The organism is Hydrogenispora ethanolica (genome assembly GCF_004340685.1).
Lineage (GTDB): Bacteria > Bacillota > UBA4882 > UBA8346 > UBA8346 > Hydrogenispora > Hydrogenispora ethanolica.
In genome coordinates, this window is record NZ_SLUN01000006.1 from 57,672 (window position 1) to 172,568 (window position 114,897).

Genomic DNA, 114,897 nt, shown 5'->3' on the forward strand with positions numbered 1-114,897 from the left:
TAATAAACAAATTTCTTCGCTAACTATATATGAATCCAAGTGAGATCAAACACCTTTCGCAATATTGCGAACAGGTGCAACCTTTAAGGTTGATCCAATTTAAAAGTTACTCATCTCATTCCCACCAACGTCCGTCTATCTTTCCTTTATTATCCCTAATTATTAAAAATAAGACGGAAGATGTCAATCTCCGCTGTATTCATAATTATCAATACTGTTTGTTGAAAATTTTTCAAACTGATCAAAAAATTGACTACACTTACATAAATTAATCAATTTTTTATCATATAAACTATAATAATCTTCATCATCTTCAAATTTGTACACTTAAGTCACTTCCTTTCTGGCATTGTCTTAAAATTTGGCGAATCGTTACGGATCGCTCGCGAGTAGGTATTGAATTTAGCCAAGTGAGCAGTTTGTGATCCCCGATTGGGTCAATAGAAAATGTTATGTTCTGGAATTGTCTTGACATTTTTCCACCTCCTTTCATTACTGAGTAATGATAAAAAAACCAAAAATAAATAGCGATCTCGTTTTGATACAATCTCCTGAGATCGCTATTCGGTTTGTGTAAAAAAAATGAGGAATCTCAAATGATTCCCATTAGGTAATAAGAAATTGGACTTTGGAGGATGTGGTTAACAGAAATCAAAGCAATGCTATTGGATGTAGCTAGTCCCATCCAAATATTATTAGGGAAAAATTGATTATTTATCTTTTCATCTTTAATACCATTTTCAAAGGAAAAATTTGACGATAATCATAAAATTTTTTTAGATTAATATTTGGGAACTTAAAAAACGTTTATGGCTGTTATAGGTTCTGAGAGATGGGTGCTTTGATTTAAAAGTACCCCCGGTATAGTTGAGGTCAGAATGAGAGAGTGGAAGACCTTGAGCTGTTTGGGAGAAGAAAGGTATCTATGATTAAACATACCCCCATACTAAAGAACCGGCTAAATAAAGTTTTTACAAGGTTTTAATGAATAGTCATCTACAAAATTATAGGAAGAAATCCTTCATAGATTCATCCATCATGTCTTGATCAATACCAATATATCGAAGTGTTACCGATGGAGCAGAATGGTTAAACAATTTTTGCAGTAAGGCAACGTCATTATGCTTTTGGTAATGCCAATAACCAAAGGTTTTTCGAAGTGTGTGTGTACCTATTTCACTTAATCCTAAAGATGCTGCTGCATCATTGAGAATCCGGTATGCTTGAACTCTTGAAATAGGTTTATTTTCACCCTTTTGACTTATAAAAAGATATGCATTTTCATCCGCATCATTTATATAATTGTCAATTTCAGCTTTTAATCTTGGATTTATTAAAGCACGTTTTTCTTTATTAGTTTTTTGCTCTCGAATGCAAATATGGGTTTTGTTTCTGACATCTTGGACAGTAAGATTAAGAATATCGCTGATTCGAAAGCCAGTATTAATTCCAAGCACAAAAAGTAAATAATCACGCATTGAATTTCCGCGTAAGATACTTTTTAATTCTTCAATTTTGCTCATGTCTTTAATAGGTTGTACAATTTCCATTAAGATCACTCCTTTAATATCTAAATTATACCACAATAAATGTACGATATCAATACATTGAGATACATTATGTGAGCGGTAATTATCATTCAAATGAATAAAATTAGATTTACCAGGTAGTCTTTTAAAAAATAAATGTAACTAAATATCTATTGTGATACATTTCAATAATTAAAGAGGAAAACCCATATAAATGGGATAAATTTTTATTCATTATTATCGAATAATTATCGAAATTGGCATCAACGATCAGTAAGGTAAAGCTGCTTGTAAAAGCAAATTTTAACTTTCAAAATTTAATAATTTTAGGTAACAAGGGACAGAAAGCTAAACACATTTATTTAATATAGCTAACTATTAATATTATATATGAATATAAATATTTAATTATATACTATAATAATATAATTGTCAATGAATTTTCTATATTTTTCTTGACTTTTTTAAAATTCTGTGATATAATGTCATCAGTGGTAAAAAACACCGACAAATCCAACCGCATTTGGTTGGTTGTCGGTTTTCGTTTTCTTTTGGGGAGTAATATTCTTTACATAGCAGAATTAACCCTGAGAGAAATTACGATTTACCAAAATAGCTATCAGAAAGGAGGGCGACTTTTACCCAATCAGACTTACTTTTATTGTCCTGATCGGGTCTAACTTGATAGTTTTAATCATTCCGATAAGAAGGGTTTTGTCGGCTAGGATTTTCTATTGCCAAAAATAAGGGAGAAAAATTTGGAGGAATAATATGGAGAAAATTGAGAAGCATCGGTTGGGCTATTATTTATACAAATATGTTCGGGAACATGATTATGATGTACTTGACTATATCATTTATTCAAGGCAAGCAAAGGCGCAGATTGGGAATATAAAACGAAAGTTTACTTATAATCAGGAAGAGATTGAAGATATATGTATTAGTAAATTAAAAATACTTATTGAAGAGTACAAATATCCACATGAAAATTGGGATTTCGAAGAGGCAGAAAAGATTTTTTGTGGGTATATTAGAAAATTTCTTTGGTCTGCGGTTAACAAAGTAATGCGTATAGAACATAACAGTCATGAATATATAATACACCAGAAGAATGATGATGAAGATATAGTTAACTTTTTTGATTGTCTTTCTGATAATAAAGATTTTGCAGAAAAACATGCTATTCGTGAACTTATCATCAATATATTAAAACAATTACCATGGAATGAACGGTTTGTAATTTTCTATTATTTCATAGTTGGTGAAACAGAGCAAGAAATAGCTGAAAAGCTTAAATATATAACTAAAGACAGACCTAATCCAAAAAAGAGAGTCACTACTGTTTCTGCCGTTTGTAAAATTAAGAATAGAGCGATCGATAAATTACGGTTAATTGTAACTAAGGAGTTGAGTATAGGGGATTTTGGACAATTATTCAATTCTCAAGAGATTGTTCCTTTATACCTGCAAGAAGCTAATAAACGTATAGAAGAACTTCAAGTTAAAAAAACCACAAAAAAGAATGTAGAAGCAAAGCGTATTGCAAGAACCGAAGAAAAGCAAATTGAAGATGGATGGGATGATACTGAAGAAAAACTAGAAGATTATGGTTTCCATGTTGTTGGACAATCAGTCTCTACTCAACATAATGATTGGTGGACAATGGCATGAAACTTAATCTAAAATGGGTAAGTGAAACAATTGGAGAGGATTATAAGAATTGGACAAATGGTGCAGTTATAAGAATAGAGGCTCAAACAGGCACGGGAAAAACTGAATTTATTAAAACTAAATTATTAGAACATGCTATTAATAATGGAAAAAGAATACTATATATCTGTAATCGAATTAATCTTAAAAGGCAAATGAAGATAGATGTAGCTAGAAAACAAAATATAGAAATGAATTATAATGAATTTGATGTATTAGACAGTTTGGAAGAGATAGGTAACATAACAATAACGAGTTATCAAAAAATACAATACTATTTACTTAATGAAAGACATCAATTAAATTACAATGATGTTTATACAAGATATTTGAATTTCGATTATATAGTTCTAGATGAGGCTCATTATATTGTCCAAGATGCAAGCTTTGCAAATGAAACAGTGTTTTTCTACCGAGATTATCTTAAGCAGTGTAATAAGAACTGTATCACTATATTAGTAAGTGCCACAATGGATTATATAAAAGAACCTTTATTAGAGGAAATATACGCAGATTCAGAACGCAAAATATATAACTATACTACAGGAATAGATTATAGCTACATAAATGCATATTATTTTAATAAATACGAAGATATCATTACAACTATTAATAATGATAATAGTGGGAATAAATGGCTAATTTTTATTAATAATCTAAATAAAGCTAAAGAAATAAATGGAAAAATTAAAGGAAGTAAATTTATATGTTCTGAATATAATCAATATGCTAGTCAAATGGATAAAGATGAGTTGGACAATATAATTATTAATAATCGATTTGAATGTAAATGTTTAATTGCGACAAAAGTTATTGATAATGGCATCAACATCAACGATTCATTACTTACTAATATAGTAATTATAGCATTGGACAAAGTTGATTTTATCCAAATGTTAGGACGTAAACGAATCGATATTAAAGAAGCTCAAAATATTAATTTATATATTATGGCTCGATATAAGAAGACATTTAGTACGTTAATATATGATAATTACAATCCAGCAGAGAGTTTAGTTGGTTTATGGAGAGAAAATCGGAATAAATTTGACAGGAGATTTGACACAAAAATTGATGAATTGGGTAAATATAAAAATTTGTTTTATAAAGATAAAGATGGTTGGCAATTAAATGAAATAGGTTATCTAATAATGCTCAAGCATAAAATGTTTTGCGAGTATATGCTTAAGCAATTTGAAGAGATGGGTGAGGATGCTTTCATATGTGAACAACTGAAATGGATAAATTTAAAATATGAAAAAGAAAATTGGATAAAAGAAGTGATAAATATTGAAAAAGTAAATAATTTAGAGGAATATTTAGAAAGTGTTATTGGAAAAAGGTTATATAAGAATGAACAAAAAGAATTGATTGATATAATTGGACTGAAAGATAAACTTGGTCGCATTCAGAAATCTATTAGGCAGTTCAATGCTTATTTTGAAGCTAATCGGATTCCTTATATCATTATTTCCAAAACATCAAGTAGACTTATTAATGAGGGTCAGAAGAAAAGTATAAGATTTTGGGAAGTTATATCAATTGATAATGATCTTGAAATACCACAAAATCTGTAATGAATTTATATATATAAATTTCTTTCATAAATTGTGGTATGTAAAATAATGGGAATTAAAATATAGAGAACCATAATTTAATAATTGAACTATCCATGAGTGCGAGCAGTGATTTTTCCGCAAGCACTCGCCCGCTGCGTAAGTCGGGAGCGAAGGAAAACCTTCATGCCTTCGGCATCATTTTATCAATTTTTAAATATAAATATTATTGATAGCTATAGAGCTAATTCAAGGAAGCCTAAAAACATTAGCAATTAGGATAACAAAAAAGAATTATTATACTATACTAAAAATGTTATAATTAATCATCAAATTCATTATTCTGACTTAGATAATTTTGATAAAACTTTATATCCAATAGTAGGGGAGAGACGATCTTTTTCAACGAGATCTTGTAATTCGGGAATATTGGTGACAAGCTTCTTCGCTATTAAATCTTTCTTGGAATTGCAGTATATTTATTGGTTCTTGTGTAGCCATGATTTTTCCCTCCGAACGTTTGTTTGATTCAATTATATCAAACATACGTTCTGTAAGAAAGATATTCCTGAGCAAAATTGATAGTCAGATTATGATAAAGAACAAGGGAGAATTGGTATCGAAACCTGTAAAGAGGACGAAAGTTCTATAAAGATTATGGGTTCCTCATCAAAAGCCATAATGATCAAGCGTTTTCTGAAGTATTTTGACATTGAGCTTAAAGACGGTGATTATCCAATTGAATGGGAAAATGGAATGATCACCTTTAAAGTTTGATTTAATAGGGCAGGGGATATCAACCTTGCCCTTATTTTTTCCTTCTTCCTCAGCTCCCCTTTCAATCTATCAAGGGTAAGTAAACGTTTATAATTTTGTAATTGATCTATTGATACATTTAATTCATTTGCTAAATCAACCTGATTTTTAACTACCGAATTATCCGGTAGTTTTTCTGGCCTTCCTTCCTTAATCCCATACAACCTTTCCAGCTCCGCAATACATCTTGCCAGTTTAACCGCATTTGTATTACCAATGCCACGCTGACGCAAGTTTGTTTCAAGCAGATTTTTGAGAATTACATCATCTTTGCTCCATCTTTCATTATCATCATAAATTTGAACCCTAGCTGGGATCTCAGTAATATTTAATTCCTTACAAGCCCGCACGCGCTGATGGCCCGATACAATAACTTTGTCTTGGGTAATTACAATTGGTTCAATTACTCCAGAAGTTTTAATTGATTCAAGAAATTCTGTCCAATTATCACCGCTAATGTCATCAAAAAATTTATTATTGTCAGGATGGGGAATAAGTTTATCAACTTCAATCATTTGCATAATTAGTTCTCCTTTACCTACAAATTGAATAAACTTTATAAAATGTCTTAGGTTCATTGAATTCGTTATAATTACTTATATCAGATGGATATTCATAAAACGCTAATGAAAAGAAAAAAGCCCCTACAAAAAATAGGAGCATTAATATACTGACTTTGATTTTGTATACTTAATCGTGAATTATGGCTTTAAATTAACGGTTGTGTCTTGAATAAGTACAGCATACTCCGCCAGTATTTCCTCAAACATCTGCTTGCGCTCTTCAGAAACAAACTGTAGTAGCTCATCCTGTAGAACCTGGATCTCCTGGTTGTCCCACATGTCCATTAATTGTGCCTCTTTACTGGGATCAAAAACGTTGTTCATTATAATCAGCTCCTTTTTAATAATAATTGTGTTAACTATTGACGAGGTGTACACTTTGTGCTAATATTGAAATTGGGCAACAAGAAACCAGAGCCTTGTTCAAGGCTTGAAAATTGGCACTTGGTAAACGGCTGGGGAGCTTGGGTATCAAGTGCTTTGTTTTGTTTTTAGTGCATTTAATTTTGAATACTTTAAGATACCATTTGACCACCTCAAAATTATTATAACACACTTTCGATTAAATTGTACACCTTGTTTTATAGTGTACACCAAAAACTTGGAGGTAAATTATATGCCGATTAATACCGAGGTAAATAAAAGAGTAGCCTTAAGTTTATCATTAGATATTTACGAGATATTCCATAAATATGCCGTAGAAGAAGATCGTTCGGATGCGAACATGGCATTAAAAATATTTAAGCTTGGTCTTCAAGAATATGAACGCCAAAAGGATAAATAGATTACTGTTGTTATGATTTTAAGATTGATGAAAATTATTAAAAATAAATGTATTCCGTGTTGAATGCATTGATTTTTGATATAACAAGAACAAAAATGTTTATTTTAACAGGAAATGCTTATTGGAACTATTCTAGTTCACGTTTCATTCTTGTTGTATTATATTATTTTTCTGAATCAAAGTATAATTGACGACTAAAATGTCAATATTGGCAATGGATGTCGATTGATCATTAATGAATACAATCAGATTTGGAGGTAATAATATGAATTTTGGCTATATATATGTATTAAGCAATGATAACATGCCTAGTACATATAAAATCGGAAAAACTTGTAAAGATGATATTAATGAACGAGCTAAAGAGTTATCTAATTTTCCAGGTATTCCAACTCCATTTAAGGTTGAATTCAGCTTTTATGTGCCAGATATCGATAAGGCTGAAATACTGATACATAAAGAACTCCAAAAATATCGAATTAATGCTTATAGAGAATTTTTTAAAGCTGACATAGAAATCATTAAAGATGCTTTTGGGTGTCTATATGATGAATATTTTGATTTCATAAGTAAATTCTCGGATTATTTTCAGGAATCTGCCGACTTATATTATAAAAAAATTATATACAGTCATTTGAAGAAAACTTTGAAGCTTTACAGCAAAATAAATATCAATTTGATAAAAACTTTTCTAACGTTTACGAAAAAGATGACTACTATTTTATTGCATTACATCACTGCAAAATATGTTCTAAAGAGCAATATAATAGTTGGAGGAAGAATAAATTAACTCGAAAAAGAAAACAAACTAGAATTTAGTTTTAAAGCATAAAGGTTTCATTTTCAATCAACAGTAGTGCAATTTAAAGGTTAGAAAGCAAATAGAGGTTTCAGTTTGTTGTAACTCATTTTAATCATGGAGTCTAGAATAATCTAGGCTCCTTTTCATTTACTAGAGAGGAATTATGTTATAAACATAGAAGTATTAACCAATTATCCAAGCTATAAGACAGATACTTACGAAGAACGGTTAATTTAACTATAACACCAAATTGGTTTATTCTTTCTGTCTGGTTTTATAATTTAAGCTGGTTATACAGTAAGTATGGTGAGAACCAAATTTATGAACGGTGAGTTCACATAAAAGTGGAAAGGTTGAAAAGGATGAATTTTGGATTTAAAACTCATGCAGAAAAGGGAAGTTCTTTACCGTCAAAAGATAAACCCTTTATAACAGCTTTATTCGTTTTGTTGGTGTTTGGATGTGGAGCAATATTTCTTTGGTTTACTGTAAAAAATTACTCTGATTGGATCTCATGGTTTTGTAGAATAACTGCGATAATGCTTTTATTAATATGTATGTTGTTTCTGGTTAATCTTTTGCCTGAATGTAAAATTAAAAAAATTCTATTACTTATATTTAATATTCCTCTATCTTTATGTTATGTATTTGTAAAATCCGGTTCCATAATCTTGGGAATTATTACTTCTATTATGCTGGTTTTTGGCATAATTTCTTTATTTTTTCTGATATTAAGCAATGTATTTCACATTAAGATAGAAATATGTTATTTTCTTTCATCTCTTATAACTTTGACGGGAATGGCTTATTTTAAATCAATATTGCCGTTGGCGTTAAGAATTTTATATTTGCCAAAAAGCGATAAAAAAGAAAGGCAATATCGCGAATCAATTGCAATTTTGAATATAGTTAATTTCAGAAAATTAGCTTATGCAATTAGCTTTATATTATACATTTTGAGCATAATTGATAAGTATTACGGTAAAACGACAATCAACTTAGATTCTATTATTCTAGTGAAAGATGTTTACTTAGAAAGTTTAATTGCATTTTTGACATTGGATACTTGTATTTCGAATATTGCTCCTAAACTAATCGAAAAGAAATGAGTTATTATAAATGAGTTTAGCATGATTATGAGTTAGGGGTAACCTCATGGAACAATTAGTAAAAAATTATTGCGTATGGTTAGAAAAAATTAGATTAGAAACGGTTATTCTACTAGATCATAGGAAAAGTTTTACAGAGCTTTCTGAAATTGTTGGCAATAATCCAGAATTACATAAAGATAATTACTTTTTTTCAGATATATCTTATTGGTATGCGACTACTGTTTTAATGTGTATCCGAAGACAAATTGATACAGATCAAGATTCAGTATCTATTGCTAGGTTGTTATTAGAGCTAATAAATAACATACAATCATTTAACAAGGAACAATTTCTCGATAACTATTTAAGAGGTATGAGTGAGGAGACGACAAGCATATTTAGAGAAAGAGCTGAAGAGGAATTTAAATTATACTCTGAACCAACAAACAATTACTTAGACCAAGACAAAATACGAAAAGATTATAATGAACTAATTGCGAAGTATGGCCAATGTAAAGATTATGTGAATCGGAAGATCGCACATTTAAGTCAAAGACAAAGTAGAATTCCTACTTTTAATGATATTGATTTATGCATCGATTATGTCTCTAAGCTTACCAAAAAATACAGTATGCTAATCGAACATGTTGATGTCGATTTAGAACTTTCTCATTATGTAGATATAAAATCTTTATTTAGCAAACCATGGGTCAAACTTTCGTGAAAAATGTTTGTCATTTAGGGTCTCCTGAAAAACTAGTACAACATCAGAGCTAAAACCGAGGGTATAAACGTTTTAACTTGACACGAGCATCTTCGGTAGTGAATTGACAATCTACTGTTTTTTGGCTTGAATTACGATGACGTTCTCACTCGGATAACTCACTGGCAAGTGCTTCTATAGAAGGAATACGACCTAAACATTGTTTGGTTATGACGCTTCGCAATCTCGGCCAATGTTCAGCCAGCTTCCATGCTTGGTTGGGTGTAATGAATCTCTAAACGCTTCGCCAAACGGCGGGCCGTTGTGGGTCGAAAGCTTGCCCACCTTAGCTTCATTCAATTCTGAAGGTCAGATTGTAATAACTCATCAAGATAAGTTTGAAGATGCTTTTTATCTAATCCATGGTAAGCTCCTCTTTAAGACCAATATATGTTTTTATCTCCTAAATTATCAAGAAAAAGAAACTAAAGGAGTGCTTAGTTTTGGAGAAAAGACCAAATTTATCAAAAATATTAACGCTACCTGCTATTAAAGAAAATATAAATGAATTTGTTTCGAATGCAAAATCAACTACAGAAAAGGGAGAGCTATTTTGTAAGTGGGTATTGAAATTTATTTTTGAACTAGATGATGATACTATCGAGGATAGTATTTTAATCAGCGGCCCAGGAGATAACGGTGTTGATGCGTTTTTTGAAACTAATAATGAGTTAATAGTAATACAGTGTAAGTATGATACAGCCCATAATACTAATTCAATGGTACGTACTGGCGTTCAATTTGAGAATCATCTTTTAAGGGAGGGTGATTATACTAACGCTAATCAAGTATTCATGGATTATCTAGACAAAATTGGAGAATACCTAACGACTCCTGAAAATGGCAGAGATGATCTCGACGCCGATTACAGAGTAAAACAAATAGCTTTTTATTATATAACAAATTCTGAATTCAAGCCTAATGACACCAAGGAGCAGGAAGTTCAAAAAGGAAAGATCGAAAGAATTTCTAGTAACGTAACAATAGAATTTATTGATATACAAGGTATACACAGGATGATTTTGAAAAGTCAGTTTGAATTACCTGATGAGTATAGGGAAAAAAAGCAAACTATTTGGCTAAAAAACCAATTTGTAACTGGATATACTTGTGTAGCAGAAGTTTCTATTAAAGATTTCTATTATTTTTTAAGAAAAGTAATAGAGTATATATTTTTTAGTAATGTAAGAAATTATTTACCTGCATCTACTATTAATAAAGAAATTGCAAAAACTTTTAGGGATGCAGATAAAGATTTCTGGCTTCTTAATAATGGGATTACCATCCTATGTGATGATTTTGAAATTCCTAAAGAATTTTCGAAAGGATTTTGTATTGATTTGTTTGCACCACAAATTGTAAATGGTTGCCAGACGGCTAGTGTTATTTATAAAGAATTCGAACAGCTGAGGAGAAAACCAAATTCGAAGGAGTTAATTGACTTAAAAGAAGGGACTATCCTTGTAAAAATAATAAAAGATAAGCATCATTCGCAAAGAGATGGAATAATACGATGTACTAATAGGCAGAATGTTGTCTCTGCTATGGATTTTTATGCTTTGGATAAGTTTCAAAAAGAACTTAAGGAAAAATTTGCAGAGTACGGATATTTCTATGAAATTCAAAGAAAAGAGAGTCAATTCATTAAGTATAAGTATAGTAAAACAACATTTAAACCTGGAAAAAATCTTATGAACAAGGAATATAATTATCTTACTGGGGATAAGTTTTCCTTTGTTTTGACTGTCAAAGAAGTAATACAAGCATATGCAGCTGGATTGCATGGAAAAATTATAAAAGCAAGCCATAATATTGGTGAATTGGCCCCAGATACTTCTGATAGCCGAGATTTGTTTAACACAAAGACTAACGGGGATGTAAGATATTTTCTATACCCTGTTTTAATTGCAAAGTATGCGAATTATTTTTTGGGATATGGCAGCAGGAAATCAGGAGTTCCAATTCTTGAAGAAGGTCCAGATTATAGAAAGACTACATTATCACTTTTCGTATACTCTTACTTTAGATTATTGTGTAGATTTTTAAAACTACCGCAATTACTTATTCTAAATACGCTAGATGATGATGATCCGTTTAAAATTCCATTAGAAACCATGGAAAAGATTTTTAAAAGTGAAGAGATTAATAAATATTTACTTGGTATGGTTGATGATGTACTGTTTAATTTTTTTGATGATACTAGTATCAAGGAACGAATGGGAAAGAATATTACTCGGTTTATGAAGTCCGATATAGAAAAGCAAGAAGTGCTGGCTACTTTAACAGCAAAAATGGATAGTTTTTTAACAAAAACAAAATATAACTCGCAAAAAATTCAAAAAGCAAAAGACATTATTGGAAATTAAGTTAATAAATTTTTGATTAAATGGTTTCGTTTACTTTATATAACAATTTATAAATAGTTACAATTGTTTTAATTTAGTTATAATCAATTAAAATGGCAATTGGCTATATATTGATTGAGAAAGGAAGACGGTGGAATGGGTGGCAATGTGGTTGGTGTACATATATTGATGAAAAAGAAACTTGCAATCGATTTGTGAATTATTTTGAATTTGTTACTCTATTTTGTTTGTTATAAATAAAGGAGTGTGTAGAAATGAAAAATAATGAAGCGGGAATTACTATTGGTGAATTGAAAAAGCAATTAAGTTTTTATGATGACGATGATGAATTATTTATGGGAGGCCTTACTTTCTATAGGTTAAAAAGACGTGGAGAAAAAGTTGTTCAACTTGAATTTAATGAACAAATATATAGAAATTCAACTGGTGAATTAATTATTGAAGAATTTAAGAATGAATGATAATAGAGTAGGATGCCTTAGATTAAAGTTCTAACTTTTTATTAACTACATTCTTTCTTCTGAATAATAACCTATTGGAGGTAATGAATATGGTTTCTTTTTTAAATATTTTGGGAATAATTATATTATTTACGGGGATAATCGCTTCTGCCAATGTAGGCTCTGGCATTGATAGTTCTGTCTTTAGTGAATTCCCAATTGCTAGATTATTTCGCGATACAATATCATTAGCATATTTTATTGGTGGGTTTTTATCTAGTATGATATTTTTTGCTTTAGCAAATATAACCGATAAACAAAACCAAATTAAAGAAAATATATTGAAGCTTACATCAAAGATGAATATATTATTAGAGAATAGAGTTGAAGATATAGAAAAAAAGATCTCCGATTAACTTAAATTTGAAAAATAGCGCGGGCAATTAAGCCCGCGCTGCCTCTTCTCTAAGTATTTGTCCTATTGCAATAGCTGCTTCTCTAGCTTTATCACGATCTCCCCAGAAAATACCCGCCTCAACTGTTGCATAGATATTATAAGTGATACTACCTGAATTTCCAGCCGTATAATTTGTATTAGAACTGCTACCATTATTATTCCCAGAAACATCTGGGAAAGATCCAGACAATAAGTTCAAAGCTTGATACAGTGCTTGCATAGGTCCGGTAACCGCATTACTTGCCTGTTTAATTGCATTTAGTTCACTAGAATCTAATACACCATCCAAAACACTCAAAGTCACAGTGTCCGACAAATTCTTATATAATTGCTGAAATGTCTCTGTGGCCATAAATGCACGAATCAAGGCTTCTCTCGTCATATCATACAAACTTTGGTTCCAATTTTGTAAAAATCCAACATAATTAGAGCTATCGAACGCAGAAGCTAGTCCTGATGCAATTTGATCAATCGTCGTGCCGAGCGCCTGCTTTAGTTTGTCTAGTGAAGCGGAAAGCTTCTCTGTAACTTCTTGAATTTGCTCATCTAAAGATTTTTTATGAGATCCAAAAAGACCGCCTAAAATTCCGCCAATTAACGCTCCAATTCCTGTAAAATTTAATAAGGAACCGACAATAGCTCCAAGACCACTCCCACCTGCTGCGCCAACTAAAGTGTTAATTCCTTTTTGCTTGTATAAATCATTTAATTTTTGTTGGTTAGCTTCATAATTTTTAAAATTAGTCATTGTATCATAAACAGAATATCCACTATCTTGCCATTTATTATAGCTATTTCCTGGTTTAGAAAAGAAGTTTGTCAAACCACCAACAACAATGCCAGCAAATGATTGAACTAATTGGGGTATATTGAATGATAACTCCCCAGTATTTTGATCTATATTTAAACTACTCATTACCGTCTGTAATCCTTGACCAAAAGCAGCAAGAGTGCCACCGAATTGAGTAAATGCATCCGCAATATTATCAATAACACTTTTAAAAGCATTTAAATTCTTAATCTTCTCATCCAAATTATTATACTTTTTAATAACTTTATCCATTTCTTCTTTTAATCTGTTCTGTTCTTCAGACGCCATATCAGAAGATGTGCTAACATCTTTATATTGTTTCCAGAGAGCTTTCAAATTTTCCTTATATTCATTTAGTCCAGGAGCCGACTTTCCAAGAATTTTCATCATATCAGAAACATTAGAAGTTATTCCGCCAAATTCTTTATTAGGATCGAAATTTAAATCTTGCTCAACTTCAGAGATAAGCTTATCAGTTATAGATGTTTCTGGTAATTTTATATTAAGTAGACTTTCTTTAATCCATTCGCTTAAGTTATTACTGAAAGCATCAAAAATAGCTTTCATTTCTGGATTATTAGCAATTGCCTGTTGAATTGCTGGGTTTGTAGCCATAGCATTAATTTTTTGACTAACACTATCGACGAACGAACGCTGTTTTTGTAAAACATCATTATAATAACTTACCTCTTGGAGAGATCCTTTATAGTTAACATCTCCGCTATTTGCTGCAATTCGAGCATTTACATCGTATACTCCTTGTGATTCTTGCCATTTATTAAAAGCTTCCGAAATTTTTGAGCTATTAAAATTCAATAGATCCCTATAAAATGTAGCTAAATCAGAAACACCATTGAGTTTCGAAATTGTACTTGTATCAAACTCATTAAGTTTAGATTGAATGCTCAACGTATTTTGCAATTCAGCATTATACTTAGCCAGATCATCAAGTGCTTTTTGTAATTGATTGTTAGCTTCTTTGTTAGTCGAATCAATTGCTAGGGCGGCTTTAGCATTAGAAGTATTCTCTTGAGCCTTATTAATTTTTTCCAGAATATTTAGTCTATTGGTTTCTTGCTCATTTTGCTGTTTTCGAATATCCTCGATCTGCTTCTCATAAGCATTACCATAGCTTATAATTTTACTCATAATATCAAGAGTATCTTTCAAACCATCAGGTATTTGTTTGCTTTTATTATCAATTTTGGTGAACGAATCAAGAAACTTTTGAGAAGCATCAACTCCATCGGCACTAAGCTTTGTAAGAAACTCAGATAGGGTTTTGTTTGCTTCATTAATGGCAGTTTGTCCGCCATCACTTGTTTTTTTAAGCATGTTTTGAACTTTATCATTTACTTCTTGAATAGCTTTGTCTACAGCTTCAGATGTCAAACCGGATACAGGCAATGTCCAAGGAGTATTACCTTTAGACATAGAAGCCGTAGACTGAAAAATGAATTTATCAAGTTTAGATGGATCCGCTTTGGCAATTTCAGTGGATAATACTTTTGCCCTAGAAATAATTTGCTCAATTGTGTTTTTGGAATAGTCAAGTATCCGAACGATGTAGCTTTTCTTTGAAGAATCACTATAATTTCCACCAGCTCCGCCGCCGCCTGTCCCAGAGGAGAGTATTTCTTGAAAATTTAACAGTTTGGGAGCACTTTTATCAATTAGGTTAATATAAGTATATAGTTGTTCTAATTGTCCCATAAATGGGTTATTTTCGGTTGTGCGCGCTGTCCCTGGACGATACCAACCAGATGCCTTCTGCGCGGCCTCGACGGCCTTCTGGTTAGTATATTTGGTCAGAGGGTCATTCCCATATATTTTTTGATAATCGGCATTTGTAATTGGATTCGTTGTTGCCCATTTTCTTACAGCCTCAAACGCTGCCTTAACTTGATCAAAATTGGTCAAGAAATTTAAATTTTGCGATCTACCAGACATACTATACATTTGTTGCATTTGCCATTGCAACTGGCGCTGAGCATTGATTTGATCGACGGTTTCTTTCAAACGATTTTGAGCAAACTTGGACATGCTTCCATCTTTATTAATTTGGGCGACCAGCTCATTATTAGTAAGTCCAAGAGCTTTAGCCAATTCAGTTTGAACAGTTGTTAATTTTTGATTTAGACCTAAGTTATTTTGTCCTTTGTTATGGACTTCTTCAATGGCTTTTTGCAATAAGGCATATTTTTGAGTTAAATCATTAATGCCACGAGCTTTATTTATATTTCCTTCTATTGCCTGATTCAACTGCTCAGTTTTAATATTCATTTCCATAACAGAGTTTTTTGCCGAACTTGCGTTTTTACCAACGGTAAATAAGATACCGGACAGTAGAGTTAAACCACCAACAACTGCTGTTATGGGGTTCATTACAAGAGACAAGGTAAAAGCTTTAACCGATAATTCTGAAGCTATGAAGGCATTTCTTACAGTAAAAGCAATAGCCGTTAAAGCAGTCAATCCAACAATAGTAGCCGTTACGGCAGGAGGAACCTTATTAAGCCCTTCAATAATGTATCTGAATGTATCGATTAATCCCCTGGTGATCTCTAAAACTGCATTGTTTCGATAGATAAATTCTTGCCAAGTTGCATTCAATTGTTCAACATGTTTTGCAGTCGTTGCCATAACATTTTCTACTTCTTTTTGAGCGCTGCCGGCTGAGAAATAAGCTTTAGCAGTTGCTTCAAGAACTGTGTTATAGTTGTCCATGATACCCGTAAAGCGCGACCAATGTTGAGTTCCGGCCACCGTAATAGCAAAGTTTTGCTTTTGAGCCGAAGTCATGGTATCCCATTTAACCATTAACTGATCTAGAATTTTCGATAAGGGCTGTAGAGCATCTATACCTAATGCGTCAATAGCTTCTCTTGCAGACTTATTGCCACGCATACGTGCCATGACACGCGTCCACATCGTTCCGATCTCATTTCCTTCGATCCCAAGAGTCTGGATCCCAGTTGTTACAATACCAGTCAGTTCTTCAATGGACAACCCTAGCGCTTTTGCACCGGAACCGGATTTAGCCAATGCTTCCGCAACGCCCTGTGCGGTAACTCTGTAGTTATTGGAAACCTCATTTAGCATATCTACTACATGGATGGATTGATTTGTTTTCAAATTCCATTCCGCCATAATGGCAGACAAATTTTTAATGGAACCTTCGAACGTTATATCAGTTGCAGTGGCTGCCAATAGGCTGGCCCTGGTCATAACGGAAATATCATTAACATTTTTATATTGTCTCGCCCAGCTTGCCATGCTTTTTTCGACTTCAATAACATTTTGACCATATTCTTTTGTAAGTTGAATAGATGATTCCTCAAAGGGTTTAACAAGTTGTGGAACTGCCAAATCATTGGGATTTGGTAGAACCTTAGCTATGTTAACAGCTTCGGTTTCCATTTGAACCATATCCTTGAAACCTGAAGATAAGGTTCTCACAGTTCCAAATAAAGCTGTACCAGCAACCGTCCATTGCGTCATTTTTACTAAAGATCTCCCGAATGTCTCAGAAAGAGAGCTTACATCTTTTTCAACCACTTTAATCTTGTCATTAGCTAATGTATTATTTAAAACATTTAATTCACTATTAAATCTTGTTACTTGCCCATTAGCATTTTTTACGGTTTGTTCAACATGAACCCATCCATCACCTAATTTAGAAATAGAAGCAGCGGTTCTTTCGATTTTTGCTGCTTCGGGTATATTGGGCATTTTAAATGTTTTTGCTACATTCGATAACTGATTCATTTTCTGGTTTAAACTATTAACTTGATCCGTCACCTTTTTATAAGATAATTCATTACCGTTCAATGCATTAGTTATCATATTTGCTTGTTCTTGTATCTTTTTAAGAGAATTGTTTATAATATTTGTTTGATCTAAAATTGTTTTGCTATATTCTAAACTTATTGGTACTCTAATGTCGTCAGCCATTTAATCACCTCCATATCCTTATCTAATTCGTTTATTTACCTCATTTATAATTACACTTATAATTCCACTTTGTTGCAAATGACTTTGTAGTTCTTTTGCCATTGGCTCAACCCAGTCACGAGCAAACATCTCTTTGCCAGTATTCCATAATTTATATCCTTTTGTGACAATATAACTATAAGGAACAGATGAACCAAATTTATTACTTGGAGTTTGATTTGGATCAGAAAAAATGGTCAATGAAATACTATTATCATCTTCAGTTATTTCTGAAGTTGTACTTTCTTTTAAATTATTGGTACGCTGATAAACCGACGGTTGATACTTTTCATAAACTTCTTGCTGTTGATAATATTGATATCTTTGTCTCATATCTGGAGCAATTTTGGCAAATCCATCCTTAACCCCATTTTCAACTTCATCCATTTTGCCTTTCCATTGTTTATTAAATTTCGAAAAATCAAGTTGACATTTTGCCAATGATATATCCTCCAATCTTTTTAAAAAATAGATAAAAATAAAAAAGAGGGGATAACCTCTTCTTTTAATCAACTGATAAATGATTTAATTAATGATAAATACTTATGATTTAGCTTGTTTTAATTTTGAACTTCCCTATATTTTTAAAGTTATTTAGATTAGTTTCAAGCTCATCAATAAGTTCTTTAAGATAATGAATTTCTAAGGCAATTGGTCCTTCAAGGTGCGTATTAATCTTTTGCCCACATACAGGACAAAGCAAAGGGAAAAAGCAAGCATCATAAAAGAATTGAAGCGTAGAGTTGAATGAGTTTTGACAATTAGGACATTCAATCTCCACAGGATGATCACCCATCATATTCAAAAACAAAGACATTGCTTATCTCACCTCCTTTTCTCAGTTTTCAAATCAATCATCTAATCCCTGATTAAAAAGTGTTGATAAATCAATCTCTCTGTATCTCTTCTTGCTATCAGGATCAAGATATTTACCTTTGCTATTACCTAATGGCACTACAGTACTCCATTTGCTGCTGGAAGAGCCTAAGTATATATCCTCCTCATCGCTCTTTGGTTTTCTTTTTTTGGGCTTATCAGATATAGGTTCATCTTCATTCTCATCAGTATCTTCGGAGATAGCCGTTTCATCGTCTTCTGTTTCTGCTACTTCTTTTTCAATATGGAATTCTTCCGGAAATTGTTTTTCCAACTGTTCCAACTCGTATTTTTCAATAGAAGGAATAAACTCATCGAATGCATATATATCTATAAAAATCAGTCCTTTCAATAATATGAATGATTAAATTTAAAGTTTTTTTAAGGCCGTTTCTTATTGGATAAGGTGATTGTACCTTGGACCAATTTTGAAAGCTTTTAGATACAGATTTGATAATTAAATTTTGGGTAAAATGCTCAAAATGCTTGTCATTGCTGGGAAAAACGGCAATTAACAAATTTATCTTCTAGCTGGGGTTTTGTAACATCATGATTATCATGACTGAAACCGATTTTTAAGATGGGGGAGATAGGATTTATGGATTCTATAACTTCTTGCTATTAACTGATTGTCTTGATAGTAGTCTGAGAAGATATGAGTATCTCGTTTGTCAAGGTAACTCATTAATTTAGGGCTTTCGGTATAAATAAGGGCTTGACCAGAATGTGAGGATAGAACTTCGAAAGGCATTTGTTGAGTCATGGTTGACCTCCTATGAAAATTTTTTTATATAAACAGAATCACGCCTTAATTTAGGCGTGACCTGGAGCTTTCATATGAATAATAGTTGCCATTGTAGGGGGAGTGAGCAAAAATTTGATTGACTAATTGGGAATTATATAATAAATTAAAAGCACGGTGACCTTGGAGGTTCCGTATAATTAAAAACCTTGATTTAACTGCGTTTTTTTATTTAAAAAGTTCAATCCGCCCTTTCACGGCGGTGACAGGGGTTCGAATCCCCTTGGGACTACCAGAAATTCACTCCCGCGCAAGCGGGTATTTTTATGTTTGCCGACAATTTGCCGACAGCTATATAAAATACCAGTAAGAGAAACCTGGTGGACATATATGTCCACTATTTTTTTGCATTTTTTTAGGCCGGTTCGTTCCCGTGAAATATTTTGATTCATGGCGATGAAGTCAAGAAGCTGCTCTCTGCTAACCGTCACTTCTTCCACTGATTCCAGAAAAGCCGAAACCTTTCTAAATACTAAATCCCTACCATTGGCAGGATGGATGAAAGGAAGGCACGAATATACAGTAAAAACCTTGAATTCGGAGATGACAATGTATCGAAAAAACAACGCAAGTCCGATAGCTACGGTCGAAAATCCGCCTGATTTCAGCAGAGAAACAATAACGGAATAGCTATGCGAATAATTTAACGCGTTGTGCTAGTTGTACTTGATAAAAGGCATAAATTATTAAGGTGATGTCTTGTGTTCAGGTCGGCCATGCTGTTAATGCCCCCACCCATTGGGCCTTTTCAAAGCTGCCCGCCCTCCCCCATTGGGCAATGTCATCAAGCGATGATTACATATCTTGGAATTTTATTTCAACGGTGCCTACGATGTAGACGATATGCGGGCCAACCGGGGCATGAATGCCCCGGCTACAAGATGGAAGCCTTCCGTGGCTAATTTTCAGCAAAATATTTTATCCCGTTTTTTAGGGCCTTTCAAGGTCCTTTCGTCTTGTAGCCGGGTGATTTATCGCCCGGTTGGCGTTCAATTTCGTCAGCTAAATTTTTCCACGATAGCTTGATGACATTGCCCCCATTGGGAGGGGTCCGAAGATGCCTAAAATCGCGTGGCTATGGTTTTAGGCCCGTTTCTCCCTCCTCAGCGTTAAAAAATCTATGATTTTTTAATCGCATACATAGCGAGTGCCTTTTCGAGCGTTATATCTGCGATTAAAAATCTGTGATTTTTAACGCTGGGGAGGGCAGACATCTCTGAATCTGCTTCAGGGGTGAGGGCATTGGCCTGCAACGACATTATAAAGCTTTATCACATTACTTCTAAAAGCTGTAACTACATTACGATGAACTAGCACAATGCGTTAAGTTAATTAGGCTCCATACTACGAAATTGAACTCCGAGAATAATTGAAATGTATCACTGCAGTATGCTATGGATCAAGAAGGCTCAGGGAGGAAAAATAATGAAGGCCGCTCCGCTACAATGGATCGCCAAGAGCATCACCTGGAAATTGACGGCGGCATTTATTCTGCTGATTATCACGCCAGTATTGATCATCGGTTATTTGTCGTTTCATTTCTCTGAGGCGATCATCCTTAAAAAAGTGGGGCTCTCGACCTCGAAGACGCTGGAACAGACAGCCGGCAACATAGATAATCTGTTAAATGGAATGATCTCGGTGGCCAATAGTTTCAATCTGAACAAAAACGTGGCGGAGATCTTGACCCACGATACCAGGAGTCTGGAACGGCAATGGCGAGACATGACTATGATCGATAACCTGTTTGTCACTATCCATAGCACCTTTTTCCCGTATAATAGTTATTTTACGCTGGTTTCTGTGTATAACAACTCCTATACCTCTTGGGATAGATTACGGGGTTCAACCGCCCGAATGATGCAGGAACCCTGGTACAGTCAGATCCAAAGCAACCAGTTCTCATGGATCACGGCTCATGACAATTATGTTCACGAGGAGAGAGCCCGTTACCCGAAAGTATTTACCCTCGCCGGATATATACAGGAGAATATGGAGCGCAAGGTGTACGGTAAATTCATCATCAGCATCCCGCATCAGGAGATCATTAACATTCTCCGGAGAGCGGCGGCGTTTCCGGAAAGCAGCCTTGCATTGCTGGACGGGGCCAACCACCCCTTTATCTTGACCGGAGCTGTCGGAAAACGTCAGTTTTGGGAACGTGTCGCCGCGGCGACGGCGGAGAATCCCAGTGGTTCACTAATCGCTGTTTCCAAAGGTCGTAAGTATGTTATCAATTACCAGCGGCTTCATAAAAACTCCTGGAAAGTGGCGGAGATTATTCCCTATACATCCCTGCTGGGAGAGATTCGGGAGCTTCGAATGAAGATCGACCTGGTTTTGTATCTGTTCATTAGTTTGTTTGTAATTATCGCGGCCCTCATCGCAATTTCGATTACTCGGCCGATCAAAGAGCTGAGTACCTCGATGCGCCGGGTGGAGGACGGGGACCTGTCGGTACGGGTTATGCCAGCCGGCGAGGATGAGGTGGGGCAGTTGGTCGCCAGTTTCAATAAGATGGTACGAAAGATAAAGGATCTGATTGATCAGCTTTATCGGGAGCAACGGCGTGAACGCGAGCTTGAGCTTGATGCGTTGCAAGCCCAGATTAAACCGCATTTTTTGTTCAATACCCTCAACTCGATCCGTTGGATGGCTGTGATCAATCAGGCGGACGGCGTGGCGGACATGATCGGCTCTTTAAGCAATCTGTTACAGCTGAGCATTGATCCGTCCAAGTTTATCAGCTTTGAGGCCGAGTTAGAGAGTTTGAAGAGTTACATCCACATCCAACAGGTACGTTATAACTCCCGGCTGGAAACGATCTTTGATATTGACCCCGCAGTGTTACGACTGCGAACGATCAAATTAATTCTGCAGCCGGTGGTGGAAAACGCGATTATTCACGGCCTGGCTAAAAGCAATGACGGAAGAATCAGCGTCAGCGCTCGACGCGACGAACATTCGGTGATCGTAATCATTGCCGATAATGGGAAAGGGATTAGCGCGGAGAAGCTGATACAGTTGCTGCGGGAACTGAAGGAGTCCGTCGATCAACGGCGTTCCGGGATCGGTCTGAACAATGTTTACCAACGATTACGGTTGAACTTTGGTGATCGGGCCGATCTTTCGATTAGCAGCGAGCCGGGGGTCGGCACGACGGTGATGTTGCGGCTGCCGGCATTGGCGGAAGGGATGGAAGAATGATGATCAAGGTCATGATCGTTGATGATGAGTTTTTGGTTAGGGTTGGCATGCGTTCGGTTTTGGACTGGGGATATCATGGCTTTGAACTTTGCGGCGAAGCGGCGGATGGCGCGGAGGCTTTGAATTTATGTGAAAAGCAGCAGCCCGACATTATTTTGACGGATATTAAAATGCCCAAGATGGACGGGATGGAGCTAATCCGCGCCGTAAAGACAAAATATCCTTGGGTGCATTTTATCATTTTGACCTGTCTGGATGAGTTGAATTTGGTGAAAGAGGCGCTGGCACTTGGAGCAGCCGGCTATTTCACCAAGATCTCGGTCAACCGGGAGGAGATCTTACAGACATTAGTGGGGTTGCGGGAAACGATCCAACAAACCCGGCAGAAAGCGGCTGAACTGGCGAACTTAAAACAATTAATCGCCAGTAACCGCGCGGTGTTGAAAGAGCAACTATTTCAGTCCTTGATGACGGCGGGACGGGCCGGAGAGAACGCCGCCATGCCGGAGGCCAGCCCGTTGTGGAGTTGTCCCGAAGTTTACGACCGGGCCGACTTATTTCTCCTAGTAAGGCTGAACCGCAATCAGTCTATCAGGGATCCGCAGCTGTTTCGCCAATCCGTACTGGATCTGTTGCAGGAGATTATCGGCAGGCATCGACTGTGCGGAGAGGTTTTTCCCGCGGCGGAGACGGAGTTTTTGATCGGCGCTTATGAGCGGGATGACACAGTGCATGAATTCGCACAGCTTGATGCGTTGCTGCAGGATATCCGGGAAAGCGTCCAACTTTACTTCAATACCTCATGCTTGGTCGTATCGACCGGCAAGTTTCATTCGTTTCGGGAACTGTCGGAGGTCTTTCGCCAGCTACAAACGGAACTGGCCGAACTGGCCCGAGCTACGGGAAAACTTCATCCCTCCGGCCGCCTGGACGAGCGGTTGGCCGGGTCCATCAGCGCGGGATTGAAAGAGGGAGACAATGAGAAGATCCTGATCGCGTTAGAAGAAGTGTTCGCCATGGCGACGGAGCGGGGCTGGCAACTCGAACAGTTGCGCAAGATTGGCTTGCAGGTCATGTTTGGCTTCGAAAAAGAGCTAGAGCGCTATGATCAAACGATCGATGTTGTCTTCGCCGATGATCTGATCGGCCAAGTCATGAGCTGCCAGGAACAGACTACTCTCAAGACGCTGCTATTGAAGGCGGCGTTAACTGTGACCGGAGCGCTCGTCGATCTGAAAGCAAATACCTTCCGGCAAGACGTGAAACGGATCATTGATTTTCTGGAACTGCATTATGCTGAAAAGATCAATTTGGATTATGTGGCGTCGCTCGCCAATATGAACAGCGCCTATTTTAGCCGGCTCTTCAAAAAAGAGTGCGGGTTGGGTTTTGTGGAGTATTTGAATCGGATCCGCATGGAAAAAGCGAAGCAGCTACTGCAGAACAGCGCCGTTAAGCTATTGGAGATCGCCGAAAAAGTGGGATTTGAGGATGTCAATTACTTCGGTAAGACTTTTAAGAGGTATACAGGGATGTCACCCAGCGAGTACCGGGAGCAGTTCGGCGTTTTTTTGACATGACAGGTAAAAAAAATACCTGTCATCATTATAAATTCATTAAAAACGCACGTTGACGAGGTTATGGGAGGGAGAAAAGGATTTCGCTAAGTTAAGAAAGTGTAAAAATAATACTACAAATGGTATAGATCCTCCGTTCGTTTCGGGAACGGCTTATTTTATACTAAAATGTATCAAAACGATGGGAGGATATCGCAGATGACTGCCAACTTTATGAAAGCGAACCCCGATATTCATGTGGAGTACGTGTTTTATAAAAACGATCCGGCGGGCAATACCAAATTGAGTACAGCCTTGATGGCTGGGGATGATGTGGATGTGTACTTGAATTACGGGGCCAGACGGATTGAACCGCGAGCTCAAAGCGGCATGGCTGTCGATCTCGCACCCTATCTCGCCAAAGACCATTTGAATATGAAAAATAATTTCGGAACCGACTATTTCACTCAGAACGGCAAGGTTTACGCACTGCCGGCCAGTACTTTGAAAACCATGGTCTGGATCAACGGGCAAGCGCTGCAAGAAGCCGGTCTGGCGATGCCCAAGAAGAACTGGACCTGGGATGATTTTAAAGACTATGCCAAAAAACTGACCAAAGGGGTTGGCTTTAACAAGCGATACGGCGCGATCTGGTATGATCCCGGTTATTCATTTACCACCCCGGCCCGCGGTTTGCTGGGCTCCAATTATTACTATAAAGCCGACGGTACCTCCAACTTTGATCATCCGGCTTTCAAGATGTCGTTAAAGTATAAGCTGGAACTCGAGAACCAACTCAAGGTTCAGGAGAACCGGCTCGAGTTTTTAATGGCTAAACTGAACTACTGGTCAGAGTTTTTCACCGGCAAGGCAGCGATGATGATCGGCTCCGATGCCATGCTCCGACACGCACTCAATCAGAAAGATTACCCCCGTACCTGGAAAGTAGTCTTCGCTAATCTACCCCGTTATGATAAGAACACCAAGGTGAATTATATGGGTCGGACCTTCTTTGACTATATTGCAATCGGTAAGAACAGCAAACACAAGGATGCCGCCTGGAAACTGGCCAAATACTGGGCGACCCAAGGGTCGATCGATATGTTTAAATACGGTCGCGGCTCGGCGTGGAAGAAGACCAATATCTCCAAAATAGCGGAATTGATCATCGGCCCGGAGAATCAGAAACTATTTGATATTCCCAGCTTTAAACGGGTTTTTCTTGATTTCACTAGCCCCGGTTATAATGATAGTAACTTCACCGCTTACGCGCAGGTCGACCAGATCATCACCGAGGAATATGAAAAGGCTCAGCTTGGCACGATCACGGTCGATCAGGCTTTAGAGAATATGAAACGCCGCGCCGATCAAGAGATTGCTAGGGAAAAAGCGAATAAATGACCAAGTTGTAAGAATGGTGGAAGACAAAATCATTGAGGGATGAATACATTCATCCCTCGTTTCAAATCAAATACTCCATGACAGGTGGTTATGAAGATGCTTCACAAAATTCCCGGGCGCGGGCGGAGCTTCTCCAAGCAATGGCAGGATGACATCACCGGATATTTGTTCCTGCTGCCAAGTTTGACGGGTTTTATCGCTTTCATCGGCATGCCGGTGGTCATGTCGTTACTGCTATCTTTTACTCAATGGGACCTGGTCTCCGGATTTCAGGGGATCAAATTCATCGGTTTGGACAATTTCAAGCAAATGGCGACGGATGAATGGTTCATCAGTTCGCTTCGGAATAATCTATTTTATACGGGAATGTTGGTTCCGGTTGCGTTGGGACTCGGCCTTTATTTCGCGTCGATCCTTAATGACAAGGTCTGGATGAAGCAGATTTTGCGCACGGTCTTTTTCATGCCGTATGTTTCGAACATCGTGGCGGTCTCGGTGGTTTGGATGGCCTTGTTCCATCCAACCCGGGGTCCGATTAATTACTTGCTCCACCTACTGGGTATGGCTAATCCGCCGCTGTGGCTCGCCAGTGACAAATGGGCACTGACCGCGATCACGATCATCGAGATCTGGATCAACATCGGTTACAATATGGTCATTTATCTGGCGGCACTGCAAGGCGTTCCCAAAGAACTCTATGAGGCCAGCGAAATCGATGGGGCGACTGGGTTCAAGAGGTTTTGGCAGATCACTTTTCCGTTACTCTCGCCGACCACTTTTTTTCTGTTGATCACTGGTATTATCAACTCATTCAAAGTCTTTGGGCAGGTCAACATCATTACCCAGGGCGGACCCGGGACGGCGACCACAGTTTTGGTCTATTACATGTATACTGCGGCGTTTCGCTTCTACAAGATGGGCTACGCGGCAGCCTTGGCATGGGTGTTGTTCATCATGATCTTTGCAATCACTATCATTCAATGGAGGGGGCAGAAAAAATGGGTCAATTACATGTGAAAGCCGCCGAAGAGCGGTTTGCCCTTTCCCTGGCGCAGCGGCAAGGGTGGGGCAAACTCTTCTATACAGTTGGAACATGCTTGATCGGATTGCTGATGATCATTCCATTCGTCTGGATGCTCTCTTCCTCATTGAAACGGGAATCGGATATATTCGTCTATCCGATTCAATGGATTCCAAAGGTCTGGCAATTCAGCAATTTTCGAGAAGTCTGGCAGGGAAGCGCGCCTTTTGGTTTGTTCTATATCAATTCGATCTTGGTGACATTCTGGACCGTATTGATTCAGGTTTTGACCAGTACAATGGCAGGGTACGCCTTTGCCAAGATCAATTTCAGAGGTCGCAGTTTCTGGTTTTTGTTATACTTGGCGACCATGATCATTCCGCCACAGGTCACTTTGATTCCAAAATTTATCCTCTTTAACTGGCTAGGATTGCTCAATACTCATATTTCGATCATCCTGCCGGGAGCCTTTTCGGCCTTTGGCGTATTTATGCTGCGCCAGTTCTTTGTGACGCTTCCCAGCGAGTTGTCGGAGTCGGCCCGGATCGACGGTGCCAATGAGTTCCGGATTTGGTCGCAGATCATGATGCCGCTCGCCAAGCCGGCGATTGCTTCCTTGATCATTCTGGCCTTTGTCTGGACCTGGAATGATTATATGACACCATTGGTCTTTCTGCGTAGTAAAGAATTATATACCATTCCGTTGGGGTTGGATTATTTCATGGACGACTCCGGAACGGAGTACTCGTTAATTATGGCGGCAGCGGTATCGGCGGTAGTACCGTTGATCGCAGTCTATTTCATCGGCCAGAAATTTTTTATCGAAAGTATCGCTGCTAGCGGCATTAAAGGTTGAAATCAGAATGGGGTGAGCGAGATGTACGATGCGGTTGTGGTTGGAGGCGGTGTAGCCGGAAGCGTGGCGGCGATTGCCAGTGCCCGGAATGGAGCCAGGACCTTGCTAATTGAACGGTACGGTTTTCTCGGCGGCAGCCTGACCAATGCGGGAGTGGGGCCCATGATGACATTTCACGCCGGAGCACGTCAGGTTGTAGGGGGGATCGCCGCCGAGATAGTGGATCGGCTCAAAGAACGGGGAGCCTCGCCAGGACATATCACCGATACCATCGGATATGCGTCGTCTGTGACCCCGTTTGATGCGGAGAGCTTAAAGCTGCTCCTGGATGAGATGGTGAGAGAAAGTGGTTGTGAATTGCTTTTTCACACCATGCTGGCAGGGGTAGCGGTGAGCAATCAAATGCTGAGAACTGTAACGGTTTGTAATAAAGCCGGAATCAGTGAGATCGATGGGAGATTTTTCGTGGATGCCACTGGTGATGCTGATCTGGCCTATTTCGCAGGAGTCGACTGTCAAAAAGGGCGGGACTCCGATGGATTGACCCAGCCAATGACCTTGAACGTCAAGATCGGAGGGGTCGATATCGTTGCGATCAAGTGCTATATCCGGGAGAATCCCGGCGAATTTTTGCTGAAGGATGACGGCGAGTGGATAGAGACTACGGCCCGCCTTTCGGTCTCCGGTTTTTACACGCTCTTGAAAGAGGCTGTCACCGCCGGAGCGATCACTTTCCCCCGTGATTTTGTACTGTTCTTTGAGACCAATAATCCCGGGGAGGTGATCCTCAATATGACCCGGGTTCTTCAAAAAGACGCGACCGATCCAGTCCAGTTGACCCAGGCAGAAGTAGAAGGCAGGCGGCAAGCACGTCAAGCCTTCTTATTTTTGAAAAACAAGGTCCCCGGATTTTCCGATGCAATACTGGTAAGTACCGGCGTTCAGATCGGCATAAGAGAATCGCGACGGATCAAAGCCTCATACCAGTTGACAGCAGAGGACCTGCTGAGCGGCAGGAAATTTTACGACGCCATTGCTCGAGGCGGTTACCCCATTGATATTCATAATCCGTTAGGGCAGTCCACCGACTCTATCCATCTGCCAGAGGGAGCATCCTATCAGATCCCTTACCGGAGTCTGCTAAACGGAAGGATCTTTAATCTGGCGGTGGCGGGTCGCTGCATTGGGGCCACGCATGAAGCGGCGGCCGCAATTCGGGTGTCGCCGATCGCCATGGCGATCGGGCAAGCGGCGGGAACGGCAGTCGCGCTGACTGCGACGCATGGGCAAAATCAGAATTTGCACTGCTTAGATAGCGCTCGATTGCGGGAGACGCTGATGGGTCAAGGGGCAATTCTCTAACAGAACACATCAAGATTAAATTTTAAATATATGTTAAAGGAGTGCTTTTAAATGAAGTTGACAGGGGTGGTCTGCCCGATGGTGACGCCATTGGACAGTGAACAACGGATCGATGAGGCCGGAACTCGGCGGTTGGTGAGCCGTTTGATCGCTAAGGGTGTCGACGGACTCTTTTTATTGGGTACGATGGGTGAGTTTCCGATGCTGGTAGAAGCGGAAAAAGAACGGCTGGTGGAGATCGTGGCCGATGAAAACAGAGGCCGTGTAAAACTATTGGTTAATGTCTCAGCCGAAGGTCCGCGCAAAACCGAATTGTTTCTAAAGAAAGCGGTGGAAGCTGGAGCGGACCTACTCGTTTTGACCCCGCCGTATTATTACAACACGCGCGATCCTAAGGAGATCCGCGATTATTACCTGTATTTCAGCGCTAACTCGGGCCGGCCGATCTTGATTTACGATGCTGGAAAATATACCAATAACCCGCTTCCTGACGATTTGCTGATCGAACTGAGTTATCAGGAAGAAATCATCGGATTCAAAGGAATGCTCTTCAATCATCTGCCGGCTTTTCGGGAATTGACCGGCCGAACCGATTTCTCGCTCTTTCAGGGAGACGAAAGCAGTCTCGACTTGGCGTTACAACTTGGCGCCGATGGGGTTGTTCCGGGCATCTGTAGTTTGGCGATCGATCCATGCGTTCAACTTTACCGGCGAGCTCTGGCCGGAGATTTTCAGGGCGCCAGAGCCATCCAACGGGAATTGGCTGAGATTCAAAAAACGGTTTATGGGACGGGCGGCCGCCACTGGGGTAATGGCCAGAAGTATGCCCTGTCGTTGCTTGGGATCTGTCAGGAATACATCGCCACTACGTTGTTGCCTGTCAGCGAGAGCGATCGTGGCGAGATCCGGCGGCTGCTCGAAAAGTACGCGATCGATTGAAGTGAGTCCACGGCGTAGACCGGGCGGCTGACGACTATTACAAAGTTATACCCGCTTCCTTGCCTTACGGCTTGAATGCGGGTTTTGTCTATACTCTATGGCATGACAATTGGATCATGCCATTTTTTATATCCCGGATAATTCCCATCGGAACGGCTTTCGCCGCATGAAGCGTTCCGGATGGCTGCTGCTTTTCATGACGTTGTTGGGCCAGGGCACAGGCTGGCTACTGCAAAAAAAATTTTTGGATTCGGGTAGAAAAAATTAGATAGTTCTTGACAAACTAAAGAAGGAGTAGTATGTTTTTGTTAACGATAATAGTAATGATTACTATTATTAATATTTTGAAAGTGGGACAGGGAAATCCATGAATCGAAGGTTCAGTACCCAGAAAAAAATGATTGAAGAAGCCCTCCGGATGCTCGATCATCCGACCGCTGCAGAGGTGTATGAGGAGATCTGGAAGGCGTATCCCCAAATCAGCCTGGGTACCATCTACCGCAATCTGAACACCATGGCAAGCGAAGGGGAGATCATGCGGTTGTCCTTTTCGGGTTCTCCCGATCGCTTCGACCCAAACGCCGCTGAACATTATCACATCGTCTGCACCCGCTGCGGCCGGATTCTTGATACGGACGACAGTATCCCGCAGGAACTCCTCAATCAGCTGGACCAAGCGGTTGAAAGCTCCACGGGTGTCGAGGTGGAAGGACGGACCATGCTTTTTTACGGAATCTGTCCCGCTTGCAAAAAGAATTAGCAGTACCAACCGGGATTTCTTGCAGCGCTTTGCTGCCGGAACACGAAAAAAACAATAAAGGAGGCATTCTCAATGTCATTAATCGGAAAAGAAGTAAGTGATTTTAAAGCACAGGCCTTTGTGGGCGGTCAGTTCAAAGAGGTGACCAAAGCGGATCTGCTTGGAAAGTGGTCGGTGTTCGTATTCTACCCCGCGGACTTCACGTTCGTATGCCCGACCGAACTGGGCGATTTGGCCGATCATTATGCGGAATTCAAAGAGATTGGCTGCGAGGTCTATTCGGTGTCCACTGATACTCATTTTGTGCATAAGGCGTGGCATGACGCTTCGGATACCATTAAAAAGATTACGTATCCGATGCTCGCCGACCCGACCGCCAAAATCGCGCAGGATTTTGAGGTTTACATCGAGGACGCGGGCCTGGCGCTCCGGGGCAGCTTTGTCATCAACCCCGAGGGGAAGATCGTATCGTATGAGGTCAATGACACCAGCATCGGCCGGGAAGCGGCTGAACTACTGCGCAAGGTCCAGGCAGCCCAGTTCGTCGCCGCGCATGGCGATCAGGTATGCCCGGCGAAGTGGCGGCCCGGAGCCCAAACCCTTAAACCCAGCCTTGATCTGGTCGGAAAAATTTAAAGTTCGCGATGAAGAACCTTTATGATCTGATTATCATCGGCGCCGGCAGCGCCGGAATGACCGCCGGAATCTACGCCGGCCGCTCCAAGCTGAAAACGCTCGTTTTGGATAAGGAACCAGTCGGCGGACAAATCAAAATCACGTCGGAAGTTGTGAATTATCCGGGTATTCTCCGGACTTCCGGCGCGGAACTGGCCCAGACGATGCGCAAACAGGCGGAGAGCTTCGGTGTGGAGTTTCTGAACGCGACGGTGCTGTCGGTGGATCTTTCCCAGGACATCAAAAAGCTGATAACCTCCGCGGGAGAGTTTGAAGCGCTGGGGGTGATCGTCGCCACCGGTTCGAAACCGCGCACGTTAGGTTTCGAAGGCGAGGAAGCGTTCCACGGGCGTGGCATCGGCTACTGCGCCACCTGCGACGGCGAGTTTTTCGCAGGCATGGATGTTTTCGTCATCGGCGCGGGCTTCGCGGCGGCGGAGGAAGCGATTTACCTGACGCGGTATGCCAGAAAGGTGACGATCATCGCCCGGGAGCCGGAATTTACCTGCTCTAAAACCATTGCCGACAAAGTGCTGGCGCACCCCAAGATCGAGGTGAAATTCAATACCGAGATTCTGGAGGTGGGAGGCGAAAAGGTTCTCCAATACGCCAGATTCGTCAACAATCAGACCGGGGAAACCTGGCGCTACGATGTGGCGGAGGGCGACCCGACGTTCGGCGTGTTCGTATTCGTCGGATACATCCCGCAGAGCGTCGAATATGCCGGACAACTGGAGCTCGACCCATCCGGCTATATTCTGACGGATGAGAATTTGAAAACAAACGTCGATGGCGTTTATGCCGCGGGAGACATTCGTCCCAAGACCCTTCGCCAGCTTGTCACGGCGGTTTCGGACGGCGCGCTTGCAGCCACGGCGCTTGAGAAATATATCGCGGAAAAAAAGGAACAGCTTGGTATCGGCCGCGAGGCGGAGTCCGCCTTCGAACCGCCGGCGGGACCTTTTTTCGACGAAGAACTCAAGAACCAACTGACGCAGATTTTCGCGCGTTTTCAAAACCCCATCGGCTTGGTCGCCTTTTTGGACGAAGCCAGCGATTGGGGCGATGAACTGAAAGGGTTCCTGGCGGACTTTGCGGCACTCACCGACCGGGTCCGGGTGGAGATCCTGAATAAAGGGGAAAACCCGGAGCTGGAAAAGGCGGTTCATGCCACGATCTTTCCGACCTTTGCCATCCTCGACCGGGACGGAAAATACACCGGGGTTCAGTTTCACGGGATTCCCGGCGGCCATGAGATCAACTCCTTCATCCTGGCGCTTTATAACGCCGCCGGACCCGGGCAGGCGATCGGCGAAGATATTTTGGCCGGAATCCGGTCGGTGGCGAAACCCGTCAATCTCAAGATCGGCGTTTCCCTCTCCTGCACGCTCTGCCCGGACGTGGTGGCCGCCGCGCAGCTGATGGCATTGAAAAATCCTCTGATTGAGGCGGAAATGATCGACATCGCCCGATTCCCGGAATTTAAGCAGCAATATTCCATCCTGAGCGTTCCGGCCATCGTGGTGAACGACACCCGGCTCCTGTTCGGCAAAAAGAGCCTGGAAGAGCTGCTGCAGATCGCCAGTACTTGATGGTTTTGGTTCATCCTTTTGCGGGCTCCACCGGTCATTGATAGATCGGTGGAGCTTTTTGCATGTGTCCGGGAGGTGAGCGCCGGAGGCGCCAAGCCGTACGGCCTGATAGAGAGAACCCTTGACCAAAAGCGGGCGGGTTCGCGCTACGAGGTGGAAACCGAAGCGGCCCACTGCAAAATCCTGTCCCGAATCCCCTAATCCCGGCAATCCGCGCCATCCGGTTTGCTGTCGAAAATCCCCGCTCTGTCGCAGATGATGAATGTTTCATGATTCCCGATCACCTTCCCGGGGGAAATATCGCTATTTTGTAGTGAAAAGAACCGTGGCGGTAACCGCCGGAGATGCTTTTCCAACCCAAAATTCATCTTCTGTCGCAAAACGAACTACGGCGATGATTGCCGTAGTTCGTTTTGTAGCAGAATATTGATGTTTGATTACGGAATGATCTCCGGCAACCACTGCCGGAGTTGTTTCTGTCCCGGAATGAACTGCGGCGCTGACCGCCACAGTCGATTCGCGAACAAAATCGACGATGGCAATCGTCGCTGGGGTTGTTTTGGGAAAACAAAAAAGAACCGCCGGTTTCGATTCAGGTTGTCTCAAAACGCCAAGCGAACCCGGAGTTTTATTGATGGAGGCGATGGGTCCCGAATTCAATGAAACGGGATGCTTTTTGGGGCATTTTATCATCTCTGGACATTCATTTTTATCTATCGAAGAAACGTATGTCCGGCAAGGGCTTCCTGTTGCAATCCAATAGTCATGTAGAAGATTGGCGCTTATCTCCAATCTTTTATTCTAATGATCCGGCTTGCTCTGATTGTTATAAACCGTCGTTCGTGTATCTTGACAATGTGCAATTGATGTTAGATAACTTGCGACGAATCGCTGGGTTTTTGGCTTTTAATGTCAGCTAGTTGTAATTTATATTGGATATTTTGTGAAAAAGCGGTTGACATTTAGTTAAAATGGTATATAGTATAAGTAGAAACAAAAAAATATTTTTTTTACATGAAAAAAAGTTTGCTAAAGAAGGATGTGATGCTTTGGAACGAATCGCAGATGAGATGGATCTCTTGACAGCCATCGTAAAAGCAATCGTCGCGCAATGGGGAGAAAAATGCGAAGTTGTACTGCATGATTGGTCGGCGGGATATGACAAGACCATTGTCGCAATTGAAGGGAATGTCACAGGCAGAAAAGTCGGGGATTGCGGTAGCAATTTGGGTCTCGAGGTCATGCGCGGAACGGTGGAGAACGGCGATATTTACAATTACATCACCCAGACCAAAGACGGGAAAATTCTTCGCTCATCCACAGTATATATCAAAAACAAAGAAAATAAGCCTATCGGGGCACTGTGCATGAATTTTGATATCTCGGACATCATCGCCGCCAAAAAAACCATGGAATCCTTGACGATGACTTACGGTGCCACCTCGGAGTATTTTGCTACCGACGTAAACGATCTTTTGGATTTTTTGATTCAAGAAAGCATCAAGCTGGTTGGAAAACCGGTATCGTACATGACCAAGGAAGATAAGCTGAAAGCTCTGGATTATCTCGACGAAAAAGGAGCGTTTCTGATTACCAAGTCAGGCAATAAGATCTGTCAATTCTTCGATATTTCAAAGTATACGCTTTATAACTATTTGGATGAAATCAGGATTGCCAAGGAGAAAAAACCCGAGCCCACCGAGGCTGGGGAAAGGGTGGTTTGACCATCCCATAAAACTAAATTTAAGGAGGAAAATGAAATGAAACAAAAACGAATCTGTTTCGTGCTGGCATTGGCGTTCATCGTCGTAATGCTCGCGGGCTATGGCGTCAATTCCTTAGCCGCATCCAAGAAGAACACGCTGGTCGTCGCCCAAACTATTGATGCCTCTACCCTTGATCCGCAAAAGCAAGGTAAAATGCCGGACATGAATATTTTAATCAACATATTTGACACCCTGGTAACCAGAGATGCCAAGGGACGGCTCGCTCCGGCGCTGGCTACCGAATGGAAAGCTATCAATAATGTTACATGGCAGTTTAAGCTCCGCAAGGGAGTAAAGTTCCATGACGGAGAAGAATTTGATGCCGCGGCCGTAAAGTTCTCGATCGACCGTTTGCTTGATCCGAAAACAGTTTCTCCCATTGCCGAATTGCGGAATGTTAAAGAAACAGTGGTCGTTGATAAGTATACTGTCAATATTGTGACGAATGAACCCGATCCCATCCTCCCCAACAAAACCGTCCTTTTTGGCGGAGTCATTATGCCCCCGAAATATGTAAAGGAAAAGGGGGATGACTTTGTCGCCAAGAATCCGGTGGGCACCGGGCCGTACAAATTTGTCTCCTGGCAGAAAGATCATCAAGTGGTAATGGAAGCCAATAAGGATTATTGGCGAGGCGCTCCTAAGTTCGACCGCTTAATCTTTAAAACGATTCCGAGTATGGCGGATACAGTGGCAGCCTTAAAAGCGGGCGAGGTTGATTTTGTAATCGGATTGACGGCCGATGCCGCCAATAGTTTGGCAAATGACAATAATATCAAGATTTTATCCGCGCCGTGGATTCGCACTTACTATGTCAGCCTTAATGCGACAGTGAAGCCTTTAAATGATCCGCGGGTCCGGCAGGCATTGAACTATGCTGTGAATACGCAGGGAATCATCAAAAATATCCTGGGTGGAAAAGCCAAAAGAGTTGCGACCCTGGTTCCCAGTCAGAATTTTGGCTATGACGCATCGGTAAAACCCTATCCCTATAGCCCTGCCAAAGCCAAGAAACTTTTAGCTCAAGCGGGATATCCCAATGGATTCACGGTAACTTTTGACGCGGATAACTTATTTTTAACGGAGATCCAAGCCATTGCAGCCCAACTTGAACAGGTCGGCGTCAAGGTGAAACTGAACGTTATGGATAATAAAACGATGGTCTCCAAGATGCAAGCGAAAACAGTATCCGAAATGTACTTTATCGGTAACACGGGCTGGACTCTTGACGCAATGTCCAATTTTCAGTCCTATGTTAAGAGTGATCGCAGGTATGCCCGGCTGAAAAACTCCAAACTTGATGAATTGGTGGATGTTGAGGAAACCACGATTGATCCTGCCAAGCGAAAAGCGGCGATGGCGGAGATCCAAAAAATCCTCAAGGACGAAGCCTATTTCATCTATCTCTGGCAACTGGATAACATCTGCGCCATGAATTCAAAAATCAGTTATACACCCAATGTGCTGGGAGTTCTTTGGATGTTCCCGGCAAAGAATAAATAAGATATTTTGTAAACGTTCGCATATTGAAGAGGAGTTGAGGATTCATACTCCTCTTCAATATATACGGCATTGATTGGGGGAGGGCTTACTCATCATTACGATTCGCGACGTGAGAGCGATCTGCACTGCTCCGGCCGGTACTAATTTAGTGGTGGTGAAGGTTGAAACCGATGAGCCGGAGTTGTACGGGCTGGGTTGTGCAACGTTTACCTATCGCCATCTAGCGGTAAGCTGCGTGGTAGAAGAGTATCTTAAGCCGCTGCTGGTCGGACGCGGCGTGGCAGATATTGAAGATCTTTGGCATCTAATGAATTGCAATGCTTATTGGCGCAATGGACCGATTGGCAATAATGCCATTTCAGGGGTTGATATGGCGCTTTGGGATATCAAAGGCAAGCTGGCCAAGATGCCGGTATATAGCTTGCTTGGCGGTAAAGCGCGCCAAGCGGTTATGGCTTATGTTCATGTTTACGGGGAAACCCTGCCGGAGATCGTCGACAACATCTTGCAAGGTTTGGCCGAAGGAATCCGCTGTTTTCGAATCCATTGGGGCAACACCAGTAAATTGTATGAAAGCGCCGGGAAATTGGCGGGCGTTTACTTTGATCCTGATTTTTACATGCGCCAAACTCTGGAGCTGTTTTCCTATGTAAGAGATAAAGTCGGTTATGAGGTGAAGCTTTGCCATGATGTCCACGAGCGGCTCGCTCCCATTGAGGCAATTCGATTTGCCAAAGAACTGGAACCGTTCCGCTTGTTCTTTCTTGAAGACGCGTTGTCTCCGGAGCAGAGCGAATGGTATGGCGTGATGCGGCAGCAGACTACGACGCCGATTGCCATTGGGGAGCTGTTCAACAATCCGAAAGAATGGACTCAGCTGATCACCAGTAGAAGCATTGATTTCATCAGAGCTCATCCGAGCCAGCTGGGAGGAGTGACTCCAACCCGAAAACTGGCAATTTTGGCCGAACAATTCGGAGTCCGAACGGCTTGGCACGGACCGGAGGATATATCGCCGGTGGGACATGCCGCCAATATCCATCTCGATCTGGCTTCTCATAATTTTGGGATTCAAGAATGGCGCGGAATCGATGCTGCGGTTGCCGAGGTTTTTCCCGGCAGTCCCACCCTGCGGGACGGTTGTCTACAATTGAATGAGCAGCCGGGATGGGGAGTGGACATCGACGAGCGGCATGCCAAGAAATTCCCCTGTACCCATTCAACTACGCTCTGGACCCAAAAGCGTATTTTGGATGGCACCCTTATTTATCCGTGAAACGATGAATGGCAATCATTTTGATTCCCATCATGATGCCCTTGTTGATGTGGCGGTTTAAGCAATTCTTTTCAAATGGGAGAGAATAAGATGCTCAAATACATTTTAAAAAGGCTGTTTTATGCCATATTCGTGCTGCTTGGCGTGGCAACGATCGTGTTTTTTTTAACCAGGATGACGGGTGATCCCGTGGCCATTATGCTTCCTCCCGATGCCGGGCAAGACCAAATCAGAGAACTTCGGGCCACATTGGGCTTGGATCAACCCTTAATTGTCCAATATTTGATTTACCTAAAGGATCTGTTGCATTTTGATTTTGGGCGATCCTTACGGTATTTTGAACCCGCCTCAAACCTATTATTAGAGAAATTGCCGGCTACATTAAAATTAGCCGGAGCGGCCATGTTGATATCCCTATGTATTGCAATTCCAGCCGGAGTCCTTGCGGCTCTTAAAAAAGGTTCTGCCATCGACCAGGGGATCATGGTCATTGTAATGGCCGGTCAATCCATGCCGGTATTTTGGGTCGGTATTTTGCTGATTATGCTATTTTCGATTCAACTCCGGTGGTTGCCCACCGGCGGGTACGGCGGGGTCCGGTACATCATCATGCCCGCAATCGCTTTAGGCTTTAATTTAATGACCCTCACCACCCGGTTGCTCCGGTCGTCGTTGATTGAGGTTATGGAGACCGATTATATTCGCACTGCCAGAGCAAAAGGGTTGAAATCCAAGGCAGTCATCATGAAGCATGCGCTTCGGAATAGCTTGTTGCCTGTAGTAACCGTGGTGGGATTGCAAATGGGAGCATTGCTGGGAGGATCGGTCGTGACGGAAACGGTGTTTGCCTGGCCGGGAGTCGGACAGATGCTGGTTCAGGCGATTCAATACCGCGATTTCCCTTTGGTCCAGGCGACCATTATTACGTTGGCCGGAGGATTCGTACTCATCAATTTGGTGGTCGACGTACTCTATGTGTTTATTGACCCGAGAATTCACTTAAAGTAAGGGAGAGGTTGACGCGCGATGGGCATCATCAAAAAAATCAGGAAATATATGGGGAGCTATATCGCATGGATAGCTTTGACCATTTTAGCGATATTTATCTTATTTTCATTGTTTGCCCCGCTATTAACGGCCTACAAGCCCAACGACCAGAACCTGATGGAACGTTTAAAGCCCCCGGCATGGGTGAACGGAGGAACGCTTCGTCACATTCTGGGTACTGATGAGCTTGGCAGGGATATCTATACCCGACTGGTTTACGGCAGCCGGACCTCGATGTCGGTCGGCGTTTTGGCGGCCTTATTGTCGGGGGGAATCGGTATTACCTTAGGCCTCCTGTCGGGATATTTTCCCAAAGCCGATGGGGTTATCATGCGGGTTGCCGATATTCAACTGGCATTTCCATCGATCCTGTTGGCGCTCTCGATTGTCGCGGTGTTAGGCGGCGGTTTTATGAAGCTTATCCTGGTGTTGGGGATTACGGCCTGGGTGTCCTATGCGCGGGTTATCCGGTCGGAAGTATTGAGTATTAAAACCTCCGATTATATCCTGGCCGCCCAGACTGTCGGGGTCGGGGAAACCAGAATCATGGTCAAACATATCTTTCCCAATATCATTGCCCGGGCGGTAACGATTTCAACCTTTCAAGTGGCTACGGCCATTATTGCCGAATCGTCCCTAAGCTTCTTGGGGCTCGGGATTCCGCCCACCATCCCGACCTGGGGAAACATGCTTTACGCCGGGCAATTGTATATGAATAGCGCCTGGTGGATCTCATTGTTCCCGGGGATCTGTATCATGCTGGTGGTGTTATCGATTAATCTGTTAGGAGACGTGCTCCGGGATTATCTTGCGCCAAAATCACGATGAGAGAGTGTGAAGATGATGGACGGTTATGCGATTGGCTTGGTATGCGATAAATGTCAAAAAGATTACGATATCCGGCAGGCTGTAAATACCTGTCCTTCCTGCGGCGGCTTGCTGGAAACAGTATACGACCTGCCGCGGCTGAAGAAAGAGATCGTATTTTCAAAGTTGCAAACAACCGGCAACACCATGTGGCGATATAAAGATTTTTTCCCCTATATTGAGGAGAAAAATATCGTGTCCCTGGGCGAGGGTTGCACTCCTTTAGTTAAGTCGATCTACCTGAGCCGCGAATTGGGCATGGAAAACATCTATTTCAAAAACGATACGATGATGCCGACAGGTAGTTTTAAAGATCGGGGCTTTAGTTTGGCGATTAGTTTTGCCAAAGATATTGGGGTAAAAAAGGGGTTCACGTATAGCTCGGGAAATGCCGGGGCTTCATTCTCCGCCTATTCGTCGAGGGGCGGGTTTCATGCGCTGGTACTGGTCGAATATTTGGCTAGTGATACCAAGAAGGCCATGATCAAGCTTTATGGAGCCCAAACGGCTATCCTGGACTTTGAAAACTTCGGTCAGATCAGCGTAATGTTGGAAAAAGCGGTCAGCCAGTTAGGCTTATACCAGTTTGTGAACTTTATCAATCCCATCCGGCATGAGGCCATGAAGACGTATGCTTATGAGATTTTTGATCAATTGGGAGGTCTGGTTCCGGACTACATGTTTCATCCGGTGGGAACCGGCGGCGGTTTATGGGGAGCGTGGAAAGGCTATAACGAACTCAAAGCGTTGGGCCTCACCGATCAATTGCCGAAGATGGTGGCGGTACAACCCGAAACTTCATGCCATTTGAAAAAAGCCTTTCAAAAAGGCGCCAGAGTGGCCGGTCAATATGGCGATCCCGCCAAAACCATCGCCCAAAGCATCGCCGCGGACAGTCCCATCCAGGGCGGAACCAGGGTATTGGATGCCATCTATCAATCGGGCGGCATGGCGCTCGGCGTCAGCGACCAAGAAATTTTAACGGCCATGCGCATATTGGGAAAGGAAGGCATCGGCGCCGAGCCATCATCGGCGGCGGCGGTGGCTGCTTTGATACAAGGGGTGAAAAACGGAACCGTGAGTCCCGATGCGACCGCGGTATGCGTGATTACGGGCACCGCCCTCAAACAGAGCCGGGCGGTTGAAATGGCGGCAGGCCAGCCTCAGCTGCAGGTCGACGCCGATATTGGGAGTCTGGCGAAGATCATTGACTCGTTACATATTTGAGCGTCGCACGCCGTTGAAAGGAGTCTCGCAAATGTCGGAAAAACTGTTGGCGATTAAGAATCTAAAGACGTACTTCGCACTGGATGAAGGGAAATGGGTGAAAGCCGTCGACGGAGTGGATCTCAGCGTGGAGAGCGGGAAAACGCTTTGTATCGTCGGCGAGTCCGGTTGCGGAAAGAGTATCACCTCGCTGTCCATCATGAATCTAATTCCCAAACCGCCCGGCAAGATCGTCGCCGGAGAGATCTTGTTTGAGGGCGTGGACCTGACCAAACTGAGCGAAGATGAAATGTCGGAGATCCGCGGGAACAAGATAGCGATGATCTTCCAAGAACCGATGACCTCGTTAAATCCGGTGCTGACGATCGGCGATCAAATCTCGGAAGTGCTTGTGCTGCACCGGAACATGCATAAGCAGCAGGCGCTGCAGGAAACGGTTCAAATGCTCCAAAAGGTCGGGATTCCCAGAGCTGACAAGATCGCGACGGAGTATCCCCACCGGCTGTCGGGCGGGATGCGCCAACGGGCGATGATTGCCATGGCCATGGTTTGTAATCCCAAACTGCTGATTGCCGATGAGCCCACCACCGCGTTGGACGTCACCATTCAAGCCCAGGTGCTTGATCTGATGCGCAAGATGAAAAGCGAGTTTGGAACGGCGGTCATCTTTATTACCCACGATTTGGGGGTGGTGTCGGAGATGGCCGATGACGTGGCCGTGATGTATGCCGGCCAGGTGGTCGAGACGGCATCGGTTGAGGAAATCTTCGACAATACCAGACATCCTTATACGAAAGCGTTGCTGGCGGCGATTCCTTTTGTGGATCAGGCAAAAGAAGTTTTATATTCCATTCCCGGCACGGTCCCCGATGCCGCCAATTACCCGCCGGGTTGCCGGTTCGCCGATCGCTGTCAGATTAGCGACGCCGGATGTATTCAACATGCGCCGGTATTGCGGGAGATCACCGCGGGGCATTATGTCCGGTGTCTAAAAGCGTTGTGAAAAACCCCGGCCGGAGGCGAGGGTGTTGAGAAGCAAGCCAGATCGATCTTTTGTGGATAAAGATCTGCCTTTTGTGAATCCAGATCGATCTTTTGTTAATAAAGATCTAACTTTTGTGGATCAAGATCGATCTTTTGTGAATAAAGATCTGCCCGCGATGATTCCAGATCGATCTTTTGTTAATAAAGATCTAACTTTTGTGGATCAAGATCGATCTTTTGTGAATAAAGATCTGTCCGCGATGATTCCAGATCGATCTTTTGTGGATTAAGATCTAACTTTTATGGATCAAGATCTTCCCGCTGTGAATCATGCGCTTCTTTTTGAACGGTTTGAACCTGCCCGGCAAACAAGTCGGGTTTGTCACAACGCTGCTAAAGGCTAATCGTAAGGAGATGGAAGGGATTATGGAAGAGAATATCCTAGAGCTTAAAAATATTAAAATGTATTTCCCCATCCAGTCGGGACTGCTCAAAAAGGTCGTCGGATATGTCAAGGCGGTCGATGATGTCTCCTTAACCATCCGAACCGGCGAGACATTGGGGATTGTGGGCGAATCGGGCTGCGGCAAATCCACCTTGGGCCGGGTTATCTTAAAAATTTACGATCCGACGTCCGGCCAGATCGTATTGAATGGAGCGGACATCACCCACAAAAAGGGCAAACAACTGAAAAGTCTGCGAAAAGAATGTCAGATGGTGTTTCAAGATCCCTTTGCCTCGCTCAACCCGAAAATGCGGGTGGGAGAGATCGTCGCCGAGCCGTTATGGGTCAATCATATCGTCGCCAAACCGGAGGCTTTTCAACGGGCTGAAGAGTTGCTGGTCAAGGTGGGCCTGCGCCCAAGCGACGCTCAGAAATTTCCGCATGAGTTTTCCGGCGGCCAAAAGCAACGGGTCGGCATTGCCAGAGCGCTGGCGCTGAATCCGCGGCTGATCGTGGCTGACGAGGCAGTATCGGCGCTCGATGTATCGATCCAGTCGCAAATCCTTAACCTCCTGAATGATTTGAAGAAAGAGTATAACCTGGCCTACATGTTCATCACCCATAATTTGGCGGTGGTCAAGCATATCAGCGACCGCATCGGCGTCATGTATTTGGGGAACCTGGTGGAACTGGCGGATAAGAAGGATATTTTCGAAAATCCGCTCCATCCGTACACCCAGGCGCTGTTATCGGCGGCGCCGGTCGTCGATAAGAAAAAGAGGAAAGCGCGGATATTGCTCACCGGAGACGTTCCAAACCCGGCCAATCCTCCGGCGGGATGCCCGTTTCATACCCGTTGCCCGCAATGCCTGGAGATTTGTAAAACCGAAAAACCGGTTCCCCAGGTACGCAGTAATCACCATCAAATCGCCTGCCATCTTTATTAAGCGGTTTTTGAGAAGGAGTTCTTTGCGATGATCGTCAAAGTAATCGACCCCGCCGGGAATAAGGTATTCCCGGCTGAATTAGTCAAAACGGAACAAGGTTACGATTTAAAGCCGGTGAACGAGGACGTCCGTCAAACCGAAATTCCTTATCTCAGCCCGGGCTGGATCGATTTCCATACCCATGTCTATCACGGCGTGACTTCGTTAGGCGTTAATCCCGATGCGATCGGGATCAACCGCGGGGTCCATTTATTAATCGATGCCGGGAGCGCGGGCGCGGAAACGGTGGAGGGGTTCATTCGCTATGTCGCGCCTTGTTATAAAACGAAAATCAAAGCTTTTTTGAATATCAGCACCATTGGCCTCACCACCATGCGGGAATATGCGGATATCCGCAATATTGACCCGGATAAAACTGCGGCAGCCATTGAAAGGTACCGCGATTTCCTGTGCGGCGTGAAGGTCCGGTCCAGCGGCATTATTGTCGAGGACAAGGGGCTGTTGCCGTTTAAGAACGCCATCCGTGCGGCCGAGAAGGCCGGGGTGCCGATCATGGTTCACATGGGCGAGACGCCCCCCGCCAATGCGGATAATCTGGCGCTGTTCCGCAAGGGCGATATCCTGTCCCATTGCTTTCACGGCAAAAACGAGCCGCTTTTCGGGCCGGACGGGGCGCCCATCCCGGAAATGGCCCAAGCGATGGAGCGGGGGATCGTTTTGGATGTTGCCCACGGAGCGGCCAGTATGGATCGGAATGTGGCCCGCCAGGTACTCCGGCGGGGTTACCGTGATTTCATCATCAGCACCGACCTGCATATCCGGAATGTCAACGGCCCGGTCTATTCACTGGCGCATACCATGACCAAATTCTTGGCGCTGGGAATGGACTTGCCGGAAGTCATCGCCGCGGTGACGTTCCGGCCGGCGCAAGCCTTGGGAATCAAGGATTGGTGCCGACTTGACCATCCAATACGCAGGGCTACTCTTTTTAGGGTCAGAGATCGCAAACCGGAGGATCCAATCTTGATGGACGCGATGAAAAACGTGATCGATGCCGAAAAAGCGATTGAACCGACTGGTTTGATTTATGAGGGTGAACTTGTAACGCTCCCCGCGCTACAAGAATCCTAGCATATCCAAAACTAGCTAAAGTCCAGGCAAATTGAATCACTCGTTTGCGTTAGCTGAGACTGTCGTGGCCGACGCACGGATTGGGAGTGGAATCATTGATTGATAAAGCAATGTCTGTGACTCAACTGACCGAGGAGTTAATCCGGATCGATTCGGCCACCCCGCCGGGGGATGTCGGCGGAGTCGTTCAAATCATCCGGCAATTCTCGAGCCTTAACGGCGCGGCGATCGAACTTCAAGAAGTTGAGCAGGGTAAAGAAAACTGTATTGTAACGTTTGATTTTGGCCCAGGAAAGACGCTGCTATTAAACAGCCATATGGATGTGAATAATCCTTCCGGCCAGCAATGGAGTTTCAATCCATTGCAGCCGTTCCAGAAAGATGGCAAACTATATGGCTTGGGCAGCTGCGACACCAAAGGTTCCTTGGCAGCGATGCTCATCGCCGTTCAACGCGTCATCGACAACCCGGTGAATGTCCGGGGCCGGTTGTTATTCACAACGGTCATGGGAGAGGAGGCGGGTGGAATCGGTGCCTTTCATATGGTGCAAAAAGGGATCGCCGCCGACGGGGCGGTAGTCGGTGAACCGACCGGACTCGAAATATGCACCGCGCATAAAGGGACTTATATCCGCAGGTTCGTTTTCAAGGGCAAGGCGGCCCATTCCGCCAATTCGCATCGGGGCATCAATGCGATTCATCATGCGGCCCGGTTTGCCGCTAGCTACAGTGAGCTGCAAACCGCGTTGGATCAGCATCCCCACCCGATTCTCGGTCCGGCCAATGCCAGTGTGACATTGATTGGCGGCGGCACCCGTCAAAATGCCATTCCGGAATCTTGTTTTGTGGTGTGCGACCGCAGACTGATTCCAGCCGAGGACAGCCATAAAGCCGATCGTGAAGTTGCGGCCATCCTCGAACGGTTAACACGGGATCTCCCGGAGTTGAATTGCAAGACCGTCGAAGTTTTGGCCTCAACCGTTCCGTCGCAAACCGCCACGGATCAGGAAATCGTCCAAGTGGCTTTAAAAGCGGCCAGCGAAGTCAGAGGCATTGAAAGTCAACCCCAAGGTTTTAATGCGGGATGCGATATGTCCAAGTTTGTGACGGTGGCGCATATTCCGACCGTAATCTGTGGCCCGGGCAGTTTGCAACAGGCCCATACACCGGATGAATTTGTGGAGATCGAACAGCTCCATCAAGCCGTTGCTGTTTATGAGCGAATTATCCGGGGCTTTCTCCGCTAAACCAAAGAAACAGGAGGGAAATATGTCTACAATCCATGATTTTTTGCGCGGAACTATTGATAAAGGTGAAATACCATCTGCTACCTATATTATAGGAACTTCGGCGCAGATACTGGAAAAGGGGACATTGGGGCAACTGGGGCAAGGCAGAGCGGCGGTCCGCGAAGACACGCTTTACGACCTGGCCTCCGTTACCAAGCCCATTGTAGCCTTGGCGGCGATGAAACTTCTGCAAAATGGGCAAATCGCTTTGGATGATACGGTCGCTACGTATCTCGATGAATATCGAAACACTACCAAAAGCGATATCACGATCTATCAATTATTGACCCATACCTCAAAGATCTATGGTTGCGTGCCTTTGTATAAAACCGCCCATACCAAGGAGGAATTGTTGGAAGCCATCGTCGATATGCCTGATCGCGAAAAAAACGATGTGTTATATTCTTCGCAAGGTATAATCGTTTTGGGCTGTATTATTGAAAAAATTTGCGGGAAACCGTTGGACCAGGTTCTCAAGGAAATGATCTTTGAGCCCTTGGCGATGAACACCACGATGTTTAATCCGCCGGAACGGCTTTTTGGCAATATTGCATCGACCGAGTATTGCCAGTGGCGCCAACGGATGATCATCGGCGAGGTTCATGATGAGAATGCGGTAGTTTTGGGCGGCGTTTGTGGCCACGCCGGGCTATTCTCGAATATCTTCGATCTTGCCAAGCTTTGCGTGGCGATGTTGACTGCCAAGACTGCCCGAGGGGATTCCTTTTTGAGCCCGGCGGTCTGCAAATTGATGACCCAAAACCATACCGCTGATCTCAATCTGGCCAGAGGCCTGGGATGGCAAGCCAAGGATAAGCACGGTTCTCCGGCGGGAGATCTGTTTTCCGAAACTTCCTATGGGCATACCGGATTCACCGGGACTTCGGTTTGGATTGATCCATCCCGGGATCTGTATGCGGTGCTACTCACTAACCGCGTTCACCCGAGCCGGGCGAATGAACATATTTTTAAAATCCGGCGTAAGTTTCATAACCTCGCCGTTATTTTAAGTGAATCACAAGCAATCGGATGATACTTTTAGGAGGCTTTTTTGATGGATGTCTATCAGCGTTTGCAGGAGTTAAATATTGAGTTGCCTTCCCCGCCCCCCAAAGGTGGAGTCTACACCCAGGCCAGGGAGTTTGGGAGCAACATGTGCTACCTGTCCGGGTTTGGCACGGACATCAATGGCGTGCAGAACTATCAAGGAAAACTGGGAAAGGAATATACCATTGAGCAGGGGCAGCAGGCTGCAGTCAATTGCATCCTGAATATTTTAGCCGTGCTCCATCATAAACTGGGCGATCTGAACCGGATCCGGCGCTTCGTCAAGATGCTGGCCTTTGTGGCCAGTGAAAATCATTTCTCCAGTCAGCCCGCGGTAGCCAATGGCGCCAGCCAACTTTTGCTGGACGTTTTCGGCGAAGAGGTCGGCTTGCCGGCCCGCTCGGCGATTGGGGTAAACGTGCTGCCCGGCGATATTCCGGTGGAGATCGAACTTCTGGTTGAAGTAAAATAAGCCAATAAGATTAAGCAAACACCAAAATTGGCGTCTTAACTAGGCTTTTGATTAAACAGTTTACTACCAGTATAATAGGGTCCTTATTTCATTAAAGATTGCCAAAGAAGCCCGGCTCTACCGAGAGTCGGGCTTCTTGCATTGTCTGAGGATTGGTGAGGCAGGCATGCCGTATTTGATTCAGAATGATGTGATTTTATCATTTCTTGAAAATTTTCAACTCAAAGCAGGTTTTTACGGTTCAACATAGAATTTTCATCCTTGTATTGCAAAAGTAAATAGGAACGATGTTGGACAAGGAGCGAAAATTCGTAGTGAATCTCAAAAAGGTGACCATTACCGATATCGCCCATGAAGCGCAAGTATCCATCAGCACGGTTTCCCGGGTTCTGACCGGAAGTGCCGGCGTGAATGATGAGATTCGCGAAAAAGTGCAGGCATTGGCGCAGGAAATGGGCTATAAGCCCCCGGCCCATCCGGCCGCCCGCAAAATTGCCACCAAAGCCATTGCCTTTTTGGTCGAAAGTTCGGATGTGTTTGTGAACGGCGCTTCATTTTTCGGCAAGTTCTTGGCGGGCGTGCATCAAGTGTTGGAACCGCGAGAATATCAAGTCATTTTGCGTACCGCCAAGCGGGAAGTGGATTCCAGGCAACAGATCGCCGAGATGCTTGAGAGCGGCATCACCGGCTTTATTCTGGCCCAGACGCAGATCCATGACCCGTTCGTGAAGGTGTTTCAGGATTTGCAATGTCCCTTTGTGACATTGGGCCGGACGATCGGCGTCTTAAACACCCCGTATGTCGATGTCGACAGTTTCGGCGGGGCCTATGCCGCCGTCTCGGCCTTGACGGGCCGGGGACACCGGCATATCGCGCATATCAGCGGCAGGTTAAACACCTTGGCCGCCATGGCCCGCCTGGAGGGATACCGGAAGGCCCTTCAGGACGCGGAGCTGAAATACGACGAACGTTATACCGTGGAAGGAGGCGAGTCCCAGCAGGAAGCATATGATGCGACGCTCCAATTATTGAACCAGACGGATCTGACTCCGCCTACTGGAATCTTTGTATATAATGACTTTTTAACGGTGGGGGTCATGAGCGCCTTGCACGATCGCGGAATACGGGTCCCCGCCGATCTGGCTTTGATCGGCTTTGATGATGATGAGGCATCGTCATTTGCGGTTCCGCCCCTAGCATCGGTGCGCTGGCCCGCCATTGAAATGGGCAGGAAGGCCGCTGAAATGGTACTGGTGCTTCTGGCCGGCGAACCGCTGCAAGAACGGCAGGTCGTTCTGCCGACCGAGGTCGTGGAAAGGGAGTCGCTCGGCGCAACGGTGGAGTGCCGGGATCATCGGGTGGTTTAAAAGCGTTGTGATTTACCCTGTCCGAGGGTCAGGGTGAACACAAAAGCTCAGGGAAGCAAGGGATAAAGTCGTTTTGAAACCTATTCAGGCTGAATCGGTTGGAAAGCGACTTTCTCACATGGCTTTCGGGAAATTTTCCAGCATTAGAAAAAAATAAAATTTTTCAAATATAATCGGCAGGAGTCTGAAAATTTTCAGAGAATATTTCCTTGAAGTGAAAAGGAGATAACATTCAGATGACTGCCGGAAGTATGATCGTGCGCAAAGTTCCGGGCTGAAGTCGTCGGAGCTTTTTTATTTCGTCCAATTTACCACTGAATTCCCGGAAAGGAGGTACGGGTGGCGTAGTTTGGAAGGCTGATTTCGACTTATAGGCAACGACATGAAAAGTATCAAAAAAAGAGGAGGTAGGATGTTGTGAAAAAAATGACCCGAATGCTGATCGGCGGACTGATGATCATGGCCCTGATCGGTACCAGCCTGGCATGGGGAGCGCCGCGAAAGACGACGGTGACCATCCTCGCCGGCTTGTCTTCCACCGATGACGGCATGCAAGAGATCATCACCAAGGCGGTGGCCGCCAAGTATCCCGGGATTACTTTGCAATGGGAAGCGCTGGGTTGGAGCGATAATTTTCATCCGAAGATGCAGCAATACATACAGACCGGCTTGCCGGATATCATTGTCGGCAAAGCCCAGGATGTCGCCACCTATGGCGGGCAGGGCCTACTGGCCGACCTGAAGGGCAAAAAGTATCTCACCAGAGTATTGGATGCCGCCATCCCCGGCGTGACGATCAAGGGAAAGACGTATGGCCTTGTTTATAACTGTCTCTATCAGGGAGTGTATTACAACCGGAAAATATTTGCGGAGAACGGCTTGAAGGTTCCGATCACCCATGCGGAGCTTGCCAAGGTTATCGGCACATTGAAAGCCAAGGGAATCACCCCTTTCGCCACGCATATGGTCGACACCTGGAGTATCGGCAATATGACCATGCAGTTTGCCATCAATGACGTGTTCAGCAAGACGCCCACCTGGGGCGATCAATTCCGGGCCGGGAAAGTCTCCTTTGCCACCTCGGCGGCGTATAAAAAATGCTATGAATACAATAAGCTGCTCTTCGACAACACGTGGAGCAGAGAAACCTTCTCTCTGCCGCAGGCCGATTGCGATGCCCGAATGGTCCAAGGCCTAGCGGCCATGAAAGTCTCCGGTTCCTGGTCGATCCAGAATTTCATGAATGTCGATCCGAACTTCGACTTCGGCGTCTTCCCGTTCCCCAATCAAACCGGCGATGCCAAACTGATTTTTGAACCCAACATGACCTGGATGAAGAGCGCGAGGACCAAGCACTCGGCGCAAGTCGACCAAGTCTTTGACGTGCTTACCAGCGACAAAAAGGCAGCCATCGCCTTTTTGAACCTCACCAAGACTTCCTCCATGCTTAAAGGTGTGAGCCCGACCTTCCCCAATCCCAGCCAGAAAGATATCGATAAATACGCGGCCGCCGGCAAACTGATTGACGCCAATTCCGGCAATAATCAATTACAATGGGGCGGATTCCAGGACGAGAATGCCAAGGACATCGCTTCCTGGCTCCAGGGCACCATGACCTTGAAACAGGCCCTGGAAGCGGCCGACAGCCGGAGAGCCATCAGCAAGCCATGATCGACTAGCGGTTTCGAGGGGAATAATTCTGATTATTCCCCTTCATTTCTTTCATGAAGGAGATTCGAATCATGCGCCGGAAATCATTTAACCGGAGGGAGAAACTCCAGTATCTCTCGCTCGTCTTGCCGGGGCTGTTGCTGTTCACGATCGGACTGATCCTCCCGATGTTCCTCTCGTTCAGCTATTCCTTGACCAGTTGGGATGGGATGTCAGCCGCCAAACCTTTCATTGGGTTCAAAAACTATGCCCGTTTTTTTACGGATCCCTTTGCGGGCCAGGCCTGGATTTTTACATTTAAGTTCACGTTTTGGAACACGATCATTCAGAATGTTTTCGCATTGCTGTTCGCGATCGCGCTGAACAGCGCCATCAAGGGCAAGAAGATCTACCGCACCGTTTTTTTCATACCCTGTCTGATTAGCGCCATTATCGTGGGTTTCATCTGGCTGCGGATGTTCATCAATATCCTGCCGGCGCTGAACCGTTTCCTGGGGACCAACATCAATTTCTTGCTCTTCGGCAGCGGAAAAACGGTTTTGGCGGGATTGCTGTTGGCCAACAACTGGCAATGGATCGGGTATTGGATGCTGATCTATCTGGCGGCGCTGCAGTCGATCCCCGGCGAATTATATGAAGCCGCGAATATCGACGGCGCCACCACGCTCGGGAAGTTCCGGCATATCACCATTCCCTTGCTGGCGCCGGCGTTCACCATTTGTATTGTCGGAATCACCACCGGCTCGCTCAAGGTCTACGAACTGTTGGTCACTTCCACCTGGGGAGGCCCGGGCCGCGCTTCCACCTCCATCATTTACTACATCTACAATACCGCCATCAGCGGGCGGCAGTACGGCTACGGCTCGGCGATGTCGATCGTTCTGGTGCTGGTGCTATTCCTGGTGGCCTTGGTTCAGCTCGGGTTCCTGCGGAAAAAGGAGGTGCAATTATGAGGGGGAGCAACGGCAACGCCTTTTTCAAGGGGAAAAAACCCCTTCCGGCGGAGAACCCGGCGCCGGGCGCCGCTGAAAAATATACGCTGGGCACGGGGATGATCCAGGTTCTGATGACGCTGGCGGCACTGTTGTTTGCGGCGCCGGTTTTTATTATCCTCAATTACTCCTTTAAAACAGTGCGCGAACTGTATCTGAGCAATCCGCTCGCCCTGCCGGAAAGCTTTCAATTGGGCAACTATATCAGCGCCTTCAAAAAGCTGGACCTCCTGACCACTTTTACCAATACCTTTATCTATACGGCTGTGACAGTGGTGGTCCTGGTCATGCTGTGCGGCGCTTCTTCCTGGGCGATTGCCCGGTGTAAAAACCGGTTTTTTAAATTCAGCTATATCTATTTTTTGCTGGGCATTTTCATTCCCCATCAGGCGCTTTTTCTTCAGATTTACATGATCGGATTCAGAACGGGACTCATTAATACCCGGCTCGGCGTCATCCTGATGTACATCGCCACCGGAATGTCCTTTGGCGTTTTCCTGATGACCAGCTTTATGACGACCGTTCCGGTGGAGTTGGAGGAAGCGGCGAAGATCGACGGCTGCTCGGTCTATCGCACCTATTTTTTCATCGTCTTGCCGCTCTTGAAACCGGCCATCGCCACGTTAACGATCCTGCAGGCTTTTCAGATCTGGAACGATTATCTCATGGCCAGCCTGTTCATTAGCAGTCAGGAGCTGAGAACGCTGACTTTGGCGATGCAGATGCTGTTTTCGCAGCAATCCAGCGATTACACCACGGCCATGGCGGCCATTATCATATCCGTGTTGCCCGTAGCGATACTCTTCATCTCGATGCAGAAGTATTTCGTCAAAGGCATGACGGTCGGAGCGCTGAAGGGTTAAGCCCATACATCAGAAAGGGATAACAAAATGGAGATCATCATCAACGAAAATGCCCTGCATCTCGTGATCGAAGTGACGGATGACAAGGATGTCCGTTTGCTGCATTTCGCGGCGGTTCCTTTCCATCCGGAAATGCTGACCGAAAAGCAGCGGCAAAAGTGCCGGCTGGTGGAACTGCAGGAAACGGGCGAGAACCAGGATGACAATCATGGTCCGAAGCATACCGGGACCATGCCCGGCAACCGGCTGGTGTATCAAAACCACCGTGATTACCGCACCGCGCCGGGGCGAAAATTGGAGATCGAGATGGCCGACGGCGGGCTGGCGGTCGTCAGTCATCTGCAGTTTTATGACGGGCTTCCGGTGGTCCGCTCCTGGACTGAGCTCCGGAATCATAGCGCAACGGCCAAAGGTTTGGAGTATGTCTCCTCCTTCGCCTTGACCGGAATCGCCAAAGAGGGCATCCTGCCGTGGGATCGGAAAAGCCGGTTGCATATTCCGCATAACACCTGGTTTGGCGAGGCCCAATGGCGGCGGAATACCCTCCCCGAGCTGGGCTTGGCGCGGGTCCATACCTTTTCTGTAAAGCGCCTGGCGTATTCCAGCACCGGAACCTGGTCCACTTCGCAGTATCTGCCGATGGGTTGTTTTGAAAATGTCGAAGCCGGCTCCTGTCTCTTCTGGCAGATCGAACACAACGGTTCCTGGCATTGGGAGATCAGCGACAGCGAAGAGCAATTATATTTGCAGCTCAGCGGACCCACTGAAAATGAGAACGCCTGGTGGAAAGAGCTGGCGCCCGGCGAATCCTTTACCACCATACCAGTCGCCGTCGGAGCGGTAGCCGGCGGTTTCGAGCCGGCGATCCAGGCCTTGACCCGTTATCGCCGGGCGATCCGCCGCCCCCATCCGGACAACCGGAACCTGCCGGTTATCTTTAACGACTATATGAATTGCCTGTTCGGCGACCCGACCACCGCCAAGCTGCTGCCGTTGATCGACGCGGCGGCCGCGGTCGGCTGCGAATATTTTTGTATCGATGCCGGCTGGTATTCGGACGGGGAATGGTGGGACGGGGTGGGGGAATGGCTCCCGGCCCAACACCGTTTCCCCGGCGGCATCAAGGAGCCGCTGGATTATATCCGCGCCAAGGGGATGATCCCCGGGTTGTGGCTCGAGCTTGAGGTGATGGGCATGCACTGCCCGCTGGCGGAACGGGTGCCGGATGACTGGTTTTTCGTCCGCCACGGCAAGCGGGTGATCGATCACGGCCGGTATCAGCTGGATTTTCGCAATCCGGCGGTCCGGCGGCACGCCGCTGCGGTCATCCGGCGTCTGGTCCGGGAGTACGGGGTAGGCTATATCAAGATGGATTACAATATCAATGCCGGCAGCGGCACCGAATGGAACGCCGCCAGTTTCGGCGACGGACTGCTGGAGCACAACCGGGCTTACCTGGCCTGGCTCGACGATATTTTCGACCAATACCCGGAGCTGGTCATCGAAAACTGCAGCAGCGGCGGGATGCGGATGGATTACGCGATGCTGAGCCGGTATAGCATCCAGTCCAGCAGCGACCAGACCGATTACCGGAAGTATGCCGTGATCGCGGCCGCTTGCGCCACCGCAGTGACGCCGGAGCAATGCGGCGTCTGGTCCTATCCGCTGCGCGAAGGGGATGCCGAGGAAGTGGTCTTTAACATGGTCAACGCGATGTTGATGCGTTTCCATCAGAGCGGGCACCTGGCCGAAATTTCCCCGGAGCGGCTGGCCCTGGTCCGGGAAGGATTGGCCTATTATAAGTCCATCCGGCGGCAGATCCCGGAAGGGCTGCCGTTCTGGCCCCTGGGACTGCCGGCTTTCCAAGACCCCTGGGTCAGTTGGGGCCTGCGCTGCGGAACTGAGACCTATCTGGCCGTTTGGCGCCTGGAAGGCTCGCGCGACAGCTGCCGCCTGCCGCTGCCCTTTCTGAAAGGAAAGAAGGTCGCGGTTCGCTGCGGTTATCCGGCCGCTTTTGGCTGCCGGATGGAGTGGCACCCGGATAACGCCGAGCTGAGCCTGATCCTGCCCCAAATCAACTCGGCGCGGCTGTTGGAGTTGGAAGAGCTTGACCGGTAAAACAAATCAAACCATGCGGGCGGGTCGATCATGGAAGCAGAAAAACTGGTGATTCAGGTAGACCGGGAAACCGGAGCGGTAAAGCATGGTACCGCCGGTTTCCTTTACGGCCTGGGCAATGAAGGAGTTCCCAACCTCCAGATGTTGGCTCCACTCAAGCCGGGCGTCGCCGCGCAGAAACCGCCGGGAGGGTTGCAACATCCGAACGGCGATGCCTTTGAGGTCGCCGCCACCTTCAGCGAAGCCGGCGGCAGACAGATTCAAATCTATATGCAGGACGCCTATGCGCAATGGCCGTACGAGAGTCAGGATATCGGCGATTATCTGGAGCGGGTGGCCGCAATGGTTCAGAAAGTCGCGGCGCATCCCCGGAAAGAGCGGTTTGCGTACGTCCCCTTCAATGAGCCGGACTGGATCTGGTACAATGCCGAGGACCGCCGGGACGCCTTTTTTGAAGATTGGCTGACGGTTTACAGGGAAATCCGCCGGCTCGACCCCTCCGGCCCAATCGTCGGCCCCAATATCGCCAGTTATCATGAGGGTTTTATCGAAAGCTTCATGAGCTTTTGCAAATCCGAAGCATGCCTGCCGGATATCGTCTCCTGGCATGAGTTGGACCCGAAATTCTTCAGCGACTGGCACCGGCATCTGGAGCATTACCGGGGGATCGAGCGCAGCCTGGGCCTGCCGGAAAAACCGATCTGTATCAACGAATACGGTAACTGGCGCGATCTGTCGGTGCCGGGCCGGCTGATCCAATGGCTGGCCCGGTTCGAGGAGTCCAAAGTCGAGGCTTGCCTGGCTTACTGGCATGCCGCCGGCAATCTCGACGATCTGGTCACCCGCAATAACGAAACGACCGGGGCGTGGTGGCTTTTCAAGTGGTATGGGGAATTGACCGGAAATACCGTGGCGGTCCACCCCAGCCGTGCCGCTGCCGAAGGTTTGCAGGGCATCGCCGCCTTGGACCAGGAGAAGCTGCAACTGCGGGTGGTGTTCGGCGGCTGCGCCGACGGTTGCGACATCGTCTTGAAGGGGCTGGCGGGGGTCCCCGGCTTTGCGGGCGGGGTCCACGCCGGGCTTTGGTCCGTGGCCTGGTCGGGCCATGAAGGGCCATCGGCCGGGCCAATCGCCGAGCTGGAAAGCGATTTTCCGGTGACCGACGGCGCAACGCTGATTCCGGTGCGGGAGATGGACGCCGCGTCGGCTTATTTGCTCATTGTCACGGCCAAGGATCACGCCGCCGCCGGGGGAGTGCGCAAAGCCTGGCAAGGGACATACGAGGCGGAAGACGCCCAAATCAGCGAGGGCATCATTATCGAAGGCGGCACGCCCGCCCAGCCGAACCGGAACTATCATTCCGGCCGGGGCCGGGTGGGAGAGCTCGGGCAAGACGCCAGCCGGGTCCGGTTCACGGTCGCTGTGCCTTATTCCGGAAGCTATGCGCTGGACATTTTCTACGGCAACGGCCACGGTGCCATGGCCGGACAATGGCTGGGCGTGGATGAGCGGGATTGGCGGTTGCTGGAGTATCATCCCAATCTGGCCTGGGGCTTTATCGACCGGAAAACCGTCCCCCTTGAGTTGAAGCAAGGCAGGCATACCATCACCTTGGCGAAGTATGCCGCCGGGGCCGGTCTGGCGGAGCTCGCGGTGGATTTGGACAAGATCGTGCTGGCTCATTCGGCCCCGGCTCCCGGCCCCCGGCATTATCCCGCGGCATACGCCGAGCTTCTCGGAATGGCGAAGCTGGGGCGCGAAATCGGCGGCTATTCCGGGAATGGCTATGTTTTGTTGGGTGGCGGGGACGCGGGGGTGCGTTTTGTAACGGGTCAAGCGAACCATGGATTCAATCGGATCCGCATTCGTTACGCGATCGCTTCCCATTCTGAAGATCCTGAGACTTCGGCCATCCCTGCGCTGTCTATCAACGTCAACGGCGCGGCTTGGGAATTGCCGCGTCCTGAATCCTTGAATCCGAATCAATGGCAGGACGCCGCTTGCCAAGTCTTTTTGCCCGCCGGGATCAGCCAAATAACTTTTGGGAGTCGCGCTGGGAACCCCAATCAAAACATTGCTTTGGATTCCATCGCGCTGGAGGAGGGAAACGGCCCGGTGGCAAGCTACGAGGCGGAAGCCCCCGAAAATACCCTCGCCGGAAGCGCCAAGGTTGGCGACGACGCCTACGCTTCAGCCGGCAAATATGTGCGGGACATCGGTGACGGGGCGGAGAATTTTCTGCAATTCAACGGGATTACAGTGGAGGCCGACGGGACCTATTGCATGGTTATCGATTATGCCAACGCTGAAAAGGTCGGCGCGCATCAGTATAATGTAAATATCGTGGACCGTTACGCGGATATCTGGGTTAACGGTCGGGAAGCCGGGCGGGTCTATTTCCGGAACACCTTCGGCTGGAATTCCTACCGCAGCAAAGCCGTTCATCTTGAATTAAAAGCCGGCGCGAACACCATCCGCTTCTCGAATGCCGAAGCGGCCGCCCCGCATATCGATAAGATTACGATTGCGCCCTTCCAAACGTAAAGCGCCCCTGATTCCGGGAACGCCGACTCGAACTCCTTTCGCACAACGAAAGGAGTTTTTTAATTGGCAGTGGTTTTTCGGCCCGAAAAAGGGGTCTGGTTCCCGTATCCCAAGCCCCGGGGAAGCTTCCCGGAACCTCGGGGATGCTTCCCGAAGCTTTGTCGATGCATCCCGAAGCCTCCGTCCTCTTTCCCCGAGGTTTGGGGAAGCATCCCGAAGGTTTGGTCCTTTATTCCGGAGCCTTCGGGATGATTCCCTGGGGTTCCGGGATGCTAGGATGACCTTTCGGGAAGAAAGGATCGTAGGATCCTATGAAAGGATCATGGGATCCCTTACAAGGATGAAGGCCATCCCTTACACGGATCATAGCATCCCTTACAAGGATCGGAAGATCCTATGAAAGGATCGAGGCATCCCTTACAAGGATGGCTTTCATCCTAACAAGGATGAAGAAGATCCTAGTTGGACGGAAGACCATACCTGACATGAGGGGAGATCAACTGATATATTAGGTGTCCGGGGAAGCGGGGGCGGGACATCGGGAACCAGGCCGGGGATACCGGTGAGCTAAACGGATCCTTGACGTTTGGAAGCGACGTCATGAAGCTTCTTGCGCGCCGGAGCGCGGAGCGGAACCATACCGACGTCGCGTTAGCGCGGATCCGATGCAACAGAGCCCATCATGCCATGAGCAAAACCGCCTGCCGTCAGGCGGCATGTTTCCGCAGGCAGATCCATTTTATTTCGGAATTTGGGTATTGTGTAAATTAATATATTAAGCTAATATATTAGTATACAATCCTTCAAATTTTGTTTAAATACAAGCTACATCGAGGGAAGGAGGTCTAGGAGGACAACCGCTTCATCGCCGGATTGCGCGCGATCCTGAAAAGGGGGATGGATGTACCGCGGTATCGGTGGTGACCAATTTTTTTACGAATTTAAGGGAGGAACGACATCGTGATTGACATGATTACCGGTCTATTGCTGCTTGTTACATTTATTGGCCTGATCATCTATTGTATGAAAGGCGGAAACCTGCTCGTCGGTTTCATCGCCGCCTCCATCGTTTGGTGTATCATTGGACGGGTGCCCATGAGTACCGTTGTTACCGATATTTTTCAAACATCGGTCGAAAATTACGGGAAGACCATTGCCATCATTGTCTTCGGAGCCTGGTTCGGCCGGGTGCTGGTGGACACCGGAATCGCGGGCTATATTATCAAAAAAACCGTCGAACTGGCCGGGGACATGCCCCTGGTTACCACGTTGATGCTGAGCATCGTCTGCGCTTTGATTTTTACCAGTGCCTTCGGCGTCGGCTCGGTGATGGCCATCGGCATGATTGTGCTGCCGATCCTGTTCTCCCTCGGCATTGATAAGAAAACTGCCTTGGGCGCGTACCTGCTGGCCGTCGCGGCGGGCATGTATCTGAATATCGCCTATGTCAACCAGTTCTTCGCCGTATTCCCCAATGTGAAATATGACGATCATTATATCCGTTTCGCGATCATTGCCACCATTGTACATGTCGCGGTGATGTGCGCCTTTATCGTGTTCAATTACTTCCGGAGCAAAAAAGGCGGGAAAGCCCGCGCCTGGGCCGTCGGCGCCGCCGCGGAGCAGAAAGATGCCAAATCGCTGGGCTGGTACTGCGTGATTGTGCCCTTCATCCCGATTATCATGGTTTCATTCTTCAAATGGCAGCCGATCCCCTCGTTCCTGTTGGGAATCTTCCTTGGCTTGCTTTTGACCCGCAACTTTGCTTCGTACAGCCTGGCCGTGGAGAAGATCCAAAAGACGCTGTATGACGGCATCGCCGACAGCGGCCTGCTGATTGGGATGCTGTACAGCGTCAACATCTTCCAGGCCGCCGCCAAACAAGTTTCTCCCATTCTCCAAAATTTGCTGGGCGGCATTATTCCGACCGCGCCGGTGATCATTCTGATCGCGTTCTGCGTGCTGGCGCCGCTGGCGCTGTTCCGCGGGCCGCTGATGATCTGGGGCTCCGGCATCGCCTTGGTCTCCATCTTCCAGGCGATGGGCGTATTCAGCGAAATGTTCTTGTTCGCGCTGTTTTTGGTTCCGCCGGTCGCCATCGTGGCCAGCGCCTGCCCGACCCAGTCGTGGACCATGTGGGGCCTGAGCTACGCCAAGCTTGAGCCGAAACAGTATATCAAAACGAACCTTCCTTGGGCATGGGCCATTTTGATCATTGTCGAGATCCTGGCCTTTGTGATGATTGGCAACGTTTAAGCGGCCCGGGATGAGCCGGCCTGAAACCGGCCGGCTCATTATCCAATCATAAATGTTTGAATCGGGCGTGTCAGAGCGCCGGGAATCGCGTTTTCCCGCCGGCGCAGTTGACTGCACGCCCAATAATCGGAGGATTTTGAATATGAGCAATCGCGCAATTCGCATCGGAATCGACGTCGGCGGCACCCATACCAAAGCCGTCGCCATTGATAACAACACCAATCAAATCGTGGGCAAAGGCTCGGTGATGACCACCCACCATCACGAGCGCGGCGTGGCCGCCGGCGTGGTGGAGGCCTTCCAGAAATGCCTCGCCGAAAACGACATCCGTCCCGATGAGGTGATCTTTATCGCGCACAGCACGACTCAGGCCACCAACGCCTTGCTCGAGGGGGACGTGGCCCGCGTCGGCGTGATCGGGCTCAGCGGCGGCGGACTCGAGGGTTTCCTCGCCAAACGGCAGACGAAGATCAAAGATATCGACCTCGGCACCGGCAAGTTTATCGAGATCGATCATACGCACCTGAAGATCAAGGAAATGTCCCCCGAAAACGTCAAAAACACCATTCAGAGCCTGCTGGAGCGGGGCGACCGGGTCATTGTCGCCAGCAAGGCCTTTGGCGTGGATAATATGCGGGAAGAACGGATGGTGGCCGAAGAGGCCGAGCGGCAGGGCGTTCCCTGCACCGTGGCTTCGGATATTACCAAGTTGTACGGCCTGACCACCCGTACCCGCACCGCCGCGTTGAACGCTTCGATCCTGCCGAAGATGCTCGAAACCGCCAACTCCACCGAGCAGAGCGTCCGTTCCACCGGCATCAAGGTGCCGCTGATGATTATGCGCGGCGACGGCGGCGTGATGGAGATCAACGAGATGAAAAAGCGGCCGATCCTGACGATGCTCTCCGGTCCGGCGGCCAGCGTCATCGGCGCGTTGATGTATTTGCGCGCCTCCAACGGCATTTACTTTGAGGTGGGCGGCACTTCCACCAACATCGGCGTCATCAAGAATGGCCGGCCGGCGGTGGACTATTCGATCATCGGCGGACACCGGACCTATGTAAACAGTCTCGATGTGCGCGTCCTGGGGGTGGCCGGCGGCAGCATGGTGCGGGCCAGAAAGGGCGAAGTGATCGATGTCGGACCCCGTTCCGCCCATATCGCGGGCATGGGTTACGCTTGTTTTACCGATCCGGCTTTGTTTGACGGCGCAACATTGTATTACGTGAAACCCCGCGAGAATGACCCCGCCGATTACGTGGCGATCAAGCTGAACAACGGCGAGAGCGTTACCATTACCAACACCTGCGCCGCCAATGTCCTGGGCATTCTGGGGGAAACCGATTACGCGCGCGGCAATGCCGGGTCGAGCCGCAAGGCGATGCAGCTTTTAGCCGATGAAGTGGGAATGACGGTCGAGGAAACCGCCAAAGCCATTTTGACGAAGTCCTGCCAAAAGATTGTCCCGGTTATCGAAGACCTGATTACCAAGTATAAAATTGAACGCGAGCAGATTGTGCTGGTGGGGGCCGGCGGCGGGGCGGGCACCCTGCTGACCTTTACCGCCAAGATGATGAATTTTAAATATCAGATTCCCGAGAACGCCGAGGTCATCTCCTCCATCGGCGTGGCCCTGGCCATGGTGCGCGAGATGGTGGAACGGACCATTCCCAATCCCACCGCCTCCGACATCGCCCAGTTGAAGAAGGAAGCCAAGGAGCTTGCCATGAACAGCGGCGCGGTGGAAGACGGCATCGAGGTATATGTGGAGATCGACGATCAGGCGCAGAAGGTTACCGCCATCGCCATGGGCTCCACCGAGGTTAAGACCACCGATTTGATGAAGAACTGCACCGAGGAGGAGGCCCTGCAGATCGCGGCGGAATCGATCGGCGCGGAACCGGGCGCCATGCGGATGGAGGCCTGCAACGGACTGGTATTCGTGGCGACCGCCGAAAAAGACGGGAAAACGCCGGTGCGCGTCGTCGACAAAAAGGGCTTCGTCAAGATTCAGCGCGCCAACGGCATCGTCCGATCCACCACCATGAAAGACGCCGTCGAAATGCTGCGGCGGATGTGGGACAGTGCCAGTAACTTCTCCAGTGAGATGCGGATCAATCCCGATGTCTATGTCATTGCCGGTTCGCGGGTGCTGGACTATTCCGGGATCCCTGAGCTGATACAGGTCTCGGGTTTGATCGAGGCCGAGCTTTGCGATCGCGCTCCGGAGGACGACATCATTCTGGTGCTGGCCCGCAATGAGCTGTAATGAGCGGCGCAAACCATGACCCGGAGCTGCTGCGCCGCGCCGCGCAAGCGGCGTTGGATCTTTCCGAGTGCGACTGGTACCGTTATCTGCTGCGCAAGAATGTTTCCGGCCGCAGCCTCAGCGACGCCGAGGAACGCGCCGTAATCGACGGCGCGACGCGAACCGCGGCCGCGCTGGCGCGGCAAGTCACGGCTACGTACGGCCGGCTTTCTCCGCCGGAACTGGCGGCGGCCCTCGGCCTAAAAGTAGCCGAGCGACCGGCCGGTGAATCGCCGGAGCCATACTTGTATCTGGCACTTTATGAGCCGGCCGCCCGCGCGATTATCTTGAATGAGGACGTGATGCTGCGGGTGCGGCGGTTCATTGAGGTCAACGGCTTGACTGATCTCACCCATCCGGAGGATATTCCGGCCGTTGCCTTGTTTCATGAGATTTTTCACGCGCTGGAGGAAGAGACTCCGGACATTTATACGCGCAGCCGGATGCTGAACCGCAAGGCGCTGGGTCTATTTCCCTACCGGCGCGGCCTGGACGGCGCGTCGGAGGTGGGGGCGGTTCATTTTTCCAGGGAAATGGCGGGCCTCGCTTACTGCCCCTGTATTTTCGAGCGGTATTTATTGCTGGCGCTGGGCCAGTTATCAATTGATCTTTTCGTGCCGAACGTGTAGAATGAAAAAAGGAAAAACCTCGGCCGCGTTGGAACCGGACGGTTGACGCCGGCGCGAGGGAGCCCGCTTGGGCACAAGCTCCGCATCAAATAAGGAGAGGACTTATTGCAGTACAATGATTATCAATTGGCGTCCCTGAAAGAACAGGCTTCCGGCGGCGAGGTGTACCAGATACTGCGCCGCGCCATCGAGGAGCTATATTTGCAGCCGGGCGCCGTTTTGAGCATCAAGGATATTTGCGAGCATTTCGAGATTGGCCGTTCGCCGGTGCGGGACGCGCTGATCCGGCTGGATCAGGAAGGGCTGGTGACCTTACTGCCGCAGCGCGGCACGATGATTTCCCGGATCGATCTGGCCCGGGTCGAGCAGGAACGGTTTTTGCGCCTTTCGGTCGAGGAAGAAGTGATGAAGCTATTTATGGCCTGCCACACGCCGTCGGATATTACCCTGCTGAACGAGGCGCTGCGCCGGCAACAGGAACTGCTCGACCGGAAAGAGGTGGATATGCGCGAATTCCTCCTGCGCGACGACGAATTTCACGAAGTGTTTTACGCCGTGGCGGACAAACTCTTCTGTCTGCGGGCCATTCAGAACGTCTGGGGCCATTATCGCCGGATGCGCCTTTTGACCTGCGGCACCGACTCCGGCCTCCAGGAGGTTATTCGCCAACACAGCGCGTTGATCGCGGCCATGCAGGCGCGCGACACCGAACTGATGCGCAACATTTTTCTCGTTCATCTGAGAAAGCTGGACCGGGAAGAGCGGTCTTTGTTAAAAAAATACCCGTACCTGTTTAAGGGAGCGGACGACCGCGAGTCGGTCAATCCCCGGTTGAGGGCCGACTATCTGCAAACGCTTAGAATGGAGAAGGGGATCATCTGATGCATCTGACCGATCAAGAACTGACCAACAAAGCCCAATGGGAAGACGCCGGAATCGTCCTGCCGCGCTTCGACCGCGCGGCCATGATTGCGGCCACGGCCGCCGCTCCCACCTGGGTGCATTTCGGCGCCGGGAACATCTTTCGCGCCTTTCCCGCCGCGCTCCAGCAACAACTGCTCGATGAAGGCATCGAGTCCAAAGGGATTATCGTCGTGGAGGGCTACGACTACGAAATCATCGACCGCATGTGCCTGCCCCACGACAACTTGAGCCTGCTGGTGACCCTGAAGTCCGACGGCGCCATTGAGAAAACCGTCATCGGCAGCATTGCCCTGGCGCTGCGCGCCGATAGCGGCAACGCGGCTGATTTCGGCCGCTTGAAAGAGATCTTCCGCGCCCCCAGCCTGCAGATGGTGAGCTTTACCATCACCGAAAAAGGGTACAGCCTGGTACGGAGCAATGGCGAGTATTTGCCGGATGTGGCCGAGGATTTCCAAAACGGCCCGGCGGCTCCGAAAAGCTATATCGGGAAGCTGGCCGCTTTGTGCTATGAGCGCTACCGCAACGCCGCCCCGCCGCTGGCCCTGGTGAGCATGGACAACTGTTCCCACAACGGAACCAAGCTTTATGAAGCGGTGCATGCCTTTGCCGAACAATGGACCCAAAACGGTCTGGCGGACCGGGGTTTTCTTGCCTATATTGAAGATCCCTCGCGGGTGTCGTTCCCGTGGAGCATGATCGATAAGATTACCCCGCGCCCGGATGACAGCGTCAAAGCGATGCTGGAAGCGATCGGGTTTGAGGATACCGCGGGCGAGGTCACCGCCAAGAATACCTATGTCGCGCCGTTTGTGAACGCGGAGGAAGCGCAGTACCTGGTGATAGAGGACGCTTTCCCGGCCGGCCGTCCGGCGCTGGAAAAAGCCGGCGTGATCTTCACCACCCGCGAAACTGTGGATAAAGTGGAGAAAATGAAGGTGTGCACCTGTTTAAACCCGTTGCACACCGCGCTGGCCATTTTCGGCTGTCTGTTGGGTTACACCAAAATCAGTGCCGAGATGAAGGACGCGGACCTGGTGAAGCTGGTGGAAGCCGTCGGTTACCGGGAAGGATTGCCGGTGGTGGTGGACCCGGACATTATCGCGCCGGCCGCTTTCATTGACGAAGTGCTGAAGGTGCGGGTGCCGAATCCGTTTATGCCGGACACGCCGCAGCGGATTGCCACCGATACCTCGCAAAAACTGCCGATCCGTTTTGGCGAAACCATCAAAGCGTATCTCGCCAGCGACACGCTGAAAGTAAGCGATTTGAAGTTCATCCCGCTGGTCTTGGCCGGCTGGGTGCGTTATTTATTGGGGATCGACGACGCAGGCAAGGAGTTTACCGTAAGTCCCGACCCGATGTACGATACGCTGGCCCCGCTGTTGGCTGGCGTGAAACTGGGGCAAGGAGGGCCGTTCCACGCTGTGCTGGAGCCGATTTTGTCCAATGAAAAGATTTTTGCCGTGAACCTGTATGAGGCCGGCCTGGGTCAGACCGTGGAAGATTACTTCGCCGAGCTGATGGCGGGCCCCGGCGCCGTGCGGGCCACTTTGCACCGGCATTTAGCCAACGGCTAAGCTGGCTTGAAAGCGGGAAATGATGATCGATGCAGATCAAAAAAGTGGCCGTCCGGCCACTTTTTTGACAGGGGATATGAAATAAGAAACACGATTACCGTTCAGGCAATCGTGTTTTATTACGGGCTAGTCTTGGTTCGCCGGGTGCTTTATTTCGGAATCGTTCCCTCGATTCCTTGGACGAACCAGTCGAAGGAGAGCATTTCGGCATCGGTCATCTTTTGGCCGGCCTTCACCCGGATAGTACCGTTTTGATCCTTGAGCGGGCCCGCGAATACCGCCCAGTCGTCTTTCAAGAGCACTTTCCGTTTCTGTTCGACCAGCTTTTTAACATCGGCAGTGACCATCGAGCCATAGGGGCTGATGTCGACGATCCCGTCTTTCAAGCCGCCCCAGTATTGACTGGATTTCCAGGTCTTATTCATGACCGCTTTCACAACTTTGACGTAATACGGGCCCCAGACGGCGATTTGACCGGTCAGGACGGCTTTGGGAGCCATGGCGCGCATGTCGCTGTCATTGGCCACGCCGTATAGGCCTTTCTCCTCGGCGGCCTGCATCGCGGCGGGAGTATCCTGGTTCATGGTGATTAAACCGGCGCCGGCATTGATCAGACTGATTGCCGCCGCTTTTTCGGCGGCCGGATCGTACCAGGTGTTGGTCCAGACGACTTTCACGCGGATCTTGGGATTGACGGATTGGGCGCCCAAGGTGAAGGCGTTGATGCACCGGATCACCTCGGGAATGGGGAAGGCCGCCACGTATCCGACGAGATCGCCCTTCACATATTTGGCGGCGGCAATGCCTCCGAGATACCGCCCCTCGTAATCCCGGTCCATATAGGTTCCGAGGTTTTTGGCTGTTTTGTAACCGCTGCAATGCATGAACACGACATTGGGGTACCTGGCCGCGACTTTGACCATGGAATCCATGTAGCCGAAGCTGGTACCGAATATGACTTTACAGCCCTTTTCGGCCAGATCGGTCAACACCCGCTCCGCATCGGCGCCCTCGGGAACCGATTCCACATACATGGTTTGGACATTGGGAAGGTGTTTCTCCAAATACTTGCGGCCTTGATCGTGGGCATACGTCCAGCCCGCGTCGCCGGGAGGTCCGACATAGATGAAACCGACTTTGAATTTCTCGGCCGCGGCTACTTCCTGCCCCTGAAGCCCGGCGCTGAGACCGATCAGCACCGCTAAAACGCAGAATAAAACCAATCGATACCGTGTCATTTTACGCATGATCATGCCCCCAATATTTTTTTGATTCCCGGAAACTTTTTTAAACTTTTCCCCATCGCCCCACTTTGACATCCAATTCCTTATTGGGTTCTTTTTCGAATCTAACCTTGATTATAGTCTTAAAGTTAACTTCTTGTCAACAAGCGCACTGAAAAGATTAACATTAAGCTTACATGAATTTTTTGATTAAAGACTTGATTTCTTTGGAAAATAGGGCTAAAGCCGATTCGTTTATTTTGAAACACGCCTCCATCATTTTTTTATAATCAATCTTTTACGGGCGGATGTCGCTTTGCGACTGACATATAGATGACAACGTCGGACGGCAAGCCCGGGCGGCGGCTTTGGCGAAGAAGGCGGGCATCGTTCCGCCGGACCGTTTCCCCGTTGTGAAAGTGCGCTGAGATTTCGCTTCCCAGTCGTGTAGCAAACAAGCAACAAGCGGTATCCATCTTTTCCGAAGAGAGAGCCCTCCACCAGGGCTCTTTTTTGCGCCCGGAATCTCTCCACCCCCCAAGAGGGATGTTGGATTCCGTCAATGAGAAAATTTTGTCACTCCCGAGCCGGGTCTCCGGATCAAAGCTTAACTTCCCGGGACATTGGCGCATAAGATGGTATGCCATATCGGACGCGGCAAAATTTCGTTGCCGGTTTGTTTACAAAGCAGAAGATCGCGAGTAGGAAGTGAGCGAATGGAAATTTACGTGGTGCAATCCGGGGATACGTTTTACGCGATTGCGCAAAGGTACGGCCTGACAACGGCCCAACTCCAGGCGGCCAATGAGATACCCGATCCGGCAAAGCTGGCGGTCGGTCAAGCGCTGCTCATCCCCACGCCGACCGCGGTGGCGCTGAGCTATACGGTACGGAGCGGCGACACCCTCTACCAATTGGCGCAGTTGTTCGGTACCACGGTGAGCGCCATTGCCCAGGCCAATTCCATCTCCAATCCGGCGCAGATCGCGGTCGGCCAGGTCTTGACGATTCCCGGCTGGTCGCAGTCGCAGTATACAGTGCGATCCGGGGATACGCTGTATCAGATCTCCAGCCGCTATAATACGACGGCCAGTTTGATCGCCAGGGTCAACGGGATTGCCAACCCGGCCCTGATCTATCCCGGCCAGGTCTTGACGATACCGCAACCCGGGACGGCGGCGGTGACGCCGACCAGCATCGAATCGATCGCTTATTTTCAAATCAGCGGCATCAGCAGGCTGGAGCAGTCCGTCGCCCAGCTCGGCCAGTATTTTACCTACGGCGCGCTCTTTCATTATCCGGTGAGCGCCACCGGCACGCTGACCATCTCCGCCAACACGCAGCGGGCGGTCACCGCGCTTTGGAATCAGAACGTCAAGCCGCTGGCGGTCATCACCAACTGGGGCGCGACCGGGACTTTCGAATCGGAATTGGCCCGGACCATCATGAGCGATCCGGCGGTGAAAAGCCAGACCATTGCGAATACGCTCGCGCTGTTGAACAGTTATCAGTTCGCCGGGGTGAACGTGGATTTTGAAAACATGTATCCGGAGGACCGCCCGCTTTATAACAGCTTCATCAGCGACTTGGCGGCCGCTCTCCGGCCGCGCGGTTATACCGTGTCGTTGGCGGTGGCGCCCAAAGCCGCGGATCTGCCGAACGCATCATGGGTGGGGGCCTTTGACTACGCGACGCTGGGATCGCTGGTCGACCTGGTGTTTATCATGACCTACGAGTGGGGCTGGGTCGGCGGTCCGCCGATGGCGATCTCCCCCATCAACCAGGTGCGCCGGGTATTGACCTATGCGGTCTCCCAGATACCCGCCGCCAAAGTGATGCAGGGGGTGCCGCTTTACGGCTACGATTGGCCGATCCCGCAGACGCCGGAGCGATTGGCGGCAACGGTCGACCTGGTAAACGTCTATACGTTGGCCACCGACTATAATGCGGCGATTCAGTATGATACCACGAGCCAGGCGCCCTGGTTCCGATATACCGATACCGGGGGCCAGCAACATGAGGTGTGGTTCGACGACGCCCGTTCGGTGACTGTCAAATACCAGACCGCCCAGGAGTTCGGCCTGCGCGGCGTGGGCTTCTGGAGCCCCATCAACCAACCCTATGGCTTCACCGCCAATTGGTTGATCTTCGACGAAAGGTTTAATGTATCAAAATAGCAGAACAGGGAGTCCTCGGACCGGCGGCGCATCAATCTCAACCGCCGGTTTTTTATTTTTGTACGTAACCACGGGGAACCTGGGGCAATGAAGCGGTTTTACGCTTTGACCGTGATGATATCGCTCCAGCGGGTGGTATAACAGGGAGATAATTTGGCCCGCCGCAATTGCCAGTCGCCGTCGCCCACTCCCTGGGCCGCGACTTGGACGGCATCCGGGCCGAAGCGCAGGCTGATCCGGTCCAGCGCCGCCATTAAGGCCCGTTGTTTTTCCCGTTCCACCGTATCAAAGAGCGAACCCTGCACCCGATCTTCGGGGACAATCTCGGAGACCAGAACGCCCGCTTTTTTATAGCGAAAACCGGGACGGAAGATCGTTTCGAACGAGTCCAGAGCGTAGTGAACCAATTCCAAGCTGCTACTGGTGGCCACCGGCAAGCGGCGGACGGCGTTGCGGGCGTATTGCGGTTCGTTGGGATTGAACTCATTGGTGTGGATGAAGACCATCAGGACGCCGGCGCACGATCGCTGCCGGCGCAGTTTGAAAGCGCAGCGGGCCGCAAAGGTGGCGACCGCCTCCCGGATGGGGGCCTTTTCGGTTTGGAATGTTCCAAACGACCGCGAGGTGCAGATCGCTTGCTTGGCGGGGGGAGCGGTCTCCAGACTCAGACAGGAGACTCCCTCCAGTTCTTTTTTGATGCGCAGGCCGGCCACGGTCATCTTCCGGCGCACCCAGCCGTCAGAGAGCCGGATGAGATCCCACGCCGTATTGGCCCCATGGGACCGCAGCAGCTTGGCATACTGCCGGCCGATTCCCCAAATCTCTTCCACGGCAAAGCGTTGCAGGCACTGGGCGGTATTTTCGGGGGTGAGGACAAAGACCCCTTGATTCTCGGGGACCTTTTTGGCAAAATGGTTCGCCAGTTTGGCGAGCACTTTGGTGGGGCCGATCCCCACGCTGACCGGGATGCCGGTGTATTGCAGGACCCGGTTCCGGATGGCCCGGGCGTATGCTTCGAGTTCCACCGGCAGGCCCGCCAGGCCCAGGAAAGCCTCGTCGATCGAGTAAATCTCCAACTCCGGGGTGAACTCGCCCAGTATGGTCATGACTCGCCGCGACATATCGCCGTACAAGGCATAATTGGATGAATGGACCGCCACCCGGTTTTTTTTGAGGAAGGCGGCGATCTGAAAGGCGGGTTGGGCCATTTGGATCCCCAGCTGTTTGGCCTCGTTGGAGCGGGCAATCACGCAGCCGTCATTATTGCTCAGGACCACTACCGGCCGTCCGTTCAGGGCCGGGTTAAAGACCCGTTCGCAGGAGACGTAAAAATTGTTGCAATCCGCCAGCGCGAACATTTAGAAAGCCTTCTTCAAAATATAGGTTACAATGCCCCATACCATAAACTCCGCGCCCTCTTTTACGGCAATCGGCTCATAGTCCGGATTGGCCGGGATCAAATAGAGTTGCCCCCGGACCGTCCGGAGCCGTTTCAGCGTAAATTCGCCGTCGATCCAACATACGGCCAGGGCGTCATGGCGATACTCCAATGACTTGTCGATAACCAGCAGATCGCCGTCCGCCGCGCCGGCGTCTTTCATGGAATTCCCGTTGACGCGGCCGTAAAAAGTGGCACTGGGATTTTTGACGACGATTTCATTCAAGTCGAGGATATTTTCGAGATAGTCTTCGGCGGGGGAGGGAAAGCCGGCGGTTATCTGACGGCCCACGTACGGCAGGCCCGACTTGGAGAGCGTTTCGACGGAGTGAATGGTCAGATTCATGCGCGATCCATCCTTTCTTGGATACAAACATATGTTCGATCATTTTATATTATAAGCAAGATTTCTTCCGAAAAACAGTGGTGAAAGATGGAAATGAATGTTTCCTGCGCGTTGGCCAAGTCTCCCCGGGAATATTTGTGCCGGCCCGGTTGGAGTTCCACCCGGATGGAGGTGAAACGGAACGGACCGCGTCAAGAATCACACCAAAAACATGGAGCGTTCACAAAACGAACATACAATTCATTTACACTGAAAAAGGACAGCCGAAAGCGTTCAAACGGATGAAAGCAAGCGGAATGGGGATTTGCTACGGCTTCATAGCAAAAAGGCGGGCTTTTATTTTTTTGCTTTCTTTTACTCAGGGACGCTCGTTCGGATAATGCCGCAATTCACTGGCTTCCCAAACGTTTTAAGTTTCGGCTAACGTTTCAAACGGTTGAAAAATCTGATTGAAGTTCGAGCCCGGGATAACCCGGTCTTTTGGGAGAAGCTGCGGTTTAATATCATTGCGTTCCATAACTCAAAACCGTATGCGGCGATTCAGCCCAAACGATCCGCGAGATAAATCAATGAAAGGTGATTGCGATGCGAAAATTGATACCCTTGTTGCTGCTGTTATTGATCGCCGGCGCCATGGTGTTCGTACTGTTTCATAACAAAGCCGAGGTCGACCGGAAAGCCAACAATGCCCAAGCGGCGACGGTTACACCGGTTTCGGTCATGACCGCCCGGAAACAGACGGTCGATAGCAGCTACACCAGGACCAGCACCATCGTTGCCGACAATGAAGTGTCCGTGGTGGCGCAAGCCAGCGGCAAAGTCGTTGCGGTTTACGCCGATGTCGGTTCCCGTTTGAATGCCGGCGCTCCGCTGTTCAAGATCGATGACGCGGTGTTACGGTCCAAGCTGGCTTCGGCGCGAACCGCGTATGATGTCGCCCGCAAGGAATGGGAGCGGGCGGTGCGTTTACATCAAGAGCAGGTCATTTCCGATTCCGATCTGGAATCTTGCGAGGAAACTTTCCAGTCCAGCAAGGCGAATTACAACGCCGCCCAACAGGACTACAACGATGCGACGATCACCGCTCCGGTCCGGGGCGTCGTGACGGAACGCGCCGTCGCGCTGGGCGCCACGGTCAGTTCGGGAACCGTCGTGGCGACACTGATCGATGATTCGGCGTATAAAATCACGGTCAATGTCGGGGAGCAGGAAGCCTTCAAGTTGAAGACCGGCGATGCCGTCAAGATCGAGACCGATGTTTATCCGGGCGTGGCGTTGAGCGGCCGCATCCGGAGCATCAGCGGCAAGAGCGACGCGGTACATACCTTCCCGGTGGAGGTCCAGATCGTGAACGACAAGACGCATCCCTTAAAATCGGGAATCTTCGGCAAGGTTACCTTTCATCTCGGAACGCTCCGCGATGCGTTGGTCATCCCCAGGGAAGCCTTGGTGGGGAGCGTGAAAGAGCCCCGGATTTATGTAGCCGAACATGGCGTCGCCAAGCTGCGGGATATTGTAGTCGGCGCGGAGGTCGACGCGAAACTGGTGGTGACCGCGGGCTTATCCGAGAACGAACCGGTCATCGTCAGCGGGCAGGAGAATTTGCGGGATAACGCGGCCATCAAAGTCATCCATATGAAATAGATCGTTCACCCTTTATAGGGTGAACACGGATTCGCCCGGCATTGCGCATTCATTATCAAAGCAGGTGAGTATATGACAATTACGGAGTTGTCCATCAAGCGACCGATTTTGGTGATTGTGGCTTTTTTGGCCATCACCTTGATCGGACTGTTCGCTTATTCCAATTTGAAATATGAGACCTTCCCCAGCATGACCGCGCCGGTGGTTGCGATCTCCACCACCTATAGCGGCGCTTCCGCCAGTGTTGTGGAGTCGACGGTGACCAAAAAGATTGAAGACGCGATCTCCGGGATTAATAATGTCGACACGGTCTCCTCGACCTCGCAGGAAGGCCTCTCCACAGTCACCGTCACGTTGCGGTCCGGAGCCGATGTCAACGTGGCGCTCCAGGATGTTCAGAGCAAAATCAATCAGATCGCCGATGAATTGCCGGATGACGCCGATACCCCGACGTACTCGAAATTTTCCAGCAGCGACCGGCCGGTGATGCAGATCGGCGTCACCAGCAATATGAATGGCAAGGATTTTTATCAATATTTGACCGATACGATCAAACCGCAGTTGGCCAAGCAACCCGGGGTCGGCCAGATCACCCTGGTGGGCGGGATCCAGCGCGAAATCCGGGTCAATGTCGACAGTCAAAAATTGCAGGCCTATGGGATTTCCAGCGCCACGGTCACCAGCGCCATTGCCAACGCCAATCTCGACTACCCCACCGGCAAGGTGAAGGATGAGGATGGCCAGTACGTACTGCGTTTATCCGGCAAAATCAATTCGCTGGAAGAGCTGCGGAGCCTGATTGTCAAACGTTCTTCCTCCGGTAACGTCGTATTGTCGGATATCGCGGATGTCCAGGACGGCAATAAGGATCAAGGGACCATCAACCGGGTGAACGGCGCTGTTTCCGTGGGAATTCGAGTTTACAAACAATCCGACGCCAACGAGGTCGAGGTTTGCCAGGCGGTCCGAAAAACGCTGCAGCGCTTGGAGGATCAGAACCGTTCGCTTCACTTGAAATTCGTGGTCATTGAAGACAACTCCACCTATACCATAGACTCCGCCAATGCCGTAAAGGAGGACCTGGGGATCGCCATCGTGCTGGTGGCCATCGTGATGCTGCTGTTCCTGCATAGCCTGAGGAATGCCTTAATCGTCATGGTGGCCATTCCCACTTCCTTGGTGGCGACTTTTATCGGCATGTGGGCTACCGGCTGCACGATGAATATCATCACCCTCCTGGCCATGTCGCTGGTCATCGGGATTCTGGTGGATGACTCCATCGTGGTGCTGGAGAATATCCACCATCATTTGGAGCTGGGCGAAGAGAAACGGGCCGCCGCGCTCAAAGGAAGAAACGAGATCGGCCTGACCGCGTTGTCAATCACCCTCGTTGATGTGGTGGTCTTTTTACCCCTCACGCTGGTTTCGGGAATGATCGGCGGCATCTTGCATCAATTCTCCCTGGTGGTGGTGATGTCCACCCTGGTGAGCCTGTTCGTCTCGTTCACGGTCACGCCGATGCTGGCCTCGCGATTCTCCAAGGCGGAAGCGCTCTGCGACGGCAGCCTGATGGGACGGTTCGGCCTGTGGTTTGAGGCAAAATACAATCGCATGGTCGAGTCCTATCTTCAGCTTTTGAACTGGTGCCTGGAGAACCGGGGCAAAGTGCTCCTGCTGGTCGGAGCGCTCTTTGTCGCGGTGCTGGCGCTGATTCCAGCCGGATTCATCGGCTCCGAATTCATGCCGTCGGCGGATCAAGGCCAGCTAACTGTCAAGATCGAACTTCCGACCCGGGCCAAACTGGAACAGACCAACCAAATGACCGAAAAAGCGGAGCGGATGATCCGGGCGCTCCCGGAAGTCGCCCAGTTATTCACCACCGTCGGTACCTCGGATAATGCGATGGCGGCCACCTCCACCAGCAATAGCGCCGAGATTGAGGTGGTGCTGGTCGACAAGAAGCAACGTTCGCGGAGTACCGATGAAGTAGTGCACCTGATCAAAGATAAAATGGATCAGCTTCCCGGGATTGTGGCGCATGTCAATGCCTCCAGCGTCATGGGCGGCGGCCAGACCCCGATCCGGTACGTGGTAACCGGCGTCAATTGGAATAAGGCTTATCAGGGAGCGCTGCAGGTGAAGCAGCTCCTCGCCCGGATCCCGGGAACCAAAGATTTGCAGTTGTCGACGGAGAACGCCCAACCGGAGGTGCAGATCCAGATCGACCGCGAGAAAATGACCCAACTGGGCCTCAGCATCAGTGATATCGGTTCGGTTTTACAAACCGGCTATACCGGCGACACCAGTTCCAAATTCCGCGATCAGGACGGCACCGAATACGATATCCGGATCATCTACGACTCGCAGGATCGCTCCCGGACCAGCGATGTCGGAGCGCAAAGCTTTGTGAATGACTCCGGCGAAGTCGTTCAGCTGAACCAGTTCGCGACGCTCGTGAATGGCGCCGGGCCCAATAAATTAAGCCGGCAGGACCGCAATTACGCCATTACCGTCTCTTCCCAGGCGGTGGGCCGAACCAGCGGCAGCATTGCCGGGGATTTCAACAAGCTGTTGGCCCGCGCCAGACTCCCGGAAGGGGTAGCGGTGATGCCGGGCGGTATGCTAAAAGAGCAGGGTACGGCCTTCGGCAGCCTGGGATTGGCGCTGCTGGCCGCGGTGATCTTCGTTTATCTGATCATGACCGCGCTGTATAACTCCTTTATTTACCCGTTCGTGGTGGGATTCTCGGTGCCGTTGGCGCTCATCGGCGCCATTCTGGGGCTCGGCCTGACCGGGAATTCGCTGGCGATCTTCTCGATCCTGGGAATCATCATGCAGGTCGGCTTGGTGAGCAAGAACGCCATCCTACTGGTGGACTTCGCCAACCGGGCCCGCGAGGCCGGCGCCGGCGTGAAAGAAGCGTTGCTGGAAGCGGGACGGGAACGAATCCGGCCGATCCTCATGACCACGCTGACCATGATCCTGGGGATGCTGCCCCTGGCTTTGTCGAATACGACCGGTTCCGAGTTTAAACACGGCATGGGTTGGGCATTGATCGGCGGGTTAACCTCATCGATGCTGATGACCCTGATTGTGGTGCCCATCGTCTATACCCTCGTCGAGCAGGTCCGGGTTCGGATTGTAAAAGAGAGGGGCAGTGCGGCCGCGTGAGCGCGACAGAACATTGCATGGATTCATTCCCGGAGAATATGAGTTGACCGAGTTTCGCACATACAATTCTAGCCAGAGGTGTTGCAGATGTTACGAAAGGCATTGATTCCTTTCCTGATCGTTTCAGGGATGATGCTCCCGGCTCTAGCGGCGGCCGCGGCCGCGGATACGCCCCCGCCAACCCGGGTCTTATCGCTGGAAACCTGTTTACAACTGGGTTTCGCCAATAGCCGGGAGCTGCAGCAAGAAGCCCAAAATATGAAAGTGGCCCAGGAAAGCGTCAATCAAGCGGCGGCGGGTTTCCGGCCCACGGTGGACTATAGCGTCAGCCGCGTCCAGCAGACGGCCGGAACCGATTATAACAGCGGTACCGTATCGATCGACCTGCCCTTGCTCAACCGCGGCAAACTGTCGAACAGCCTCCGGGTGGCGCTGCTCGGGCTGGACAGCGCCAAGGAGGACGAACGCCAGACCAGACTCCAGCTCACTTACGATATTAAAGCGGGATTCTACGATCTATGGTTGAAAGAACAGCAACTCGCCGTCGCCCAGGCTTCCTACGATAATCTGGGCCAGCATTATCAGCAGGTCGAAAAATACTATCAAGTCGGGAAAAAGTCCCAATATGAGCTGCTCGAGGCCGAAGTATCCTGGAAACAGCAGAAAGCGGAAGTCATCTCGGCCAAGAGCGAAGTCGCGCTGGCGCGGCTGACTTTGGCGACTTTGATTGGGATCGATAAGGATCAAGCGTTTCAACTCGCATATGATTCGGCCATGGGGCAGATTCCCGCTCAAGTCAACCTGACGTTGAATCCGCTCTTGGAAAAGGCCTACCGGCAACGTCCCGACATGATCCAGGGGGAGCAAGCCATCCAAATTGCCCAATACAATGTGGAGATCGCCAAGGCCAATCTCAACCCGGCGCTGTCCCTGTCGGGAACCCATGCCGACTCTACCGACAACTGGCAATATGTCCTGGGCGTGAGCGGCACCTTATACGACGGCAAGGTCACCGCTTCCAAAGTCAAGGCTGCGGAGGAAACGTTGCAGCTTGCCAGGATTAACGCGGCCAAAACGCGGGACTCGGCGCGGGAGAACATTCAAAAGGCATTGCAAACGGTTCAGGTCGATTGGGAGAAAGCCGGCGCCTACCAGGCCAATGTGGAGTTGGCCAAAGAAGATTTACGGATGACCGAGATTCGTTACAATGCCGGAGTAGCCACCATTATGGATGTCCGGGATCGTCAGCTTGCCCTGGACGAAGCACAGGACCAATACTATCAGGCGGTTTCCTCCTATCGTACCGGTTTGGCGAAGCTCGAATTGGAATTGGGAAACTGACCGGAGGTTCCGGTTTCCATGGACAATCTGGAACGGGAATCGGCCGAGACCATAGCAACCCAGATATTGGGATATTAAATGGACGAAAGTGTCTCTTCGCACAGCTTGAATCCGGTTTATTGTAACCGCAGGCTGAAATGGGGGATTGGCAATGGCTTGAGTCTGAAGGAGTAAAGGTTGATGGATCATACGCAACAACTTAGTGAAAAAAACATATCCAAGCTGCTCTTCGAGTTTTCCCTCCCGGCAATCGTAGGAATGCTGGTGAATTCTTTATACAACGTGATTGACCGGGCATTTATCGGCAACAGCGTAGGCACGCTGGGGCTGGCGGGAGTCACCATCAGTTTCCCGGTGATGCTGATTATCGTCGCGTTTGTACTGCTGATCGGCATCGGAGCCAGCGCGCTGGTCTCCATCAAGCTGGGGGAGGGTGACCGGGACCAAGCGGAACGCATTGTGGGAAACGCATTTCTGCTGCTGACTATCGTATCTTTGGCAATTACGTTTTTTGGCCTGATATTTTTGAAACCAGTATTGAAACTCTTCGGCGCCAGCCGCGAAGTATTGCCCTACGCTGAAGCCTATCTGCAGGTTATTTTGGGGGGGACGCTCTTTCAGAGCATAGGGTTCGGCATGAATAATTTCATCCGGGGCGAGGGGAACCCCAGGACGGCCATGTTCACCATGCTGCTGGGGGCCGCATTAAATGTCGTATTTTGCCCCATTTTCATTTTCGGTCTGGGAATGGGCATCCGGGGCTCGGCGCTGGCCACTGTACTGGCGCAAGGGATCTCCGGTTTATGGGTGCTTCATTATTTCATCTCCGGAAAAAGTTCGCTAAAAATCCGGCGTAAAAATCTCAAGCTGGATCAAGCGATCGTTGGCAAGATCATCGCTCTCGGCTCGGCCCAGTTTGTGATGGAGCTGGCCACCAGCCTGGTCAATCTGATCCTGAACCGCAGCCTAATCCGGTACGGCGGCGATCTCGCCATCTCCGGAATGGGCATCGTAACCAGCCTGCAAACGCTGGTGCTGATGCCGTTATTCGGCATCAACCAGGGAGTTCAGCCGATTATCGGCTTTAACTATGGCGCCCAAAAATACGACCGGGTCAAGCAGGCATTAAAGTTGGCCGTTTTGGGCGCCAGTATCATCGCGATAGCCGGATTTGTCATCGTGGAAGCATTTCCCGAGCAGCTGGTTGGGGTGTTCAATCGGGACGATGCCCGGTTGCGCGATTTCACGGTTTACGCGATGCGGGTTTTCCTGATGATGTTGCCGCTCATCGGTTTTCAAGTCATCGGTTCCAATTACTTCATGGCGGTGGGGCGCCCCACTCCGGCGGCTTTGTTGAGTTTATCCCGCCAGTTTATCCTGCTGATCCCGGCGGTGCTTATTCTGCCGCATTTTTTCAAACTGCATGGCGTGATCATGGCGGGGCCGGTCGCCGATTTTGGCGCGTCGCTCATTACTGCCGCATGGCTATATCAAGAGTTACGGCGTCTTCATGTCATGAGCGGAAAAATGCCGGCAATCACCGCCATGAAACAGGGGGAGACTCACGGATGAGCCGCGAGAAAATCAAGGAACCCGTCAAGATGCTGGCGGCATTTGAGCGGGGCTCCCTCCGGCCCGTCGCCTTTGAATGGCATAACCGGATTATAAACTTATGAAACCGTTATTTTTGAAAGTATCAGACGGATGCCATTTGGGATATGGATTTCGTCATAAAGGAGTGAAGGGCCATGATGAGGCCTATCGGAATTGTTCGGAAAGTTGACTGTCTCGGCAGAGTGGTCATCCCAAGCGAGCTGCGGCGGAACATGAATATCGAGGATGCCGACTCCCTCGAAATATACGTCGACCGCGACATGATTGTCATCAAAAAATATGAACCGTTTTGTGTCTTTTGCGGCAGCCCCGAAGGAGTGGAAAACGTCAGGGGCAAAAACATCTGCGAGTCCTGCCGCCGGGCCCTGCGGGAGCTCGTTTCTTCCTGAGAAAGCGCGGGCCGCGCGAAAGAGGGAGTGGTCCGGCCCGGCGGGGAAGACCGGGGAGACGGCCCGACGGGACTACCGGGCGACCTTCCGGAAGTTCCGGAATGCCGTCCGAAGACTCCGGAAACCCTGGCCAGAGGTCCGGACATACTTCCGGGAAGCCGGGGTTACTGTTCCAAGACCCGGGAAAGTCGTTCCATGGCCCGGGAGAGCTGTTCCATGACTCCGGCTGACCCTTCCGGGGCTCGGGAAAACTTCGCCGGCGGTCGGGACGACTCTTCCAAGACCTGGGAGAACTTTCCCACGGTCCGGGAGAGTTGTTCCATGGCTCCGCATGACTCTTCCGGAGCTCGGGAAAACTCCGCCGGCGGCCGGGACAGCTCTTCCAAGAGCGGGAAGAACTTTGCCGCGATCCGGGAGAGCTGTTCCAAGGCTCCGGCTGACTATTCCGGAACCCGGGGAGGAAAGGATCCTTAGCTTCCTCGCTTCGGATCGCTCAATCGATATAGGATACTTCCGCCGGGCATCGGCCTTTGGGATCCGTTCGGACGGGTGGAACGATCCGTCGCGGAGCCATGGAGTGGATATTGTTGAAGAAAAGGCATATTGCCGGCGATTCTGAATAGATATGGGAACATGTTGCCAACAATAAGATGGCCTTCGTTTCTCAAGATGCCGAAGCGGGGCGAAGATTCCATTCATGGGGGGTCGATCGGAAATGACACCGGAACAGCTAATCGCCGCCAAAGCAGCGATGGTCCAGGGTCCGTTGCTGTTGCTCATTGTGTTGCTGGCGATCGCTTTTATCGTCCTGTTGACGGCGAGGTTTAAGATTCATCCGTTTTTCGCCCTGTTATTGGCCGCTTACGGCGTCGCGTTCGCGGTGAGGATGCCGGTCCCGTTCATCGGGGGCGTAATCGCCCAGGGATTCGGCAACTTGATGACCAGCATCGGCCTGGTCATTGTCACGGGTACGATCATCGGGACTATCATGGAGCGCTCCGGGGCGGCGTTAAAAATGGCCGAGGTAGTGCTGGGGTGGGTGGGGATCAAACGTTCGCCGCTGGCCATGAGCATCATCGGCTACATTACGAGCATTCCCGTGTTTTGCGATTCGGGTTTTGTGATCTTAACTCCGCTCAACCGCGCGCTGGCCAGACGGGCCGGAATTCCCATCGCCGTCATGGCGGTGGCGCTCTCGACCGGACTGTATTCGACCCATGTGCTGGTGCCGCCCACTCCGGGGCCGATCGCGGCCGCCGGAAATGTCGGGGCGGACCTGGGTCTGGTGATCATTGTCGGACTGATGGTGGCCATCCCCGCTGCGCTGGTCGGTCTCTGGTGGGCCTACCGGATCGGCAAGCAGATCACTTCGAGCTTGGACGATAGCGGCGCCAACTACGAGGAGATCAAGGAACAATACCGGAAACTGCCCAGCGCGCTGCTCTCTTTTGCGCCGATCGTGATCCCGATTTTCCTCATCGGACTGGCGTCCGTCATCAAATATGCCCAGTATACCGGCGCGGGCAGCGATTGGTTCACCTTCTTGGGCTTTCCGCTCAATGCCTTGCTCATCGGCGTACTGCTGTCGATGTTGCTGCTCCCCAAGTACGATGAAGAGACGTTGATGGACTGGTTCGGGCAGGGCATCAAGGATTCGGCGATCATCCTGGTCATCACCGGCGCCGGAGGTGCTTTTGGCAACGTTTTGGCGAATACGCCGATCGCCGATTATATCAAAAGCTTCGCCGGCGCGAGCTTTTTTGGCGGAGCCTTTGTCCTGCTGCTGCCGTTTCTCATCGCGGCGCTCCTTAAGACCGCGCAAGGCTCTTCCACGGTCTCGCTGGTCACGACCTCGGCATTGCTCGCGCCAATGCTGGCCCAGTTGGGCTTGGCCTCGCCAATGGACTTGACGCTGGTGGTGATGGCCATCGGCGCCGGCGCCATGACGGTCTCCCACGTCAATGACAGCTACTTCTGGGTCGTCTCCCAGTTCTCCGGCCTGAAAGTGACCGACGCTTACAAAGCCCAGACCGCGGCGACGCTCTTTCAGGGACTTACCATTATGATCACCACGATGATCCTATTCGCGATCTTCCACCGCTAAATACCGAATTCCGAGCGCAGGGGAGGAACCGGACGCGGCGCTCTCCCGCTGCGCTTTTGGTGCAGTAGCCGCCCAGCCACTCCCGAAGGAACCCGGGATTATGCGGTGTGTATCACCGGCCTGATGTTTATCTTGGCCTATCCCGCCATTGTCCAATGTAACGTTTTTAATACCGGGACGGGAAGAAGCGCAACCGGCGTGCTGATGAAATGTTATCGCCTTCGGGTTCAGTCCGTTCCCCGGTCAGCTGTGATTTCCGATGATATTCTTTCGGCATGATCGGTATGGTACAATATCACTTTGTGGCGAGCTTTTATCCATTGGTTCCAAAATAACTCATAGTATGATAGCAGGAGGTGATTTCATGAGCCGTGCAATGGCAGTAATGAATCACATCACGCGCTTATCCCAAGCAGTGACGGCTTTGTTGCGGCAACCGGAGCGGTTTTTTGTCTGGGAGCCCGCTGGTTTTGCTGCGCCGGAATTGAGTCCTCCCGGCCCGGTTGGAGCCTTGAACCCCGGCCAACTGGAACAGCGGGAGTTTGGCGAACTCAATGGCGGTATCGGTCCGAGCGCCGGGTTAGCGTCCGGCGCGGAGTTGGGAACTTCGATTGGAATCGGTGATTCGGCCGGACCGGGTCTGAGACCACTTAATACGGCATCCGTAAGGCTGGGAATCGGTGAGCCGCCGGGGATTGATCCGGGTCGCTTTGATGACGATTCTCCGGGAATCCTGATGCAATCCAGTCCGCATATCCCTGTTGAATTCAGCCGGCATCGACCGTTGCGCCAGGGATTGCGCGGGAATGGAAGCCGGGGAGGCGGTTTTTGCAAGTACGGTCCGGGCGGACCGGTCGGTTTTGGCCCGGATGGAATGAAGCACCCGGGCGGGTTCGGCCCGGTGAGTCACATGAATCCGTTCGGCGGAAGGCCGGGGCGCTCGCGGGGCCGCGGCAACCCCGGAGGACTCTTGGGCATGAGTCGCAGCGATTTAATGAACGGGCTCGAACTCGCCAAAGGCTCGGTGCGCATGTTGCCGCTGCGCTTCTATAAAAAAGCAGCGATTCTGGAAATTCTCGATCAGGCGGAAGAGCGGATCCGTTTTGGTTTCGGCCTCCATCAGCTGCGCAAGGTCTTGGACTTATTGGAATTGGCAGTCCAAAAAGTAACGATGATCGCGGGGCGTTGCTAAAGACCGATTTTCATGAGAAAAAAGGCTGTTTGGCCCGGACCAACAGCCTTGGATAACGCTCTCAAAAAAGGTTGCAATTGAAAAACTCCTTCGGCAGTATACCGGAAGGAGTTTCATTTTTGGGGGGCGCCCCCGCTTCATATCATTATTCGGGGCAACGAAAGCGTACTTAATTGGCGGCCGGCCGTTGCGCCACCGAATCTCCGACGGCGATCGAAAATTCAGGCGCCAAGGTAGCGGTGACGACACAGGTCGTTGCTTTCTCCTTGACCGCAGTCACTTTGAGTTCCGCAATCGGGACGGTGATCTGGTCGATGACCTCTCCGTTGGCAGGATCTTTCACGACCGCCTTCACATGATCGACTACAAAGACCATGCCTGTTTGGACGCCGGTGTTAGCTCCAAGGTTGATGACGACCATGTTCCCTTCCACGTAAGCGACCATTCCTTTTAAACCGGCCGCCGGTGCGGGCGTTGCCGCGGCGGGAGGAGTAACCGGGGTTGCCGGTGCGGCTGCTTTGGCCGGGGTCTTGTCGGGCGCCGCCTGAGGCTGAGGAGCCGGCTGCGCGGGCAGCGTGGACTCGGCTACCGGTTTGATTAAGGCGTCGAGGGCCGCCTCATCGTTGTTGCTGACGCTCTTTCCTTTGACCTTCTTATCCAGGCTGGAATCATTGGGCCGCTTGGCTTCATAAATTTTTTCCACCTCATCCAGGTCGGCGAGGTCCTTCTCCAGATAAATCCGGTTCAGATCGATAACGCCGATGGCGAGCTTGCGCGCACGCAGCGAATGGTAGATGGCTTCTTCATAAAAACCTTTGCCGTATAAATCCTGGGCGCGCCGCTGATGGGTGACGGTGAGCGACAACCCCCGGTACAACTGGCCCGTCCGGGCGGCGTATTGCGCTCTGGAAATTACTTTTACGGTGCGGTTCAGAACGTGAAAAGCGTCATGGTTGATGGAATCGCCGAGGGCGCTGCCAGAGAAAAACGCCAAGAATAAGCCGAGCATCCATACGGAAAGCATTTTTTTCATCGTTGAGGCTCCTTTATCCGGTAATGATTCTGAACTATAAATTCGCGAAACGCCGGACGATCCCTTCCTGATTTTGACCTTTTTGTGAGATTTGAGCGCTAAAACTTTGCCCCGCCCATTGCCCCGCTCATGAAAAAGCCCCCGGCTTTGCGGGGGCTTTCGGATTCAACCTTTGACCGCGCCGGCGGCCACTCCTTTGACGATATACTTTTGCATCGCCAGGTAGAAGAGGACGATCGGCGCGGCCGACAACACCAGGGAAGCCATAGCCAGCGAGTATTGGCGCCGGTACAGGCTGAAGAAGCCGAACTGGGCCAATTGCAAGGTGGACTGTTTCGGGAGGATAATCAAGGGCAAGAGGAAGTCATTCCAGATCCAGAGCGCGTCCAGGATCGCAATGGTCGCCGTGACCGGGGTCAAGAGCGGGAAGACCAGCTGAAAAAAGATTCGGGGTACCGCGGCTCCGTCGATGGCCGCCGACTCCTCGATCTCCAGGGGCACGTTTTTGACGAAACCATGATACATAAAGACTGCGAGCGGACAGCCCAATCCGATATAAATCGGGATAATTCCCCATACATTCTGCAAGTTCAACTCCTTGGCGGTCTGTACCAGGGGAATCATGAAGGTTTGGAACGGCACCACCAATGAGAACGTGAAGGCCAGATAAAAAAACCAGCTCAATTTGGTCTTGGTCCGGGCCAGGATGTAGGCTGCCATCGAACTGACCAGAATGATGCCCATGGTGCTGAACACGGTAATGAGCAGGGTATTGGCGAAGACGACCGGGAAATTCGTTTCTTGCCAGGCCGCGGCGTAATTGGCGAGGCTCAGCGAAGTGGGCGGGGAGACCGGGTTTAAGGTGATCTCGGCGTCGCTTTTGAAGGAATTGACCAGGATCAAAAGGGTCGGAGAGATGAACAGCAGCGCGAAAAGGGCGGTCGCGATCTCTAAAACGGTTAAGCCGCAGTTTTTCAGGCGGTGGGGCCGGTGATCCGTTCCCCGTTCCGCCACTGGGCCGGAGAGGGCTGCCTTTGTCATAGTTCCATCTCCCTCCGTTTCATGAAATAGAGTTGCACGCCGGTAACGATCATGATCATCAGGCAGAGGAAGACCGCCTTGGCCGTGGCATAGCCAAACTGGTTGTTGCGGAAGGCGTCGTAATAGATGTCCAGCACGATCGGAGTCGTCACATAACCGGGGCCGCCCTGGGTCAGCGCCATAATGACATCGAAGGTTTTTAAAGAATTGGCCAGGCTAAAGAAGGTGCAAATGGTGAAGGCCGGAATGAGCAGGGGAACGGTGATATGCCGCAGACGCTGCCACCATCCCGCCCCGTCGATGGCCGCCACTTCCAGGATGTCCACGGGTATGGTCTGCAGGCCGGCCAGATATATAATCATCAGCCAGCCGCAACCCTGCCAGACCGTCACCATCAGCAGGGCATAAGGCGCCAGATCCGGGCTGCCCAGCCAGACGGAGATCCCGGTGAGCGGGGGAAAGATCAACCGGAAGACGAACGACCAGATGAACGCGACGATCACCAGGCTCAAGACATTGGGGAAAAAGAAGATCGAACGCAAGAGATTTTTGGTCTTCAGCCGGGTATCCAGCACCAGCGCCAGGATCAGCGCCAGCAGGTTCGAAAAGATGACATTCAGCACCGTGAAAAACAGCGTGAAGCCGATGACGCCGGGAATGAACAGCGTCGCGTACATCCGCTTGCTCAAAATGTTGCGCAGCCGGTCCGCCGCGGCGTCGGAGAGCGCACCGGACAACCGGTAGGCATGGCTGGCTCGATGGAGCCGGTAGTGGGACAGCACCAACGTTTTTTCGGCGGGACGGGTCAGATGCGGCAGGAGATATTGATGAAAATCCTTGGCCGGAATGGCCGGGGGCAGATCGTCAAATTCATTGAACAAGAATTTCGTCTCCAAACGGGGCACGAACCGTTCGTCGCTTTGAAACATTTGCCGGTAATTCTCAAAGCCGATAAAGTGAATGGACCGGATGCCCACGGAGGCCAGAATCCGCTTGATGCGGCTCCGCTCGGCCCGGTTCAGCTGGCGGGTCACGCCCCGCTCCTGAATCCAGTTGGTCAGACGGTAATTCTCTCCGGAATCGTCCCGCCGGTAATAGCGCTGAAGATACCGGAGGTCCTGGCGGGAACCGATGGCGGCGACGATTTTGGTTTGGAAATCGGTCCGGCTGATGATGAAAGGAATCTCCGGCACGATCCCGTTCCAGTCGGTGAAAGAATACTGGATGCCCTGGCAGAAAGGGCCGATAAAAAACAGCCCGTAAAGCAGCAGCGCCGGCAGCAGGAACAGGATGAAATAAAAGGCTTTGCTCTGTTTGGTAGCGACCATTTCTACTCCTTTCAGACCGGCAGGCGCGGCGGGCGGAGGAGTCCGCCCGCCGCGCCCCAATCCACACTACTTCTTCACGGCTTTGCGCCAGGTTTCGTCAAAATACTGGATCACTTGCTTGGCGCTCTTCCGGCCGAAGATATATTCCTGGGCGCCGTTTTTGGCGGCGTCTTCGAAAGCGGCCACCGGATACATGGAGAAGGCCCAGGGATTGGTCTTCCCGGAATTGAGGTAGCCGACGAGATCCTGGAACGGGGCATCCATCTTGGAGACATCGGCGCCTTTGAAGGTCGGGACCAGCTTGCATTTTTCGACCCAGATCTTGATCGCTTCCGGAGTGGCCAGCCATTCCAGGAAGGTCTTGGCGGCCTTGATCTTCTCCGGGCTGGCGGAGGCGGCCACGGCCAGGGTGGAATCGACGTCGGCGAAGAGTTTATTATTCTTCGCATTGTTGCTGCAGGGGAAGGGGATAAAACCGCAATTCAGTTTGGGATTGGTGCCGATGGCCGCGCCGTAGGACCAGAGGCCCTGCACCATCATGGCGGCCTCACCCTTGGCGAAAGCGGCTTGTTGCTCGTTCCAGTCGAATTCGGCGGCTTTCGGGTCGGAATTGGCCTTATAAAAGTCCAGGAGTTTAAATAACTCGGCGGTATTGACCGGATCGGCGAAAGAGGCTTTGCCCTCGTTCATCGCTGCGATCCAAGGCAGCACTTTGGAACCGGCCAGCGTGGTATGGGCCATGGACAGGAAATGCCCCAGCGACCAGTTGACCTTGAACATGGAGGCAAACGGGGTGATTTTGTTCTTTTTCAAGGTATTGCAGACCGCCCGCAATTGGTTGAAGGTGGTCGGCGGTTGCAACTGGTATTTCTTGAAGATGTCTTTGTTATAGATGATGCCGATGCCGGCGACGTCCATCGGCAGGGCGTAGACCTTACCCTTATATGTAACCGCGGTTTTGGTGTTGCCGGCCACCTTGGCCAGGACCGGTTCCTTGGTCAGATCCAGCAGCCATCCGGCCTGGGCGAACTCAAAGACCGCCGCGTAGGATTGGAGCTGAATAATTTCCGGCGCTTGGCCGCTGGCCATTCTGGAACGGAGGACGGCCATGCTATCATTGGGCACCATCTCCAGATCGATGGTGATATTGGGGTGGGTCTTGCTGAACGCGGCGGCCATCTCTTTCAATTGGTCACTGATCTCCTGCTTGTAAAAGAAGAAGTTCAATTTGACGTTCTCGGCCGCTAAAACCGTACTGCCGATCAATCCGACTACCAGGATGAGAAAAATCCCCTTCAACAGTTTGCCTTTCATTCCAAAATCCCTCCCAAATTCTTTTTTTCGAGACGCCCCGATTTAACCGTTCCGCCAATTCCCCCTTTTACCGTGATTGACTGCAATGAAATAACAGAAAATTTGTGCTAACGTTTGCATAACAAAATAATTCTTTTCCAGTCATAAATTTCCTTCTTTCCACTGAAAAAATTGTTAAAGAATTGAAAACGTACTGCTATATAGTTAATTATGGAGCGGAGCGAGACTGCTCCATGGAGTTGCAGCGTATTCAGCGCTTGAACCGGAGCGGGTTATGGAATGGTTCAGGGATTGGCGCCGCAGGATTGACGGATCACAAGTTCCGACGATAAGACTCTCTGGAAGGGCAGGGGTTCGTTTCCTTCCAAAATGCGGATGATCATCTGGGTGGCGGTGACGCCCATCTCATAGATGGGAATCCGGACCGTGGTCAAATGAGGTTCGATCACCGAAGCCAGCGGATCGTCATTGAAGCCGACGACGGCGATATCGCCGGGGATGGTCAGCCCCCGTTCCTTGATGGCCTGATACGCGCCGATGGCCATCACGTCGTCCACGCAAAAGATGGCGCTGGGCGCCGGGTCGAGCTGGAAAAGCTCCCGGGTCAGGCGGTAGCCGTCTTCCTGCGTCAGGCTGCCGCTTTTGATCCATTCCGGGTCATGCTCGATGCCGAACTCCCGGAAGGCGAAACGGTAGCCCTCAAACCGGTCCTGGCAGAAAATGTAATCGGCGGGTCCGTTCAACAGGGCGATCCGCTGGTGGCCCAGGTTCAACAGGTGGCGCACCGCCGAATAAGCGGCCTGGATATTGTCATTATTTACGGAATAACATTTGAGGCTCTCCGGCGCCCGCCCCAGAACCACGAAGGGACAGTCGCTCGCCGACAGCTCCCGGATCAAGCCGTCATTGACCCGGGACGCCAGGAGCAGGACGCCGTCGACGCGCCGCTCCGTCATCATTTTCAGGCAGAGTTTGGCCTCTTCGGCATAGTCCTCGGCGGCGGCCAGCATCAGGCCGTAATGATAGCTTTTGGAGACGGCGCTGATGCCGCGCAGGATCTCCGGGAAAAAAGGATTGGAAAACGCGCTGTCGGTGGAGCGGGACAGGACCAATCCCAAAGTCTGGCTGGAACGCCGGATCAGGCTGCGCGCGATCAGGTTCGGGTGGTAATGGAGCTGCTGCATCGCTGCTTTGACCCGTTCCTTGGTCTCGTCGCTGATCCGTTTGCTGTCGGCGATGACCCGGGAGACGGTCGATGGAGAAACGTTTGCCAGCTGGGCGACATCCTTGATGGTAGCCAATCCTAACATCCTTTCATCCACTGCGGAATTCCGTAAAATACTGTTATATTTCTTCGCTCCGGCCGGAAATCCTTGTACCTCGGGCCGAATTGCAACGCTTGGTACCTACGATAACATAGGAATGAACTTTGCGCAAACGTTTGCTTGACATAAAAGATTGCTTGCTTATATAATGAAATTGCATTATTTCCAAGAATTCTCCGTTTTTCAGCTTTTTGCTAGGCTAAAGGCGATCTCCGAAGCCTATCCCATGAAAAAAGTTTTGCAAAGCCGGCTGGGAACGGACCCATTAGCGATTTCTTTTCCGGAGGAACTTACGATGAAGGTGAAGTTCGGCGTGGATGAATGGCGCATTATCGAGCAGGAGTTTGACCCGGCGGCCAACCGTTTTTCCGAAAGCATTTTCAGCCTGGGCAACGAACACATGGGCCTGCGGGGGTTTTTCGAGGAGGATTACTCCGGGGACAGCCTGCCCGGAACCTACCTCGCGGGCGTCTTTTATCCCGATAAGACCCGGGTGGGTTGGTGGAAGATCGGGTACCCGGAGTTTTTCGCCAAAATGATCAACTCCGCCAACTGGATCGGAGTCAAAATCGCCAGCGGCGGCGCATCCTTGGACCTGGCCCAATGCCGGATCCGGGATTTCCGGCGCGAGCTGGATATGAAAGAGGGCCGGTTGACCCGTTCTTTCGTTTGGAGCGGCGCCGACGGCCGCGAGACGGCTTGCTGTTTCACCCGTTTTTTGAGCATGGCCGAGAACAACCTGGCCTGCCTGGCGGTGGAGATAACGCCGCTCAATTATGCGGGGACCCTGTCGCTAACCCCTTACCTGGATGGGGATGTCGTCAACGAAGACGCCAATTACGCCGAGCAGTTCTGGGAGGAAGTGGCCCAAACCGTCGCTTCCGACTGGGCCCTCTTGGTGATGCGGACCAAGAAAAGCGAATTCACCGTGGCAACCGCCATGGCGGTCCAGCTCTTTTTAGACCGGGATGAGGTCTTTCCCAGCCGGGAAGCCATTGCCGCGCCGCAGAAAGTCGGCTGGAGCTGTGAAGTTCAGGTGGAACAGGGCCAAAAGCTGACCTTGCACAAGCTGATCGCCGTCTGTACCTCGCGGGATTATCCCGTCGCCGGCCTCAACGAGATCTGCCTCGCCAAGCTGAGGGGAGCCGCGGCTCAAGGGTATGCGGCGCTCTGGGCCGAGCACCGGCGGGAAATGACCCGGAAATGGGAGGAGAGCGATCTGACAATCCGTGGCGACCACCTGGCGCAACAGGGGATCCGCTATAACATCTTTCAGCTGAATCAGACCTATACCGGCAAGGACCCCCGGCTCAACATCGGGCCGAAGGGCTTCACGGGGGAAAAGTACGGCGGCGGCACCTACTGGGATACCGAGGCCTTCTGCTTCCCCTTTTATCTCTACACCGACCCGGAGGTGGCCCGGAACCTGTTGTACTACCGCTACCTCCATCTGCAACGGGCCCGCGAGAATGCCGCCCAGCTCGGATTGAAAGGCGCGCTCTATCCGATGGTCACGGTCGACGGCCGGGAGTGCCACAACGAATGGGAGATCACCTTTGAGGAGATCCACCGCAACGGGGCGATCGCCTATGCCATCTATCAATATACCGAGTACACCGGGGACAGCTCCTACCTCATCCAGTACGGCTTGGAGGTACTGGTCGAGCTCAGTCGTTTCTGGGCCAGCCGGGTCACCTACCAGCCGCGGCGGGATCAGTACCTGATCCTCGGCGTCACCGGCCCCAATGAATACGAGAATAACGTCAACAATAACTGGTACACCAACACCATGGCCGCCTGGACCCTGGAATATACGCTGAATTCGCTGGAGACGGTCCGGCGCGGCGCCGGCGCGGCGCTGGAACGGCTCGTCGCCAGGCTGGGCCTGGACCCGTCCGAGCTGCGGCAATGGGCGGCGATCATCGCCAAGATGTACTATCCCCGCTGCGAAGCCGCGGGGATCTTCGAGCAGAACGACCAGTACCTGGATAAGGAGATGCAACTCGTCTCCGAGCTGGATCCGGCGGAACTGCCGTTGAATAAGCACTGGTCCTGGGACCGGATCCTCCGTTCCAACTTTATCAAGCAGGCCGACGTGCTGCAGGGACTCTATTTCTTCCCGGAACGCTTCGACCGGGAATGCCTCCGGCGCAACTTCGACTTTTACGAACCGCGCACGGTCCACGAGTCCTCGCTCTCCGCCAGCGTCCACTCGATCCTGGCCAGCCGGATCGGCTACCGCGACAAGGCTTACGAATTGTATCTGCGGACCGCCCGGCTCGATCTGGACAATTACAATGCCGATACCGATGACGGCGTTCATCTGACGAGCATGGCCGGGAGCTGGCTGGCGATCGTTCAGGGCTTTGCCGGCATGCTGGTCAGGGAGGGACGGTTGCAGCTGAATCCCTACGTTCCCGCCCAGTGGCAGGGTTACTCCTTCCAGATCGCCTTCCGGGGACGTAAGCTCAAACTGGAGATCGCGGCGGACCGGGTCTGCATCCGGCAACTGTCCGGGGAGGCATTATCCCTGGACATCTGGGGCCGCGAGTGCCTCACCCAGCCGGGGCAGCGCACCGTGATCCCGGCCCGGCCGGAATCCGCCCCGCGGGTCCAAGACGCCGGCTAAGTGCGCCCGGCGGCGCCGCCGGCAATATTCACAAGCTGACCGTATTCCCCCGATACTGCTCCTTCGGACCATCCGGAGGAGCTTTTTCACTGCCGCAGCCACCGGGGAAGCGGCGGCGCGGGAGGCTGGCCGGCCCTGCGGGAGTCCGGCTGAACGGTATATTCTCCCTGGAGAATGTCGAAAATACAGCGGAGGGAAAGGGTGACGGTTCCGGGGGTTGCTTCGCCGTTGCAAGCAGGGTGGTGATGGGCATGCTGGGATGGGTCGTGGGCGGAACCTTGTGCGGATTGTTGCTGGCGGTGGCGGCCGGCGTCTTTTCGGGCTGGTTCGGGATCATCCGCATCCGCAAGGAACTGCTCCCGGCAAGGCTGCCGGCCATGGTCAACATCTGGCGCAAGCTCACCTGGCGCCAATTCTTCGAGGCCAACCAGCGGGCGCAGAACGGGAAACCGCTGGACCGGCCCTATGGCGCCATTGGCGCGGTATTCAACTGGGAACGGCTGCAGTTTAAGCCGGTCTATCTGAGCCGGCTCCCGTTGCCGGACGCGGCCGCCGTCGATACCGCGGTGGAGCTGGGACCCCTGGCCGCCAAGCCGCTGCGGCTGAAGATCCCCATTCTCATCGGAGGAATGGCCTATGGCAGCGGTTACAGCCTCCGGGCCAAGGTGGCGCTGGCCAAAGCGGCCTCGCTGGCCGGGACCGCGGCGAACACCGGCAACGGGCCGTTTCTGATCGAGGAACGGACCTATGCCGACCGTTTGATCATCCAGTATACCCGGGGGTTTTGGTCCAAGGCGGAGCGGATTCTGCAAAAAGCCGACCTGATCGAGATCGCCCTGGGCCATTCGGCGCGGGGGTCGGCTCCGGTGCGGATCAATGGGAAAAAGATCACCAGCGAGGTCGCGCAGCGCTACGGTACCCTTTCCGGAATTGAAGTACTGATGGCCTCCAGCCTGCCCGAAGTGAAGGATATGGCGGGATGGCGCAACTTGATCCGGAGCTTGAAAGAGGTGGGGGGCGGGGTGCCCATTGCCGTCAAATTCGGGGCCAGCCATTACCTGGAGCGGGAGATGGAACGGTTCATCGAAGGCGGCGCCGATGTGCTCGCCTTCGACGGCCTGGAGGGCGGGACCCACGGCGGCATGTCGGTATTCATGGACGACATGGGATTGCCGATCTTCCCTGCGCTCTGCCGGGCCGTCCGTTATCTGCGGGAGCAGCAGTTGCATCACAAAATCTCGTTGATCGTCGGCGGCGGGCTGGCCAAGCCGGGCGACTTCGCCAAGTGCCTGGCCTTGGGGGCCGATGCGGTGCTGGTGGGGACGATCACCGCCCTGTCCATGTCCCATACCCAGACCGCCAAGGCAGTCCCCTGGGAGCCGCCCACCGGACTGCTGTATAACGACGGCAAGGAGAAGGATAAATATGACTTCGATATGGGCGCGCAGCACCTCTATCATTATTTTCAGAGTTGCGTCCGGGAGATGCAGCTCCTGGCGAGGACCGCGGGCAAGAGCCGGCTCGGCGATCTGACGCAGTCCGATCTGGTGGCGCTCGATCCGCTCTATGCGCGGATCGCCGGAATCGAGGAGAGTTCCGGCGGCTAAATGGCGGCCCCTGCGGCGGAGCGCGCGAGAGGCGCCCGCCCTGGGGGGCGCGGTGCCGCGCGGGAGGGGACCGGCGCCCGCTGCCGGGCGGCACCGGCCGGGGCCGGGGCGGAGGTTGCCCGGAAACGGGGGCGGGTCTCCCAGGGTCAGGCGGCAACCGCCCCGTGTTCCGCCCCAGCCGCCCGGGGCCCGGCGCTTCCCGCCCCGGGCCGGGGAAACTTTGCCCCCGCTGGGCGGGAGATCTGCCGCTTCTTTCGGAGCGATGGTCCCGAAAGTTTGAAAATTATTGACCGCCGGAAAAAGATTTTAGGGCCCCGATGTAGAATAAATATACCATTGCGAATAAAGGTCCGCCCGGTTTCAGCGCGGCGCGGCCGGCCAGTAAAGAATTTTCCAAAGGTGGCGGCCGAAAAAAATGGACAGGCGCTTTTTTCAGCCGCGCGCGGCGGAGTATGAATAAAAATGTTGGGAGCAGGGCGCAGGGAAGAGGCCTTGTTTGCGAATGAAGGAGCGGAAATGATGTTTGTGGCGGAGGCTTGGCGGGAGTATGAATTGATCGATGCCGGGAACGGAGAACGGCTGGAGCGCTGGGGAAAGTATATTCTGCGCCGGCCGGACCCCCATGTGATCTGGCCGGTGATCGGCGACAACCCGCTGTGGCAGAAACCGCACGCCCATTACCACCGCAGCAGCAATGGCGGGGGCGAGTGGGAGTTCTTTGAGAAGTTGCCCGAGCGTTGGACGGTCCGTTACCAATCGCTGGCCTTCACGGTGCGGACGATGGGCTTTAAACATACCGGAGTCTTCCCCGAGCAAGCGGCCAACTGGGATTGGCTGGCCGCCAAGATCAGGGCGGCGCAGGGACCGGTGCGGGTGTTGAACCTGTTTGCCTACACCGGTGCGGCCTCGGTGGCCGCGGCCGCCGCCGGGGCGGAGGTCTGCCACGTGGATGCCGCCAAGGGCATGGTGACGCTGGCCAAGGAGAATCTGGCCCTGTCGGGCCTGGCGGAGCGGCCAGTCCGCTTCATCGTCGATGACGTGCTCAAGTTCGTGCGCAGGGAACAACGCCGCGGCCGCCAATATGAAGGGATCATCATGGATCCGCCTTCCTTTGGCCGGGGCCCCAACGGCGAGGTCTGGAAGCTGGAAGACGAATTATTCAACCTGGTCGGGGCCTGCGCGCAGGTATTGGCGGAGCGGCCGCTCTTTTTCCTGATCAACAGTTACACCAACGGGATCACCCCCTTGGTGCTCGATAATATTCTGGGGATTCATTTGAAACCGCGCTTCGGGGGAGTGTTGCATTCGGGCGAGGTCGGGCTGCCCGTCACCGCCACCGGCATGATCCTGCCCTGCGGCAATTCCGCCCGTTGGGAGGCGGCGGGATGAGCGCTCCCGCCATTCCCATCCTGTATGAGGACAATCATCTGCTGGTGGTGGTCAAACCGGCCAATCTGCCGACCCAGGCCGACGAGTCCGGCGATCCCGACCTGTTGAGCCTCTTGAAAGAGGACCGGAAGCTCCGCTACAACAAACCGGGCAATGTCTATCTCGGGCTGGTGCACCGCTTGGACCGGCCGGTCGGCGGGGTGATGGTCTTCGCCAAGACTTCCAAGGCGGCCGCGCGCCTCTCGGAACAGGTGCGGACCCGGCAGCTGCATAAGATGTATCTGGCGGTGGCCCAAGGGCAGCCCGAGGCCCTCCGGGGCCGGCTCGAACATTATCTCCTCAAAGATCAACGGACCCGCCGGGTGGCGGTCGTCGCGCCGGGCACGCCCGGCGCCAAGGAAGCGCTGCTCGATTACGAAGTGCTCGCCACCACATCCGGCCGCGAATGGTCCCTGCTGCGGATCGATCTGCTGACCGGGCGGTCGCACCAGATCCGGGCGCAACTGGCGGCCATCGGCCATCCCTTGTATGCCGACTGGAAGTACGGCGCCGGATCGGACGTGCCGGGGCAACCCGTCGCTTTATGGGCGGCGCTGTTGCAATTGAACCATCCCACCACCAAGCAGCGCTTGACTTTTCAATCGCCCCCGCCGCCGTTGCATCCTTGGGATTGGTTCGATCCGGCCGCAGCGGGGTCTTGGACTATCGACACGGAACAGCCCGGACAGGGTTGAGAGTGTTCCTGCAATGGGGTGATAGACATGGATGAAGAGACCGGAAGAGAAAAACGGCGCGGTCCCGATTTCTGGTGCAAGATGATCCGCTGGATGGAGATTCAGGCTTGGATCCTGGCCGGGGCCATCCTCTGCCTGCTGGGGCTGGCCAAGCCGCGCAGCGTCACCTTGTATGACCGTTTTTACGGTTCTCCGGCTACCGCCGCGCCGGCGGAGACGGCCTGGAATTTTTACGCCTTGCGCTGGGCCCTGGTATTAATGGTGGTGCTTCTCGGCACCTGCGGCTACGGGCTGTTTGTCAATGCCCATCGGCACGCCCGGAAAGAAGACCGCTACAGCGTCTCCCTGATGCTTTTGGGCGCGCTTTCGGCGGTCGGGATCATGCTTCTTTTTGTCCTGAGAATCCAATAATGGAGCCACGAAATGATATTTTAAACGATTTGGCTGGTTTTACCTGTAGAATATCCCTTGACTTCTGATACTGCGAATGTTATAATCACAAATGCATCGTGTTCCGGTCGCGTGGCTCAGTCGGTTAGAGCGCTGCGTTCACATCGCAGAGGTCACTGGTTCGAGTCCAGTCGCGACCACCATTTGCGGAGTCGTGGTGTAGTCGGCTAACATGCCAGCCTGTCACGTTGGAGACCGCGGGTTCGAGTCCCGTCGACTCCGCCAATTATTTTTCAATCGTTTGTGCCACGATAGCTCAGTTGGTAGAGCAGAGGACTGAAAATCCTCGTGTCGCTGGTTCGATTCCGGCTCGTGGCACCATTTTTATATCCATTTTGAGAATTTGCGATGTTTATTCGGGCGATCGCCATTGACATCCATATTCCCGGGGCCCGGACGCTCAAGGACAAACGCCAGGTGTTGCAGAGCATCATCGTTCGTCTGCGCCGCCTCAATCTTTCCGTGGCCGAGGTCGGTTATCAGGACCAATGGCAACGGGCCGCTCTGGGCGTAGCGATGGTCGGCGCGGATCTCGGCTTACTGGAGCAGCTGCAAGCGCAGATTCTCCGGCTGATCGAGGAGAGCTACCCGGTGGAGATCGCGCATTGGGAGATTCGCGATTACGAATGACCCTATTATAGTTGTGGTAAGCCAACGGCGGCGTTGGCTTTTTTCATTTGCGGCGGAAACGCGGAGGAGCCCGGCATGAAAGTACTGGTCTGCCGACATAGCCCCCAGGACGGCCTGGGCCATTTCGAAACGTTGCTGCGCCAAGCCGGCGTGGACTATGAATATCAGGCCATGGACCGGGACGACCGGGTCCGTTCACTCCGGGATTATCAAGGGCTGGTCCTGATGGGCGGGGTCATGAATGCCTATCAGGAGGCCGAATACCCGTTTCTCCGGACCGATCTGGCTTATGTCGGTCAGGCGCTCCGCCTTGACCTGCCGATCCTCGGCTTCTGTCTCGGCGCCCAACTCTGCGCCCGCTATCTGGGCGGACCGGTCACCAAGAACCCCCGGCCCGAATTGGGCTGGTACGAATTGCGCCGGGAGGGGGAGAGTTCGCTGCTGGACGGGTTTCCCGAGCGGTTCCGGGTCTTTCAGTGGCATGAGGATAGCTTCGCCATTCCGCCCGGCGGCCGGCGGCTCGCCAGTTCCGCCAGCTGCCCCAACCAGGCGTTCGTCTGGGGCGAGCGCCTTTATGGCTTGCAATTCCATTTGGAGGTCACCCGGACCATGGCCGAGGAATGGTTGCAGGATGAAGCGGCCGTGACTGCCTGGGGTTTCCGGCCGGAGGCGGTGCTCCGGGACACCCGGCGTTACGCCGCGGCGGCGTTTCCATTGGCCCAGACATTGGCGGCCAACTTCGCCCGGCTGTTGGGCGCCGCGGAGCGGCCGTAGCCCTCGCTTCCCGAATCGGCGGAGACCGCAAAAACGTTATTCTTCTTTAATTCATTATGTCTGGCCCGAACGGATCTCTGCTACGCTCGGCCGCCGCTTCCGAGAATTTTCTTGATAATTTACAGTATATTTATAGAGGAAATAGCCGGATAAAGGCGAATATAATTGTATAAATATTCAAGGAAGCGTTCGATTCCAACTCCGGGTGCCATTGCCGCGGAAGCGGATGACGGATGGATGACAGTGATATTGGATAAAGGCGGTTGGCGGAATGATTGAGTTTCGGAAAGCGAAGATGACGGATGTCGAGGCCATTCATGGTTTGATCACCGAATTCGCCGAAAAAGGACTGATGTTGCCGCGCTCGCGCAACACCTTGTATGAAACCTTGCGGGAGTTCACCATCATTGTGGATGACGGCCGTTTGATCGGCACCGGCGCCCTCCACATCATCTGGGACGATCTGGCGGAGGTCCGGGCCCTGGCGCTCCGCGAGGAGTATCAGGGCCAGGGATTGGGGAAGCGGCTCATCGCCATCCTGGAGCGGGAAGCGGCCGAGCTCGGGATTCATCGGGTATTTGCCCTGACCTACCAGGTGGAATTCTTCAAGAAATGCGGTTTTACAGAAGAGGACAAAAACGCCATGCCGCATAAGATCTGGAAGGAATGCATCGAATGTCCCAAGTTTCCCAACTGCGACGAGGTGGCCATGATCAAACGGGTCGGACCGTCGCCGATTTGACGTTTTTCACGGTTTTTATTTAGCCTTCATCCCGCCGGGAACGGCGGGTTATTTTTACCTTATTTGACGTATGGTTTCCGTCCTGGAGTTTCCTTGATGATGAGAAATTCAAAGAAATTCGGCCAAATTGGGCAAAAAGTTGAATCCCGATAGGATAATCCGGGGAGATTTTCGCGGAAGACAAAAGGTCAGGAAAGAACAAACCACAGGCTCGTTGAATCTTATGGCCCGGTGATCTAAAATCAAATCAGAAGGTCAGAAAAAGTCAAATGGAGGTGTAAGAAATGTTTGACCTGATGCCATTCAGATTCAATGATTGGGAGCGGAAATTCTTCCCGGACTTCTTCAATGAGGAATTCTTCAACCGGGACATCGCGTCCTTCCGGACCGATATTTCCGATACCGGGAAGGAATACTTGATCGAGGCCGAGCTGCCCGGGTTCGACAAAGAAGATATCACCGTCGAAGTGAAAGAGGACCGGCTGACGATCGCCGCCACCAAAGAGTCCAACACTGAGGAGCGGAAAGACAACTACCTGCGGAAAGAACGCCGTACCGGCAGCGTGATGCGGAGTTTCGCCCTGGACGGAGTCGACCGCGACCGGATCCGGGCCGAGTTTAAAAACGGCGTCTTGAAGCTGGCGCTGCCGAAGGCGGAGGAAGTCAAGAATCCGGTCCGGCGCATCGATATCAACTAAGCTCCGCCCCTGATTGCGGATGACGGCTGACGCCGGGACCTTTGCGTTCCGGCGTTTTCTCATGTGCCGGAGACGCGGCTCCGGCATTACGGCTCCGGGGCGTTGCGGCCCGGTTTGGGCTGGAAGAACGCGCAGGGCGCGGCGGAGGATTCGTAGACGAAAAGCGAGGGCAGGCTTTTGGATTTGAAGCCGTAGCTCTTGCAGCCGTTGGGGAATGATTTGTCCCAGGTAATATAGAAATGGCGGCACTGGTAACAATTGATCCGGGGTGGGGTCATGGTTCGCTCCGATCCTGTTTTGCCGGGGGGCGGCTTTTATTCCGGAAGCAGCGGCAATCTCACCGTGAAGCAACTGCCCGCGCCGGGAGTGCTTTGGGCCGTGACGCTGCCGCCCAGGCCTTCAACCAACTCCTTGACGATGGTGAGGCCCAATCCGAAACCGCCGCTCTCCCGGTTCCGCGATTGGTCGGTCCGGTAAAACCGTTCGAAGACATACGGCAGATCGGCGGCGGCAATGCCGATCCCCTCATCCTGCACCGCGATGACGGCCTGGGTTTCCTCCCGCTCCAGCAGGACGGTCACGTTGCCGCCGGACGGAGTGTATTTATGGGCGTTGGAGAGCAGGTTCTCCATCACCTTGGTCAGGGCGTCCCGGTCGCAGCGGACCGTGGCCGGCTGGACGACCCGCAGGGCGAGGCGGAGTTTTTTCTTCTGAAAGAGCGGGGTCATCTGCTGCACCAGACCGGCCAGGAACGGCTCCAGCGCCAGGGGCTCCAGATTGAACCGGTACCGCGCCACGTCGGCCTGGGCGATCTCCTGCAGGTCCGCCACCAGGGTGGTCAAGCGTTTCACCTCATCCAGCAGCGATTCAAGATTCTCGGGCGAGGCCGGGATCACCTGATCGATCATTCCCTCGAGGTGGCTGCGAACGGTCGCCAGCGGCGTGCGCAGGTCGTGGGCCACATCGGCGGTCATTTTTTTGCGGAGTTCGTTGGTTTCCTTCAGCCGTTCGGCTAGGCGGTTCAGGCTGGCGCCCAGCTCGCCCAGTTCGTCGCGGGGCAGGTCCTGGACCCTGCTGTCCAGTTGGCCGGCGGTCATGGCCCGGGCGGTCCGGTTCATCTCGGTGATCGGGTCGGAGATCCGCCGGGCCAGCAGCAGCGCCACCAGGAAGGAGAGAATCCCGGTCAACAGGAGCGCCCCCAGGATCGAGCGGTTGATGGTGGTCCGGAACATTCGGTCCTGGGCGGTCAACAAGTTTTCAAACAGCGTCTTGCCGAAATAGGCCGTTCCTACCTTGGCGCCGGCGACGTAGATCGGCCGCGCCGTGAGAGAATTGGGATTCGGGAGCATCGGCAGGCCGCGGCTGGCCAGCACCACCCGCTCCTGTTCGTCCAGCACGAAGCGGAGTGTTCCAAAGAAATTGTTCCGGCTGGGCGCGAAACGGGGCGGCAGATTCTCCCAGCCGCCGTAGTTCTCGTAAAGCTCGGCCAGGCCGCGGACGACCTGTTCCTGGCGGGCCTCTTCGTTGCCCAGCAGGTAGGTGTGGAACTGCCGGTTCAGAGCGAAATGAATCATCAGGCCGGCCAGAATGATGCTGATCAGGGCGACCGCCATGATGATGATGATGATCTTTTTAAGAATCGCCGATTGCATCCCGGCTGCCTCCAAATTTATAGCCGACACCGAAAACGGTCTGGATGAAAAGAGGCTCATTCGGATTGGGCTCGATCTTCTGGCGCAGGTTCTTGATATGGCTGTCGACCGTCCGGTCGTAGCCCTCGAAGGAGTATCCTTGTGCTTGTTCCAGAAGCTGGGCGCGGCTGAAGACCCGGCCCGGCGCCTGGGCCAGCAGCAATAGCATCTTGAACTCGGTCGGCGTCAGATTGACGGCCTGCTCCTCCCGGAGCACCTGGTGCTGATCGGGCAGGATGGCCAGCCGCCCGCCATTGAAGGAGAGCCGGGTCTCCCGCGACGCGCCGGCCGGCTTGGAGCGGCGCAGATGGGCCAGAACCCTGGCCACCAGCTCGCGCGGGCTGAAAGGCTTGATCAGGTAGTCGTCGGCGCCGATGTTGAGACCGAAGATCCGCTCGTCCTCGGAGCTTTTGGCGGAGAGGATGATCACCGGAACGTCCGAGGTCTGGCGGAGCCGGCTCAGCACTTCCTCGCCGGGCAGCCCGGGCAGCATCAGATCGAGCACGATCAGGTCGGGCCGGCTGGCCTTGGCCGCCTCCAGGGCCTTGAGGCCGTCGGCGGCGGTGACCACCTCGAAGCCTTCCTTCTCCAGGTAGGCCCGGACGATCTGCTGAATCTTCAATTCATCTTCCACCACTAAAATGCGCGCCATGCCATCACCCCGGTTCAATAATTCGGTGTCGCGGCCGCGATTCCTCTCAGCCGGGGCGGCCGCAAACCAAAAAACACAAAATCTCCACAACTGCGCCGCGGCCCGCTGGCTCCGCCGGAACCCGCCCGCCATGAAAGTTTCGGAGATCGGTTCCCAAAATATACGGCGCCGGGGAGGCGGGGACAAAAAAATTAAAGAACTCGGCTTTCACCGGGGTTTCTTTAAAAAACTTTTCCGACTCCGAACCTCCGGCGGCCTTCGCCACGGGAACGGAATCCGTCCTGGCAACGGTAGCGGGGACCGCCACGGGTTCGTCAGCCTCGCCGGAACCCCTTCAGCCGCAGTCCAAACCATGGCAAGGACCGCCGTCCGATCACCAACCGCCCAAATAACCCCGGCGGCGGTTGCCATATTCTCTTTTGTCGCATAATAAGCTGGAGCGGCAAACACCGGTCAAACTTCCGGCGCCGGAGTGGCCCCGGCGGCTCCGGGGGAAGGAGCCGCGCCGGACAGTGCCGGATCCGGCCCGCTTCGTGAGCTTGACTTGACAGGCGCAGGCGATTCCGATATATTTAGGGGTAGTCATGGAATGGGAGCGTGAGCATTGCAATGGGCGTTTGCCCCAAAAGCTTCAATAACCAGACCACGCAGCGCGCTTCGATGCTGAAATTGGATGCCGGTTCAAACGTCGGCCGGTTTTTTCGGTAGAGACTTCCTAAAGAATTTCGATTGGGAAGTCTTTTTGTGATTCTGAAAGGAGCAGTTTCGATGGAAACGGGCAGTCTGTTGCCGCAGATGCTGTTTTTGCTGATCTTGATCGGAGTGAATGCTTTCTTTGCCGCCTCGGAGATCGCCATCATCTCGCTGAACAATCAAAAAGTGAAACGGCAGGCGGAGGAGGGGGACGAACGCGCCAAGCTGCTGCTGGGCCTCATCGACGAGCCGAGCCGTTTTCTGGCGACGATCCAGGTGGGGGTGACCCTTTCGGGGCTATTGGCCAGCGCCGTGGCTTCGGAGAGTTTCGCCGACCAGTTGACGGATTGGGCGGTGGCCGCCGGAGTGCCTCTGGATCGGGGGGTCATGAAGCTGCTGGCCCTGGTCGGCATCACCTTGGTCTTATCCTATTTTACCCTGGTCCTGGGGGAGCTGGTCCCCAAACGGCTGGCGATGCAACAGTCGGAAAAAATCTCGCGCCTGGCCGTCAAGCCGCTGGGTTTTCTGGCGTTCGCCGCCGGTCCCTTTGTCAAGTTCTTGAGCATTTCCACCAATTTTGTCATCCGGGCCCTGGGCGGCGACCCGGCCGCCCATGAGGAGCGGATCACCGAGGAAGAGATCCGGCTGATGGTCGATGTGGGCCAGGAGAAAGGGATCATCCAAAGCACCGAAAAAGAGATGATCGATAATATTTTCGAATTTGACAACACCGCCGTCTCCGCGGTCATGACCCACCGCACCGAGGTGGTGGCCCTGCCGCTCGAGGCCTCGCTGGAAGAAGTCCTGGGAACGGTGATCAAGGAGAAATTCTCCCGGCTCCCGGTCTACCAGGAGTCCATCGACAACATCGTCGGCATCCTGCACGTCCAGGATCTGATCCCGGTCCTGAAGAATCCGACCCGGGCCGCCACTTCCTTCAACCTGAAAAAGATCATCCGGCAGCCTTATTTCGTGCCGTTCGCCAAGAAAACCGACGAGCTCTTCAAAGAGCTGCAAAAGAAGAACAACCACATGGCGGTGGTCATCGACGAGTACGGCGGCACCGCCGGGATCGTCACCATCGAGGACCTGATCGAGGAGATCGTCGGCAATATCTTCGACGAGCATGATGAAGTCGTCCGGGAGATCGAGAAGCTCGACGAGCGCTCGTATCTGGTGGAAGGGACCGTCAGCATGGCCACGGTCAACGAGGTCCTCGACATCGAGCTGCCCACGGATGACTCGGATACGTTGGGCGGATTCGTAATGGCCGAGCTGGGACGGATCCCGGCCGGGGACGAGACCCCTTCCTTCGAATACGCCGGTCTCTCCTTCCAGGTCATGGCGCTGGAAGACAAACGAATCTCCAAAGTCAAAATCACCAAACCCATCTAAGGAGCATCCATGGAGCAGATCATCAGCTGGTTTTGGGCGCTTGCCGAGCGCTCGCCCTTGTTTTACTTGAGCCTGTTCGGCCTGTCGGCCCTCAACGCCTTTTTGCCGCCCATTCCCATCGAGGGTCTGACGATATTGGGAGGATTCATGGCCGCCGGCGGCGCTCTTCAGTCGCTCTGGATCTGGCTGGCCACGGCGCTGGGAATGATCCTGGGCAACAGCGCGCTGTTTTTTTGCATCCAGTCCAACCAGGAGTTCCTGTTGCGCCGGAAGGTGATTAGCAAACACCTGAACCAGGAGGTGTTGGACAAAGGGAAGGGAATGTTCGACCGCTACGGGGTGTGGGCGGTATTCATCAGTAAATTCGTACCCTGGATGACCTTCGGACTGACCTTCTATTTCGGCCTTTCCAAGATTCCGCTGTACCGTATCCTGCCGGCGCTGGCCCTCTCCAACCTGCTCTATTTCGGCGGCCTGACCCTGCTGGGGCGATATGCCAAGGAAGAATGGGACATCCTGGTGGAGATGGTGAAGCCCGCCTATCTCTGGATCGGTCTGGCCGCCCTGGCCGTGGCGGGAATTCTTTTCAAATTGTGGCGGGCGAAACGGAAGCGGAACAAGCTGTAAGATGCCACCTTGCGCCGCCCGGGATCTCTACCGGACGAACGGAGGCGAAAAGCGGGCCTTCGCAGCGGCCAGCGCCGTCCAATCGGTGCCAGGACGCCCGGTTGACCTTGACATCCGCGATGGGCCTTAGTATAATCAGATCAATCGCAAAGAAGGGGAGTAGCTCACGGCGTCAGCCGGCCTTGAAGCGTCAATACGGTGGGTGGACCCACCCGCTTCCGGGTCAAGAGGGATCGGTTCTTGAGAGCAAGACCTTCAGCAATACGGCAACGTATTGTCTGAAGGTCTTTTTTATTGCGCAGCCCCGGAAGAAGAAAGGACGAGTCGCGATGAACAATATGAAAGTTTTCCTGTTGATGTCGGTGTTAACTGCCATTCTGGTGGGGATCGGCAACCTGTTCGGAGGACCCCAGGGGGCGATGCTTTTTTTCCTGATCGCCATGGGAATGAACTTCTTCAGCTATTGGTACAGTGATAAAATGGCGATCCGGATGACCGGCGCGCAGCCGCTCAGCCCGGAGGAGGCGCCGGAGTTGTACGCCATCGTCCGCGAGTTGAGCGCCAAGGCCCAGCTGCCGATGCCCAGCCTCTATATGACCCCCGAGCAGCAGCCCAACGCCTTCGCCACCGGCCGCAACCCCGAGCATTCGGCGGTGGCGGTCACGGCCGGCCTGGTCCGTCTGCTGGACCGGGAGGAGATCGCGGGCGTGCTCGCTCACGAGCTGGCGCACATCAAAAACCGGGATGTGCTCATCGGCACCATCGCGGCCACGCTGGCCGGAGCGATCAGCATGATCGCCAATGCCGCGCAGTGGAGCCTGATGTTCGGCGGCGCCCGGGATGAGGAGGAAGGCGGCGGGAACCCGCTCGGAGCCATTCTGATGATCATTCTGATGCCGATCGCGGCCGCGGTCATCCAGATGGCCATCTCCCGTTCCCGGGAGTACCGGGCCGATGCGGTCGGGGCGGCCATCTCGGGCCGGCCGCTCGGACTGGCCAACGCCCTTACCAAGCTGGAACGGATCGCCCAGCAGTTGCCGGCCGATCTGACCCCGGCCACGGCCCATTTATTCATCGTCAATCCGCTGAGCGGCGCCAGCCTGGCCAATCTTTTCAGCACCCATCCGCCCATTCAGGAGCGGGTCAGACGCCTGACCGAGATGGCGAGCCGCCCCGGAGCGGGAGTTTCGATCTAACATTTAAAACCGGTTCTGTCTACGGTAAGGCCCGCGTCGAATGACGCGGGCCTTCGTTTGTCTATACTGGAACGATCTCCTTACTTCCTCATGTCTTTCAGAATGTTGACCGATTCGCCGACATACACGTCGGCCGCAATCTGGGAATGCCATTCCTTGGCCCGTTGAGACGCGTCCGGATCATTCTCTCCGGACTGGCTCCGCAGGCCATTGACTTTGAGATCCTTTTCACCCGGCAAGTTTTTCAGCTTGTCGGATTCCGCCCTTAAGGCGGCCTGTTCGTCCAGGACCTTGCCCAGCTTCAGGCTCTGGGGATTCTGCTGCTGCTCCTTGAGGTTGGCGATATTATCGGCAATCAGCTTAAAGCCGGGATCGTTTTTCACCCTGGCCGCGCTGTTTTGTTTCAAGGACTTCAGGTCCGGCGCCTTCGGCCACTTGCGGTAGGAAGTACCTTTGATGGTATCCCACGGCAAGGGGTAATCCAGATGCTTCTCGCCGACCTTCAACACGCTCTGGGGATCGGGCAGCGGAATATCCGCGGTCACGCCCTTGAATTGGGTCGACGCTCCGGTGATCCGGTAAAACTTCTGTACCGTCAGCTTCAGCGAGCCGAGCGGCTTGAAGGCCGCGTAATCGTTGGAGACCAGCCGGTCCAGATCGACGAAGGTCTGGACGGTTCCCTTTCCGAATGAGGTCGGTCCGCCCACGATCACCGCCCGCCCGTAATCCTGGAGGGCCGCCGCCAGAATCTCCGAGGCCGAGGCGCTGAAGGAGTTGACGAGCACCACCAGCGGGCCGCTGTAGACGACTCCCGAATCGGGGTCCTTCAATACCTGGCGGTTATTCTTATCCTTGACTTGAACCACCGGGCCGGACTTGATGAACAGTCCCGACATTTTCACCGCATCGTCCAGGGCGCCGCCGCCATTGTTGCGGAGGTCCAGGATGATCCCGGCCACTTTCTCCTTCTTCAGCTGTTCGACCTGGCGCCGGACATCCTCGGCGGAACTGCGGCTGCCGCCGTTGAAATCATGGTAAAACGAGGGCAGGCTGATATACCCGAATTTCTGCTTGGTCTTGCTGTCGGTCAGCACCGCCGACTTGGCATAGGTGTCCTCGATCACCACTACTTCCCGGATGAGCGGGATGACCGTGATCTGGCCGTTCGGTTTCTTGACCGTCAGTCTGACCTCGGTCCCTTTTTTGCCGCGGACCAGTTTCACCACGTCATCCACGGGCATGTAGGTGATGTCGACCGGCTCATTGTCGCCCTGGGCCACTTTGAGGATGAGGTCGTTGGCTTTCAGGCCTTTCTGCCGCCAGGCCGGGCTGCCGGGGACCACCTCGACCACTTTGATATATTCGCCGTCCTCTTGCAACACGGCGCCGATTCCTTCCAGGGTCCCGCTCATCTGAATATCGAAATTCGCCTTGGTCTGAGGCGGGAAATAGCTGGTATGCGGATCGAAACTGGTGGCCACCGCGTCGAGGAACCGGTTGTCGCGCTCCTCGGTGTCATCCAGCAGCCGGTCGAAGGCGCGTTTCTGGCTTTTGGCCACATATTCGCGGGCCTGCGCCTCCAATTCCGGCTGAAAAGCCCGGTTCGCCGGAAGCTGCTTCTTGCCGTGCTCCTCGGGGGAGGCCAGATCGATATAGCGCATCAAGGTTTGATACTTGAGCGTCTTGCGCCACAAGTCCTTCAGCTCGCCCAGGCTGGTGCAGAACTCCCGCTTGTCGGGGTCCACTTCCAGCGTTTCATCGCCAGTGAAGCTGAAAGGTTGTTTCAAAATTTCATTGGTGATTCCTTGAATATCGGCGATCCGCCGCTTCAAGAGGACGTTGGAAAGGGTCAGGAACTGATGCGTGCCCTGCCTTAACTCGTCATCGATCCGGTTTTGAAACTGTTTGAGCTGTTCCATATCGGATTTGAGCAAAAAGCGCTTGTTCGGGTCGAGTGATTTCAGGTAGAGATCGAAGACCCGCTGCGATAGCTTGTCGTCCAGTTTCTGCGGGCTGTAATGCCAGGTCTCCAGGGAGTTGAGCAAGGCATCGGAGATGACTTGCTCCTTGCCGGGTTTTTGCAGCGCCTGGGTATAAGCGGACCCGGCGATCAGCACGACCAGCAGCAGAATCAATATCCTATTGAGTTGCTTTTTCATTTGCACCTTCGCCTTTACAAATTTAATCAGGCCATCGTAATAACGCTATCATCATCGCGGGGATATGTCAACACCGCTCCCTTTGGCTTAACCAAAAAGTAAGCCCCGCTCGTGAAAGGGCGGGGCATTGCGGACAAATGAAAAGTTTTTGGCAGGAATGGTTAATCTCTCCCGGAGTCAGGTGGAGACAGTAGCGCTGGTCAGAATGTAATCCAGTTCGGCGACTGCCACATCCAAATGATGCGCCGCCACCAGCAGCAGCTTTTGGACATCCGCGTCCGGAGTGGAACGGGCCATCTCCCGCAGGCGCTGCGCGTTCCGCTGGCAGTTTTGCGCCGAGTCATGAAACCGATTGACGCTCAAGAATGCTCATCCTTTCGTGAGGATTGTTTTGGCTTCCACGCAAGCATTGATACACATTTCGACCCGGGCCGCGCCCAGACTTGCCGTCTGCCGTTCCATGGCACAAAGCAGCGTATTGGCTGTGGTGCGCAGATCGTGAGCGGATTGGGTGCAACTGTCGATGCATTCCTGAATTTGAGCCGGATTGAGCATGGCTTCACCTCCGGGGTTAGTTTGTCCGAAGGCCGGCAAATCTTGCGTCCGATCCGAAAAAACAAACCGATCCGGCGGCGCAGGATCCCGCCGGACCGGACCGGTTCAGCGCCGGGTGGGCGGGCGGCGGCGGGCCGTCCGCAACCGGTCGGAACGGAGTGCCTTCGCGTTGCGCCGCGCCTCCCGCTCCTCCTCCTCGTCGAAATCCAGCGCCGGCTGGCGGGAGGGCGGAGCATCGTCGTTTACCAATTCCACAATGGTCTCGCCGGCATTGGGCAAAGTGTACGGCGAGCCGTCCTCGCCCCGGTACACCAGGCGAATATGTTCCCGGGCGAACGGAGACTCGGTCAGCCAGCGCCGGACCTGGGACTTGATGACCGGAAAATGCTCGCTGTGCTTGCCCTGGCCATGAATGATCCGCACCAGGCGTTCGCCGTGCTTCAAAGCGTTCAATAAGTGAAGTTCCAGCCGGAGCTGGGCCTCGGCTGCGCTGTAGCCGTGTAAATCGATGGTATTCATCGCGTCACCTCGTTGCGGAATGGTCCAAGGAGAAAGAATTACGCCAATCCAAGTGAGAATTGATTCCTTGCATCGATATTCCGGAGGAACGTTTTGGGTTCCTACGGACCTAACGGTGGAGGTCACCATAAGCTTCTTGACCCCGGCCGGGTTGAAGCGGACTGCTTGATTTCTGCAAAGGCAAGCCTTTTTTAAAAGCCATGTGATAAAGTCCTCAAATTCGGAAATCACTCTTTCAAAAAAAAACGACTTTATCACTTGCTTCTCTGAGCTTTTGTGTTCACCCTGTCCTTCGGACAGGGTTTATCACAACGCTTTTAAACGATCTCATGAAACGGGCGGACGAAACGGGACTCGTCGGCATGCAGGTCCAGGGGGAGCGGGAAACGGGAAGAATCAAAACAGGCATTGCGCATGAAATGATCGTACTCCCGTCCGGCATCGGCCTGGGCGCGCTGGCGAATGGGATTCAATTCGTTTAATTGTTCGAGGACCAGCTGAACCAGATGGGGGTCGAGCGCCCCGTCCTGAACCCGTTCCGTCAGCAACTGGGCCAGCTTTTCCCGGGACAGTCCGGGCCGGTACGGCCGGTCCTCGGAGAGCGCGGTAAAGAAATCGGCCACCGCCACGATCCGGGAGCCCAACGAAAGATCACCGGCGGGATGATGGAAAGGATAGCCCTTGCCGTCCAGCCGTTCATGGTGGAAAGCCGCCCAGCTGTTGATGGTCGCCAGATCGGTCAATGGGTAGAGCAGACGGTATGTATAATAAGGATGGGTTTTAATCACCGAAAATTCGGAGGTGGTCAGTCGGCCGGGTTTGTTCAGGATGCTTTCGGGGACGACGATCTTGCCCAAGTCATGAAAATAACCGGCGACCCGCAGCATTTGAGATTCACGGTTTGAAAAGCCGCACAACTGCCCGATCTTCTCCGCGCAGACCGCCACTCCGCTGGAGTGGGTGGCGGTAAAATGATTCCGGAAGTCGACCAATTGGGCGAAAAGCTTGGTCAAGGCCAGCAGCCGCTCCAGATCGAGTTCGACGGCGCTGATGCCCGCTTCGGCGGCGAGAATGGCCTGGAGGGAAGGGGAAAAAAGGTCCAGCCAGAAATATTCCTTGGCGGCCAGCGCCTCGAAGGCTTCCACCAGCGGCGGGGCAAACATCTTCCCGCGGTATTCGCGGATTCTGGCCGTGATCCCTTTGACCGGCAACGATTCCCCGCCCGGCTGTTGAATAATCAGCGTATCCAGACGGTCGGCCAGATAAAGAAGCTGGCTGAGCCAAGGGATCGCCTCGCGGTGCGGCGAGTTGCTGTATTCGGTCCAGTTCAGATGGTGGTAAAGCACCAGCGGCGCGATGGGGGCCAACGGCGGAAACTGTAAGAGCAAATGATAGCCTAAAACCGCATGAATATGCGGCTTTTGAAACTCAAACTCCAGGGCCTCCAGGCGATCTTTCAAAGACAGCGAGCCGCAGTCATGCAAGAGACTGGCGATCACCAGCTGTTTCCGTTCCTCGGCAGGCAGATTCATCTCCAGCGCCAGATTGAGCGCAATGTAGGCAACTCGTTTGTGATGATTGGCGATACTGGGGCTGATCAGATCGATGGCGTCGGAGAGGCAAAAGATCAGATCGCCCAAGGGTACCTTCAGTTCTTTAATCATGCTGACAGCCTTTCGTCCCGAGATAGGCTTTAGAATGCGAATTAGAGTAAAGAAATTTATTTGCTCCTATTTCGAAGCGTTGTGATAAACCCTGTCCGAAGGCCAGGGTGAACACAAAAGCTCAGAAAAGCAAGTGATAAAGTCGTTTTTTAGTCCATTGAAAGGATGATTTCCGAATTTGAGGACTTTATCACATGGCTTTTAGAGCTTATCCTTTAAAAAAGCCCCCAGTTGCTTGTCGACATTGCGGATATGGGCGTTCAACCAGTTAATGATGATCCGGTTGGTCAGGATCACCAGATTCAGTCCCGGACCTTCTTTCGCAAATGCCTCTTTAAGCGGCGCCAGACTCTGAACGAACTGTTCGTGCTGGGCTTGGTGCTCGGCCATTTTCGGATAGGCAAAACGGGTCATGTATTCTTCTTCGGTCCCAAAATGGGTCACCACGTATTCCTCAAGGAATTTCAGCAGACCGCCGACGGTATCCCGGCCTTTTCCCTGGTTGCAAGCTTCCAGCAGTTGATCGACCCGATGAAACAGCTCTTTATGCTGGTCGTCGATGGCCGGCGAACCGACCGCCAGATCCGGTGTCCATTCGATCTTCATTGATAATCAACCTCCCGTCCGGAAATATCGAAATTCATTATTTTCAAAATTTCGACACGGTCTGAGAGAATCCTATTAAAATTTGGATGAATGAAAAAAATTCGGGACTGCCGTAGATCAAGAAAGTTACGCATTCCCGCTTTAAAAGTCGGCTGCAAAGGGTCAAACGATCGCAATTTTTCATCTTTTGAATCAAGGGAGACAGATCAGAGAATTTCAAATTACCATAATATTCCCTTCGCAATACAATATATAGTGAGTAGCCCGGATATATCAATCAATATATTGTTTTGCGAAGCTTTTTCGAAGCGATTTGAAATTCTCTCAGTTCGCAGCGCAGCTGCACATTGACGAAACGGATTCCAGTACTATTATAAATGAAAGAAGACCCTGGGAAACCTCAGGATCTTCAGGCCTATTTTCGGTAAGATTCGACAGATACGGCATGCTTATGAAGTTCCTTTGGCGCCGGCCAGGATCCGGATGTCCTCGATCCGGATCTGGAGCCCGTAGCTCTTCTGAAGCGCCATATTCACCAGGCCGGTATGGTTCAGATTCATCATGCAGAAGCCCGGCAAAAAGGTGGCGCGGCATCCCAGGACCGGTTCCCGGGCGACCTCCTTGGCCACTCCCTCAAAGCCAATCATATGATAGGCGTGGACATCTTTGGTTTCTTTTTCCCGGGCCCATTTCGGCCCAACCACCCAGGTGTATAACAAACCGGTCACCGGATCGGCCTCGATCACCGACAAGACATGAGGGATCGGACAGCCGGCCCCCATCGGCCGCCCCAGGACGAGATCGCCTTTGTGGATCGCTAACTTTTCCACCAGATCGCTCCGAAAGGGGAGAACGATCTTCCGGGCGGAGATCTCTCCGGGTAAAGCGCCGAGGACAAAGTCATACCGGTTCCCCAGGATATCGGCGCCGCTATATGCGGCGGTGTCGAGCGGTTGGGGATGTTGCAGGGCTTCCCGGTGATAGAAAGGGCAATCCGGGAGTTCCTTCTCTTGATTGCTGACGGAGGTCATAAAATCGGCGCAGCTTTTGCTGCCGCAGAGGCCGCAATTTTTCTGCGGGGGCTGCCAGTGCCGGACCGTTCTCATCTTCATTCACCTCGATACAGATATTCGGCCATTTGACAGTCGAGCTTTTTTACTACGCCGAAATGATGTTTCCAGCCGATCTCCTTTTTCCCTACGCAAATCGTGCAGGTTCCCAACGGCGGACTCCCTTTGAGGATTAAATGATCCTTGTCGATATCCGGCGATTCCCGGATGAGCCGGTACAAGCGCTGTAACGAAGTACCCTGGAGGGCATTGGTTTCCAAAAGGATGATTCCGGGGTGGACTTCCTTAATCTTTTGGATCAAGACTTCCCGCTCGGCCTGGCTCACCAGATCGATCTTGGTGACCACCGCGACGTCGGCCAGGCTGACCATGGCTCCCATCTTTTCGGGCGCATGGATCCCGGAGATGGAGCTGAGCACGATGATGCCCAGCCCTTGATTGAGATAGGGCGAGCAGCGCAGGCATAGCCCGGCGCTTTCCACAATGAGCAGGTCGGAACGGTTCTCCTCCGCCCAGTCCACGACGTCGCCCAGGACCATCACGCCGGCGTGATCGGGGCAGAGATCGCCCGAATACACTTTTTTGGTGAGGATGCCGAACTCGTGCTCCAATTCGATATCCTCGTAAGCCTTGACGACATCGATCTTGAGAAATGCCGTCCGCAACTCGTCTTTTACATTCGCTACGATCTGTTTGATGACCGCGGTCTTGCCGGCTGAAGGCGGACCGGCGATGATAATCAGTTTCATCAGGGACACTCCTTTTCAAAGCATTGTGAGGTACCCGGCTAAAAAGCCGGGAGGGTCACAACGATTGTTTCTATAATCCCATGGCTTTTGAGCCAAACTTAAATTGCCAATTCCGCGGTGATGATATTTCCGGAGCGCAGGTGTTCCCGAATGGTTCCGATCCGTTTATCGACCTCGATCAGCTTCTTCACGGCCGACTCTTCCTGGGCGTTGCGGAGCAGGACTTTTTTGACGCCGCCATGCTCCATGATCAAGCGTTTCTTGGTATTCAGGGCGATGACCGGATCATGGGTCACGAAAACAATGATTTTGCCGCTGTCTTGAATGATCGCCATGACCTCTTGCTTGAAAATGCCGGCGTTCTCGATCTCATCCAGCAGAATGACGGGGGCCGCTCCGATGAGGACGGCGTCGGCGATCAACAGGGAACGGGTCTGTCCCCCCGATAAGGTTGTCACGCGGTGCGAGGCCGCTATCTTTTCGCCGGTGAAAGTATTCGCCAGCTCTAAAGTACCCGGGATAATGCCTTGATCATCAATCTCGCGCGCCCGGGCGTGAATCTTCAAGAAATTTTCCACCGTCAGATCCGCGAAGCATTTGGTGTTCTGGGTAATCATCGCGATCGGCTTGAGGGAAGGGTTGTAGCGGACCGAGTCTTCGGGAACCTTGCCGTTGATCAGGATCCGGCGCCGGGTCGAGGTATCGCCTTGCGCCATCAACTCGATATCGGTGATAAAAGCGGTTTTCCCGCTGCCGGTCGGGCCGACGATCGAAATGGTTTCTCCGGGACGCAGCTGGATCTGCTCATAGTTCTCACGCTGGCCATCCCGGTTATAGCCGGGGAGAATGGTTAATTCAGTCATTACTGGTCACCTATCCTATCCATAAATCTTTTCTAATGTATTCATCGAGCACTGCCGAGGTGTTGCCCGCAACGATTTTGCAAATAATCCGTGCCATTGGCTCGAACCGTCTTTGCCGGGAGCCGGGAAATTTATGATCTCAACATTCGCAGATTAAATATACCAGTAAACCCTCGCAGTCATAGGTATAGCATCATGACAAGAAATTATCTTGACATATATAAAAATAAGTGATTGGGCTTCTATGTAAAAAAATAAACAAATGAATGGATGCGATTGAGGTCGATGGGGACTATTCCTGCCCCCACCCCCCCAGGACCAAAGGGTGTAGTGGGACACCCTTTGGAATCCGCCCACTTGGAACCGAGGTTCCAAGACCTCCTCATTCATCCGGGGTTTTAGCATGTCGCCGCCATCCCTGGCATTTCGACTGGCAACCAAGTGTAGGCTTCCGTTTCCGACCGCAGGTTTTTCATCCACGAAAAGATGCGTCGTCCGCCTTCTTCCCTGAAGGCGGTTACTGTTTCGTAAGCTAAGGGCTTCTAACGACTTTTGAGTTTGATTAAAAACCAGAAAAGACAAAATAGCACCCGTCTCCATGGAGGGAGTCGGCGCCGCTTCTTTTCCAATGCAACGACATTATTCCTCGAGTATAGATGATTTGCGAAAATAACGAACGCTTTACCGTTTTTTCGCAAATCATGTGATTTACGATAATGTCGTTGCATAGGAGGATGAAAAACAGCGGTCGGGAACGGAAGCCATGACCTGGTTGCCAGACAGATGGCCAGGGATGGCGAAGACGTTCTAGAACCGGGATGAATGAGGGAGGCTTGGAATCCGTAGGTTCCAACGGTTTTTTGGTTACTTTTTTACCGCTAAAAAAGTAACCCGTCGCCGGAACCGTGGGCCAAAGGAACAAGCATCCATAAGTTTTTCCCCCTCAATATTCAATATCAGTTCTGCTTTTAGGCCGTTTGTCAAGCTAACTTTCTATTTTTGCTTCTATGCTTATGTATCCATGGCTTTGTTTGCTTTTTTCTCTGCGAATGTTGAGTTATGATGAATTCAATGGCTTTCCACCCATCCGATAGTATCGATGGCATGGGTTAATTTACGGCGCGAAGAGATTACGGCAGGAAATTCCGCGTGCCGCGTAAAATATTGTAGTGATTGATCGTGCCGTGATCCGTGACATTCAGCATGTTGAGGACCAAAGTGCTGGGAAGACGGATCAAGGATGACTGGAGGAAGCATGAATATTCAAATCTTCGGGGTCTTGAAATGCCAGGATACCCGCAAAGCGGAGCGATACTTCAAAGAACGGCGGATCCCGTATCAATTCGTCGATCTGACCCGCAAGGGTTTGAGCAAGGGGGAGCTGGAGCGGGTCAGCCGGGCCGTCGGACTGGAAAATCTGATCGACAAGACCGGCAAACAATATCAGAAACGTCAGTTGCAGTACTTGGTCCATGATGTGACGGAAGAGTTGCTGAACGATCCGTTGCTGTTCAAGACGCCCATCGTCCGCAACGGAGCCGAGGCGACGGTGGGGTATCAGCCGGATGTCTGGAAGACGTGGGATTAGAAGGTTAAACTGCCAAAGTGAGGGATAACGCCGATGAATTTGACCATGGAGACCAGCAGCCGGATCAACCGGGTCTTCGCGGAGGCTTGGGCCGAGGGGCGCGGCGTGCTGTATGAGTTTGAGGTATACCGGATCCTGGAACAGCTCGATTTGGGAGTGCCGGCCTTTCAATTCGTGAGCGATCCGCGCGCGGTCGATGAAGAACTGTTGAAGCCATTCGGCCGCCATCTGATGGTGAAGATCGTCTCGCCGCAGATCGCGCATAAACAGAAGGTCGGCGGGGTCAAGAAGGTCAAAAACGAGGACCCGCTCTTCATCCAGTTTGTACTGGAACGGATGCGCGCCGAAGTGCTCGGCCATTTCCCGGCCGGGGCGGCGCCGGAGATTGAGGGGTTCCTGCTGGTGGAGCTGATCCCCCATTCCCAGGCGCTGGGCTATGAAACCCTGATCGGCTTCAAGGAAGATCCGGCCTTCGGCCCGGTGATCGCCTTGAGCAAAGGCGGGGATGACGCCGAGTTTTTCGCCAAATATTTCAATCCGGCCAACCTCTTCATGCCGTCTTTTGACCGGGCGGCCGCCCGCCGGCTGGTGGAGACCCTGAATATCCGCCATAAGTTCGCCGCCCTCGGCCACCCCGAATATCTCGATTATGTGGCGGACGCCATCGCCAAGGTGAGCGCGCTGGCCTATGCTTACTCGTTCGTGGCGCCGCAAGCCGCGCCGTTCATCATCAAGTCGCTGGACGTCAATCCGTTTGTCTTTGCCGAGGACGGCCGGTTTGTGGCCATCGACGGCTTTGCCGAGTTTCAACCGGCGGCTGAGACTGCGCTGGCCGTGCCGCCGCTCCGCCGGGAAGGGCTGGACCGCTTCTTCACGCCGCGCGGCGTGGCGGTGATCGGCGTCTCCGGGGACCGGGCCAAATACAGTCTGGGACGGGAGATTGCCGGGCTCCTGCATGAGCTGGGCCGGAGCGACCTCTATTGCGTCAACGCCCGGGGCGGCGAGGTTCTGTTTGGGGAGAAAGAGTATCCTTTATATAAGAGCTTGCGCGAGCTGCCCGGCCCGGTGGAACTGGCGGTGTATGCCGCGCCGGCCCAATATACCGTGGATTTCCTGCGGGAAGCCGCCGAGACGGGAGTCCGGGCGGTGATCCTGATCTCCGGCATTCCGGCCGAGTTGAAATACTCCGAGTTTGCCGCCCAGATCGGGGCGGTGCTCCCGCCCGGACTCCGGATCATCGGGCCCAACTGCATGGGAGTCTATTTCGCGCCTTCCGGAAACGAGCCCGGACTGAATACCTTGTTTGTGGACGAGAAGCGGCTGGAGATCAGGTCCTCCGAATTCAGCAACACGGTGTTGCTCACCCAGAGCGGCGCTTTTTCGGTGACCGCCATCGACAAGATGCAACGGTCGCGGCTCTTCCGGGCCATCGTCAGCTTCGGCAACAAGTACGATGTCAAAATCACCGATCTGCTGGCCTACTTCGAAGCCAGGGACGGGATTGAAGTGATCGCGTTGTATGTGGAAGGACTGGACCCGGGCGAAGGCCGTCGTTTCTTCGAGCTCGCCCGGGAGTCCGCCAAACCGGTCATCATTTATAAATCGGGACGGACGGAAGCCGGCGCCCGGGCCGCCGCCTCGCATACCGCTTCGATGTCCGGCAGCTATGACGTGTTCCGGGCCGCCTGCCGCCAGGCCGGGGTGATCCTGGCCGAAACCATTGAAGAGCTGTACGACCTGACCAAAGTCTTCTCCTTGCTGGTCTCCAGGATCCCGGCGGGCAACCGGGTGGCCGGAGTGGTTAACGCCGGCTTTGAGTCGACCGTGGGCGCGGATGAGCTGCGCCAGTTGGAACAGGCCCAACTGAATGAAGCGACCATTGCCAAGCTGAACCGGATCAACCCCTATGGGCTGGTGGATACCAGCTCGCCGTTTCTGGACGTGACGCCGATGGCCGATGACCGGATGTACGCGGCCTACGTGGAGGCGCTGCTGCAGGATGAGAACGTCGACTGCGTATTCGTGGCGGTGGTGCCGCACGCCGCCTCATTGAAGACCACTCCCGACACTTGTCGTCATCCCGAGAGCCTGGCCAATCTGCTGGTGGATCTGCAGCGGCGTTATGCCAAGCCGATGGTGATCTCGGTGAACGCGGGCCGCTATTATCAGGAGTTTGTGGCGGTGATGGAGGAGAATGGCTTGCCGGTGTATCCCAATATCCGCGCCGCGATTCAGTCGTTGGACGCCTTCGTGGAGTTTTGGAAGAACAAGCGGCATTGATTGAGCGGAGCTTTATCCTTTTGAAATGGGCAGCGGCAGGAATGGTCTGAGCATGCCTGGCCATTGCGGGAGGATGCACGGGAATCGGGCGAGTATCTTCGGTTACTGAGAGAGCATGCGCACTTGCTGCGCATGCTCTCTCAGTAACAGTGCGAGCTGACTTAGTAACAGTGCGAGCTGACTTAGTAACAGTGCGAGCTGACTTAGTAACAGTGCGAGCTGACTTAGTAACAGTGCGAGCTGACTTAGTAACAGTGCGAGCTGACTTAGTAACAGTGT

At 51.1% G+C, this 114,897-nt stretch carries 96 protein-coding genes, 4 tRNA genes and 1 pseudogene (1 of these 101 cut by a window edge); 70 read left to right on the forward strand and 31 right to left on the reverse strand.

Translation table 11 applies throughout. The features are described 5' to 3' along the window. The 3 genes from EDC14_RS06990 to EDC14_RS06995 all read right to left on the reverse strand — a co-directional run. A protein-coding gene (locus EDC14_RS06990) for a hypothetical protein (protein ID WP_132013552.1) crosses the window boundary here: on the reverse strand, positions 1-39 show its beginning. It extends 516 nt beyond the left edge of the window; 39 of the gene's 555 nt are visible here — the first part of the coding sequence; its start codon is at positions 37-39; its stop codon lies off the left edge, out of view. Between the two features lie 144 nt (positions 40-183). After that, the gene (locus EDC14_RS26690; RefSeq protein WP_165907858.1) at positions 184-327 is read right to left on the reverse strand and encodes a hypothetical protein; all 144 of its coding nucleotides are present in this window, start codon (positions 325-327) and stop codon (positions 184-186) included. Between the two features lie 677 nt (positions 328-1,004). Next, positions 1,005-1,550, reverse strand: a complete 546-nt coding sequence (locus EDC14_RS06995) for a site-specific integrase (RefSeq protein WP_132013553.1) — start codon at positions 1,548-1,550, stop codon at positions 1,005-1,007. 750 nt (positions 1,551-2,300) lie between these two features. Between EDC14_RS06995 and EDC14_RS07000 the strand changes: the two genes are divergently transcribed. Together EDC14_RS07000 and EDC14_RS07005 are read left to right on the forward strand one after the other, a co-directional pair. Then, complete coding sequence (locus EDC14_RS07000) at positions 2,301-3,200, forward strand: sigma-70 RNA polymerase sigma factor region 4 domain-containing protein (RefSeq protein ID WP_132013554.1); 900 nt, start codon at positions 2,301-2,303, stop codon at positions 3,198-3,200. Further along, complete coding sequence (locus EDC14_RS07005; protein ID WP_132013555.1) at positions 3,197-4,816, forward strand: DEAD/DEAH box helicase; 1,620 nt, start codon at positions 3,197-3,199, stop codon at positions 4,814-4,816. Before EDC14_RS07000 ends, EDC14_RS07005 begins: the two co-directional genes overlap by 4 nt. A 710-nt stretch (positions 4,817-5,526) precedes the next feature. Here EDC14_RS07005 and EDC14_RS07010 read toward each other — a convergent pair. Both EDC14_RS07010 and EDC14_RS07015 read right to left on the reverse strand, forming a co-directional pair. Then, a complete protein-coding gene (locus EDC14_RS07010) occupies positions 5,527-6,132 on the reverse strand; it encodes a ParB/RepB/Spo0J family partition protein (RefSeq protein WP_165907859.1) in 606 nt (201 codons plus the stop codon). Positions 6,133-6,312: 180 nt separating this feature from the next. After that, positions 6,313-6,498, reverse strand: coding sequence for a hypothetical protein (locus EDC14_RS07015; protein ID WP_132013557.1), 186 nt, complete (start codon positions 6,496-6,498; stop codon positions 6,313-6,315). A 292-nt stretch (positions 6,499-6,790) separates the two neighbouring features. On the opposite strand from EDC14_RS07015, the gene EDC14_RS26695 reads away from it, so the two are divergent. The 7 genes from EDC14_RS26695 (at position 6,791) to EDC14_RS07045 (ending at position 12,836) form a co-directional block, all read left to right on the forward strand. After that, on the forward strand, positions 6,791-6,958 hold the full coding sequence (locus EDC14_RS26695) for a hypothetical protein (protein WP_165907860.1): 168 nt from the start codon (positions 6,791-6,793) through the stop codon (positions 6,956-6,958). A 265-nt stretch (positions 6,959-7,223) separates the two neighbouring features. Continuing rightward, positions 7,224-7,748, forward strand: coding sequence for a GIY-YIG nuclease family protein (locus tag EDC14_RS07020; protein WP_165907861.1), 525 nt, complete (start codon positions 7,224-7,226; stop codon positions 7,746-7,748). Positions 7,749-8,122: 374 nt separating this feature from the next. Next, positions 8,123-8,869 carry a hypothetical protein gene (locus tag EDC14_RS07025; protein WP_132013559.1) on the forward strand — a complete coding sequence of 249 codons (747 nt, stop codon included), beginning with the start codon at positions 8,123-8,125 and terminating at the stop codon, positions 8,867-8,869. Between the two features lie 46 nt (positions 8,870-8,915). Beyond that, positions 8,916-9,575 (forward strand): AbiU2 domain-containing protein, encoded by a 660-nt coding sequence (locus EDC14_RS07030; protein ID WP_132013560.1) that lies wholly within the window; start codon positions 8,916-8,918, stop codon positions 9,573-9,575. Between the two features lie 482 nt (positions 9,576-10,057). Then, complete coding sequence (locus EDC14_RS07035; RefSeq protein WP_132013561.1) at positions 10,058-11,980, forward strand: AIPR family protein; 1,923 nt, start codon at positions 10,058-10,060, stop codon at positions 11,978-11,980. A 254-nt stretch (positions 11,981-12,234) separates the two neighbouring features. Further along, positions 12,235-12,441: a hypothetical protein gene (locus tag EDC14_RS07040; RefSeq protein ID WP_132013562.1), complete on the forward strand. Its 207-nt coding sequence runs from the start codon at positions 12,235-12,237 to the stop codon at positions 12,439-12,441. 89 nt (positions 12,442-12,530) lie between these two features. Then, positions 12,531-12,836 carry a hypothetical protein gene (locus tag EDC14_RS07045; RefSeq protein WP_132013563.1) on the forward strand — a complete coding sequence of 102 codons (306 nt, stop codon included), beginning with the start codon at positions 12,531-12,533 and terminating at the stop codon, positions 12,834-12,836. A 27-nt stretch (positions 12,837-12,863) separates the two neighbouring features. Here EDC14_RS07045 and EDC14_RS07050 read toward each other — a convergent pair whose 3' ends face one another. The 4 genes from EDC14_RS07050 to EDC14_RS07065 all read right to left on the reverse strand — a co-directional run bounded on the left by EDC14_RS07050 (position 12,864) and on the right by EDC14_RS07065 (position 18,909). Further along, the gene (locus EDC14_RS07050; protein ID WP_132013564.1) at positions 12,864-17,642 is read right to left on the reverse strand and encodes a phage tail tape measure protein; all 4,779 of its coding nucleotides are present in this window, start codon (positions 17,640-17,642) and stop codon (positions 12,864-12,866) included. 18 nt (positions 17,643-17,660) lie between these two features. After that, positions 17,661-18,122 (reverse strand): hypothetical protein, encoded by a 462-nt coding sequence (locus EDC14_RS07055; protein ID WP_132013565.1) that lies wholly within the window; start codon positions 18,120-18,122, stop codon positions 17,661-17,663. 109 nt (positions 18,123-18,231) lie between these two features. After that, positions 18,232-18,498 (reverse strand): hypothetical protein, encoded by a 267-nt coding sequence (locus tag EDC14_RS07060; RefSeq protein WP_132013566.1) that lies wholly within the window; start codon positions 18,496-18,498, stop codon positions 18,232-18,234. A gap of 33 nt (positions 18,499-18,531) precedes the next feature. Continuing rightward, positions 18,532-18,909, reverse strand: a complete 378-nt coding sequence (locus tag EDC14_RS07065) for a hypothetical protein (RefSeq protein ID WP_132013567.1) — start codon at positions 18,907-18,909, stop codon at positions 18,532-18,534. Positions 18,910-19,521: 612 nt separating this feature from the next. On the opposite strand from EDC14_RS07065, the gene EDC14_RS26700 reads away from it, so the two are divergent. The 11 genes from EDC14_RS26700 (at position 19,522) to EDC14_RS07115 (ending at position 32,728) form a co-directional block, all read left to right on the forward strand. After that, a tRNA-Glu gene (locus tag EDC14_RS26700) sits at positions 19,522-19,594 on the forward strand. Between the two features lie 1,190 nt (positions 19,595-20,784). Continuing rightward, positions 20,785-22,566, forward strand: a complete 1,782-nt coding sequence (locus EDC14_RS07070; RefSeq protein ID WP_165907862.1) for a sensor histidine kinase — start codon at positions 20,785-20,787, stop codon at positions 22,564-22,566. Next, entirely contained in the window at positions 22,563-24,146 is a 1,584-nt protein-coding gene (locus EDC14_RS07075; protein WP_132013569.1) for a response regulator transcription factor, read from the forward strand. Before EDC14_RS07070 ends, EDC14_RS07075 begins: the two co-directional genes overlap by 4 nt. Positions 24,147-24,341: 195 nt before the next feature. Continuing rightward, positions 24,342-25,523 (forward strand): extracellular solute-binding protein, encoded by a 1,182-nt coding sequence (locus EDC14_RS07080; protein WP_165907863.1) that lies wholly within the window; start codon positions 24,342-24,344, stop codon positions 25,521-25,523. Between the two features lie 96 nt (positions 25,524-25,619). Continuing rightward, positions 25,620-26,540, forward strand: a complete 921-nt coding sequence (locus EDC14_RS07085; RefSeq protein WP_132013571.1) for a carbohydrate ABC transporter permease — start codon at positions 25,620-25,622, stop codon at positions 26,538-26,540. Beyond that, positions 26,522-27,400: a carbohydrate ABC transporter permease gene (locus EDC14_RS07090; protein WP_132013572.1), complete on the forward strand. Its 879-nt coding sequence runs from the start codon at positions 26,522-26,524 to the stop codon at positions 27,398-27,400. The genes EDC14_RS07085 and EDC14_RS07090 overlap by 19 nt, the downstream gene beginning before the upstream one ends. A gap of 21 nt (positions 27,401-27,421) precedes the next feature. Further along, complete coding sequence (locus tag EDC14_RS07095; RefSeq protein ID WP_132013573.1) at positions 27,422-28,762, forward strand: FAD-dependent oxidoreductase; 1,341 nt, start codon at positions 27,422-27,424, stop codon at positions 28,760-28,762. Positions 28,763-28,813: 51 nt separating this feature from the next. After that, positions 28,814-29,701 carry a dihydrodipicolinate synthase family protein gene (locus EDC14_RS07100; RefSeq protein ID WP_132013574.1) on the forward strand — a complete coding sequence of 296 codons (888 nt, stop codon included), beginning with the start codon at positions 28,814-28,816 and terminating at the stop codon, positions 29,699-29,701. Between the two features lie 367 nt (positions 29,702-30,068). Next, entirely contained in the window at positions 30,069-30,461 is a 393-nt protein-coding gene (locus EDC14_RS07105; RefSeq protein ID WP_132013575.1) for a Fur family transcriptional regulator, read from the forward strand. Positions 30,462-30,533: 72 nt separating this feature from the next. Next, positions 30,534-31,097, forward strand: coding sequence for an alkyl hydroperoxide reductase subunit C (ahpC, locus tag EDC14_RS07110; RefSeq protein WP_132013576.1), 564 nt, complete (start codon positions 30,534-30,536; stop codon positions 31,095-31,097). An 8-nt stretch (positions 31,098-31,105) separates the two neighbouring features. Next, on the forward strand, positions 31,106-32,728 hold the full coding sequence (locus EDC14_RS07115; protein WP_132013577.1) for an FAD-dependent oxidoreductase: 1,623 nt from the start codon (positions 31,106-31,108) through the stop codon (positions 32,726-32,728). 303 nt (positions 32,729-33,031) lie between these two features. Here EDC14_RS07115 and EDC14_RS07120 read toward each other — a convergent pair whose 3' ends face one another. Beyond that, complete coding sequence (locus EDC14_RS07120) at positions 33,032-33,520, reverse strand: hypothetical protein (protein WP_132013578.1); 489 nt, start codon at positions 33,518-33,520, stop codon at positions 33,032-33,034. Between the two features lie 257 nt (positions 33,521-33,777). Here EDC14_RS07120 and EDC14_RS07125 point away from each other — a divergent pair, with 257 nt between their 5' ends. The 25 genes and pseudogenes from EDC14_RS07125 to EDC14_RS07240 all read left to right on the forward strand — a co-directional run bounded on the left by EDC14_RS07125 (position 33,778) and on the right by EDC14_RS07240 (position 63,978). After that, positions 33,778-34,452 carry a helix-turn-helix transcriptional regulator gene (locus EDC14_RS07125; protein WP_424337401.1) on the forward strand — a complete coding sequence of 225 codons (675 nt, stop codon included), beginning with the start codon at positions 33,778-33,780 and terminating at the stop codon, positions 34,450-34,452. Positions 34,453-34,512: 60 nt separating this feature from the next. After that, entirely contained in the window at positions 34,513-35,997 is a 1,485-nt protein-coding gene (locus EDC14_RS07130; RefSeq protein WP_165907864.1) for an ABC transporter substrate-binding protein, read from the forward strand. 100 nt (positions 35,998-36,097) lie between these two features. Beyond that, positions 36,098-37,273: an enolase C-terminal domain-like protein gene (locus EDC14_RS07135; RefSeq protein ID WP_424337402.1), complete on the forward strand. Its 1,176-nt coding sequence runs from the start codon at positions 36,098-36,100 to the stop codon at positions 37,271-37,273. Between the two features lie 90 nt (positions 37,274-37,363). Next, a pseudogene (locus tag EDC14_RS27220) lies at positions 37,364-37,567 on the forward strand (ABC transporter permease); the annotation flags it as partial. 108 nt (positions 37,568-37,675) lie between these two features. After that, positions 37,676-38,281, forward strand: a complete 606-nt coding sequence (locus EDC14_RS07140) for an ABC transporter permease (protein ID WP_243662847.1) — start codon at positions 37,676-37,678, stop codon at positions 38,279-38,281. An 18-nt stretch (positions 38,282-38,299) separates the two neighbouring features. Next, the gene (locus tag EDC14_RS07145; RefSeq protein WP_132013581.1) at positions 38,300-39,148 is read left to right on the forward strand and encodes an ABC transporter permease; all 849 of its coding nucleotides are present in this window, start codon (positions 38,300-38,302) and stop codon (positions 39,146-39,148) included. Between the two features lie 12 nt (positions 39,149-39,160). Next, positions 39,161-40,414, forward strand: coding sequence for a threonine synthase (locus tag EDC14_RS07150; RefSeq protein ID WP_132013582.1), 1,254 nt, complete (start codon positions 39,161-39,163; stop codon positions 40,412-40,414). Positions 40,415-40,445: 31 nt separating this feature from the next. After that, positions 40,446-41,417 carry an ABC transporter ATP-binding protein gene (locus tag EDC14_RS07155; RefSeq protein ID WP_132013583.1) on the forward strand — a complete coding sequence of 324 codons (972 nt, stop codon included), beginning with the start codon at positions 40,446-40,448 and terminating at the stop codon, positions 41,415-41,417. Between the two features lie 22 nt (positions 41,418-41,439). Next, positions 41,440-41,688, forward strand: coding sequence for a hypothetical protein (locus EDC14_RS07160; RefSeq protein ID WP_132013584.1), 249 nt, complete (start codon positions 41,440-41,442; stop codon positions 41,686-41,688). Positions 41,689-41,824: 136 nt separating this feature from the next. Next, positions 41,825-42,790, forward strand: coding sequence for an ABC transporter ATP-binding protein (locus EDC14_RS07165; protein WP_132013585.1), 966 nt, complete (start codon positions 41,825-41,827; stop codon positions 42,788-42,790). Between the two features lie 27 nt (positions 42,791-42,817). Further along, positions 42,818-43,921: an amidohydrolase/deacetylase family metallohydrolase gene (locus tag EDC14_RS07170; RefSeq protein ID WP_132013586.1), complete on the forward strand. Its 1,104-nt coding sequence runs from the start codon at positions 42,818-42,820 to the stop codon at positions 43,919-43,921. Between the two features lie 95 nt (positions 43,922-44,016). Beyond that, positions 44,017-45,168 carry a M20 family metallopeptidase gene (locus EDC14_RS07175; protein ID WP_132013587.1) on the forward strand — a complete coding sequence of 384 codons (1,152 nt, stop codon included), beginning with the start codon at positions 44,017-44,019 and terminating at the stop codon, positions 45,166-45,168. 22 nt (positions 45,169-45,190) lie between these two features. Beyond that, complete coding sequence (locus EDC14_RS07180) at positions 45,191-46,243, forward strand: serine hydrolase domain-containing protein (RefSeq protein WP_165907865.1); 1,053 nt, start codon at positions 45,191-45,193, stop codon at positions 46,241-46,243. A 21-nt stretch (positions 46,244-46,264) separates the two neighbouring features. Beyond that, positions 46,265-46,729, forward strand: coding sequence for a RidA family protein (locus EDC14_RS07185; protein ID WP_132013589.1), 465 nt, complete (start codon positions 46,265-46,267; stop codon positions 46,727-46,729). Between the two features lie 314 nt (positions 46,730-47,043). Continuing rightward, positions 47,044-48,096: a LacI family DNA-binding transcriptional regulator gene (locus EDC14_RS07190; RefSeq protein WP_165907866.1), complete on the forward strand. Its 1,053-nt coding sequence runs from the start codon at positions 47,044-47,046 to the stop codon at positions 48,094-48,096. A 426-nt stretch (positions 48,097-48,522) separates the two neighbouring features. After that, positions 48,523-49,767, forward strand: coding sequence for an ABC transporter substrate-binding protein (locus EDC14_RS07195; protein ID WP_243662848.1), 1,245 nt, complete (start codon positions 48,523-48,525; stop codon positions 49,765-49,767). Between the two features lie 71 nt (positions 49,768-49,838). Further along, the gene (locus tag EDC14_RS07200) at positions 49,839-50,720 is read left to right on the forward strand and encodes a carbohydrate ABC transporter permease (RefSeq protein ID WP_165907867.1); all 882 of its coding nucleotides are present in this window, start codon (positions 49,839-49,841) and stop codon (positions 50,718-50,720) included. Continuing rightward, entirely contained in the window at positions 50,717-51,622 is a 906-nt protein-coding gene (locus EDC14_RS07205) for a carbohydrate ABC transporter permease (RefSeq protein ID WP_132013593.1), read from the forward strand. Before EDC14_RS07200 ends, EDC14_RS07205 begins: the two co-directional genes overlap by 4 nt. Positions 51,623-51,649: 27 nt before the next feature. After that, positions 51,650-53,740: a glycoside hydrolase family 36 protein gene (locus tag EDC14_RS07210; RefSeq protein ID WP_132013594.1), complete on the forward strand. Its 2,091-nt coding sequence runs from the start codon at positions 51,650-51,652 to the stop codon at positions 53,738-53,740. Positions 53,741-53,770: 30 nt separating this feature from the next. Further along, entirely contained in the window at positions 53,771-56,284 is a 2,514-nt protein-coding gene (locus EDC14_RS07215) for a carbohydrate-binding protein (protein ID WP_132013595.1), read from the forward strand. Between the two features lie 969 nt (positions 56,285-57,253). Next, the gene (locus EDC14_RS07220) at positions 57,254-58,540 is read left to right on the forward strand and encodes a citrate transporter (protein WP_243662849.1); all 1,287 of its coding nucleotides are present in this window, start codon (positions 57,254-57,256) and stop codon (positions 58,538-58,540) included. A 142-nt stretch (positions 58,541-58,682) separates the two neighbouring features. Further along, positions 58,683-60,809 carry a hydantoinase/oxoprolinase family protein gene (locus tag EDC14_RS07225; RefSeq protein ID WP_132013597.1) on the forward strand — a complete coding sequence of 709 codons (2,127 nt, stop codon included), beginning with the start codon at positions 58,683-58,685 and terminating at the stop codon, positions 60,807-60,809. Beyond that, positions 60,809-61,477, forward strand: coding sequence for a hypothetical protein (locus EDC14_RS07230; RefSeq protein WP_132013598.1), 669 nt, complete (start codon positions 60,809-60,811; stop codon positions 61,475-61,477). The genes EDC14_RS07225 and EDC14_RS07230 overlap by 1 nt, the downstream gene beginning before the upstream one ends. A gap of 105 nt (positions 61,478-61,582) precedes the next feature. Next, complete coding sequence (locus EDC14_RS07235) at positions 61,583-62,359, forward strand: GntR family transcriptional regulator (RefSeq protein ID WP_132013599.1); 777 nt, start codon at positions 61,583-61,585, stop codon at positions 62,357-62,359. After that, complete coding sequence (locus EDC14_RS07240) at positions 62,359-63,978, forward strand: mannitol dehydrogenase family protein (RefSeq protein WP_132013600.1); 1,620 nt, start codon at positions 62,359-62,361, stop codon at positions 63,976-63,978. The genes EDC14_RS07235 and EDC14_RS07240 overlap by 1 nt, the downstream gene beginning before the upstream one ends. Before the next feature lie 149 nt (positions 63,979-64,127). On the opposite strand, the gene EDC14_RS07245 is transcribed toward EDC14_RS07240, so the two are convergent. Then, entirely contained in the window at positions 64,128-65,225 is a 1,098-nt protein-coding gene (locus EDC14_RS07245) for a BMP family ABC transporter substrate-binding protein (protein WP_132013601.1), read from the reverse strand. A 692-nt stretch (positions 65,226-65,917) separates the two neighbouring features. Here EDC14_RS07245 and EDC14_RS07250 point away from each other — a divergent pair. Further along, on the forward strand, positions 65,918-67,378 hold the full coding sequence (locus EDC14_RS07250; protein WP_165907868.1) for a LysM peptidoglycan-binding domain-containing protein: 1,461 nt from the start codon (positions 65,918-65,920) through the stop codon (positions 67,376-67,378). Between the two features lie 98 nt (positions 67,379-67,476). Here EDC14_RS07250 and EDC14_RS07255 read toward each other — a convergent pair whose 3' ends face one another. Next, on the reverse strand, positions 67,477-68,736 hold the full coding sequence (locus tag EDC14_RS07255; protein ID WP_132013603.1) for a Y-family DNA polymerase: 1,260 nt from the start codon (positions 68,734-68,736) through the stop codon (positions 67,477-67,479). Beyond that, positions 68,737-69,162: a LexA family protein gene (locus EDC14_RS07260; protein ID WP_132013604.1), complete on the reverse strand. Its 426-nt coding sequence runs from the start codon at positions 69,160-69,162 to the stop codon at positions 68,737-68,739. A gap of 585 nt (positions 69,163-69,747) precedes the next feature. Between EDC14_RS07260 and EDC14_RS07265 the strand changes: the two genes are divergently transcribed. From EDC14_RS07265 to EDC14_RS07285, 5 genes are all read left to right on the forward strand, one after another. Beyond that, complete coding sequence (locus EDC14_RS07265; protein WP_132013605.1) at positions 69,748-70,806, forward strand: efflux RND transporter periplasmic adaptor subunit; 1,059 nt, start codon at positions 69,748-69,750, stop codon at positions 70,804-70,806. A 72-nt stretch (positions 70,807-70,878) separates the two neighbouring features. Further along, on the forward strand, positions 70,879-73,977 hold the full coding sequence (locus tag EDC14_RS07270) for an efflux RND transporter permease subunit (RefSeq protein ID WP_132013606.1): 3,099 nt from the start codon (positions 70,879-70,881) through the stop codon (positions 73,975-73,977). An 87-nt stretch (positions 73,978-74,064) separates the two neighbouring features. Further along, a complete protein-coding gene (locus tag EDC14_RS07275; RefSeq protein WP_132013607.1) occupies positions 74,065-75,318 on the forward strand; it encodes a TolC family protein in 1,254 nt (417 codons plus the stop codon). 180 nt (positions 75,319-75,498) lie between these two features. Beyond that, positions 75,499-76,890 carry an MATE family efflux transporter gene (locus EDC14_RS07280; RefSeq protein ID WP_132013608.1) on the forward strand — a complete coding sequence of 464 codons (1,392 nt, stop codon included), beginning with the start codon at positions 75,499-75,501 and terminating at the stop codon, positions 76,888-76,890. Between the two features lie 176 nt (positions 76,891-77,066). Next, positions 77,067-77,321: an AbrB/MazE/SpoVT family DNA-binding domain-containing protein gene (locus EDC14_RS07285; protein ID WP_165907869.1), complete on the forward strand. Its 255-nt coding sequence runs from the start codon at positions 77,067-77,069 to the stop codon at positions 77,319-77,321. 164 nt (positions 77,322-77,485) lie between these two features. Here EDC14_RS07285 and EDC14_RS07290 read toward each other — a convergent pair whose 3' ends face one another. Further along, positions 77,486-77,749 (reverse strand): hypothetical protein, encoded by a 264-nt coding sequence (locus EDC14_RS07290; RefSeq protein ID WP_132013609.1) that lies wholly within the window; start codon positions 77,747-77,749, stop codon positions 77,486-77,488. A 287-nt stretch (positions 77,750-78,036) separates the two neighbouring features. Between EDC14_RS07290 and EDC14_RS07295 the strand changes: the two genes are divergently transcribed. Together EDC14_RS07295 and EDC14_RS07300 are read left to right on the forward strand one after the other, a co-directional pair. Beyond that, complete coding sequence (locus EDC14_RS07295; RefSeq protein ID WP_132013610.1) at positions 78,037-79,425, forward strand: GntP family permease; 1,389 nt, start codon at positions 78,037-78,039, stop codon at positions 79,423-79,425. A gap of 364 nt (positions 79,426-79,789) precedes the next feature. Beyond that, on the forward strand, positions 79,790-80,617 hold the full coding sequence (locus tag EDC14_RS07300; RefSeq protein ID WP_132013611.1) for a hypothetical protein: 828 nt from the start codon (positions 79,790-79,792) through the stop codon (positions 80,615-80,617). Between the two features lie 169 nt (positions 80,618-80,786). On the opposite strand, the gene EDC14_RS07305 is transcribed toward EDC14_RS07300, so the two are convergent. The 5 genes from EDC14_RS07305 to EDC14_RS07325 all read right to left on the reverse strand — a co-directional run bounded on the left by EDC14_RS07305 (position 80,787) and on the right by EDC14_RS07325 (position 86,634). Then, positions 80,787-81,650: a FlgT C-terminal domain-containing protein gene (locus EDC14_RS07305; protein ID WP_132013612.1), complete on the reverse strand. Its 864-nt coding sequence runs from the start codon at positions 81,648-81,650 to the stop codon at positions 80,787-80,789. A gap of 165 nt (positions 81,651-81,815) precedes the next feature. After that, entirely contained in the window at positions 81,816-82,691 is an 876-nt protein-coding gene (locus EDC14_RS07310; protein WP_132013613.1) for a carbohydrate ABC transporter permease, read from the reverse strand. Further along, on the reverse strand, positions 82,688-84,019 hold the full coding sequence (locus EDC14_RS07315; protein WP_132013614.1) for a carbohydrate ABC transporter permease: 1,332 nt from the start codon (positions 84,017-84,019) through the stop codon (positions 82,688-82,690). The genes EDC14_RS07310 and EDC14_RS07315 overlap by 4 nt, the downstream gene beginning before the upstream one ends. A 66-nt stretch (positions 84,020-84,085) precedes the next feature. Continuing rightward, positions 84,086-85,333 (reverse strand): ABC transporter substrate-binding protein, encoded by a 1,248-nt coding sequence (locus EDC14_RS07320; protein WP_132013615.1) that lies wholly within the window; start codon positions 85,331-85,333, stop codon positions 84,086-84,088. Between the two features lie 284 nt (positions 85,334-85,617). Then, entirely contained in the window at positions 85,618-86,634 is a 1,017-nt protein-coding gene (locus tag EDC14_RS07325) for a LacI family DNA-binding transcriptional regulator (RefSeq protein ID WP_165907870.1), read from the reverse strand. A 319-nt stretch (positions 86,635-86,953) separates the two neighbouring features. On the opposite strand from EDC14_RS07325, the gene EDC14_RS07330 reads away from it, so the two are divergent. The 12 genes from EDC14_RS07330 to EDC14_RS07385 all read left to right on the forward strand — a co-directional run bounded on the left by EDC14_RS07330 (position 86,954) and on the right by EDC14_RS07385 (position 96,311). Further along, positions 86,954-89,287: a family 65 glycosyl hydrolase domain-containing protein gene (locus EDC14_RS07330; RefSeq protein WP_132013617.1), complete on the forward strand. Its 2,334-nt coding sequence runs from the start codon at positions 86,954-86,956 to the stop codon at positions 89,285-89,287. Between the two features lie 251 nt (positions 89,288-89,538). After that, positions 89,539-90,894 (forward strand): FMN-binding glutamate synthase family protein, encoded by a 1,356-nt coding sequence (locus EDC14_RS07335; RefSeq protein ID WP_165907871.1) that lies wholly within the window; start codon positions 89,539-89,541, stop codon positions 90,892-90,894. A 519-nt stretch (positions 90,895-91,413) separates the two neighbouring features. After that, a complete protein-coding gene (locus tag EDC14_RS07340; RefSeq protein WP_132013682.1) occupies positions 91,414-92,283 on the forward strand; it encodes a class I SAM-dependent methyltransferase in 870 nt (289 codons plus the stop codon). Further along, positions 92,280-93,017 carry an RluA family pseudouridine synthase gene (locus EDC14_RS07345; protein WP_132013619.1) on the forward strand — a complete coding sequence of 246 codons (738 nt, stop codon included), beginning with the start codon at positions 92,280-92,282 and terminating at the stop codon, positions 93,015-93,017. Before EDC14_RS07340 ends, EDC14_RS07345 begins: the two co-directional genes overlap by 4 nt. 27 nt (positions 93,018-93,044) lie before the next feature. Further along, positions 93,045-93,428 carry a hypothetical protein gene (locus EDC14_RS07350; protein ID WP_132013620.1) on the forward strand — a complete coding sequence of 128 codons (384 nt, stop codon included), beginning with the start codon at positions 93,045-93,047 and terminating at the stop codon, positions 93,426-93,428. Positions 93,429-93,533: 105 nt separating this feature from the next. Then, a tRNA-Val gene (locus EDC14_RS07355) sits at positions 93,534-93,610 on the forward strand. A gap of 5 nt (positions 93,611-93,615) precedes the next feature. Next, positions 93,616-93,692, forward strand: a tRNA-Asp gene (locus EDC14_RS07360). 20 nt (positions 93,693-93,712) lie between these two features. Next, a tRNA-Phe gene (locus EDC14_RS07365) sits at positions 93,713-93,788 on the forward strand. A gap of 27 nt (positions 93,789-93,815) precedes the next feature. Beyond that, positions 93,816-94,097 (forward strand): DUF503 domain-containing protein, encoded by a 282-nt coding sequence (locus EDC14_RS07370; RefSeq protein ID WP_132013621.1) that lies wholly within the window; start codon positions 93,816-93,818, stop codon positions 94,095-94,097. A gap of 75 nt (positions 94,098-94,172) precedes the next feature. Then, positions 94,173-94,871, forward strand: coding sequence for a type 1 glutamine amidotransferase (locus EDC14_RS07375; RefSeq protein WP_132013622.1), 699 nt, complete (start codon positions 94,173-94,175; stop codon positions 94,869-94,871). A 271-nt stretch (positions 94,872-95,142) separates the two neighbouring features. Next, entirely contained in the window at positions 95,143-95,613 is a 471-nt protein-coding gene (locus EDC14_RS07380) for an N-acetyltransferase (protein WP_132013623.1), read from the forward strand. Positions 95,614-95,897: 284 nt separating this feature from the next. Beyond that, entirely contained in the window at positions 95,898-96,311 is a 414-nt protein-coding gene (locus EDC14_RS07385; protein ID WP_132013624.1) for an Hsp20/alpha crystallin family protein, read from the forward strand. 86 nt (positions 96,312-96,397) lie between these two features. Here the strand turns inward: EDC14_RS07385 and EDC14_RS07390 are convergent, their stop codons facing one another. Genes EDC14_RS07390 through EDC14_RS07400 form a run of 3 tightly spaced genes read right to left on the reverse strand, consistent with a single transcriptional unit; the run spans position 96,398 to position 98,654 of the window. Next, positions 96,398-96,589 carry a uracil-DNA glycosylase gene (locus tag EDC14_RS07390; protein ID WP_132013625.1) on the reverse strand — a complete coding sequence of 64 codons (192 nt, stop codon included), beginning with the start codon at positions 96,587-96,589 and terminating at the stop codon, positions 96,398-96,400. 36 nt (positions 96,590-96,625) lie between these two features. Beyond that, positions 96,626-97,963 (reverse strand): sensor histidine kinase, encoded by a 1,338-nt coding sequence (locus EDC14_RS07395; protein WP_165907872.1) that lies wholly within the window; start codon positions 97,961-97,963, stop codon positions 96,626-96,628. After that, a complete protein-coding gene (locus EDC14_RS07400) occupies positions 97,944-98,654 on the reverse strand; it encodes a response regulator transcription factor (protein ID WP_132013627.1) in 711 nt (236 codons plus the stop codon). Before EDC14_RS07400 ends, EDC14_RS07395 begins: the two co-directional genes overlap by 20 nt. A gap of 783 nt (positions 98,655-99,437) precedes the next feature. Here EDC14_RS07400 and EDC14_RS07405 point away from each other — a divergent pair. The 3 genes from EDC14_RS07405 to htpX all read left to right on the forward strand — a co-directional run bounded on the left by EDC14_RS07405 (position 99,438) and on the right by htpX (position 102,565). Further along, entirely contained in the window at positions 99,438-100,742 is a 1,305-nt protein-coding gene (locus EDC14_RS07405) for a hemolysin family protein (protein ID WP_132013683.1), read from the forward strand. A 9-nt stretch (positions 100,743-100,751) separates the two neighbouring features. Continuing rightward, on the forward strand, positions 100,752-101,369 hold the full coding sequence (locus EDC14_RS07410) for a DedA family protein (RefSeq protein WP_132013628.1): 618 nt from the start codon (positions 100,752-100,754) through the stop codon (positions 101,367-101,369). Positions 101,370-101,698: 329 nt separating this feature from the next. Continuing rightward, positions 101,699-102,565: a zinc metalloprotease HtpX gene (gene htpX / locus EDC14_RS07415; protein ID WP_132013629.1), complete on the forward strand. Its 867-nt coding sequence runs from the start codon at positions 101,699-101,701 to the stop codon at positions 102,563-102,565. Positions 102,566-102,645: 80 nt separating this feature from the next. On the opposite strand, the gene EDC14_RS07420 is transcribed toward htpX, so the two are convergent. The 9 genes from EDC14_RS07420 to EDC14_RS07460 all read right to left on the reverse strand — a co-directional run bounded on the left by EDC14_RS07420 (position 102,646) and on the right by EDC14_RS07460 (position 110,750). Beyond that, positions 102,646-104,724: a carboxy terminal-processing peptidase gene (locus EDC14_RS07420; protein ID WP_132013630.1), complete on the reverse strand. Its 2,079-nt coding sequence runs from the start codon at positions 104,722-104,724 to the stop codon at positions 102,646-102,648. 177 nt (positions 104,725-104,901) lie between these two features. Next, a complete protein-coding gene (locus EDC14_RS07425) occupies positions 104,902-105,087 on the reverse strand; it encodes a hypothetical protein (RefSeq protein WP_132013631.1) in 186 nt (61 codons plus the stop codon). Between the two features lie 6 nt (positions 105,088-105,093). Then, complete coding sequence (locus EDC14_RS07430) at positions 105,094-105,279, reverse strand: hypothetical protein (RefSeq protein ID WP_132013632.1); 186 nt, start codon at positions 105,277-105,279, stop codon at positions 105,094-105,096. 105 nt (positions 105,280-105,384) lie between these two features. After that, complete coding sequence (locus EDC14_RS07435) at positions 105,385-105,798, reverse strand: Smr/MutS family protein (RefSeq protein ID WP_165907873.1); 414 nt, start codon at positions 105,796-105,798, stop codon at positions 105,385-105,387. A gap of 317 nt (positions 105,799-106,115) precedes the next feature. Further along, a complete protein-coding gene (locus EDC14_RS07440; RefSeq protein WP_132013634.1) occupies positions 106,116-107,462 on the reverse strand; it encodes an HD domain-containing phosphohydrolase in 1,347 nt (448 codons plus the stop codon). 201 nt (positions 107,463-107,663) lie between these two features. Beyond that, positions 107,664-108,068 (reverse strand): bacteriohemerythrin, encoded by a 405-nt coding sequence (locus EDC14_RS07445; RefSeq protein WP_132013635.1) that lies wholly within the window; start codon positions 108,066-108,068, stop codon positions 107,664-107,666. Between the two features lie 449 nt (positions 108,069-108,517). Next, complete coding sequence (locus EDC14_RS07450) at positions 108,518-109,174, reverse strand: (Fe-S)-binding protein (RefSeq protein WP_132013636.1); 657 nt, start codon at positions 109,172-109,174, stop codon at positions 108,518-108,520. Positions 109,175-109,176: 2 nt separating this feature from the next. Beyond that, positions 109,177-109,887, reverse strand: coding sequence for a GTP-binding protein (locus EDC14_RS07455; protein ID WP_132013637.1), 711 nt, complete (start codon positions 109,885-109,887; stop codon positions 109,177-109,179). A 98-nt stretch (positions 109,888-109,985) separates the two neighbouring features. After that, entirely contained in the window at positions 109,986-110,750 is a 765-nt protein-coding gene (locus EDC14_RS07460) for an ATP-binding cassette domain-containing protein (RefSeq protein WP_132013638.1), read from the reverse strand. Positions 110,751-112,005: 1,255 nt separating this feature from the next. On the opposite strand from EDC14_RS07460, the gene EDC14_RS07465 reads away from it, so the two are divergent. Then, entirely contained in the window at positions 112,006-112,338 is a 333-nt protein-coding gene (locus EDC14_RS07465) for an arsenate reductase family protein (protein WP_132013639.1), read from the forward strand. A gap of 33 nt (positions 112,339-112,371) precedes the next feature. Continuing rightward, the gene (locus EDC14_RS07470) at positions 112,372-114,618 is read left to right on the forward strand and encodes an acetate--CoA ligase family protein (RefSeq protein WP_132013640.1); all 2,247 of its coding nucleotides are present in this window, start codon (positions 112,372-112,374) and stop codon (positions 114,616-114,618) included. Positions 114,619-114,897: the final 279 nt, after the last annotated feature.

What these genes read in the sequence shown, in the direction of transcription:
- EDC14_RS07265 (WP_132013605.1), top strand. Translation starts at nt 69,748, where the DNA reads ATGCGAAAATTGATACCCTTGTTGCTGCTGTTATTGATCGCCGGCGCC.
- EDC14_RS07070 (WP_165907862.1), top strand. Translation starts at nt 20,785, where the DNA reads ATGAAGGCCGCTCCGCTACAATGGATCGCCAAGAGCATCACCTGGAAA.
- EDC14_RS06995 (WP_132013553.1), bottom strand. Translation starts at nt 1,550, where the DNA reads ATGGAAATTGTACAACCTATTAAAGACATGAGCAAAATTGAAGAATTA.
- EDC14_RS07315 (WP_132013614.1), bottom strand. Translation starts at nt 84,019, where the DNA reads ATGGTCGCTACCAAACAGAGCAAAGCCTTTTATTTCATCCTGTTCCTG.
- EDC14_RS07245 (WP_132013601.1), bottom strand. Translation starts at nt 65,225, where the DNA reads ATGCGTAAAATGACACGGTATCGATTGGTTTTATTCTGCGTTTTAGCG.
- EDC14_RS07080 (WP_165907863.1), top strand. Translation starts at nt 24,342, where the DNA reads ATGACTGCCAACTTTATGAAAGCGAACCCCGATATTCATGTGGAGTAC.
- EDC14_RS07090 (WP_132013572.1), top strand. Translation starts at nt 26,522, where the DNA reads ATGGGTCAATTACATGTGAAAGCCGCCGAAGAGCGGTTTGCCCTTTCC.
- EDC14_RS07155 (WP_132013583.1), top strand. Translation starts at nt 40,446, where the DNA reads ATGTCGGAAAAACTGTTGGCGATTAAGAATCTAAAGACGTACTTCGCA.
- EDC14_RS07335 (WP_165907871.1), top strand. Translation starts at nt 89,539, where the DNA reads ATGCTGGGATGGGTCGTGGGCGGAACCTTGTGCGGATTGTTGCTGGCG.
- EDC14_RS07460 (WP_132013638.1), bottom strand. Translation starts at nt 110,750, where the DNA reads ATGACTGAATTAACCATTCTCCCCGGCTATAACCGGGATGGCCAGCGT.
- EDC14_RS07220 (WP_243662849.1), top strand. Translation starts at nt 57,254, where the DNA reads ATGATTACCGGTCTATTGCTGCTTGTTACATTTATTGGCCTGATCATC.
- EDC14_RS07420 (WP_132013630.1), bottom strand. Translation starts at nt 104,724, where the DNA reads ATGAAAAAGCAACTCAATAGGATATTGATTCTGCTGCTGGTCGTGCTG.
- EDC14_RS07000 (WP_132013554.1), top strand. Translation starts at nt 2,301, where the DNA reads ATGGAGAAAATTGAGAAGCATCGGTTGGGCTATTATTTATACAAATAT.
- EDC14_RS07030 (WP_132013560.1), top strand. Translation starts at nt 8,916, where the DNA reads ATGGAACAATTAGTAAAAAATTATTGCGTATGGTTAGAAAAAATTAGA.
- EDC14_RS07280 (WP_132013608.1), top strand. Translation starts at nt 75,499, where the DNA reads ATGGATCATACGCAACAACTTAGTGAAAAAAACATATCCAAGCTGCTC.
- ahpC (WP_132013576.1), top strand. Translation starts at nt 30,534, where the DNA reads ATGTCATTAATCGGAAAAGAAGTAAGTGATTTTAAAGCACAGGCCTTT.
- EDC14_RS07385 (WP_132013624.1), top strand. Translation starts at nt 95,898, where the DNA reads ATGTTTGACCTGATGCCATTCAGATTCAATGATTGGGAGCGGAAATTC.
- EDC14_RS07145 (WP_132013581.1), top strand. Translation starts at nt 38,300, where the DNA reads ATGGGCATCATCAAAAAAATCAGGAAATATATGGGGAGCTATATCGCA.
- htpX (WP_132013629.1), top strand. Translation starts at nt 101,699, where the DNA reads ATGAACAATATGAAAGTTTTCCTGTTGATGTCGGTGTTAACTGCCATT.
- EDC14_RS07045 (WP_132013563.1), top strand. Translation starts at nt 12,531, where the DNA reads ATGGTTTCTTTTTTAAATATTTTGGGAATAATTATATTATTTACGGGG.
- EDC14_RS07165 (WP_132013585.1), top strand. Translation starts at nt 41,825, where the DNA reads ATGGAAGAGAATATCCTAGAGCTTAAAAATATTAAAATGTATTTCCCC.
- EDC14_RS07250 (WP_165907868.1), top strand. Translation starts at nt 65,918, where the DNA reads ATGGAAATTTACGTGGTGCAATCCGGGGATACGTTTTACGCGATTGCG.
- EDC14_RS07390 (WP_132013625.1), bottom strand. Translation starts at nt 96,589, where the DNA reads ATGACCCCACCCCGGATCAATTGTTACCAGTGCCGCCATTTCTATATT.
- EDC14_RS07075 (WP_132013569.1), top strand. Translation starts at nt 22,563, where the DNA reads ATGATGATCAAGGTCATGATCGTTGATGATGAGTTTTTGGTTAGGGTT.
- EDC14_RS07300 (WP_132013611.1), top strand. Translation starts at nt 79,790, where the DNA reads ATGAGCCGTGCAATGGCAGTAATGAATCACATCACGCGCTTATCCCAA.
- EDC14_RS07395 (WP_165907872.1), bottom strand. Translation starts at nt 97,963, where the DNA reads ATGCAATCGGCGATTCTTAAAAAGATCATCATCATCATCATGGCGGTC.
- EDC14_RS07225 (WP_132013597.1), top strand. Translation starts at nt 58,683, where the DNA reads ATGAGCAATCGCGCAATTCGCATCGGAATCGACGTCGGCGGCACCCAT.
- EDC14_RS07470 (WP_132013640.1), top strand. Translation starts at nt 112,372, where the DNA reads ATGAATTTGACCATGGAGACCAGCAGCCGGATCAACCGGGTCTTCGCG.
- EDC14_RS07455 (WP_132013637.1), bottom strand. Translation starts at nt 109,887, where the DNA reads ATGAAACTGATTATCATCGCCGGTCCGCCTTCAGCCGGCAAGACCGCG.
- EDC14_RS07400 (WP_132013627.1), bottom strand. Translation starts at nt 98,654, where the DNA reads ATGGCGCGCATTTTAGTGGTGGAAGATGAATTGAAGATTCAGCAGATC.
- EDC14_RS07320 (WP_132013615.1), bottom strand. Translation starts at nt 85,333, where the DNA reads ATGAAAGGCAAACTGTTGAAGGGGATTTTTCTCATCCTGGTAGTCGGA.
- EDC14_RS07430 (WP_132013632.1), bottom strand. Translation starts at nt 105,279, where the DNA reads ATGCTCAATCCGGCTCAAATTCAGGAATGCATCGACAGTTGCACCCAA.
- EDC14_RS07240 (WP_132013600.1), top strand. Translation starts at nt 62,359, where the DNA reads ATGCATCTGACCGATCAAGAACTGACCAACAAAGCCCAATGGGAAGAC.
- EDC14_RS07105 (WP_132013575.1), top strand. Translation starts at nt 30,069, where the DNA reads ATGAATCGAAGGTTCAGTACCCAGAAAAAAATGATTGAAGAAGCCCTC.
- EDC14_RS07025 (WP_132013559.1), top strand. Translation starts at nt 8,123, where the DNA reads ATGAATTTTGGATTTAAAACTCATGCAGAAAAGGGAAGTTCTTTACCG.
- EDC14_RS07450 (WP_132013636.1), bottom strand. Translation starts at nt 109,174, where the DNA reads ATGAGAACGGTCCGGCACTGGCAGCCCCCGCAGAAAAATTGCGGCCTC.
- EDC14_RS07465 (WP_132013639.1), top strand. Translation starts at nt 112,006, where the DNA reads ATGAATATTCAAATCTTCGGGGTCTTGAAATGCCAGGATACCCGCAAA.
- EDC14_RS07350 (WP_132013620.1), top strand. Translation starts at nt 93,045, where the DNA reads ATGGATGAAGAGACCGGAAGAGAAAAACGGCGCGGTCCCGATTTCTGG.
- EDC14_RS07100 (WP_132013574.1), top strand. Translation starts at nt 28,814, where the DNA reads ATGAAGTTGACAGGGGTGGTCTGCCCGATGGTGACGCCATTGGACAGT.
- EDC14_RS07270 (WP_132013606.1), top strand. Translation starts at nt 70,879, where the DNA reads ATGACAATTACGGAGTTGTCCATCAAGCGACCGATTTTGGTGATTGTG.
- EDC14_RS07040 (WP_132013562.1), top strand. Translation starts at nt 12,235, where the DNA reads ATGAAAAATAATGAAGCGGGAATTACTATTGGTGAATTGAAAAAGCAA.
- EDC14_RS07140 (WP_243662847.1), top strand. Translation starts at nt 37,676, where the DNA reads ATGTTGATATCCCTATGTATTGCAATTCCAGCCGGAGTCCTTGCGGCT.
- EDC14_RS07200 (WP_165907867.1), top strand. Translation starts at nt 49,839, where the DNA reads ATGCGCCGGAAATCATTTAACCGGAGGGAGAAACTCCAGTATCTCTCG.
- EDC14_RS07020 (WP_165907861.1), top strand. Translation starts at nt 7,224, where the DNA reads ATGAATTTTGGCTATATATATGTATTAAGCAATGATAACATGCCTAGT.
- EDC14_RS07305 (WP_132013612.1), bottom strand. Translation starts at nt 81,650, where the DNA reads ATGAAAAAAATGCTTTCCGTATGGATGCTCGGCTTATTCTTGGCGTTT.
- EDC14_RS07435 (WP_165907873.1), bottom strand. Translation starts at nt 105,798, where the DNA reads ATGAATACCATCGATTTACACGGCTACAGCGCAGCCGAGGCCCAGCTC.
- EDC14_RS07230 (WP_132013598.1), top strand. Translation starts at nt 60,809, where the DNA reads ATGAGCGGCGCAAACCATGACCCGGAGCTGCTGCGCCGCGCCGCGCAA.
- EDC14_RS07255 (WP_132013603.1), bottom strand. Translation starts at nt 68,736, where the DNA reads ATGTTCGCGCTGGCGGATTGCAACAATTTTTACGTCTCCTGCGAACGG.
- EDC14_RS07170 (WP_132013586.1), top strand. Translation starts at nt 42,818, where the DNA reads ATGATCGTCAAAGTAATCGACCCCGCCGGGAATAAGGTATTCCCGGCT.
- EDC14_RS07115 (WP_132013577.1), top strand. Translation starts at nt 31,106, where the DNA reads ATGAAGAACCTTTATGATCTGATTATCATCGGCGCCGGCAGCGCCGGA.
- EDC14_RS07185 (WP_132013589.1), top strand. Translation starts at nt 46,265, where the DNA reads ATGGATGTCTATCAGCGTTTGCAGGAGTTAAATATTGAGTTGCCTTCC.
- EDC14_RS07340 (WP_132013682.1), top strand. Translation starts at nt 91,414, where the DNA reads ATGTTTGTGGCGGAGGCTTGGCGGGAGTATGAATTGATCGATGCCGGG.
- EDC14_RS07295 (WP_132013610.1), top strand. Translation starts at nt 78,037, where the DNA reads ATGACACCGGAACAGCTAATCGCCGCCAAAGCAGCGATGGTCCAGGGT.
- EDC14_RS07210 (WP_132013594.1), top strand. Translation starts at nt 51,650, where the DNA reads ATGGAGATCATCATCAACGAAAATGCCCTGCATCTCGTGATCGAAGTG.
- EDC14_RS07275 (WP_132013607.1), top strand. Translation starts at nt 74,065, where the DNA reads ATGTTACGAAAGGCATTGATTCCTTTCCTGATCGTTTCAGGGATGATG.
- EDC14_RS07375 (WP_132013622.1), top strand. Translation starts at nt 94,173, where the DNA reads ATGAAAGTACTGGTCTGCCGACATAGCCCCCAGGACGGCCTGGGCCAT.
- EDC14_RS07060 (WP_132013566.1), bottom strand. Translation starts at nt 18,498, where the DNA reads ATGTCTTTGTTTTTGAATATGATGGGTGATCATCCTGTGGAGATTGAA.
- EDC14_RS07005 (WP_132013555.1), top strand. Translation starts at nt 3,197, where the DNA reads ATGAAACTTAATCTAAAATGGGTAAGTGAAACAATTGGAGAGGATTAT.
- EDC14_RS07205 (WP_132013593.1), top strand. Translation starts at nt 50,717, where the DNA reads ATGAGGGGGAGCAACGGCAACGCCTTTTTCAAGGGGAAAAAACCCCTT.
- EDC14_RS07085 (WP_132013571.1), top strand. Translation starts at nt 25,620, where the DNA reads ATGCTTCACAAAATTCCCGGGCGCGGGCGGAGCTTCTCCAAGCAATGG.
- EDC14_RS07260 (WP_132013604.1), bottom strand. Translation starts at nt 69,162, where the DNA reads ATGAATCTGACCATTCACTCCGTCGAAACGCTCTCCAAGTCGGGCCTG.
- EDC14_RS07010 (WP_165907859.1), bottom strand. Translation starts at nt 6,132, where the DNA reads ATGCAAATGATTGAAGTTGATAAACTTATTCCCCATCCTGACAATAAT.
- EDC14_RS07345 (WP_132013619.1), top strand. Translation starts at nt 92,280, where the DNA reads ATGAGCGCTCCCGCCATTCCCATCCTGTATGAGGACAATCATCTGCTG.
- EDC14_RS07195 (WP_243662848.1), top strand. Translation starts at nt 48,523, where the DNA reads ATGACCCGAATGCTGATCGGCGGACTGATGATCATGGCCCTGATCGGT.
- EDC14_RS07440 (WP_132013634.1), bottom strand. Translation starts at nt 107,462, where the DNA reads ATGATTAAAGAACTGAAGGTACCCTTGGGCGATCTGATCTTTTGCCTC.
- EDC14_RS07380 (WP_132013623.1), top strand. Translation starts at nt 95,143, where the DNA reads ATGATTGAGTTTCGGAAAGCGAAGATGACGGATGTCGAGGCCATTCAT.
- EDC14_RS26695 (WP_165907860.1), top strand. Translation starts at nt 6,791, where the DNA reads ATGCCGATTAATACCGAGGTAAATAAAAGAGTAGCCTTAAGTTTATCA.
- EDC14_RS07330 (WP_132013617.1), top strand. Translation starts at nt 86,954, where the DNA reads ATGAAGGTGAAGTTCGGCGTGGATGAATGGCGCATTATCGAGCAGGAG.
- EDC14_RS07095 (WP_132013573.1), top strand. Translation starts at nt 27,422, where the DNA reads ATGTACGATGCGGTTGTGGTTGGAGGCGGTGTAGCCGGAAGCGTGGCG.
- EDC14_RS07180 (WP_165907865.1), top strand. Translation starts at nt 45,191, where the DNA reads ATGTCTACAATCCATGATTTTTTGCGCGGAACTATTGATAAAGGTGAA.
- EDC14_RS07015 (WP_132013557.1), bottom strand. Translation starts at nt 6,498, where the DNA reads ATGAACAACGTTTTTGATCCCAGTAAAGAGGCACAATTAATGGACATG.
- EDC14_RS07150 (WP_132013582.1), top strand. Translation starts at nt 39,161, where the DNA reads ATGATGGACGGTTATGCGATTGGCTTGGTATGCGATAAATGTCAAAAA.
- EDC14_RS07410 (WP_132013628.1), top strand. Translation starts at nt 100,752, where the DNA reads ATGGAGCAGATCATCAGCTGGTTTTGGGCGCTTGCCGAGCGCTCGCCC.
- EDC14_RS07285 (WP_165907869.1), top strand. Translation starts at nt 77,067, where the DNA reads ATGATGAGGCCTATCGGAATTGTTCGGAAAGTTGACTGTCTCGGCAGA.
- EDC14_RS07050 (WP_132013564.1), bottom strand. Translation starts at nt 17,642, where the DNA reads ATGGCTGACGACATTAGAGTACCAATAAGTTTAGAATATAGCAAAACA.
- EDC14_RS07370 (WP_132013621.1), top strand. Translation starts at nt 93,816, where the DNA reads ATGTTTATTCGGGCGATCGCCATTGACATCCATATTCCCGGGGCCCGG.
- EDC14_RS07215 (WP_132013595.1), top strand. Translation starts at nt 53,771, where the DNA reads ATGGAAGCAGAAAAACTGGTGATTCAGGTAGACCGGGAAACCGGAGCG.
- EDC14_RS07445 (WP_132013635.1), bottom strand. Translation starts at nt 108,068, where the DNA reads ATGAAGATCGAATGGACACCGGATCTGGCGGTCGGTTCGCCGGCCATC.
- EDC14_RS07310 (WP_132013613.1), bottom strand. Translation starts at nt 82,691, where the DNA reads ATGACAAAGGCAGCCCTCTCCGGCCCAGTGGCGGAACGGGGAACGGAT.